The 114208-nt window shown below is 61.1% G+C and carries 100 protein-coding genes and 4 tRNA genes (1 of these 104 cut by a window edge); 57 read left to right on the top strand and 47 right to left on the bottom strand.

Going from position 1 to position 114208, the window contains the following annotated elements; all coding sequences use genetic code 11:
- Positions 1-155 precede the first annotated feature (155 nt).
- A complete protein-coding gene (locus LCH64_RS21960; RefSeq protein WP_003223525.1) occupies positions 156-323 on the top strand; it encodes a metallothionein in 168 nt (55 codons plus the stop codon).
- Between the two features lie 22 nt (positions 324-345).
- On the opposite strand, the gene LCH64_RS21965 is transcribed toward LCH64_RS21960, so the two are convergent.
- Together LCH64_RS21965 and LCH64_RS21970 are read right to left on the bottom strand one after the other, a co-directional pair.
- The gene (locus tag LCH64_RS21965; protein WP_226501235.1) at positions 346-618 is read right to left on the bottom strand and encodes a hypothetical protein; all 273 of its coding nucleotides are present in this window, start codon (positions 616-618) and stop codon (positions 346-348) included.
- Between the two features lie 40 nt (positions 619-658).
- The gene (locus LCH64_RS21970; protein ID WP_003223528.1) at positions 659-886 is read right to left on the bottom strand and encodes a DUF6555 family protein; all 228 of its coding nucleotides are present in this window, start codon (positions 884-886) and stop codon (positions 659-661) included.
- A 146-nt stretch (positions 887-1032) separates the two neighbouring features.
- On the opposite strand from LCH64_RS21970, the gene LCH64_RS21975 reads away from it, so the two are divergent.
- From LCH64_RS21975 to LCH64_RS21985, 3 genes are all read left to right on the top strand, one after another.
- Positions 1033-1800: a helix-turn-helix transcriptional regulator gene (locus tag LCH64_RS21975; protein ID WP_226501236.1), complete on the top strand. Its 768-nt coding sequence runs from the start codon at positions 1033-1035 to the stop codon at positions 1798-1800.
- A gap of 213 nt (positions 1801-2013) precedes the next feature.
- The gene (locus tag LCH64_RS21980) at positions 2014-2187 is read left to right on the top strand and encodes a DUF1427 family protein (RefSeq protein ID WP_003223532.1); all 174 of its coding nucleotides are present in this window, start codon (positions 2014-2016) and stop codon (positions 2185-2187) included.
- Between the two features lie 31 nt (positions 2188-2218).
- Positions 2219-3175, top strand: a complete 957-nt coding sequence (locus LCH64_RS21985) for a zinc-binding alcohol dehydrogenase family protein (protein WP_226501237.1) — start codon at positions 2219-2221, stop codon at positions 3173-3175.
- Positions 3176-3297: 122 nt separating this feature from the next.
- Here the strand turns inward: LCH64_RS21985 and LCH64_RS21990 are convergent, their stop codons facing one another.
- The gene (locus tag LCH64_RS21990; protein ID WP_226501238.1) at positions 3298-4320 is read right to left on the bottom strand and encodes a purine nucleoside permease; all 1023 of its coding nucleotides are present in this window, start codon (positions 4318-4320) and stop codon (positions 3298-3300) included.
- 15 nt (positions 4321-4335) lie between these two features.
- Complete coding sequence (locus tag LCH64_RS21995) at positions 4336-5295, bottom strand: nucleoside-specific channel-forming protein Tsx (RefSeq protein WP_226501239.1); 960 nt, start codon at positions 5293-5295, stop codon at positions 4336-4338.
- 454 nt (positions 5296-5749) lie between these two features.
- On the opposite strand from LCH64_RS21995, the gene LCH64_RS22000 reads away from it, so the two are divergent.
- The 3 genes from LCH64_RS22000 (at position 5750) to mnmH (ending at position 18677) form a co-directional block, all read left to right on the top strand.
- Complete coding sequence (locus tag LCH64_RS22000) at positions 5750-16270, top strand: autotransporter-associated beta strand repeat-containing protein (protein WP_226501240.1); 10521 nt, start codon at positions 5750-5752, stop codon at positions 16268-16270.
- A gap of 269 nt (positions 16271-16539) precedes the next feature.
- Positions 16540-17574: a selenide, water dikinase SelD gene (gene selD / locus LCH64_RS22005; protein ID WP_226501241.1), complete on the top strand. Its 1035-nt coding sequence runs from the start codon at positions 16540-16542 to the stop codon at positions 17572-17574.
- Positions 17574-18677 (top strand): tRNA 2-selenouridine(34) synthase MnmH, encoded by a 1104-nt coding sequence (gene mnmH / locus LCH64_RS22010; RefSeq protein ID WP_226501242.1) that lies wholly within the window; start codon positions 17574-17576, stop codon positions 18675-18677. Before selD ends, mnmH begins: the two co-directional genes overlap by 1 nt.
- Positions 18678-18814: 137 nt before the next feature.
- Here the strand turns inward: mnmH and LCH64_RS22015 are convergent, their stop codons facing one another.
- A complete protein-coding gene (locus tag LCH64_RS22015; protein WP_045122368.1) occupies positions 18815-19489 on the bottom strand; it encodes a hypothetical protein in 675 nt (224 codons plus the stop codon).
- A 223-nt stretch (positions 19490-19712) separates the two neighbouring features.
- Between LCH64_RS22015 and LCH64_RS22020 the strand changes: the two genes are divergently transcribed.
- Both LCH64_RS22020 and hemB read left to right on the top strand, forming a co-directional pair.
- Positions 19713-20411 (top strand): glutathione binding-like protein, encoded by a 699-nt coding sequence (locus tag LCH64_RS22020; protein WP_103519923.1) that lies wholly within the window; start codon positions 19713-19715, stop codon positions 20409-20411.
- A gap of 243 nt (positions 20412-20654) precedes the next feature.
- On the top strand, positions 20655-21629 hold the full coding sequence (hemB, locus tag LCH64_RS22025) for a porphobilinogen synthase (protein WP_003223551.1): 975 nt from the start codon (positions 20655-20657) through the stop codon (positions 21627-21629).
- A gap of 124 nt (positions 21630-21753) precedes the next feature.
- Here the strand turns inward: hemB and LCH64_RS22030 are convergent, their stop codons facing one another.
- Both LCH64_RS22030 and LCH64_RS22035 read right to left on the bottom strand, forming a co-directional pair.
- Positions 21754-23289: an FAD-dependent oxidoreductase gene (locus LCH64_RS22030; RefSeq protein ID WP_226501243.1), complete on the bottom strand. Its 1536-nt coding sequence runs from the start codon at positions 23287-23289 to the stop codon at positions 21754-21756.
- Positions 23290-23498: 209 nt separating this feature from the next.
- On the bottom strand, positions 23499-25703 hold the full coding sequence (locus tag LCH64_RS22035) for a TonB-dependent siderophore receptor (protein ID WP_003223556.1): 2205 nt from the start codon (positions 25701-25703) through the stop codon (positions 23499-23501).
- On the opposite strand from LCH64_RS22035, the gene LCH64_RS22040 reads away from it, so the two are divergent.
- Positions 25702-25863, top strand: coding sequence for a hypothetical protein (locus tag LCH64_RS22040; RefSeq protein ID WP_226501244.1), 162 nt, complete (start codon positions 25702-25704; stop codon positions 25861-25863). The two genes, LCH64_RS22035 and LCH64_RS22040, sit on opposite strands and share 2 nt — an antisense overlap.
- Before the next feature lie 96 nt (positions 25864-25959).
- Entirely contained in the window at positions 25960-27051 is a 1092-nt protein-coding gene (locus LCH64_RS22045; RefSeq protein WP_226501245.1) for a DUF1615 domain-containing protein, read from the top strand.
- A 7-nt stretch (positions 27052-27058) separates the two neighbouring features.
- Here the strand turns inward: LCH64_RS22045 and LCH64_RS22050 are convergent, their stop codons facing one another.
- The 11 genes from LCH64_RS22050 to LCH64_RS22100 form a co-directional block, all read right to left on the bottom strand.
- On the bottom strand, positions 27059-27760 hold the full coding sequence (locus LCH64_RS22050; RefSeq protein ID WP_003223560.1) for an anti-sigma factor: 702 nt from the start codon (positions 27758-27760) through the stop codon (positions 27059-27061).
- Complete coding sequence (locus tag LCH64_RS22055; RefSeq protein ID WP_226501246.1) at positions 27757-28290, bottom strand: sigma-70 family RNA polymerase sigma factor; 534 nt, start codon at positions 28288-28290, stop codon at positions 27757-27759. Before LCH64_RS22055 ends, LCH64_RS22050 begins: the two co-directional genes overlap by 4 nt.
- 179 nt (positions 28291-28469) lie before the next feature.
- Positions 28470-28991 carry a DUF3455 domain-containing protein gene (locus LCH64_RS22060; RefSeq protein WP_110721270.1) on the bottom strand — a complete coding sequence of 174 codons (522 nt, stop codon included), beginning with the start codon at positions 28989-28991 and terminating at the stop codon, positions 28470-28472.
- A 116-nt stretch (positions 28992-29107) separates the two neighbouring features.
- Positions 29108-30793, bottom strand: coding sequence for an ABC transporter ATP-binding protein (locus LCH64_RS22065; RefSeq protein WP_226501247.1), 1686 nt, complete (start codon positions 30791-30793; stop codon positions 29108-29110).
- 14 nt (positions 30794-30807) lie between these two features.
- Positions 30808-31830: an ABC transporter permease gene (locus tag LCH64_RS22070; protein WP_226501248.1), complete on the bottom strand. Its 1023-nt coding sequence runs from the start codon at positions 31828-31830 to the stop codon at positions 30808-30810.
- Positions 31830-32894: a microcin C ABC transporter permease YejB gene (yejB, locus tag LCH64_RS22075; RefSeq protein ID WP_226501249.1), complete on the bottom strand. Its 1065-nt coding sequence runs from the start codon at positions 32892-32894 to the stop codon at positions 31830-31832. The genes LCH64_RS22070 and yejB overlap by 1 nt, the downstream gene beginning before the upstream one ends.
- 1 nt (position 32895) lies before the next feature.
- Positions 32896-34761, bottom strand: a complete 1866-nt coding sequence (locus LCH64_RS22080; protein WP_226501250.1) for an extracellular solute-binding protein — start codon at positions 34759-34761, stop codon at positions 32896-32898.
- A 229-nt stretch (positions 34762-34990) separates the two neighbouring features.
- A complete protein-coding gene (locus tag LCH64_RS22085) occupies positions 34991-37702 on the bottom strand; it encodes a TonB-dependent receptor (RefSeq protein ID WP_226501251.1) in 2712 nt (903 codons plus the stop codon).
- 207 nt (positions 37703-37909) lie between these two features.
- The gene (locus LCH64_RS22090; protein WP_003223575.1) at positions 37910-38311 is read right to left on the bottom strand and encodes a biopolymer transporter ExbD; all 402 of its coding nucleotides are present in this window, start codon (positions 38309-38311) and stop codon (positions 37910-37912) included.
- Positions 38311-39018: a MotA/TolQ/ExbB proton channel family protein gene (locus tag LCH64_RS22095; protein ID WP_003223576.1), complete on the bottom strand. Its 708-nt coding sequence runs from the start codon at positions 39016-39018 to the stop codon at positions 38311-38313. The genes LCH64_RS22090 and LCH64_RS22095 overlap by 1 nt, the downstream gene beginning before the upstream one ends.
- Positions 39019-39064: 46 nt before the next feature.
- Positions 39065-39883, bottom strand: a complete 819-nt coding sequence (locus tag LCH64_RS22100; protein WP_226501252.1) for an energy transducer TonB — start codon at positions 39881-39883, stop codon at positions 39065-39067.
- Between the two features lie 1112 nt (positions 39884-40995).
- On the opposite strand from LCH64_RS22100, the gene LCH64_RS22105 reads away from it, so the two are divergent.
- The gene (locus LCH64_RS22105) at positions 40996-41619 is read left to right on the top strand and encodes a glutathione S-transferase N-terminal domain-containing protein (RefSeq protein ID WP_226501253.1); all 624 of its coding nucleotides are present in this window, start codon (positions 40996-40998) and stop codon (positions 41617-41619) included.
- 135 nt (positions 41620-41754) lie between these two features.
- Here LCH64_RS22105 and LCH64_RS22110 read toward each other — a convergent pair whose 3' ends face one another.
- Complete coding sequence (locus LCH64_RS22110; protein ID WP_045122370.1) at positions 41755-42195, bottom strand: CBS domain-containing protein; 441 nt, start codon at positions 42193-42195, stop codon at positions 41755-41757.
- A gap of 329 nt (positions 42196-42524) precedes the next feature.
- On the opposite strand from LCH64_RS22110, the gene LCH64_RS22115 reads away from it, so the two are divergent.
- Positions 42525-44885, top strand: a complete 2361-nt coding sequence (locus LCH64_RS22115; RefSeq protein WP_226501254.1) for a DNA polymerase II — start codon at positions 42525-42527, stop codon at positions 44883-44885.
- On the opposite strand, the gene LCH64_RS22120 is transcribed toward LCH64_RS22115, so the two are convergent.
- The 3 genes from LCH64_RS22120 to LCH64_RS22130 all read right to left on the bottom strand — a co-directional run bounded on the left by LCH64_RS22120 (position 44850) and on the right by LCH64_RS22130 (position 47526).
- A complete protein-coding gene (locus tag LCH64_RS22120; protein ID WP_226501255.1) occupies positions 44850-45320 on the bottom strand; it encodes a DUF1810 domain-containing protein in 471 nt (156 codons plus the stop codon). The genes LCH64_RS22115 and LCH64_RS22120 overlap by 36 nt on opposite strands.
- A gap of 28 nt (positions 45321-45348) precedes the next feature.
- Positions 45349-46170: an aldo/keto reductase gene (locus tag LCH64_RS22125; protein WP_003223583.1), complete on the bottom strand. Its 822-nt coding sequence runs from the start codon at positions 46168-46170 to the stop codon at positions 45349-45351.
- A 207-nt stretch (positions 46171-46377) separates the two neighbouring features.
- Positions 46378-47526: an aldose epimerase family protein gene (locus LCH64_RS22130; protein ID WP_226501256.1), complete on the bottom strand. Its 1149-nt coding sequence runs from the start codon at positions 47524-47526 to the stop codon at positions 46378-46380.
- A 234-nt stretch (positions 47527-47760) separates the two neighbouring features.
- On the opposite strand from LCH64_RS22130, the gene LCH64_RS22135 reads away from it, so the two are divergent.
- The 3 genes from LCH64_RS22135 (at position 47761) to LCH64_RS22145 (ending at position 50917) form a co-directional block, all read left to right on the top strand.
- Positions 47761-48510, top strand: a complete 750-nt coding sequence (locus LCH64_RS22135; RefSeq protein WP_003223587.1) for a hypothetical protein — start codon at positions 47761-47763, stop codon at positions 48508-48510.
- Between the two features lie 176 nt (positions 48511-48686).
- Positions 48687-49901 carry an MFS transporter gene (locus LCH64_RS22140; protein ID WP_226501257.1) on the top strand — a complete coding sequence of 405 codons (1215 nt, stop codon included), beginning with the start codon at positions 48687-48689 and terminating at the stop codon, positions 49899-49901.
- Positions 49902-50131: 230 nt separating this feature from the next.
- Positions 50132-50917 carry a sulfite exporter TauE/SafE family protein gene (locus LCH64_RS22145; protein WP_226501258.1) on the top strand — a complete coding sequence of 262 codons (786 nt, stop codon included), beginning with the start codon at positions 50132-50134 and terminating at the stop codon, positions 50915-50917.
- Here LCH64_RS22145 and LCH64_RS22150 read toward each other — a convergent pair.
- Positions 50899-51411, bottom strand: coding sequence for a GNAT family N-acetyltransferase (locus LCH64_RS22150; protein WP_226501259.1), 513 nt, complete (start codon positions 51409-51411; stop codon positions 50899-50901). The genes LCH64_RS22145 and LCH64_RS22150 overlap by 19 nt on opposite strands.
- Positions 51412-51620: 209 nt before the next feature.
- Here LCH64_RS22150 and LCH64_RS22155 point away from each other — a divergent pair, with 209 nt between their 5' ends.
- Positions 51621-52193 (top strand): DUF4174 domain-containing protein, encoded by a 573-nt coding sequence (locus tag LCH64_RS22155; RefSeq protein ID WP_226501260.1) that lies wholly within the window; start codon positions 51621-51623, stop codon positions 52191-52193.
- A 102-nt stretch (positions 52194-52295) separates the two neighbouring features.
- Here LCH64_RS22155 and ampC read toward each other — a convergent pair whose 3' ends face one another.
- Entirely contained in the window at positions 52296-53462 is a 1167-nt protein-coding gene (gene ampC, locus LCH64_RS22160) for a class C beta-lactamase (RefSeq protein ID WP_226501261.1), read from the bottom strand.
- A 159-nt stretch (positions 53463-53621) separates the two neighbouring features.
- On the opposite strand from ampC, the gene LCH64_RS22165 reads away from it, so the two are divergent.
- Positions 53622-54494, top strand: a complete 873-nt coding sequence (locus LCH64_RS22165; RefSeq protein WP_045122372.1) for a LysR family transcriptional regulator — start codon at positions 53622-53624, stop codon at positions 54492-54494.
- A 130-nt stretch (positions 54495-54624) separates the two neighbouring features.
- Here LCH64_RS22165 and gudD read toward each other — a convergent pair whose 3' ends face one another.
- Together gudD and LCH64_RS22175 are read right to left on the bottom strand one after the other, a co-directional pair.
- Positions 54625-55968 (bottom strand): glucarate dehydratase, encoded by a 1344-nt coding sequence (gudD, locus tag LCH64_RS22170; protein WP_226501262.1) that lies wholly within the window; start codon positions 55966-55968, stop codon positions 54625-54627.
- A 25-nt stretch (positions 55969-55993) separates the two neighbouring features.
- Positions 55994-57340 carry an MFS transporter gene (locus tag LCH64_RS22175; RefSeq protein ID WP_226501263.1) on the bottom strand — a complete coding sequence of 449 codons (1347 nt, stop codon included), beginning with the start codon at positions 57338-57340 and terminating at the stop codon, positions 55994-55996.
- 366 nt (positions 57341-57706) lie between these two features.
- Here LCH64_RS22175 and LCH64_RS22180 point away from each other — a divergent pair, with 366 nt between their 5' ends.
- The gene (locus tag LCH64_RS22180) at positions 57707-58420 is read left to right on the top strand and encodes a FadR/GntR family transcriptional regulator (RefSeq protein ID WP_226501264.1); all 714 of its coding nucleotides are present in this window, start codon (positions 57707-57709) and stop codon (positions 58418-58420) included.
- A gap of 92 nt (positions 58421-58512) precedes the next feature.
- The gene (locus tag LCH64_RS22185; protein ID WP_226501265.1) at positions 58513-58743 is read left to right on the top strand and encodes a hypothetical protein; all 231 of its coding nucleotides are present in this window, start codon (positions 58513-58515) and stop codon (positions 58741-58743) included.
- A gap of 136 nt (positions 58744-58879) precedes the next feature.
- Here the strand turns inward: LCH64_RS22185 and LCH64_RS22190 are convergent, their stop codons facing one another.
- Positions 58880-59773, bottom strand: coding sequence for a DMT family transporter (locus tag LCH64_RS22190; protein WP_226501266.1), 894 nt, complete (start codon positions 59771-59773; stop codon positions 58880-58882).
- Between the two features lie 101 nt (positions 59774-59874).
- On the opposite strand from LCH64_RS22190, the gene LCH64_RS22195 reads away from it, so the two are divergent.
- Positions 59875-60738 carry a LysR substrate-binding domain-containing protein gene (locus tag LCH64_RS22195; RefSeq protein ID WP_226501337.1) on the top strand — a complete coding sequence of 288 codons (864 nt, stop codon included), beginning with the start codon at positions 59875-59877 and terminating at the stop codon, positions 60736-60738.
- A gap of 141 nt (positions 60739-60879) precedes the next feature.
- Here the strand turns inward: LCH64_RS22195 and yegQ are convergent, their stop codons facing one another.
- Positions 60880-62223, bottom strand: a complete 1344-nt coding sequence (gene yegQ / locus LCH64_RS22200) for a tRNA 5-hydroxyuridine modification protein YegQ (RefSeq protein ID WP_226501267.1) — start codon at positions 62221-62223, stop codon at positions 60880-60882.
- Between the two features lie 274 nt (positions 62224-62497).
- Between yegQ and LCH64_RS22205 the strand changes: the two genes are divergently transcribed.
- A complete protein-coding gene (locus LCH64_RS22205) occupies positions 62498-63115 on the top strand; it encodes an isochorismatase family protein (RefSeq protein ID WP_226501338.1) in 618 nt (205 codons plus the stop codon).
- 110 nt (positions 63116-63225) lie between these two features.
- Complete coding sequence (locus LCH64_RS22210) at positions 63226-64287, top strand: AI-2E family transporter (RefSeq protein ID WP_003223602.1); 1062 nt, start codon at positions 63226-63228, stop codon at positions 64285-64287.
- Here the strand turns inward: LCH64_RS22210 and LCH64_RS22215 are convergent.
- The 3 genes from LCH64_RS22215 to LCH64_RS22225 all read right to left on the bottom strand — a co-directional run bounded on the left by LCH64_RS22215 (position 64284) and on the right by LCH64_RS22225 (position 65343).
- Positions 64284-64466 carry a hypothetical protein gene (locus LCH64_RS22215; protein ID WP_003223603.1) on the bottom strand — a complete coding sequence of 61 codons (183 nt, stop codon included), beginning with the start codon at positions 64464-64466 and terminating at the stop codon, positions 64284-64286. The two genes, LCH64_RS22210 and LCH64_RS22215, sit on opposite strands and share 4 nt — an antisense overlap.
- Before the next feature lie 102 nt (positions 64467-64568).
- Positions 64569-64763: a hypothetical protein gene (locus LCH64_RS22220; RefSeq protein ID WP_025108897.1), complete on the bottom strand. Its 195-nt coding sequence runs from the start codon at positions 64761-64763 to the stop codon at positions 64569-64571.
- Positions 64764-64992: 229 nt separating this feature from the next.
- Positions 64993-65343, bottom strand: coding sequence for a hypothetical protein (locus LCH64_RS22225; RefSeq protein ID WP_007965394.1), 351 nt, complete (start codon positions 65341-65343; stop codon positions 64993-64995).
- A 256-nt stretch (positions 65344-65599) separates the two neighbouring features.
- Here LCH64_RS22225 and LCH64_RS22230 point away from each other — a divergent pair, with 256 nt between their 5' ends.
- Both LCH64_RS22230 and LCH64_RS22235 read left to right on the top strand, forming a co-directional pair.
- Positions 65600-66418: a shikimate 5-dehydrogenase gene (locus LCH64_RS22230; protein ID WP_003223606.1), complete on the top strand. Its 819-nt coding sequence runs from the start codon at positions 65600-65602 to the stop codon at positions 66416-66418.
- A gap of 187 nt (positions 66419-66605) precedes the next feature.
- On the top strand, positions 66606-67124 hold the full coding sequence (locus LCH64_RS22235; RefSeq protein WP_226501268.1) for a cupin domain-containing protein: 519 nt from the start codon (positions 66606-66608) through the stop codon (positions 67122-67124).
- Between the two features lie 116 nt (positions 67125-67240).
- Here the strand turns inward: LCH64_RS22235 and LCH64_RS22240 are convergent, their stop codons facing one another.
- Positions 67241-67885: a DUF480 domain-containing protein gene (locus LCH64_RS22240; RefSeq protein ID WP_226501269.1), complete on the bottom strand. Its 645-nt coding sequence runs from the start codon at positions 67883-67885 to the stop codon at positions 67241-67243.
- Between the two features lie 125 nt (positions 67886-68010).
- Here LCH64_RS22240 and LCH64_RS22245 point away from each other — a divergent pair, with 125 nt between their 5' ends.
- On the top strand, positions 68011-68520 hold the full coding sequence (locus tag LCH64_RS22245) for a DUF1993 domain-containing protein (RefSeq protein ID WP_025108902.1): 510 nt from the start codon (positions 68011-68013) through the stop codon (positions 68518-68520).
- A 150-nt stretch (positions 68521-68670) separates the two neighbouring features.
- Here LCH64_RS22245 and sstT read toward each other — a convergent pair whose 3' ends face one another.
- Complete coding sequence (sstT, locus tag LCH64_RS22250) at positions 68671-69903, bottom strand: serine/threonine transporter SstT (protein ID WP_226501270.1); 1233 nt, start codon at positions 69901-69903, stop codon at positions 68671-68673.
- A 334-nt stretch (positions 69904-70237) separates the two neighbouring features.
- Between sstT and LCH64_RS22255 the strand changes: the two genes are divergently transcribed.
- Positions 70238-71401, top strand: coding sequence for an MFS transporter (locus LCH64_RS22255; protein ID WP_003223612.1), 1164 nt, complete (start codon positions 70238-70240; stop codon positions 71399-71401).
- On the opposite strand, the gene nhaR is transcribed toward LCH64_RS22255, so the two are convergent.
- Complete coding sequence (gene nhaR / locus LCH64_RS22260) at positions 71396-72295, bottom strand: transcriptional activator NhaR (protein ID WP_045122374.1); 900 nt, start codon at positions 72293-72295, stop codon at positions 71396-71398. The genes LCH64_RS22255 and nhaR overlap by 6 nt on opposite strands.
- Before the next feature lie 229 nt (positions 72296-72524).
- Between nhaR and LCH64_RS22265 the strand changes: the two genes are divergently transcribed.
- Both LCH64_RS22265 and LCH64_RS22270 read left to right on the top strand, forming a co-directional pair.
- On the top strand, positions 72525-72767 hold the full coding sequence (locus LCH64_RS22265; protein WP_003223614.1) for a hypothetical protein: 243 nt from the start codon (positions 72525-72527) through the stop codon (positions 72765-72767).
- Positions 72768-72796: 29 nt separating this feature from the next.
- Positions 72797-73546 carry a TerC family protein gene (locus LCH64_RS22270; RefSeq protein WP_103484112.1) on the top strand — a complete coding sequence of 250 codons (750 nt, stop codon included), beginning with the start codon at positions 72797-72799 and terminating at the stop codon, positions 73544-73546.
- Between the two features lie 72 nt (positions 73547-73618).
- Here the strand turns inward: LCH64_RS22270 and LCH64_RS22275 are convergent, their stop codons facing one another.
- Positions 73619-73810, bottom strand: coding sequence for a hypothetical protein (locus LCH64_RS22275; RefSeq protein ID WP_045122375.1), 192 nt, complete (start codon positions 73808-73810; stop codon positions 73619-73621).
- Between the two features lie 210 nt (positions 73811-74020).
- On the opposite strand from LCH64_RS22275, the gene LCH64_RS22280 reads away from it, so the two are divergent.
- The 3 genes from LCH64_RS22280 (at position 74021) to LCH64_RS22290 (ending at position 75195) form a co-directional block, all read left to right on the top strand.
- Complete coding sequence (locus tag LCH64_RS22280; protein WP_226501271.1) at positions 74021-74692, top strand: peptidase C39 family protein; 672 nt, start codon at positions 74021-74023, stop codon at positions 74690-74692.
- 89 nt (positions 74693-74781) lie between these two features.
- On the top strand, positions 74782-74988 hold the full coding sequence (locus tag LCH64_RS22285; RefSeq protein WP_226501272.1) for a DUF6021 family protein: 207 nt from the start codon (positions 74782-74784) through the stop codon (positions 74986-74988).
- A gap of 12 nt (positions 74989-75000) precedes the next feature.
- On the top strand, positions 75001-75195 hold the full coding sequence (locus LCH64_RS22290; RefSeq protein WP_003223623.1) for a hypothetical protein: 195 nt from the start codon (positions 75001-75003) through the stop codon (positions 75193-75195).
- Between the two features lie 151 nt (positions 75196-75346).
- Here LCH64_RS22290 and pbpG read toward each other — a convergent pair whose 3' ends face one another.
- Positions 75347-76285 carry a D-alanyl-D-alanine endopeptidase gene (gene pbpG, locus LCH64_RS22295; RefSeq protein WP_003223625.1) on the bottom strand — a complete coding sequence of 313 codons (939 nt, stop codon included), beginning with the start codon at positions 76283-76285 and terminating at the stop codon, positions 75347-75349.
- A gap of 229 nt (positions 76286-76514) precedes the next feature.
- Positions 76515-77369: a bifunctional methylenetetrahydrofolate dehydrogenase/methenyltetrahydrofolate cyclohydrolase FolD gene (folD, locus tag LCH64_RS22300; RefSeq protein WP_003223627.1), complete on the bottom strand. Its 855-nt coding sequence runs from the start codon at positions 77367-77369 to the stop codon at positions 76515-76517.
- Positions 77370-77644: 275 nt separating this feature from the next.
- Here folD and LCH64_RS22305 point away from each other — a divergent pair.
- From LCH64_RS22305 to LCH64_RS22350, 10 genes are all read left to right on the top strand, one after another.
- Positions 77645-77721: transfer RNA gene (locus LCH64_RS22305), tRNA-Arg, on the top strand.
- Between the two features lie 32 nt (positions 77722-77753).
- Positions 77754-77829, top strand: a tRNA-His gene (locus tag LCH64_RS22310).
- 58 nt (positions 77830-77887) lie between these two features.
- Positions 77888-77972, top strand: a tRNA-Leu gene (locus tag LCH64_RS22315).
- Between the two features lie 76 nt (positions 77973-78048).
- A tRNA-His gene (locus LCH64_RS22320) sits at positions 78049-78124 on the top strand.
- A gap of 398 nt (positions 78125-78522) precedes the next feature.
- Positions 78523-79833 (top strand): trigger factor, encoded by a 1311-nt coding sequence (tig, locus tag LCH64_RS22325; RefSeq protein ID WP_003223629.1) that lies wholly within the window; start codon positions 78523-78525, stop codon positions 79831-79833.
- Positions 79834-79925: 92 nt separating this feature from the next.
- Positions 79926-80561, top strand: coding sequence for an ATP-dependent Clp endopeptidase proteolytic subunit ClpP (clpP, locus tag LCH64_RS22330; protein WP_003223631.1), 636 nt, complete (start codon positions 79926-79928; stop codon positions 80559-80561).
- 112 nt (positions 80562-80673) lie between these two features.
- Positions 80674-81957 carry an ATP-dependent Clp protease ATP-binding subunit ClpX gene (gene clpX / locus LCH64_RS22335; RefSeq protein ID WP_003223632.1) on the top strand — a complete coding sequence of 428 codons (1284 nt, stop codon included), beginning with the start codon at positions 80674-80676 and terminating at the stop codon, positions 81955-81957.
- 162 nt (positions 81958-82119) lie between these two features.
- Complete coding sequence (lon, locus tag LCH64_RS22340; protein ID WP_003223634.1) at positions 82120-84516, top strand: endopeptidase La; 2397 nt, start codon at positions 82120-82122, stop codon at positions 84514-84516.
- A gap of 147 nt (positions 84517-84663) precedes the next feature.
- Positions 84664-84936 carry an HU family DNA-binding protein gene (locus tag LCH64_RS22345; RefSeq protein WP_008077714.1) on the top strand — a complete coding sequence of 91 codons (273 nt, stop codon included), beginning with the start codon at positions 84664-84666 and terminating at the stop codon, positions 84934-84936.
- Positions 84937-85172: 236 nt separating this feature from the next.
- Complete coding sequence (locus tag LCH64_RS22350) at positions 85173-87044, top strand: SurA N-terminal domain-containing protein (RefSeq protein ID WP_226501273.1); 1872 nt, start codon at positions 85173-85175, stop codon at positions 87042-87044.
- Between the two features lie 610 nt (positions 87045-87654).
- Here LCH64_RS22350 and LCH64_RS22355 read toward each other — a convergent pair.
- Positions 87655-88860 (bottom strand): MFS transporter, encoded by a 1206-nt coding sequence (locus tag LCH64_RS22355; protein ID WP_226501274.1) that lies wholly within the window; start codon positions 88858-88860, stop codon positions 87655-87657.
- A 120-nt stretch (positions 88861-88980) separates the two neighbouring features.
- Here LCH64_RS22355 and LCH64_RS22360 point away from each other — a divergent pair, with 120 nt between their 5' ends.
- The 3 genes from LCH64_RS22360 (at position 88981) to LCH64_RS22370 (ending at position 91252) form a co-directional block, all read left to right on the top strand.
- On the top strand, positions 88981-89880 hold the full coding sequence (locus tag LCH64_RS22360) for a LysR family transcriptional regulator (protein WP_226501275.1): 900 nt from the start codon (positions 88981-88983) through the stop codon (positions 89878-89880).
- 92 nt (positions 89881-89972) lie between these two features.
- A complete protein-coding gene (locus LCH64_RS22365; protein ID WP_226501276.1) occupies positions 89973-90869 on the top strand; it encodes a DUF2242 domain-containing protein in 897 nt (298 codons plus the stop codon).
- 194 nt (positions 90870-91063) lie between these two features.
- The gene (locus LCH64_RS22370; protein ID WP_226501277.1) at positions 91064-91252 is read left to right on the top strand and encodes a hypothetical protein; all 189 of its coding nucleotides are present in this window, start codon (positions 91064-91066) and stop codon (positions 91250-91252) included.
- Between the two features lie 4 nt (positions 91253-91256).
- On the opposite strand, the gene LCH64_RS22375 is transcribed toward LCH64_RS22370, so the two are convergent.
- Positions 91257-92297 carry an AraC family transcriptional regulator gene (locus LCH64_RS22375; RefSeq protein ID WP_003223644.1) on the bottom strand — a complete coding sequence of 347 codons (1041 nt, stop codon included), beginning with the start codon at positions 92295-92297 and terminating at the stop codon, positions 91257-91259.
- 3 nt (positions 92298-92300) lie between these two features.
- Entirely contained in the window at positions 92301-93431 is a 1131-nt protein-coding gene (locus tag LCH64_RS22380) for a nitrilase-related carbon-nitrogen hydrolase (protein ID WP_201138175.1), read from the bottom strand.
- 206 nt (positions 93432-93637) lie between these two features.
- Between LCH64_RS22380 and LCH64_RS22385 the strand changes: the two genes are divergently transcribed.
- Together LCH64_RS22385 and LCH64_RS22390 are read left to right on the top strand one after the other, a co-directional pair.
- Positions 93638-95674: an NADPH-dependent 2,4-dienoyl-CoA reductase gene (locus tag LCH64_RS22385; RefSeq protein WP_226501278.1), complete on the top strand. Its 2037-nt coding sequence runs from the start codon at positions 93638-93640 to the stop codon at positions 95672-95674.
- A gap of 226 nt (positions 95675-95900) precedes the next feature.
- Positions 95901-96827: a pyridoxal-phosphate dependent enzyme gene (locus LCH64_RS22390; protein ID WP_226501279.1), complete on the top strand. Its 927-nt coding sequence runs from the start codon at positions 95901-95903 to the stop codon at positions 96825-96827.
- Positions 96828-96987: 160 nt separating this feature from the next.
- On the opposite strand, the gene LCH64_RS22395 is transcribed toward LCH64_RS22390, so the two are convergent.
- The 3 genes from LCH64_RS22395 to LCH64_RS22405 form a co-directional block, all read right to left on the bottom strand.
- The gene (locus tag LCH64_RS22395) at positions 96988-97536 is read right to left on the bottom strand and encodes a cytochrome b (RefSeq protein ID WP_103486576.1); all 549 of its coding nucleotides are present in this window, start codon (positions 97534-97536) and stop codon (positions 96988-96990) included.
- 197 nt (positions 97537-97733) lie between these two features.
- A complete protein-coding gene (phnX, locus tag LCH64_RS22400) occupies positions 97734-98561 on the bottom strand; it encodes a phosphonoacetaldehyde hydrolase (RefSeq protein ID WP_003223652.1) in 828 nt (275 codons plus the stop codon).
- A gap of 145 nt (positions 98562-98706) precedes the next feature.
- Positions 98707-99816 carry a 2-aminoethylphosphonate--pyruvate transaminase gene (locus LCH64_RS22405; RefSeq protein ID WP_226501280.1) on the bottom strand — a complete coding sequence of 370 codons (1110 nt, stop codon included), beginning with the start codon at positions 99814-99816 and terminating at the stop codon, positions 98707-98709.
- A gap of 113 nt (positions 99817-99929) precedes the next feature.
- On the opposite strand from LCH64_RS22405, the gene LCH64_RS22410 reads away from it, so the two are divergent.
- Positions 99930-100790 carry a LysR substrate-binding domain-containing protein gene (locus tag LCH64_RS22410; protein ID WP_226501281.1) on the top strand — a complete coding sequence of 287 codons (861 nt, stop codon included), beginning with the start codon at positions 99930-99932 and terminating at the stop codon, positions 100788-100790.
- 106 nt (positions 100791-100896) lie between these two features.
- On the opposite strand, the gene LCH64_RS22415 is transcribed toward LCH64_RS22410, so the two are convergent.
- Positions 100897-101769: a LysR family transcriptional regulator gene (locus LCH64_RS22415; protein ID WP_226501282.1), complete on the bottom strand. Its 873-nt coding sequence runs from the start codon at positions 101767-101769 to the stop codon at positions 100897-100899.
- Between the two features lie 270 nt (positions 101770-102039).
- Between LCH64_RS22415 and LCH64_RS22420 the strand changes: the two genes are divergently transcribed.
- Positions 102040-103365, top strand: a complete 1326-nt coding sequence (locus LCH64_RS22420) for an MFS transporter (RefSeq protein WP_103521220.1) — start codon at positions 102040-102042, stop codon at positions 103363-103365.
- 70 nt (positions 103366-103435) lie between these two features.
- Positions 103436-104827, top strand: a complete 1392-nt coding sequence (locus LCH64_RS22425) for an FAD-dependent oxidoreductase (protein WP_226501283.1) — start codon at positions 103436-103438, stop codon at positions 104825-104827.
- A 518-nt stretch (positions 104828-105345) separates the two neighbouring features.
- On the opposite strand, the gene tssI is transcribed toward LCH64_RS22425, so the two are convergent.
- Positions 105346-106731, bottom strand: coding sequence for a type VI secretion system tip protein TssI/VgrG (gene tssI, locus LCH64_RS22430; RefSeq protein ID WP_226501284.1), 1386 nt, complete (start codon positions 106729-106731; stop codon positions 105346-105348).
- 221 nt (positions 106732-106952) lie between these two features.
- Here tssI and LCH64_RS22435 point away from each other — a divergent pair, with 221 nt between their 5' ends.
- Positions 106953-107657 carry a YebC/PmpR family DNA-binding transcriptional regulator gene (locus LCH64_RS22435; RefSeq protein ID WP_003223660.1) on the top strand — a complete coding sequence of 235 codons (705 nt, stop codon included), beginning with the start codon at positions 106953-106955 and terminating at the stop codon, positions 107655-107657.
- Between the two features lie 123 nt (positions 107658-107780).
- Here the strand turns inward: LCH64_RS22435 and LCH64_RS22440 are convergent, their stop codons facing one another.
- Together LCH64_RS22440 and zapE are read right to left on the bottom strand one after the other, a co-directional pair.
- Positions 107781-109094 carry a protein kinase gene (locus LCH64_RS22440; protein WP_226501285.1) on the bottom strand — a complete coding sequence of 438 codons (1314 nt, stop codon included), beginning with the start codon at positions 109092-109094 and terminating at the stop codon, positions 107781-107783.
- Positions 109095-109309: 215 nt separating this feature from the next.
- Positions 109310-110431 carry a cell division protein ZapE gene (gene zapE / locus LCH64_RS22445; RefSeq protein WP_226501286.1) on the bottom strand — a complete coding sequence of 374 codons (1122 nt, stop codon included), beginning with the start codon at positions 110429-110431 and terminating at the stop codon, positions 109310-109312.
- Between the two features lie 286 nt (positions 110432-110717).
- Between zapE and LCH64_RS22450 the strand changes: the two genes are divergently transcribed.
- From LCH64_RS22450 to LCH64_RS22475, 6 genes are all read left to right on the top strand, one after another.
- The gene (locus LCH64_RS22450) at positions 110718-111239 is read left to right on the top strand and encodes a spore coat U domain-containing protein (protein WP_226501287.1); all 522 of its coding nucleotides are present in this window, start codon (positions 110718-110720) and stop codon (positions 111237-111239) included.
- Between the two features lie 106 nt (positions 111240-111345).
- Positions 111346-111879, top strand: a complete 534-nt coding sequence (locus LCH64_RS22455; protein WP_007961146.1) for a spore coat U domain-containing protein — start codon at positions 111346-111348, stop codon at positions 111877-111879.
- Positions 111880-111899: 20 nt separating this feature from the next.
- Positions 111900-112436, top strand: coding sequence for a spore coat U domain-containing protein (locus LCH64_RS22460; protein WP_198760174.1), 537 nt, complete (start codon positions 111900-111902; stop codon positions 112434-112436).
- A gap of 4 nt (positions 112437-112440) precedes the next feature.
- Positions 112441-112941, top strand: a complete 501-nt coding sequence (locus LCH64_RS22465) for a spore coat U domain-containing protein (protein WP_226501288.1) — start codon at positions 112441-112443, stop codon at positions 112939-112941.
- Positions 112942-112975: 34 nt separating this feature from the next.
- Entirely contained in the window at positions 112976-113764 is a 789-nt protein-coding gene (locus LCH64_RS22470) for a molecular chaperone (protein ID WP_103486222.1), read from the top strand.
- A gap of 244 nt (positions 113765-114008) precedes the next feature.
- Positions 114009-114208: the beginning of a fimbria/pilus outer membrane usher protein gene (locus LCH64_RS22475; RefSeq protein ID WP_226501289.1), read on the top strand. The gene runs 2158 nt beyond the window's last position; 200 of the gene's 2358 nt are visible here — the first part of the coding sequence; it begins with the start codon at positions 114009-114011; the stop codon falls past the right edge of the window.

The raw sequence follows: 114208 nt of genomic DNA on the forward strand, positions 1-114208 counted from the left end.
CGCAGCACCCGAAAAAACGGATATACACCCAAAAACCAAGTATCCAAATCGCACCCAAGCAAAATCAAAAGATCGCAGCCTGCGGCAGCTCCTACACTGGTATTTACGGCTTATCCCAAAAGCCCAGACAACCACCAAAAAAGGAGTCTGCCCCCATGCCCGATAGAAAATGCGACTGCCCCAACTGCAAATGCACCATCAAAGAAGGCGACCACTCTTACGCCGTACACGGCAAACACTATTGCTGCGAAGCCTGCGCGCACCACCACAAGGGCGGTGAAGAGTGTTCAAGCAAAGGCTGCCATTGCGCCCACCCCAAATAATCCCGCGCAAAAAAAGTGGAGCCTAATCAGGCTCCACTTGCAGTTTCAGGCTTTCATCATCCAGCCGTTCGGTACGGCGTACCGTACCTTGCAGTCGTCGACCGCCGACCCTGACCACCACGGTTTTCGCCTGGTCGAGATCTTCCGGTAACGGCGCTGGCACGCGCAGGGCGAAGCTATAGGGGTCGTCTTCGACAGCCTCAAGACCCACCTGACAGTCCACGCTTTTGGTAATACGACCGAACAGAGTGTCCAGTCCGTAATCCAGATGCGCCGGGCTGAAGATGCTGGTCATTGTGTACGCCCCCAAAGAGTCCCCATTGCCTGGCGAGAGTCTAGCTCGCCGGTCGCCATGTGACGTTTTCCACGCCGAATTTCTCCGCCATCGGTTTGCTGGTCTTTTGTACCTTTTCCCGGCCGAAGCGCGGGATGCGACCCACGCCGGCGTCGCAGCTTGCCCAGTGCCACGCCTCGGCGTTGTCCATTTTGTCCGAACGGATAATGAACGACTTGGGCGTGCCGTGAAGGGTGTAGTCGATGACAAACAGTTTTGCGTTGTTCATAAAGCCCGTAATCCTCCCTGTGGTATTAGAAGGATCACCGCGCACCGGGAAAATTCACTCGGATTGTCCGACGGTATCTATCGTTGGCGACGCATGGGCGCAGTGGTTAACATGGCCGCTCCGCCAACCCCCAATGATTGCTCGCCATGGCCCTCGCCGCACCCCCTGATTTGAGTGATACCGATGTCCCGGTGCAGCCGCTGGCGCGCACGTATCCGCGTGGCTTGTTCATCGAGCCGCACGAGCATGTCTGGGGGCAGTTGCTGTATGCGATGAGCGGGGTGATGTGGGTCGAGACGCCGCATGAGGCGCTGGTGGTGCCGCCGCAGCGGGCGGTGTGGTTGCCGCCCGGGGTGCCGCATGGGATTCGTGTGGTGTCGGACTTGCAGATGCGCAACATTTATCTGCGACCGTTGCTGGCGGCAACACTGGATTCGACCGTGCAGGTGATCGAGGTCGGTGGGCTGTTGCGTGAGTTGATCGTCGGGCTGGTGGAGCAGGGCGACAGCGGCGAGCCGGCCTATTACGAGGCCTTGGTCGGGCTGGCGCTACTGGAACTCAAGCGCGCCCGGCGCTCGCAACTGAAGATCCCGCTGCCGGACGATTCCGACCGGCGTCTGATGAACCTGTGCCAGGCGGTGATGGCCGCACCGTCGCTGGACATTCCTTTCGAACAGCATGCGGAAAATGCCGGGGCGAGTGTGCGCACGCTGGCGCGGTTGTTCAAGGACAGCCTGGGCATGGGGTTCGCCGAATGGCGGCGGCAGGTGCAACTGGCGACGGCGGTGGCCGAGTTGATTCAGGGCGTGCCAGTGAGTGCGATTGCTCGGGAGCTGGGGTATTCGCCGAGCAGTTTCAGTGACATGTTCCGGCGCGAGCTGGGTGTGGCGCCCTCGCAATTCCCCATCACCTGAACCCGCCCCCTGTAGGAGTGAGCCTGCTCGCGATTGCGGTATGTCAATTACAAATGGGTTATCTGACACACCGCTATCGCGAGCAGGCTCACTCCTACAGAGCTCTGTGGTGACTTTCCGGGATTTGGCCGAAATTCAGAAGTCCTTGGCCGACGCCTCTGTCCATCCTTCCCTAGACTCTGCCCATTCCCTTTAACGCGGCGGAGTTTCCCCATGAACTACCTGATTTCGCTGGCCATCGGTCTGGGTGTCGGCCTGCTCTATGGCGCGCTGAATTTCCGTTCCCCGGCGCCACCGGCCATTGCGCTGGTGGGGCTGCTGGGCATGCTCGCGGGTGAGCAGCTGTGGCCGATGGGCCGGCAACTGGTCACCGGTTGGTTGTCCTGAACTGTCCTTTTTTCCTTTGGTGGATGTCCTCATGAAAGCACTGCAATTCGATAAAACCGGCGACCTGTCTTCCTTGCGTTTCGTTGACGTGCCGACCCCGGTGCCTGGCGCTGATGAAGTGCTGGTCGAGATCAAGGCCGCCGGCCTTAACCCCAGCGATGTGAAGAACGTGCTCGGGCGTTTTCCGTACACCACATTGCCGCGGATTCCCGGTCGTGATTTTGCAGGCGTAGTGGTGCAAGGGCCGCAAGCGTTGATCGGTCAGGAGGTCTGGGGCACCGGGCGCGACCTGGGCTTTTTTGCCGATGGCTCCCATGCGCAGTTCGTGAAACTGCCGGCCACCGGAGTGGCAGCCAAACCGGCGCATCTGAGTTTCGCCCAGGCTGCCAGCCTCGGCGTGCCGTACACCACGGCGTGGGATGCGCTGGAGCGCAGCCTGGTGACTGGCGAAACACGTTTGCTGGTGATCGGCGGCGGTGCGGTGGCCACGGCGGCGTTGGCGCTGGCCAAGGTGCGGGGGGCGCAGATTCTGGCGGCCGCGCGGCGGCCGGAGCAAGTCAAGGAGTTGCAGGCGCAGGGTTATTCGACGATTCAGCTGGATAAACCTGAAGACCTCGGCGCGCAGGTCAACGCGGTATACAGCGGCGGCGCCGACGTGATCTTCGATACCACCGGTTTCTGGCTGCCGGCCTCGGTAGCGGCATTGGCACCGTTCGGGCGCATCGCGATCATTGCTGCACCGGTCGATGGCCATGTGCAGTTGCCAGCGCTGGCGCTGTACCGCAAGGGTGGTTCGGTGGTCGGGATCAACTCGCTGCTGTACAGCGTGCAAGCCTGTGCGGCGATGCTCGAGCAGTTCGGACGCTTCTTCGATGAGGATCGGCTGCCGTTGCCACAAGGTTTGGTGGAGGTGCCGCTGGCGGAGGGGTTGCAGCGCTATGCGGAGGTGAATCAGGGCAGCGGCGACAAGATTATCCTTATCCCCTGACTCAGCCACAAACCCTGTAGGAGTGAGCCTGCTCGCGATAGCGTCAATTCAGTCGACAAATTCGGCGGCTGAATAACCGCCATCGCGAGCAGGCTCACTCCTACAATTGATTGGCGCAGGTTTTAGGATTGCGGGACGCCGTTTTCCCACGCCGACCAGTTTTTCAGGATGTCCTGCACCAGCGGATTGCCGGCGCGATAGAGGTTTTCCAGCGCCGGCACGAAGCCGCCCTGATCGGCGTATTTCAGCAGGTTGTCCACTTCACTGCCGCCCGGAGCCGGGCGATCAAAGTCGGAGCCGGCGCGTACCACGGCCAGACGCTGCACATCCACCAGACCTTCACGACTGGCGCGTAACAAGGCCTCGTAGGTGGAGTTGTCTTCCTGTTGCGTGGTGCAATATTCACCCTTGTTATCGGTCAGCAATTTGGTCCAGACCTCGGCGCGTTCGCTCAGGCGTGTACCGGAGAACCAGGTGTTGCCCGCCAGCGTGTCGCAGCGCGTAACCACCGGCGGCTGGTTGGCCGGGGCGGACGGGTATTTCAGGCGCCAGGCCGCCGATTCCTTGCTTTCGCTCAGTTCGACCTTGTGGCTCAGGGCGAAGGCTTTGGCCTGTAGTTTCGGGTTGAGTTCGAAGACTTCGGTCTTGTAGTCCAACGGCGGTTTTTCGTTCGGGCCTTTGGTGTTGATGCCGAGGTAACCGGTCGGCCAGCTCGACGGCGCATCGCGCGAATCCAGCTCCCATTGCGTACCGAATTCCACCAGATAATGCGCCCATGCCGCGGTGCCGATGGTTCCGTGTTTCGGGCTGATGCCGGCGATCCCTGCGATCAGGAAGTAGCTTTTGCGCAGGTCGAATTTCGGCGACAGCGCCAGGGCCAGGGTCGAAGCCGCGGCGTTGGTCTGGCCCATGCCGGTGGTCAGCAGGCACACCTGCTGGCTGTTGCAGCGAATGCTCGGGTACTCGGCGGACAGCCCCGGCACGCGGATTTCCTGTTTCAGGTCGAGGCGCTCGATCCAGTTCTGCGCCTCGGGGGCGAACATGGTGATCAGCACCACTTTCGGCTGGATCGGCGCTTCAGCCGCCCAAGTAGTGGAAGAGAGCAGGGCCGCAGCGGCCAGGGTCAGACGCGTCATTGCTTGCATGAAAATCTCCTTGATTCAGAACTGGTAGCCAATGCCGGCGTAGTAGCCCCAACCGTTGGAGCGCGCGCGGAAATTGCCGTCGCCGAAGTTCAGCTCGCTGCCGTCTTCCCAGTTGCCGCCGTTGTGGAAATAGCGACCGACCAGGGTGAAGCGCAAGTGGGTGAATGAGTACAGCAACACGTTGGTCGCCACTGTGGCGTTGGCGGTGCGCGCCGGGTTGTCCTTGTGGATGTCGGAGCCGAAATCGAAATTGGTGAAGCCGATGTAGGTCAGCGACGCGCCGTTGCTGAATTTGTCGATGGGCACGATGTACTTGAGCTGGGCGCGGTAGCCGTCCCACGAATACTCATTGCTCGCACCGTAGTTTTCCCACTGGTAGCGCCCGTACAGGTTGGCCGACAGGTTGACCCGCGAATGGGTGTCGATGTCGGTGCCGAAGCCGCTGTACAGCGTGTTGGCGCGGTTCTCCTTGCGGCTCCCGTGATCGTAGATCCAGTCGAACGCCACGTACCATTCCTTGAACGGGCCGATGGCCAGGCTGCGGCCGGCGAGATAGTCGATGGAGATGCGCGGCTCATGCTCCATGAACACTGGTGAGCCGTGATCCCACACACCTTTGTCGTGGCTGTTGCCGATGTTGAAGATCTTCGGAATGTCTATGTAGCCGTACAGCTCGAACGGCCCCTTGCGCCCGAAGTATTCGTATTCCAGATAGATATCGTCGGCCGGCTGCGGCCCGAAACTGATGTCCTTGCTGCCGATCAGCGTCAGGTCCTGGTTGTACCAGTCCGACAGATACGCGCCTTTTTTCGGCGGGGCAGCTTCCGGGCTGAGGGCTTCACCCTGGGCGGATTCGTCGGGCAGCGCCGGTTGCGCCGATGCGCTGTGGCTGAGAACTCCGGTAACGCCGGTCAGTAGCAGGGAAACAGCAAACGTGCGCGCAAATGGGGCGCGAAGACGGGAAGCAGCGTGCATTCAAAGTCCTTTTTTTGCGGATCGAGGCCCGGATTCTGCGGGTCTGTACGGTTTTGTTACGAAAAAGCCGTTATAGGCAGGTCGCAAACGTTTGCACAAGGCGTACCAGTTTTCCAGATGTCCCCATTTCTCCTTGTGGGAGCGGGCTTGCTCGCGAAGGCGTCGGGTCAGCTGACACATCCTTCACAGATACACCGCTTTCGCGAGCAAGCCTGCTCCCACAGGGTTAGTCAGGTGTCGCAAAACCCAGTGTTTACTGGCCGAAACCCTCGTTCTAGACGGCCCTAGTATTAAAGTATTAACACCATTTAATCAGTGCCCCATTGCGGGGCGTCTACTAGCTTGTCAGCCAAGACGCGGTTTTGTGATGACCGTCGCAGTCTTGATTCGCGTGTGGAATAAGCACGTTTCCCACGCCTTCAAGGAAGAATTTGGCCACGACAAGGAGTAGCCCGTGGAAGCAAGGTTTGGTGTCGCCCTCGTTTCGCGTTTTTCCCCACTTTCCCTTGCTGTGCACCTGAGCGTTGCCGGACTGTTGTTCGGCGGCGTCAGCGAGCAGGCGCTCGCGACCTGCTCGGCGGCAGGTTCGACGATTACCTGTTCGGGCGTCCCGACGCTGCCGCTGTTTCTCAATGACTACAGCAGTGCCACCAGCGGCCTGACGGTCAACGTCACCAACGGAGCGCAGATGAACGCCACCCTGGGCGGCAAGGTGCTCAACCTGACCGGGGCCAACATCAACCTGAACAACTCCGGCACCCTCGACCCGGCCTTGCTGGGCCTGGTGTCGATCCTCAGTGGCGGTGCGTTCATCGGTACCGGCGCGACCAGCACGGTGAGCATCGTCAACAACGCCACCGGGCTGATTCGCGGCACCGGCATGTTGCTCGGGCTCAACCTGACCAGCATCGACGGGCTGGGGATTGCCGTGAACAACTCGGTGTCGGGCACCACGACCATCACCAACGACGGCACCATCACCTCCACCGGGCTGTCGGTCGGCGGCATCACCCTGGCCGATACCCCGGTGGTCGGGGTGTATGGCGGTTCGCAAGTCAACATGACCAACAGTGCCAGCGGCACCATCAATGGCCGGATTGCGTTCGAAACGTCAGTGGCGGGCAACACCTTCACCAACGCCGGCAACATCACCGGCGGTGTGTCGATGGGGGCGGGCAGCACCAACACCTTCTACGCGATCACCGGTTCCAGCGTTAACGTCGGCGACGGTGTGCAAGTCTCCGTCGGCCTCGGTGGCCTGATCGGCATCAACCTGACCTTCGCCCCGACCGGGACGATCGATGGCGGCGCGGCCGGCACCAACACGCTGATTCTGCAAAACCCGATCGGCCTTGGCGGCGGCACCACCGGGACGGGCACGGCGTCCAGCGCCACCTACGTCAACTTCAACAACCTGACCCTCAACAGCGGCACCTGGACCTTGCAGGGGCCGTTGGTCAGCGGTGCGACCACGCTCAATGGCGGTGTCGCGCAGTTTAACGACAACGCGGCGTTCGGCAGCGGCGTGCTGACGTCCAACGGCGGGATCCTCCAGGCCAGCAATGCCGGTTTGACGCTGGCCAACCAGATCAACCTGGGCGCCGGCGGCCTGACCCTGCAGGGCATCAACGGCACGACCCTCAACGGTGTGATTTCCGGCACAGGCGGCCTGACCAAGATTGGCAGCGGCCAGCTCAACCTCAACGGTATCAACACCTACTCCGGCAATACCGTGCTCAACGGCGGTGTGGTGCTGGTAGGCAACAATCAGGCGTTCAGTAACGGCGGCATCACCGTCGGCGGCTCTTCGAGCATTTCGGCGACGACGCCGATTTCGCTGGCTAACGCGATCACGCTCAACAGCACCCTGACCGCGACCGGTACCGGTGCGCTGACCTTGGGCGGGGTGATCAGCGGCGCCGCCAACCTGACCAAGACCGGCAGCGGCAGCCTGACCCTCAATGGCATCAACACCTACACCGGGATCACCAGTCTCAGTGCCGGGACCTTGCGCGTCGGCAATAACAACGCACTGGGTACCGGTGTCCTCAACACCAGCAACGGCACCAGCCTCGACAGCACCGGCAACGTGACACTGGGCAACAACCTCGGCATCACCGGTGCGTTGAACGTGCTCGGCAGCAATGCCCTGACGCTGGCCGGCATCGTCTCCGGCACCGGTGCGATCACCAAGAGCGGCAGCGCCAGCCTGACCCTGACTGGCAACAACACCAACAGCGGCACCACCGCACTCAATGGCGGTAGCTTGCTCGTTGGCAGCAACACCGCCCTCGGCACGGGCGCATTGAACGCGGCGGCCGGCACCACGCTGGATGCGACCGCCGCCGTGACGTTAGCCAATGCCGTCGCGCTGGCAGGCGGGCTGACCATCGGTGGCACTCAGGCGCTTGGCTTGAGTGGTGTCATCAGCGGCGCCGGCAACCTGATCAAGGGCGGCACTGCGAACCTGACCCTCAGCGGCAACAACACGTTCTCCGGTGGCACCGCGCTGAATAATGGCACGCTGATCGTCGGCTCCAACACCGCGCTGGGCACCGGCGCACTGACCACGGCGGCGGGCACCACCCTCGACGCCAGCACCACCGTGGCGCTGAGCAACGCGGTCGCCCTCGGCGGCAACCTGAACATCGCCGGCAATGCCAATCTAACCCTCGGCGGCATAGTCAGCGGCAGTGGCGGGCTGACCAAGAACGGCGCGGCCAACCTGATTCTCAACGGCGCCAACACCTTCAGTGGCGGAACCACGCTGAATGCCGGCACCCTGACCGTTGGCAACGCCGCCGCATTGGGCAGCGGCGACCTGACCGTCGCGAACGCCGCGACCCTCGACAGCAACACCTCGGTCATCCTCAACAACAACGTCGCCCTCAACGGCAACCTGGCCATCGGCGGCAGCAACGGCATGATCCTCGGCGGCGTGCTAAGCGGCGCCAGCCAGTTGATCAAGAACGGCACGGCCAACCTGACCCTCAACGGCGCCAACACCTTCACCGGTGGCTCCGCGCTCAACGCCGGCAGCCTGACCGTCGGCAACGGCGCGGCACTCGGCACCGGCACGTTGACCGTGGGCGGTGCGGGCGCAACGCTTAACAGCAGCGCCAACGTGACGCTGAACAACGCGATTGCCCTGAACGCCAACCTGACTGCCGGCGGTGCCAACCCGCTGACCCTCGGCGGCGTGATCAGCGGCAGCAGCAACCTGATCAAGACTGGCGCTTCGACCCTGACCCTCACCGGCGCCAATACCTACACCGGCTCTACGTCGCTGAACGCCGGGACACTGGTCGTCGGCTCTAACACTGCGCTCGGCACCGGTGTGCTCAACGCCGGCAACAACACCACGCTGGACGCCAGCACCGCTGCGAGCCTGGCGAACAACGTCAACATCGGTGGCAACGTGACCATCGGCGGCAGCAATGCGCTGACGCTTGCAGGGGTGGTTTCCGGAGTTGGCGGCCTGACCAAAAGTGGCCCCGCTGATTTGATTCTCAACGGCGCCAACACCTACTTCGGCAACACCGCACTCAACGTCGGCAAGCTGATCGTCGGCAGCAATACCGCGCTGGGCAGCGGTGCGCTGAACGCGGCAGCCGGCACCACGCTGGACACCAACACTGCCGTCACGCTGGGCAATCAGGTCAACCTGGCCGGTGCGATGAACATCGGTGGCAGCGCAGACCTGACCCTCACCGGCACTGTCGCCGGAGCCGGCAGCCTGGTGAAAAACGGCGCGGCCAATCTGAACCTCAACGGCACCAACACCTACGCCGGCGGCACCACGCTGAACGCCGGTACGGTGACCGCCGGCAACAGTTCGGCGCTCGGCACCGGTGCGTTGACCGTTGGCGGCGCGGCAACGCTCGACAGCAGTTCGCCGCTGGTCAGCCTGGCCAACGCGGTCGTGCTCAATGCGGCGCTGAGCGTCGGCGGCACCCAGGACCTGACCCTCGGCGGCGTGATCAGCGGCGCCGGCCAACTGGTCAAGAACGGTAGCGCCAACCTGACCGTCAACGGCACCAACACCTTCAGCGGTGGCAGCACGCTCAACGCGGGTACGCTGACACTGGGCTCGGCCGCTGCGTTGGGCAGTGGCGGCCTGACCGTCGGTGGCGCTTCGACGCTGGACACCAGCACCGGCATGAGCGTCGGCAACAACATCACCCTCAACGCCGGCCTGACCCTGGCCGGCAGCAACACCCTGAACATCAGCGGCGTGATCGATGGCGCCGGCAGCCTGACCAAGGACGGCTTTGGCGATCTGACGCTCAGCGGCAACAACACCTTCACCGGTGCGCTGAACATCGCCTCCGGCAGCGTCACCACCGTGAGCAGCGGGGCGCTGGGCAACACCTCCGGCGCCAACATCAGCGCCGGTGCCAATCTCTATCTCAACAGCAGCGCCAGCCTCAACGGCTTGAGCGGCAGCGGCAGTGTGCAGATCGCCGGCGGCAATACCTTGACCGTGGGGGGGCTGAGCAACACCAGCACCTTTGACGGTGACCTCGGTGGCAGCGGTGCGCTGACCAAAGTCGGTACCGGGACGCTGAACCTCACCGGCAGCAACGGCCTTACCGGCAACACCAATGTCAACGGCGGTACGCTGAATCTCACCGGTTCGCTGGCCAGCACCCAGCTCAATATCAACAACGGCGCCACGCTCACAGGTACCGGTTCGGCGCTTGGCTTCATCACCATTAACAGCGGCGGTCATCTGGCGTTGTCCTCGGGCAACACCTTGTCCACCTCGTCGCTGATTCTCACTGCCAACAGCAATGTCGACGCGAGCCTCGCCACGCCATCGACCTCCTCGCTGATGAACATCGGCGGCAACCTGACCCTCGACGGTAACCTCAACGTCACCGATGCCGGCGGCTTTGGCGTCGGTGTCTATCGCTTGTTCAACTACATCGGCGCACTGACCGACAACGGCCTGACCGTGGCCGGTGTGCCGGTGGGTTATGGCCTCGGTGACATCCTTGTGCAGACCCTTGGCAATCAGGTGAACCTGGTGGTGTCGGCACCGAACACCAACCTGCGTTTCTGGGACGGCAGCCAGACCATCCCGAACGGTAATGTGGACGGCGGCACCGGTACATGGACTGCCGGCGGCACCAACTGGACCAATTCCAACGGCACGCTGAACCAGACCTGGGCCGGCGATTTTGCGGTGTTCCAGGGCACGGCCGGCACAGTGTCGGTCAACGGCACGCAACTGTTCACCGGGATGCAATTCCTCACCGATGGCTACAACGTGGTCAACGGCACGTCGGGTCTGCTGACCGCCGTCAACGGCAGCGGCGGCACCACGGCGATGCGGGTCGATCCGGGCGTGACCGCCACGGTCGGCGTGGACATCAACGGCAGCGGCATCCTCAACAAACTCGATGCCGGCACCCTGGTACTCAATGGCGCCAACACCTACAGCGGCGGTACGCAACTGGACGGCGGCAAGATCATCGTCGGCAGCAACACCGCGCTGGGCAGCGGCACGCTGACCGCCAACGCTGGCACACAACTCGATAGCAACACAGCGGTCACGTTGGCTAACGCGGCAACGCTCAACGGCAACCTGACCGTGGTCGGCAGCAATGCGCTGACCCTCAACGGGGTGATCGGCGGTACCGGCGGGCTGATCAAAAACGGTGCGGCGAGCCTGACCCTCGGCGGCAACAACGCCTTCCTCGGGCCGGTGGCGTTGAATGCGGGCGGCTTGATTCTGGCGTCGAACAGCGCGCTGGGCTCGGCCACTCTGAACGCGGCGAGCGGCACCACACTGGATGCCAGCGGCGCCTTTACGGCGGGTAACGCGATCAATCTGGCGGGCAACCTTGGTGTCGTCGGCAGCAACGATCTGACACTGAGCGGCGCGATCAATGGCGCCGGCAGCCTGACCAAGAATGGCGCGGCCAACCTGATCCTGAGCGGGGCTAACAATTTCCTCGGCGGCGTCACTCTCAACGCCGGCACACTGACCGCCGGCAGCAACGGCGCACTCGGTCTGGGCAACCTGACCGTGGCCGGTACCTCCGCGCTGGACAGCAGCGCTGCGCTGAGCCTGGGCAACAACGTGGTGCTCAACGCCAATCTGAGCAACACCGGCAGCAACAACCTTACGCTCGCTGGCGTGGTCAGTGGCGCGGGCGGGCTGATCAAGAACGGCACGTCGAACCTGACGCTCAACGGCATCAACACCTACAGCGGCGGTACTACGCTGAATGCGGGTACGCTGACCCTCGGCACCGGCGCAGCACTGGGTAGCGGTGTGCTGACAGTGGCTGGCGCTTCGAGTCTCGACAGCAGCTCCCCGCTGGTGCTGGCGAACAACATCAACCTCAATGCCAACCTCGGTCTGACCGGCAACAACAACCTGACCCTCGGCGGTGTGATCACCGGGGCCGGTACCCTGACCAAAAACGGTCTGGCCGATGTAACGCTGTCGGGCAACAACACCTTCAGCGGCACCTTCGATGTGCTGTCCGGCAGCCTGACCACCCTGAGCAACTCGGCGCTGGGCAACAACGCCACGGTCAATCTCGCGGGCGGCGCGGCGCTGAATCTCGGCGCTTCGGGCAGCCTCGCCAGCCTGACCGGCAGCGGTACCGCGTTGATCGGCACCGGCAGCACCCTGAGCCTCGGTGGCAACAACGTCAGCAGCACCTTCGCCGGTGTCCTCAGCGGCGACGGCGGCCTGACCAAACTCGGCACTGGCACGCTGACGCTCAGCGGCATCAGCGACCTGACCGGCGATACCAACGTCAACGCCGGCACCCTGCAGGTCAACGGTTCGCTGGCCAGCGGCAACGTGCTGGTCAACAGTGGCGGCACTCTCGGCGGCAGCGGCACCTTGACCGGTGCCGTGACCGTGGCCGATGGCGGGCATCTGGCAGCTGTCACCGGCAGCACGCTGTCGGTGGATTCGCTGGTGTTCAACGGCAACGCCAACTTCGATGTCGGCCTGGGTGCACCGGTCTCCGGTGGCGGTAATGCGCTGGTGAATGTCGGCGGCAACCTGACCCTCGACGGCACCTTGAATGTCAGCGATATCGGCGGCTTCGGCAGCGGCGTGTATCGCCTGATCAACTACACCGGCGGCCTCACTGACAACGGCATGCTGATCGGCACTGTGCCGGGCAGCGTGACCCCGGGCGATCTGACCCTGCAAACGGCGCTGGCCAACCAGATCAACCTGCTGGTGAGTGCACCGGGCGTCACCGTGCAGTTCTGGGACGGCAATCAACTGATCGCCAACGGCTCGGTCGATGGCGGCAGCGGCACCTGGGGCACCGGTACCACCAACTGGACCGACGTCAACGGCATCACCAATCAGGCCTGGACCAACAACTTCGCGGTGTTCCAGGGAACGGCGGGCACTGTGACCGTCAACGGTGCGCAAACCATCACCGGCATGCAGTTCGTCACCGACGGCTACAGCCTGCAGAACGGCACGGCGGGTTCGCTGAACCTGGTCAACGGTTCGCTGGGCAATGCCTCGGTACGCGTCGATCCGAACGCCACCGCGACCGTCGGCGTCGCGCTCAACGGCAGCGGCACCCTCGGCAAATACGACACCGGTACGCTGGTGCTCAACGCTGCCAACGGCTACACCGGTGGCACCGCGCTCAACGGCGGCAAGATCGTGGTCGGTAACAATGCCGCGCTCGGCAGCGGCGTGTTGACCGCTGCGGACGGTACCGCACTGGACAGCAACGCCGCGGTCAGCCTGGCCAACAACGTGGTACTCAACGGCGGCCTGACCGTCGCCGGCAGCAACGCCTTGACCCTCGGTGGTGTAGTCAGCGGCAGCGGCAGTCTGATCAAGACCGGCGCGTCGAGCCTGACGCTCAACGGCAGTAACACCTATAGCGGCGGCACTCAACTCAACGGTGGCACGCTGACCCTTGGCAACAACAGCGCAATCAGTAGCGGTGCACTCAACGTGACCGGCAACGGCACCCTCGACAGCACTTCGGCGCTGCAACTGGCCAACGCGATCAATCTGGGTTCGCAACTGACCCTGGCCGGTAACCAGAACACCACACTGCTTGGCGCCGTCACCGGCACAGGCAGTCTGGTGAAAAACGGCAGCGGTGATCTTGTGCTGAGTGGCGCCAATACCTACAGCGGCGGGACCACGCTGAACGGTGGCACGACCACCGGTGACACCAGCAGCCTGCAAGGCGCGATCGTCAACAACGCGGCGCTGACCTTCGCGCAGAACGCCGACGGCAGCTATACCGGCAACCTCACCGGCGCCGGCACGCTGAACAAAACCGGCACCGGCCAATTGCTCCTGACCGGCAACAACACCTTCACCGGCAACACTTCGGTGCAGGCCGGCAATCTGATCGTCAACGGCGTGTTCAACAGCGCCAACGTCAGCGTTGCCAGCGGCGCGAAAGTCGGCGGCAGCGGGCAACTGGGCGGCAACGTGCAACTGGCCAGCGGTGCGACGCTGATCGGTGGCGGCAGTGCCACACCGTTGTCGGTCGGTTCGCTGGCGTTGTCCTCGGGCACCAACCTGGACTTCAGTCTCGGCTCGGCCACCAGCTCAACCACCGTGGTCAACGTCGGCGGCAACCTGACCCTCGACGGCACACTGAACATCAGCAACGCCGGCGGCTTTGGTACCGGGGTCTATCAACTGTTCCGCTACGGCGGCAGCCTGACCGACAACGGTCTGGTCTACGGCAGCCTGCCGGTATCGGCGGCCAACCTGACCCTGCAAACCGCGATCGCCAATCAGGTCAACCTGCTGGTGCAGGGCACACCGGGTGAAGTGCAGTTCTGGAACGGCGGCACCACCAATCCTGATGGCAGCATTGGTGGCGGTAGCGGCGTGTGGGGCCCGGGCACCAACTGGACCGATCCGAGCGGTACTCAGGCGCTGGCGTCCAATGGTCAATTCGCAGTGTTTGGTGGCCAGGCGGGTACCGTCACTGTGCAGGGCAATCAGAACTTCACCGGTCTGCAGTTCCTCACCGGCGGCTACAACCTGGTGCCGGGGGCTGGCGGTACGCTGACGCCGGTCAACGGCGCCGACGGCAGTCTGGCGCCGGTGCGGGTCAATGCTGGGGCCAGTGCGGAAATTTCCGTACCGCTGGTAGGCACGGGGGGGATCGAGAAACTTGACTCCGGCACATTGGTGCTCAGCGGAGCCAACACCTACAGCGGGGGTACCACCGTCAGCGGCGGTACGCTGATCGGCAACACCACCAGCCTGCAAGGCAACATCACTGACAACGCTACATTGGTGTTCCAGCAAAACACCGATGGCCAGTTCAACGGTGTGCTCAGCGGTACCGGCGCGCTGTTCAAACGCGGCGTGAGTCGCCTGTTGATGGTCGGCAATCAACCGTTCAGCGGTACGGTTTCCGTCGATCAAGGCCTGCTGCAAGTCGGCAGCCGTGCGGCCCGGGCTTCACTGGGCGGGCAAGTCACGGTCGCCAACGGCGCAGGCCTGAGCGGTAACGGCAGCGTCGGCTCAGTGGTCAACCACGGTGTGGTGGCTTCCGGTGGCGCGGACGGCACCTTGAGCGTGGCCGGCAACCTGACCAACAGCAGTGATGGTGTGCTGGCGCTGACCGTCAGCTCGCCAACCGCCACGCCACTGGCGGTGGGTGGTACGGCGGCATTGGGCGGCGGTCTGGTGGTCAACAGCCTGGCGCCGTTCACCGGCAACACCACTTACTCGCTGATCACTGCGGGCGGTGGAGTGACCGGCACCTTCAGTGCCGCCGATCTGCCGCAGTACGCGTTCCTCGACAGCTCGCTGGTCTACGGTGCCGACTCGGTCACCCTGGCCGTGAGCCGCAACGGCAACTCGTTCGCCGATGTCGCTGCCACAGGCAACCAGCGCGGCACCGCCACGGCACTGTCCAATAACGGAGCGGCCGGCGCGGCGTTGCAGAACCAGATCGTCAACCTCAGCGTGGCCGGTGCGCGCAATGCGTTCGACAGCCTGTCGGGTGAAATCCACGCCAGCACCGCCAGCGCCATGCTGGAAGACTCGCGCTTCATCCGCGAGGCGGTCAATGACCGCATGCGCCAGCCATCGTGCAGCGCCGCGGATGATCCACGCAAAACCCTGGCACCGAGCGACACGCAACTGAGCAGCAACGGCTGCCACGGTGAAATGGTCGGCTGGATCCGGGCTATCGGTGCCTGGGGCGACATGGGCGGCGACAGCAACACGGCGAAAGTCGATCGCAACCTCGGCGGTTTCATGCTCGGCACCGACAAGGCCCTGGATGACACCTGGCGTGCCGGGATGGCGGCCGGCTACACCCGCAGCAACCTCAATGCGCACGATCGCAACTCGGATGCCAAGGTCGACAGCTACCACTTGGCCGGTTATCTGAACTCGCAATTCGATGCACTGGCGGTGCGCCTTGGCGCGGCTTACAGCTGGCACAGCATCGAGACCAAACGCGATGTCAGCGTCGGTACTTACAATGATCGCCTGAAGGCCGATTACGACGCACGCAGTGCGCAGGTGTTCGGTGAAGTGGGTTACGCGATCAACGCGGCAGGCGTTGCCATCGAACCGTTCGCCGGTCTTGCCTACGTCAACTACGACAGCGACACCGGCAAGGAAAAAGGTGGAGTGGGGCGCCTGAAGGCCGACGCCGATCAGGACATCACCTACTCGACCCTCGGGGTACGCGTCGGCAAGTTGGTGACCCTGGCCAACGGCAGCCAACTGACGCCACGTGCGGCCATCGGCTGGCGACATGCCTACGGCGACACCAAACCTGACGCCGACCTGACCTTCATCGACGGCGGCGCCTCGTTCAGCACCCAGGGCGTACCCATCGCCAAGGACAGCGCATTGCTCGAAGCCGGCATCGACTTCCAGGTCACCCCGACCGGCAAGCTGGGCATCGGCTACTCGGGCCAGGTGTCGAGCGACAACAACGACAGCGCGTTCAACATCAGCTTCAGTCAAAGCTTCTGAATCATGGTCGAAGTACTTTAGCCGCCCGAAAGGGCGGTTTTTTTTGGTCCGGACAGAATGTTCGGTCGTGAAATCGTGGTGACCCGTCGATAGCTTTCGCGAGCAAGCCCGCTTCCACAGAGGATCTTCAGTGAAAGCAGGATTTGTGGATGGCAGCGATCAAATGTGGGAGCGGGCTTGCTCGCGAAGGGGGCCGGACAGTCAGCGCAAAAAATCAGCCGGCCCGCGCTCTGCTAGAATCCGCCCCATCAACTGCCAGAGACTCTCCCATGAGCGAGCCGATTCGTCTGACCCAATACAGCCACGGTGCCGGTTGTGGCTGCAAGATTTCCCCGCAGGTGCTGGAAGTGATTCTGGCCGGCAGCGGTGCGCAGAACCTTGACCCGAAACTGTGGGTCGGCAATGCCTCGCGTGATGATGCGGCGGTGTACGAGATCGATGCCGAGCGCGGTGTGGTGTCGACCACTGACTTCTTCATGCCGATTGTCGACGACCCGTTCGATTTCGGCCGTATCGCCGCGACCAACGCGATCAGCGACATCTATGCGATGGGCGGCGATCCGTTGATGGCGATTGCGATCCTCGGCTGGCCGGTGAATGTGCTGGCGCCGGAAGTGGCCCGGGAAGTGATTCGTGGCGGGCGCGCGGTGTGTGACGCCGCCGGCATTCCGCTGGCCGGTGGGCATTCGATCGATGCGCCGGAGCCGATTTTCGGTCTGGCCGTGACCGGTCTGGTGGAAAAGCGCCACATGAAGCGCAACGACACCGCCACCGCCGGTTGCTTGCTGTACCTGACCAAGCCGCTGGGCATCGGCATCCTGACCACCGCCGAGAAAAAGGGCAAATTGCGCCCCGGCGACATTGGTGTGGCCCGCGACTGGATGTGCACCCTGAACAAGCCCGGCAGCCGTTTCGGCAAACTCGCCGGGGTCGCCGCGATGACTGACGTCACCGGTTTCGGTCTGCTCGGGCATCTGGTGGAAATGGCCGATGGCAGCCATCTGACCGCACGCATCGGCTACAACCACGTGCCGCGTCTGGACAGCGTCGAATACTACCTCGAACAGGGCTGCGTGCCCGGCGGCACCCTGCGCAACTTCGACAGTTATTCGAGCAAGCTTGGCCGTCTGCAGGAGCTGCACAAGCGCGTGCTGTGCGACCCGCAGACCAGCGGCGGTCTGCTGATTGCCGTAACCCCCGAAGGCAACGCCGAATTCCTCGCCGTGGCTGCCGAACTGGGCCTGGACCTGGCGCCGATCGGCGAGCTGGTCGAGCGACAGACCCACGCAGTCGAGGTGAATTGATGACACTCGACTGCACCGATTACCGCGACATTTTCCTCAATGACCGGCCGATGATGGATGCCCGTGCGCCGGTCGAGTTTGCCCACGGCGCGTTTCCCGGCGTGGTCAACCTGCCGCTGATGAACGACCGCGAGCGCGAGCAGGTGGGGACTTGCTACAAGCAGCATGGACAACAAGCCGCCATCGCCCTGGGTGAGCGGCTGGTGTCTGCCGAAGTGCGGGAGCAGCGCATTCAAGGCTGGGTCGAGTTTGCCCGGGCACACCCCGACGGCTATCTGTATTGCTTTCGCGGCGGCTTGCGTTCGCAGATCGTCCAGCAATGGATCAAGGAGCAGGGCGGCATCGATTACCCGCGGGTCGGCGGTGGCTACAAGGCCATGCGCACGTTCCTGCTGGAGACGGTCGATCAGGCCGTGGCCGAGTGCGATCTGGTGCTGCTGGGCGGGATGACCGGCACCGGCAAGACCGAACTGTTGGTGCAGTTGAGTAATGGTCTGGATCTGGAAGGCCACGCCAATCATCGGGGCTCGAGTTTCGGCAAGCGTGCCACCGGCCAACCGACCAACATCGATTTTGAAAACCGTCTGGCCGTTGATCTGCTGAAAAAACGTGCAGGCGGGATCCAGCAGTTTGTGTTGGAAGACGAGAGCCGGGTAGTCGGCAGTTGTGCCTTGCCACTGCCGTTGTACCGAGGCATGCAAGTGGCGCCGATGGTCTGGCTCGAAGACAGCCTGGAGCAGCGTGTCGAGCGGATCCTGCAGGATTATGTGATCAACCTGCACGCCGAGTTTGTCGCGGTGCATGGCGAGCAGGGCTTTGCGCTGTATGCCGAGCGGCTGATTGCGAGTTTGAACAATATTCAGCGCCGGCTGGGCGGCGAACGCCATCAGCGGATGTTCCTGCAGATGGAAGAGGCCTTGGCGGAGCAGGCGCGCAGCGGATCGGTCGAGGCGTTCCGTGACTGGATCAGCGTGTTGCTGCGCCAGTATTACGACCCGATGTATGCGTTCCAGCGTGAGAAGAAGGGCGGCCGGATCGAGTTCGCCGGGGAGCGCGGGGCGGTGTTGGAGTATTTGCGCGAGCGGGTGAATCAGCAGGTTTGAGGGTGTTCTTACGGGCCTCTTCGCGAGCAAGCCCGCTCCCACAGGGGATCTGCGTCAGGCACAAAATTTCTGCCCATTGAAGATCCAGTGTGGGAGCGGGCTTGCTCGCGAAAGGGCCGGCACAGGCACCGCAAGAATCAAGTCGGACAAGTCACCTTGCCGTTATCCAGCCCCTGCTTGTAGCTGTGGCTCTGCAGGCTGGCCTTGCCGTTGTGCCAGGTCAGGGTCAGCACGTACAGCGAATCGAAATCGCCAGCCGCCCAGTCATCGGTGATGGTCTGCTTTTCGCCGACGGCCTTACCGGCAACCTTGTTGATCAGCTCCGGCAGATAACCGTGCGACCACGCGGTGTAGATCGTTGCGTTGTGGTATTTGTCTTCGGTCAACTCGCGCGCCAGGTCACTGGTGTCGTTGGCGGAGAACTCGATGTTCACCGGCAGGCCGAGCTTGATCGCCGCGGGACTGATGGTCATCAACGGGCGGATGTAGCTGTAGGAGTTGTCTTGTTCGCCTTCCTCGACATTGCGTGTCGGGTTGGCGGCGAACACGTAATCGGCCTTGCCGAATTTTTCCGGCAGCAGGGTCGACAGTTCGATCGCCCGGTTCAGGCCCTGGCAGTTGAGCTGACCGAGACCGCCGGCGGGCTTTTCCGCGTGGCGCAGGAAAATCAGGGTCTGGGTGCCGTCCACCGGTTGCGCGCGAATCTGGCTCGATTCGAGCGACAAGGTCAGCGCACTGACCGCCAGCAGGGAGGGCAGGGCCACGTAGGCGCGATGTTTGAAGCGTTTGGCGAAACTCATGAGGTTCGTCATTGAATAAAGGATTCTTCAGCAGATTCGGTTGGGGTTGACCAACCCTTACACCGCGGGCTCCCAGCACCGGATGTTGTCCATGTCGTGTCGTTCTTCCCTTGCAAAGACATAGCTCAGAGTCCCCTGAGGCCGCTTGGTTCGATCCGGGCTTCTGCACTCTAACTGCAGAATGTTACGGTTCCTGGATTATGATCAGCGCTTTCCATGTGACTGGATGCTTCCCATGACCGATCTGTCCGCGTTCCCCATCACCCACAAATGGCCCGCGCAGTACCCTGACTGGATTCAGCTCTATTCCCTGCCGACCCCCAACGGCGTCAAGGTCTCGATCATGCTCGAAGAGATCGGCCTGCCCTACGAGCCGCATCGTGTGGGCTTCGACACGCAGGATCAGCTGTCTCCCGAGTTCCTGTCGCTGAACCCCAACAACAAGATTCCGGCGATCCTCGATCCCCACGGCCCGCAAGACCAGCCGCTGCCGCTGTTCGAGTCCGGCGCGATCCTGATCTACCTCGCCGACAAGAGCGGCCAGTTGCTGGCGCAGGAAGGCGCGCTGCGTTACGAGACGATTCAGTGGCTGATGTTCCAGATGGGCGGTATCGGCCCGATGTTCGGCCAGCTCGGTTTCTTCAACAAATTCGCCGGCAAGGACTACGAGGACAAGCGTCCGCGTGACCGCTATGTCGAGGAGAGCAAGCGCCTGCTCAACGTGCTCGACAAACGTCTGGAAGGTCGCGAGTGGATCATGGGCGAGCGCTACACCATCGCCGACATTGCCACGTTCCCGTGGGTGCGTAACCTGATCGGGTTCTATGAGGCGGGGGATCTAGTGGGCATCAGCAACTTTCCGAACGTGACCCGGGTGCTGGAGCGCTTTCTGGCGCGGCCGGCTGTGGTGCGCGGGTTGACCATTCCTTCCTGAGGCCACACATAACCCTGTGGGAGCGGGCTTGCTCGCGAAGGCGTCGTGTCAGTCAACACGTCTTTTTCTGATACACCTCCTTCGCGAGCAAGCCCGCTCCCACAGGAATAGTGATGACGCCCGCAGATTATTGCGTCCTCGGTAATGCACTCTTGATTGATCCAGGTTTGTACCTGCGCCCACCGAAGGCATAAGCTTCGCCCCCTACGACTTTCGTCTCATCTGCCGTTTTCAGGAAGATCCATGTCCAGCCAGTTCCCCGAAGCACGTCCCCGCCGTCTGCGCCGCAATGCGAGCCTGCGCAGTCTGTTCCAGGAAACCGAGTTCAGCCTGAATGATCTGGTGCTGCCGATTTTCGTCGAAGAAGAGATCGATGACTTCGTGCCGATCAAGAGCATGCCGGGGGTGATGCGCATTCCCGAGCGCAAGCTGGCCAGCGAAATCGAGCGCTATGCCCGTGCCGGCATCAAGTCGGTGATGACCTTTGGCGTGTCCCATCATCTGGACGCCAACGGCAGCGACACCTGGCGCGAAAACGGCCTGGTTTCGCGCATGTCGCGGATTGCCAAGGACGCCGTGCCGGAAATGATCGTGATGTCCGACACCTGCTTCTGCGAATACACCGATCACGGCCACTGCGGCGTGATGCACAACCACGAGGTCGACAACGACCAGACCCTGATCAACCTTGGTAAACAGGCGGTGGCCGCGGCGCGTGCCGGCGCTGACGTGATTGCCCCGTCGGCGGCGATGGACGGTCAGGTGCGGGCGATTCGCCGCGCGCTGGATGACGCAGGTTTCACCCAGATTCCGATCATGGCTTATTCGACCAAATTCGCCTCGGCGCTGTACGGCCCGTTCCGCGAGGCCGGTGGCAGTGCGCTGAAGGGCGACCGCAAAAGCTATCAGATGAACCCGATGAACCGCCGCGAAGCCCTGCGTGAATCGCTGCTCGACGAGCAGGAAGGCGCCGACGCGCTGATGGTCAAACCGGCCGGTGCTTACCTCGACATCATCCGCGACATTCGTGAAGCCTCGAACCTGCCGCTGTCGGCGTATCAGGTCAGCGGCGAGTACGCGATGATCAAGTTCGGCGCGCAGGCTGGCGCGATCGACGAGGACCGTGTGGTGCGTGAAAGCCTGGGCGCGATCAAGCGCGCGGGTGCGGATCTGATCTTCACCTACTTTGCGATGGATCTGGCCCTGGCCGGGATCTGACGATTACCGCAGAACCCCCTGTGGGAGCGGGCTTGCTCGCGAAGGCGGTGTATCAGCAACGAATGGGTTGACTGACCCGCCGCCTTCGCGAGCAAGCCCGCTCCCACATTGGGACTGTGTAGGGTCAGGGGCAGTGGAAGTAGGGGCGGATCCCGTGATCCCGAAAGTACCGCTCGATCACCTTCGGATCCGCACTGTTATCGGCAATCGCCACATAGGTATCCGGGCGCAGCAGATAAAACCCGTTACGTGCCAACCCCGCCGTATCAAACGCCGGCCGCCAGTCGAACACGTGCAGCGGCAGGTTGTGTTCATTGCACCAGGCGATCATCTCGTCGCTGGTGTCGCCGTACACATGCACCTGCCAGCACGGCTGCCGCAGCGGTTCGTAATTATCCCCCTCACCATCATGCGCCCACGGCAAGCGGTCACCGCCGTGGACGTGGCCGGCCGTGCCCTGGCTCAGCGGCATGCCGCGGTAGTTGAGGGTGACTTGCGAGACGGTGCGAAAGAGGAACTCGCGGCTGACCTCGAATGAGGCCATTTTCGGGATCAGAAACGGTGCCAGGCGCGTGCGCAGCAGATCGGCGATGCGCCCCTCGGCGGTGACGAAACTGAAGACCTTGTCGGTGGTCGATACCAGTCGCCGGGCGAAGGCGATGCGTTCGGTTTCGTACGTGTCAAGCAGCTTCGCCGTGGCGCTGCCGTTGAGCACGGCGGCGAGTTTCCATGCCAGGTTGATCGCATCGCCGATGCCAGTGTTCATGCCTTGGCCGCCGGCGGGGCTGTGCACATGCGCGGCGTCGCCGAGGAGAAACGCCCGACCGCTGCGAAAATGTTCGGCCACGCGGTGGTGCACACGGTAGGTCGAGAACCAGTTCACGTCTTCGATGTGCACTTTCAGGTGTTCGATGGCGCGGCTGCTGACATCGGAGAATTCCAGGCTTTCGGCGCGATCCGCGCGCTCGTCACGCACCGTGCCGATCAGGCGGGCACGGCCTTCGCCGGCCAATGGAAACACGGCGAGGAAGTCCGCTTCATCCAGATCCAGGTGCAGCTCACCGTTCATCGCCGGGCCGCTGGCCTTGACGTCGGCGACGTAGAAAATCTGCTGATAGGTGCCGCCGGGGAAACCGGTGTCGAGGGTTTTGCGCACCACTGAGCGGGCGCCATCACATCCCGCCAGATAGCAGGCCTGGCAGATTTCCTGTTCGCCATCGGGCAGGCGCAAATGCGCGGTGAGGCCGTCGCCGGTCTCTTCGAAACTTTCCAGCGTGGTGTCGCGTTCGACAGTGACGCCGTAGTCTTCGAGACGCTCGATCAGCAGCCGTTCGTGTTGATCCTGCGGGAAGATTTCGACGAATGCGTACGGCGTCAGGCCTTCGCCGATGCGGTTCAACGGCAATTGCGCGACCGGTTTGCCGTTGACCCAGAAATTCGCTGCCGCCACCCGATGGCCGTTGCGCACCACGGTGTCGGCCAGATCCAGTTGCCGGTACAACTCCAGCGTGCGCGCCTGCACCGCCAGCGCCCGTGAGGTGCTGCCGGGGGCGGAGGCCTTGTCAATGATGCGCACGCGCACACCGAGTTTGCTCAGCCACAGGGCCAGCACCAGACCGGTGGGGCCGGCGCCGATGATCAGAACGTCACTGCGGTTCATGGGCCTGTCCTCCGTTGGCTGTGCAGCAAGTATGGATCAGATGGAAAGGGTAGCCAGTGTCGGCCTCTTCGCGAGCAAGCCCGCTCCCACAGTCGAACGCATTCCAAGGTGGGAGTGGGCTTGCTCGCGAAAAGGCCTTTTCAGGCACCCAAAAACCAAAAAGGCCCCACAGCGGTAAAGCTGCGGGGCCTTTTCATTTTGGCAGAGGGTTAGAAATCGATCGTGCCCGACAACTTCGCCACGCGCGGCTCACCCTGAGTCAGATAGCCGCCCTGCGCCGATTCCCAGTATTTCTTGTTGGCCAGGTTTTCGACGCCCAGACGCAGGGTCACATCTTTCTGCGACACCTTGAACGCGTAACGCGCACCCGCGTCGAAGCGGTTCCAGGTCGGCAGACTGAGGTTGTTGGCTGCGTCGGCATACTGGCCGCCGGTGCGCAGCATACGCGCATTCAGCGCCACGCCTTGCAGGCCCGGTACATCCCAATCGGCACCGGCGTTGAACTGGAAGCTCGGCACACCAATGGCACGGTTACCGTCGTTGGCGCCGTTCTGGGTGTTCTTCAGTTCGGTGTGCATCACGGTCACGCCGCTGAGCAGGCGCAGGCCGCTGATCGGCTCGCCGAAGACGTTCATTTCCACGCCTTTGTTGATCTGCTCGCCTTCACGCACGTAGGTGCAAGTGGTGGCACTGTTGATTTCACAGTAACCATCGCTTGGCTGCTCGATGCGATACACGCCCAGGCTCGCACCGTAAGTGCCCATGTCGACTTTGACTCCGGCCTCGGTCTGCTTGGAGCGTGCCGGCGCGTAGACTTCGTTGCCGTTGGTTACCTGGAAGCCACCGGTGCTGGTCGGCGAGGTCGGACCCTGCGCCAGGCCTTCGATGTGGTTGGCGTAGAACGACACGTGCTCCCACGGCTTGAACACGATGCCGTAGACCGGCGTGGTGATCGATTCGTCGTAGCTCGACTTGCGGCTGCCGCTGCCGTAACTGGCGTAGTTGTAGCCCTGCACCACCAGTTGCTGGCGACGCAGTCCGGCGGTGATCAACAGGCGATCATCGAAGAAACCGAGGGTGTCGGAGAGCGCGAGGCTGCGGTTGAAGGTCTTGCCGACAATGCCCGGATCGCTGACGTCGCCGCCGGAAAAGTTGCCGACCGGCGACGGGGTTTCCACCGGGTGGTAGATGTTGTTGGCGTACTTGGTCAGGTCGAAATCATAGGCGCTGCGCTGCTCGGCCCACAGACCGCTGAGGCCGAAGTTGAGCTTGTGGCTGACAGCACCGGTGTTGAACTTGCCGTTCAGGCCGGCCATCAGGCTGGTGTTGTCTTCATCGTGAGGAATGAACGAGCCGGTGGTGAACGAGGCGCCGTTGTTGCCCACCAGCGTGGTCGAATTGTAGCGCCCGACTTCGCGGGTGTGCTTGGCGCCGCCGGCGACGTACGCGGTCCAGTTGTCGTTCAGGTCGTACTCGGCGCGGAGCATGCCGAAGGTGTCTTCGATGTCGGTGTAACCCCACTTCGGCGCGTAATTGGTGTCGGCCGACGGCGCGTCCGGAATGTGCGTGGCGGTGCCGAGGTTGACCGAGTTGCGCCCACCGTTGACGCGTTCCTTCTGATAGGCGAAGTCGCCGGAAATACGCAGCGCGTCACCGCGATAATCAAGGCCGATGCTGAACAGTTTCGAACGCTGGTTTTCGTGGTCGATGCCGGTATCACCTTCGCGCTGGGACAGGTTGATCCGCGCGCCGAAGCGATTGTCTTCGCCGAAACGCTGGCCGATGTCGAAGTGCTGACCGATGCGACCTTCGCTGTTGATGTCGGTGGTGTAGCGGCGCAGCGGCTCGTCGCCGGCACGCTTGGGTTGCAGATTGACGCCACCGCCGATGCCGGAGCCGGTCGGAGTCACGCCGTTGATGAAGGCGTTCGGGCCTTTGAACACTTCCACGCGCTCCAGGGCGTCGGTGGAAATGATCTGTCGCGGCAGCACGCCGTACAGGCCGTTATAGGAAATGTCATCACCGTTCAGCGGCAGGCCGCGGATCATGAACACCTGCGCCTGGTTGGAGAAACCCGAGGCCTGACGTACCGAAGAATCGTTGAGCAGCACATCGGCGACGTCTTCGGCCTGCTGGTCCTGAATCAGCTGTTCGGTGTAGGACGTGGCACTGAACGGCACATCCATCATGTCCTGATTGCCCAGCACGCCGAGCTGACCGCCACGGGCGACCTGACCACCGGAATAAACCGGGGGCAGGGCGCTGGGCGTCGGCGCCTGGGCATTGATGTTGACGTTGTCGAGCACCAACGCCTTGCTGTTTTCATCGGCCGCGTAGGCAGTGACCGTCAGGGAGCACAGTAAAGCGAGAAGCGTTGGGCGAAAAGGAACACCGGGTCGAGCTGGAGTGGACATGTTTCGTACCTGGCGGCGCGCCGCCGATGAGAAAATTTTACGGCGCGGGGAACTCCTTGCGCAAATGCGACTCCAGGCGCAAATGATAGGAGTTCGCAGTAACGTTTTGCAAACGGTTTATCTTGCTGAAATTCCAGACCTGAATGGAAACCTGTGGTGAGGGGATAAATCCCCTCACCACAAAGGTCACAGTCCTAGCCTGCGCCACACTTTTGATCGTATGGTGAACCCGCCTCAATGCACGCCAAGGAGCGCCATGCACACCCCTCGATTACTGATCTCCCTCGCCGCGCTGCTGGTGCTCGCCGGTTGCGCCGGCCAGCGCAGCCAAGAGCCGGCGCCGCGTGCGCCGGCCGAAGTGAAGGCCGAAATCGTGCGGCTGATGCCGACAAAAGTACCCGACCGTCAGGGCTGGGCCACCGACATCTACGCCGCGTTCGCTGCGCAGCACATCAGCCCGACCACACAAAACCTCTGTTCGGTGCTTGCCGTGGCCGAGCAGGAGTCGACTTTTCAGGTCGATCCGACTGTGCCGGGCCTGGGCAAGATCGCCCGCGACGAAATCGACCGCCGTGCCGGCAAGGCACACATCCCCGGAATGCTGGTCAGCGCCGCACTGGCCGTGCGTTCGCCCACCGGCAAAACCTATAGCGAACGCCTCAACGCGGCACGCAGCGAGAAAGAGCTGAGCGCAATCTTCGACGACTTCATCGGCATGGTGCCGATGGGCCGCACCTTGTTCGGCGGCTTCAACCCGGTACACACCGCCGGGCCGATGCAGGTCAGCGTCGAATTCGCCGAGCAACATGCCAAGGATTATCCGTACCCGGTAAGCGGCACGATTCGCCACGAAGTGTTCACCCGCCGTGGCGGCATGTACTTCGGCATCGCCCATTTGCTCGGCTATCCGGTGAGTTATCGCGAGCCGCTGTACCGCTTTGCCGACTTCAACGCTGGTTGGTACGCCAGCCGCAATGCCGCGTTTCAGAACGCCGTCAGCCGAGCCTCGGGCATCCCGCTGGCGCTGGATGGCGATGTGATCCGCTACGACTCGATCATGCCCGGTAGCACCGAACTGGCAGTGCGCACCCTCGGCAAGTCGCTGGGCATGCGCAACCCGACCATTCGCGATCAACTGGAGAAGGGCAAGACTCTGGAGTTTGAAGACACCAGGCTTTATCAACGAGTGTTCGAATTGGCCGAGAAGGCCGAAGGCAAGACTTTGCCGCGCGCGGTGTTGCCGGGGATCGTGCTGCAGAGCCCGAAAATCACCCGCAAATTGACCACGGCATGGTTCGCCAAACGCGTGGATGAGCGCTACAAGCGCTGCATGGCGAGGGGCGGGTGAGACGCCGTCACAGCACTTTGACCGCGCGACCAATCGCCTGAATCGGCCCGGTCGGTTTACCGATCGGCGAGCCATTGGCGCCTTCCAGCGTCAGCTCGAACAGCTGATTCGGTTGCAGCGGCGGCAGCTTGTCCAGCGGCACCGACAGCGCCTCGCCCGGTTTGACCAGCCCCAGCGACACCGGCCCTTGCCAGCCGTCAGCCTTGGTCCAGAACTCCAGCGCCTTGTCCGCCGGCACTTCGACCACGCCCAGCGGGATCAACTGAATTTCCCGTGGATTACTGGCCTGAATCACCCAGCCTGGCGCCTTGTCCTGCGGCGCGACCAGCACCACCAGATAATTCGGCTTCGATGGGGTCTGGGTCAGCAGAATTGCCCCCAATACCAGCGTGGCCGCCAGTCCGGCGGCGCTCAGCCCGCGCCACAGCGGCAGCAGATTCCACCACGAGGTTGACGGCGCAGCCGGCGCTTTTTGCGCGAACCGCTCGACACTGCGCTCGATGCGCGGCCACAAGTGCGGCGAAGGCTGCTGCGTCCCGGCAAATTCGGTCAGGTCGAGCAAGCGTCGCTCCCAGGCATCCACCGCCGCTTGCAATTCGGGGTCGTGGGGCAAGCGCTGTTGCAGCGCTTCACGCTCCGGCGCCGACAGGGTGCCGAGCACGTATTCACTGGCCAGTTCATCACGTTCCTGCGCCGATTCAGTGGTCATCCCATGCACTCCCGCAAAGCGTTGAGGCTGCGTTTGATCCAGGCTTTGACCGTGCCCAGCGGCGTGTCCAGGCGCGCGGAAATCTGTGCATGGCTGTAGCCGTCGACATAGGCGTGGAGAATGCAGCTTCGCCGCTGCGGGTCGAGTTGTTCCAGACAACGATGGATCCGCGCCGAATGGCCCTGCACATCGAAGGCGTCCTCGTCAGGCACGGCATCGTGCTCTTCGTTGAACGGCGTCTCCCGGCTTTGATCACGCAGCTGGTTCAACGCCAGATGCCGGGTCACGCTGAACATCCAGCCGCGCGCTGAACCGCGCGCCGGATCAAATTGCGCCGCACCGTTCCAGATCTTGATAAACGCCTCATGCACGATGTCTTCGGCCAGCGCCGCGTCACGTACCAGTCGTTTGGCAACGCCGAGCAGGCGCGGGCCTTCCTGCACGTACAAATCGCGCAGGGCCGACTGCTCGCCGCGGGCACAGGCAGCGAGACGGGCTTCGTAATCGAATTCAGATTCGGGTAAGGACATGTCGTGCAATCTAGCTCACATTCCGCAAACATCCAGACAACCCGGGTGTCCCTTTGGACGCCTGTGTGGGAGGGGGCTTGCTCCCGAAGGCGGTGTGTCAGTGAACGAGAGGGTGGCTGACACACCGCCTTCGGGAGCAAGCCCCCTCCCACAAGGAAGATTTGTGCGGGATCGGAAAGTCAGTTCGCCGCCCAGAAAATGTAGTCGGCCTGATACTTCACCACTTCCTGCTTGCCCTTGTTCGCTGCCGTGCATTCGCTGCCTGGCGCTACGCCGCCCTTGAGCGCGACACGCTGGATGTAGCTCACGCCGCTCATCGCGCCTTTGCCTTCAGCGGGGTTGGCCTTGACCAGTTGATAGGGCAGGTTGCCCGGGCTCGACGGGGCGACTGCCAGTTGCGTGCCGGTGACTTTCGAACCGTCCTTGGCCTGCCAGGTGGCGGGCGGGCCGAAGTAGGTGCCGACCTGCTTGCCGCTGCGATCATTGAGCACCGCTTTAGGGCCGACGAAGGTCCACTCGGTCTGCCCGGCCGCGTTGGGCTTGTCGCGGCATTCGTAAGTGATCTCGCCGACGCCAGTGGTTTCCAGGGCGATCTTGTGACCGTCCGGGACTTTGATTGCGTCGGGGTAACTGCTTTGGGCGAAGGTTGTCGAGGACAGGGCGAGCAAACCGGTGAGGCCAATCAGTTGAGTGATGTTCATCAGTGTTATCTCCGAAAGGGTAGATCGCTGGCAGCCGAAGAGGGCTGTTACAGGGACTACCCGTGACGGAGGCGTTTGGATGCAGTGCCTGAAAAATATTCTTCAATCTCTGCAAATCAAAACTGTGGGAGCGAGCTTGCTCGCGAATGCGTAGTGTCAGTCGACTCATTTATATCTGAACCACCGCTTTCGCGAGCAAGCTCGCTCCCACAGGGGGCTTCAGCGGTCTTGAGGCCGGAGGCTTTCAGCAGTTCCTGGGTATAGGGATGCTGCGGTGCGGCAAAAATCTCCCGCGACGACCCTTGCTCAACCACCTTGCCATCCTTGATCACCATCAAGTCATGGGCCAGCGCATGCACCACCGCCAGGTCATGGCTGATAAACAGATACGTCAGTCCATGCTTGATCTGCAATTGCCGCAACAAGTCCACCACTTGTTTCTGCACCGTGCGATCCAGCGCCGAGGTCGGCTCGTCGAGCAGGATCAGCGCCGGCTCCAGCACCAGTGCGCGGGCGATGGAGATGCGCTGGCGTTGGCCGCCGGAGAATTCGTGGGGATAGCGATGGCGACTCTTTGGGTCGAGGCCGACTTCCTCCAGCACGCGAATCACCGCTGCTTCGCGCTCGGCCTCGGTGCCGATGCCGTGGGTCAGCAACCCTTCGGCAATGATCTGCTGCACCGACATGCGCGGGCTCAGGCTGCCGAACGGGTCCTGGAACACCACCTGAATCTGCCGCCGTAATGGCCGCATCAAGCGTTGATTGAGCAGGCTCAACTGCTTGTTGCCGAAGCGGATATCGCCCTCGGATTCCACCAGCCGCAGGATCGCCTGGCCCAGCGTCGATTTGCCCGAACCGGACTCGCCGACAATCCCCAGCGTCTTGCCGCGTTGCAAGCGGAAACTGACCCCGTCCACCGCTTTGATGTACGCCTGCGAACGACTGAACAAGGCCTTGGGCAGGGCAAACCAGACCTTCAGATCGTCGACTTCCAGCAGGTTGTGCTGGTACGGACTCGGCACCGGCGCACCGCTCGGTTCAGCCTCGATCAGCAAGCGGCTGTAAGGGTGCTGCGGCGCGCGAAACAGCGTCTCGCAGTCGGCCTGTTCGACGATTTCGCCGTGGCGCATCACGCACACCCGTTGCGCGATGCGCCGCACCAGATTGAGATCATGACTGATCAGCAGCATCGACATGCCGAGCCGCTGTTGCAGCTCGATCAGCAGCTCGAGAATCTTCTGCTGCACGGTGACGTCCAGCGCCGTGGTCGGCTCATCGGCGATCAGCAGTTCCGGCTCATTGGCCAGCGCCATCGCAATCATCACCCGTTGCCGCTGTCCGCCGGAGAGCTGATGCGGGTAGGCTTTCAAGCGCTGCAGCGGTTGGCGAATGCCCACCAGTTCGAGCAATTCCAAAGTGCGCTCACGGGCGGCGCGGCCCTTGAGGCCCTTGTGAATCTCCAGCACTTCGCTGACCTGTCGTTCCACGGTGTGAAGTGGATTGAGCGAGGTCATCGGCTCCTGGAAAATCATCGCAATCCGGTTGCCGCGCAAACCGCGCATCTGCTGCTCGCTGGCGTCCAGCAAGTTCACCCCGTTGTAAGCAATCGAACCGCTGCTGCTGACGGTTTTCCCCGGCAACAGGCGCAAAATCGAATGTGCCGTGACCGACTTGCCCGAGCCGGACTCACCGACCAGCGCCAAGCATTCGCCGCGGCGGATATCGAGGTTCAAACCGTGCACCACCGTCTGTTCGCCAAAGGCAACACGCAGGTCGCGGATCTCGATCAAATTGTTTTGCATATCAGCTCCTTGGATCAAGATCGTGGATCAAACGCATCTCGGCAAGCCTCACCGATGAATACCAATAAGGACAAAATCAGCGCCAAGGCAAAAAACGCCGTCAGCCCCAGCCACGGCGCCTGCAGATTGCGCTTGGCCTGGCCAATCAGTTCGCCCAGCGAGGCGGTCCCGGCGGGCATGCCGAAACCGAGGAAGTCCAGCGCGGTGAGGGTGGCGATGGCGCCGGTCAGAATGAACGGCAAGTAGGTCAAGGTGGAGGTCATCGCGTTGGGCAGGATGTGCCGGCACATCAGCTCACTGTCGGTCAGGCCCAGCGCCCGCGCGGCCTTGACGTATTCCAGATTGCGTCCACGCAGGAACTCGGCGCGCACCACATCCACCAGCGCCAGCCAGGAAAACAGCGCCATGATCCCCAGCAGCCACCAGAAACTCGGCGAGACAAACCCGGACAGAATGATCAGCAGATACAGCACCGGCAGCCCCGACCAGATCTCCAGCACGCGCTGCCCGAGCAAATCGACCCAGCCGCCGTAATAACCCTGCAACGCCCCGGCAACGATGCCGACCAACGCACTGATGCCGGTGAGGATCAGCGCAAACAGAATCGAAATTCGTGTGCCGAAAATCACCCGCGCCAACACGTCCCGGGCCTGATCGTCGGTGCCCAGCCAATTGCTCGAAGAGGGTGGGCTGGGTGCCGGTTCAGTCAGGTCGTAATTGACCGTGTCGTAGCTGAACGGGATCGGCGGAAACAGCATCCAGCCGCCCTGATCCTCGATCAGCGAGTGCACGTAAGCGCTGGCGTAATCCGGCTGGAACGGCAGCTCGCCGCCGAAATCGGTTTCCAGATAATCGCTGAGAATCGGGAAGTACCAGGCGCCGTGGTAGCGGATCACCAACGGTTTGTCGTTGGCGATCAGTTCGCCACCGAGGCAGATCAGGCACAGCCCGAGGAACAGCCACAACGACCAGCGCCCACGGCGATTGGCCTTGAACTGCGCGACCCGGCGCTGACCCAGAGGAGAAAGTGTGAACATCAGGCAGTCCTCGCCGAGAAGTCGATGCGCGGGTCGAGCAGGGTGTAGCTGAGGTCGCCGATCAGCTTGATCAACAGGCCAAACAGGGTGAACAGGAACAACGCGCCGAACACCACCGGGTAGTCGCGCGACACCGCCGCCTCGTAACTCATGCGTCCGAGGCCGTCGAGGTTGAAGATGGTTTCGATCAGCAAGGAACCGGCGAAGAACACCTCGATCAGCGCCGAGGGCACCCCGGCCACCACCAACAGCATCGCGTTGCGAAATACGTGGCCGTAAAGCACGCGGCGCCCGGTCAGACCCTTGGCCCGCGCGGTGATCACGTACTGGCGGCTGATCTCGTTGAGAAAGCTGTTTTTGGTGAGGATGGTCAGGGTGGCGAACCCACCGATCACCAGCGCCGTGACCGGCAGCACCAGGTGCCAGAGGTAGTCGCCGACCTTGCCCAATGTACTAAGGCTGTCGAAGTTATCCGACACCAGGCCCTGCACCGGGAACCAGTTGACGTAGCTGCCGCCGGCGAACACCACGATCAGCAGAATCGCAAACAGAAACGCCGGCATCGCGTAGCCGATGATGATCGCCGTGCTGCTCCAGACATCGAATGCGCTGCCGTTCCTGATTGCTTTGCGGATGCCCAGCGGGATTGAAATCAGGTAGGTGATCAGCGTTGCCCACAGGCCGAGCGACAACGACACCGGCAGCTTCTGCGCGATCAGATCGGTGACCTTGGCGCCGCGAAAAAAACTGCTGCCCAGATCCAGACGTGCGTAGTTTTTCAGCATCAGCCACAGGCGTTCGTGCATCGGTTTGTCGAAGCCGTAGTGGTGTTTGATTTCCTCGATCAGCGCCGGGTCCAGCCCGCGACTGCTGCGCCCGGCACCGCCAACCGCGGCGACTTCACCGCCGCCGCCCATGCTGTGTCCGCCGAAACCTTGCAAGCGTGCAATGGCTTGCTCCACCGGGCCGCCCGGCGCGGCCTGCACAATCAGGAAATTGACCACCAGAATGCACAGCAGCGTGGGGATGATCAGCAGCAAGCGTCGACTCAGATAACGCAGCATGTCACTGGCCCCCCGCGAGCTGGGTGTGCATCTGTTGCGTGGTCAACGGCTTGGCCGAGACCTCCCACCAGGTGTTGAGGCCTTCGTCGTACGCCGGTTGCACCGGTGGCATGCCGAAGCGGTTCTGATACACCGTCGGCGTGCCTTTGGAGTAGTAGTTGGGAATCATGTAGTAACCCCATTGCAGCACCCGGTCGAGGGCGCGGGCGTAATGCACCATGGCGTCGCGGGTGTCGGCCTTGACCAGCCCGTCGATCAGTTGATCGACCGCCGGGTTGGCCAACACCATCGAGTTTGAACTGCCGACTTGCGTGGCACTTTGCGAGGCGTACAGGCTGTACAGCTCGCGGCCGGGGGAGACGATCGGATCGCCACTGCGCGGAAAACTGGTGACGATCATGTCGTAGTCGCGGGCATTGAGCCGATTGACGTATTGCGCCGAGTCGATGCGGCGCAGATTGAGGGTGATGCCGATCTGCGCGAGGGTGCGTTTGAACGGCAACAGCATGCGATCAAAACCGCCCTGACCGTCGAGGAAGGTGAACTCCAGCGGTTCACCGGCGGCGTTGAGCAGCCGATTGTTGTGCGGCGTCCAGCCGGCCTCGGCGAGCAGCTTCAGGGCTTGCAACTGCTTGTCGCGGATGTAGCCGCTGCCGTCGGTTTTCGGCGCCTGATACACCGTGGTGAACACCTCGTCGGGAATCTGCCCGCGCAACGGTTCGAGGATCTTCAGTTCCTCGGCGTCAGGCAGGGCGGTCGCGGCCATTTCACTCTTCGGCCAGAAGCTGTTCTGGCGCACGTAGAAGCCGCGCATCATCTGCTTGTTGGTCCACTCGAAATCCCACAGCAGGCTGATCGCCTGACGCACGCGGCGATCCTGAAAAATCGGGTTTTGCAGGTTGAACACGAAACCTTGGGCGGCGGTGGGTTTCTGCGGGGCGAGGATCGCCTGTTGCAAGCGCCCGTCACGCAGCGCCGGGCTGTCGTAACCCACCACGTAGCCGGACGAGGAAAACTCGCGGTTGTAGTCGAACGCCCCGGCCTGCAACAGCTGGCGGGCGACGTCGGTGTCGCCGTAGAAATTCACCGTGAGCGTGTCGAAGTTGTACATCCCGCGACTGACCGGCAGGTCTTTGCCCCACCAGTCCGGGTCGCGCTGGAAACTGATGCTGCGCCCCGCGTCGACCGTGCTCACCCGATACGGGCCGCTGCCCAGCGGTGGCTCGAAGCCGCCGCCGTTGGCGAAATCGCGAGTCTGCCACCAGTGTTCAGGCACCACGCGCAGGGTCGCCAGGTCCAGCGCGAGGGTGCGATTGAGGTTGTTCTTGAAAGTGAAACGAATCTGCCGCGGATTCTCGATCAGCACCTCCTGCACGTCGGCGTATTGCTGGCGATAGCTCAGGCTGCCCTTGGTCATCAGCAGGTTGAAGGTGTAGCGCACGTCCTCGGCGGTGATCGGCGTGCCGTCGGCGAAGCGGGCCTTGGGGTTGAGGGTGAAGCGTACCCAAAGGCCTTCGGGATCGCGTTCCATCTGTTGCGCGACCAGACCGTAAACGGTGTAGGGCTCGTCGAGCGAACGGAACGCCAGCGGCGCATACACCCAGTCGTTGACCTGCACCACGGAAATGCCTTGATCGGCATACGGGGTGATGTAGTTGTACTGACCGATTTCCATCGACGCGCGACTGAGCGAACCGCCCTTGGGCGCGTCGGGATCGACGAAATCGAAATGCTCGAAACCCGCCGGATACTTCGGCGCCTCGCCATATACCGTCATTGCGTAGCTGCCGGCGGCCATTGCCGGCACGGCGGCGCAGAGCAAAACGCCGCCGAGCAGCAGGCCTGCCATGTTGCGCATGAATCTCATGAAGTTTTTCCTCTAAGCCCGAAAACTCACTGGCAACTCTGAAAACTGTGGGAGTGCCCTGTGGTGAGGGGATTTATCCCCGACCGGCTGCGAAGCAGTCGCAAACCCATTGCATGCGGTGATTCTGGTCATCCGCAGTTCAGGTTTTGGGGGCGCTTCGCACCCCATCGGGGATGAATCCCCTCACCACAAAAGCTCAGTCACACAAAGGATGTGTCCAGCCCTGGGGTCAGAAGTGATACGTCATGCGCGCAAACAGCGTGCGGCCCAGCGGGTCGGTGTAGCGCGGGTCATAGCCGCTCTGGAAGTTGTAGGCCTGGTTGGTGAAAGGCGGGTTGCGGTCGAACATGTTCTTCATCCCCGCATCCACGTCCAGCACCTTGTTGAAGGTGTAGCCGGCCGACAGATCCCACACCGAATACGACGCGACGCGCGCATGGGTATCGCGGTCGTAGTCGTTGTAGCCGGTGGTGAAGCGGTTGGTCAGCGACGCGCGAGCCGCGCCGAAGGTCCAGCTGCCGGTGAGGTTGTGTTTCCAGCGCGCGATCACCCCATCCCCTTCGAAGTCGCCGACCTTATCGGTGAACGGGCCCTTGATGGTGCTCTGAAAGTCGTAACTGTCGACGTAGGTGCCTTGCAGCCCCAGACCGAACTGGCCGTAAGGGGTGTTCGGGAAGCGGTAGTCCAGCGATACATCGACACCGTTGGTCTCGACGATGCCGAGGTTGGCGTTGCCGGTGACGATGTAGTTGAGCGTGCCGTCGGCGTTGCGCACGAAGCGATCCGGATAGCTGCCGGCCTGATCGAACACGGTGGATTCGGGGAACGGCTGGATCTGGTTGGAAATGTGAATCCACCAGAAATCCAGACCCACCGACAGGTTGCTGACCGGTTGGTAGACGAAGCCCAGCGTCACGTTGCGCGCCTTCTCCGGGGCGAGATCTTCGTTGCCGCCAATCTGGTTGAGGAACTGCTGGCCGCAATCGCGCCCGCCGTTGCCGCCCGGTTGCACCACGCCACCGATACACAGCACCGGGTCGTTGTAGTAGCCCTGGGTGTAAGTGATGCTGCGCGGCGAATACAGCTCGTAGAGTGACGGCGCACGGAAGCCTTCACTGTACGCGCCGCGCACCACCAGCTCCTTGAGCGGCTGATAACGGAACGAATATTTCGGGTTGGTGGTGCTGCCGAAGTCGCTGTATTTGTCGTGGCGCACGGCGGCGGACAGTTCCAGGCTGTCGAGCACCGGTACGTTGATTTCTGCGTAGGCAGCTTTGACGCTGCGGTCGCCTTCGACACTGCCGTTGGGGTCGATGCCGAGGCTCTGAATGTCACCGGCAAACTGTTCGAAGTCCTGGTGGAATTTCTCTTTGCGGTACTCGCCACCCAGTGCCAGACCGGAAGGGCCGGCACCGAACCAGTCGCCGATCTCGCGGCTGATCCGCCCGTCAAAACCGGCCACGCGGCCGACGGCGGTGGAGTAGGCGCCGTGGTACATGGCCTGGTCGATGTACTGCTGACCGGCGGCCGATTGCGGGCCGAACGGGTTGAGCAGACCGCTGGCCAGGCCGTTGATCATCGCCTGATCGCTGACATATCCACTGGTGACGCTGGAGACGATTTTGTTCTGGTTGTACGAGGCGCCGACGTTGTAATCCCAGCCGCCGACGAGACCGTCGAAGCTCAGCAGAAAGCGCTGACTGGTGTTCTGGTCTTTCGATTCACGCGGGCCAGCAGCAGTCTCGCGCCAGTTGACATCGACCGGTTGCGTCGGGTCGAGGGCGAAGCCGGTCGGGCCGGGCGTGATGCCGTTGCCGGGGTAGTAGGGCGACGAGGAATCCAGGCTCAGGCCAGTGAGCGGTGCCGGGCCGACCGCCGTGGCGTTGTTGTTGCGCGACCAGAAGTATTCGAGGTTGACGTTGTGGTCATCCGCCAGCTTGCCGGTGGTCTTGCCGAAGAACGACGTCTTTTCGGTTTGCGGAATCAGGTCGATGTATTCGCGGGTGCTGAAGCGGCACAAACCGTCGCGCGCCACCAGATTGGGGCCGTTGCAATTGCTGTTGGCCAACGGGTTGGTGGCATTGCCGTTCTGGCTGTAGTTGCCGGGGAACGCGGTGCCGGAGGTCTGATCCAGACCGCGGCCGGGCACATAGTCGCGGGCGAAGGAGCGGTCGTTGGCGTCGAGGTTCTGCTGCTTGTTGTAGTTGAACACGCCGAGCACGTTGAAGCGGTCTTGCTCCAGATCGCCGTAGCCCCAACTGGCGCTCATGTCTTTGGTCGCGCCGCCGCCGCTATGGGTCGGGGTTTCGCCACCGAGGGTGAGCTGGCCGTCGGTCATGGATTTCTTGGTGATGAAGTTGATCACGCCGCCGATGGCGTCGGTGCCGTAGAGGGCCGACGCGCCGTCGCGCAGGACCTCCACACGCTCGATGGCGGCAAACGGGATCATGTTCAGATCCACCGCGCCGCCGGCCGAGTTGGTGCCGGACAAGGCATTGTTGGCCAGGCGCCGACCGTTGAGCAGCACCAGGGTCTTGTTCGCGCCGATGCCGCGCATGTCGGCAAACGAAGCACCGCCAGTGGCCGCGCCCACGGAGCCGGCGCTGTTGTTGATCGACTGGCTGCCGGTGATCCGCTGCACCAGTTCGGCGGTGGTGGTCACGCCCTGTTTGCGCAGCTCATCGGCCTTGAGAATGGTGATCGGCACCGCCGTTTCCGCATCGACCCGGCGAATCGCCGAACCGGTCACTTCCACCCGTTGCAGTTGCGTGGTCGGCGCCACCACCGCTGCCGCAGCGGGCACGGCCGCGTTGTCATCCTCGGCGGCTTGCACTGCCCCGGCGCCCATCCCCATGGCCACCAGATACAACGGAACAAAACGGTGACGAGAGATCGTGGCCACCAAAGGTTTGAGCGTAAAGCGTGGAGTGTTCATCAGCATGGTTGTTTCCGACTTTATTAGACGTTATCGAAATGGCCTTGTGAGCCCTGATTGCGCAGGTCACGGGGGTGCCGCGCCGCGAAAAACCACTTTCTTCAAGCAAGCCGATCCCCTCCGAACACGCGTTGCGTTTTTTCGGTCGGCTGATTGCGACGGGATTCTTCAGCGGTGCCGGGCGCGCTTCTCAATGCGCGCCCGGCACCGCACTCAGTGGGTGGTCATCACCGAAATCTTGCTGATGCCCGAGCGCTCGATGGACGCCATGGCCTTGGCCACCTGGCCGTAATTGACGTTGGCGTCGGCCTGCAGCTGCACGCGCACTTCGGCGTCCTTGGCCTTGACCTCCTTGAGGCTGGCTTCCAGCGATTCCGGCGCCAGTTCGGTTTTTGCCAGGTAGAACTTGCCGTCCTGATCGACGCTGACCACCACCGGGTCTTTCTTCTCGGCGGGGGCGACGGCGTCGGTTTTCGGCAGGTTGACCTTGATCGCGTTGGTCATCAGCGGCGCGGTGACGATGAACACCACCAGCAGCACGAGCATCACGTCCACCAGCGGCGTGACGTTCATTTCGCTGAGCACTTCATCGCTGTCTTGCGTGGAAAAGGACATCAGCTGGCCTCCCGCACGGCGGCTGTGGTTTTGCTGGCGATGGCCTGACGGCTGATGGAAAACGCGCTGCGTGAAGCGAGGGCGTCGAAGTCGTGGGCGAAGTCATCCATGTCCGCCGAGGCGAGTTTCAGGCGGCGCAGGAAGAAGTTGTAAATCAGCACCGCCGGCACCGCGACGGCGATCCCCACGCCAGTGGCGATCAGTGCATGGCCGATGGGGCCGGCGACCGCCTCAAGGCTGGCCGAACCGGTTTCGCCAATGCTTTGCAGGGCTTCCATGATTCCCCACACGGTGCCGAACAGACCAATGAACGGCGCGGTGCTGCCGATACTGGCGAGGATCGCCTGACCGTTTTCCAGGGAGCGGCGTTCTTTCTGGATCTGCTGGCGCAGGTTGCGTTCCAGGCGATCGGAACGGTTGATGGTGTGCGCCAGTTGTTGCGTGGTGCGCGGCGATTCTTCCACCAGCAAGGCTTCGAAACCGCTGCTGGCGATGCGCGCCAGCGAGCCCGGATACTGGCTGGCGTGTTCGGCGGCGGTGAGCAGATCCGGCGCGCCCCAGAAGGCTTTGCTGAACTGTTTGTTCTGGGCTTTCTGGCGCAGGTATTGCGCCGACTTGACCAGCAGGATTGCCCAGCTGACCACGGAAAACAGCACCAGGCCCCAGAGCACACCGGGGACAATCATCGAAGACAGTGAAGAGTTCATGGCTACACCTCGCTTGCATTAAGTCGGTTATGAGTTGGGTCTGCCGTTATTGCGGCAATTTGAAATCGATGGTCTGGGTGGCGAAGCCGTCAATCGGCGTGTCACCGCGCTTGGCCGGAATGAATTTCCAGTTCTTCACTGCCGCGACGGCGGCGTCATCCAGTTGCGGCTTGCCGCTGGACTTGGTCACCGTGACCGAACCGGCGCGACCGTTGGCCAGCACCTGAATGCGCAGCACCACGCTGCCTTCCCAATTGCGCCGCAGCGCCAGCGACGGGTACTCCGGCGGCGGGTTGCCGAGGCTGGCGAGACCGGAAATCGCTGCCGATTCCTTGACCGGGCCGGGCGCGGCGGCAGGGGCCGGTGGCGCGCTTGGTGTCGCCGGCGCAGCGGGAGCGGCCGGTTGTGCCGGGGCAGGCGGAGCTTTCGGCGGCTCGACTTTCTTCACCGGTTTGGGCTTTTCGAGCGGCTTCGGCTTTTCGATCGGCTTGGGCTTCTCCACCGGTTTGGGCGGTGGCTTGACCGCGTCTTCGTCTTCCACCGGTTGTTCAGGCTCAGGAGGTGGAGGGGGTGGCGGTGGTGGCTCCGGCGTGGGCGGCGCAGGCGGTGTCGGGCTGCTCAGCTCGACAGTCATTTCCGGGATCTGCGGCGGTGTCGGCAGTGGCTCGGGTCGAGTCTGCTGGAGAAACCACCAGGCGCCGCCGTGTATCAGCGCCGATACCGCTACCAGCAACAGCATCTGCTGTTTATTCAACCCGCCGGGTTGCGACGTGTTGGCTGCGAAGACCGGCCTGTCCGGTGGCGGCGGGATTGGCGCTTCCCGTAACGGCCCCGGCAGGGTTCTGTGCTTTACCGCATCGTTCATTAAAGCTCCCTCGGGTTGATGAAGGGCAATAAGGTGCCGTCCGAACAATTGGTTGATGTTCGAGTGGGTGGGTGAAACTTTCTTTTGGGTGTACGCAAGCCGATAGTTGAACTATCTATTGAACAGGGCTTGCTTACAGTTACTGGCTTAGAGCCATCGACTTCGAGTGTTCATTAGCCATTCCCTGGTTGTTCTTGTGCTTTATGTAGGAGCGGCCCGAGCCTTCGGCAGCTCCTACAGTTGATTACTCAAATTTTGTTTTGCAACCGCTGTGCCAAATGTTGCGCAAATGTACAGCGGTTATTTCATGGCTGTTACCCGTGTCGCATTTATATAAGTTTTACTGGCGGGCCAAGTTTTCTTTAATGCGTGACTGTCCACGGCCCCGAATCCCGGGGCTTTTTTACAGGCGAGTCAGGCCTGGCGCTGTATCCGGCGGATCAGCCAGATAGAGCCGCTGAAGTCGAGTCTGCCAAGGCACTTGATGGTGCGCGGCGGACTGATTTGGTGCGGGTCAATGGATTAGCGGGTCACAGGCTGTATTCCTTGTTCTTGTTCAATTGAAATCACTGTTTTAAATGTTGGTTAGTTATGCTCGGGAGTGCGCTTTTGGTGCAATAACAAAAACCCTTAAGTTATTGTTCGACAATCCTGTTGCTAGTCATTGATTGATCGTTTGTGCAATAACTTCATGAGGTGTATTTAAAAAATAAATAGTGTATTGCCGCTGGCGCAGCCAATGCCGCCAGACGCAGTGCAGGACTGTCGGTTCAGGTAATAAGATAGATGTATTGATTACCGGGACTGTGGCGGTGAACTCGGCGTTGCGCCAATTGATACCCACAGGCAGTAGTAATGCGGCAGAACGATTGAAGATTCACGCAGTGACCTCCTTGTTGCCAGCTCGGATACGCGAACTTTTGGTTCGGTATCGCACCTTACAAGAACGCGGATAGCGCTCGATGATTGCTCTTGGTGCGGGATGGGCACCGCCAGCGCTGTTTTGCGAGGTTTGAATTCGCAAGTCGCGAGTGCATGGAAAAAATGTGCCAAAGCCGATACACCCGCTATAAATAGGGCTACACCAGACCTGTCGAGATCGAGGAGGGGACATGTATCAACTTTACGGACATCTCAATTCAGGTGCTGCCGCGATCGAAGCGGCGCTGGAGTTGTGCCAGATCGCCTACCGCTTCATCGATAGCCAGGCCTCGACCGAAGCCGCCGAGGCACTGGCGCTGCTCAATCCACTGAAGCAGGTGCCGACCCTGCAATTGCCCGATGGCAGTGCGATCACCGAGAGTGTGGCGATTCTGATTCACCTGGGCCTGAGCTTTCCCGATTCCGGTCTGTTGCCGGCCAAGCCGGGGGATCGCGACCAGGCGATTCGCGGCATGGTCTACATCGTCAGCAATTGCTACGCGGCCATCGGCGTCATCGATTACCCCGAGCGCTGGCTGGTGATGCCCGACGAGGCCTCACGGCAAAACCTGATGGCCGGTGCCCGCGAGCGTTTGCACTGGAGTTGGGAGGTGTTCGCCGACCAGTTTTCCGCCGAGCTGTATCTGGACGACGAAAAGCCGGGAGCACTGGACGTGCTCGCGGCCGTGGTGACGCGCTGGGCGGGGAGTCGCGAGCATCTGCGCCAGACGCGGCCGGGGTTTCATGCGTGGTTGCAGCGCATTGACCGGCATCCGGTGCTGGCGCCGGTATTTGCCCGGCATTGGCCGTCCTGAACACCCCATAAACCAATGTGGGAGCGGGCTTGCTCGCGAAGGCGGTGGATCAGTCGAAACCTCTCTAACTGACCCACCGCCTTCGCGAGCAAGCCCGCTCCCACAGGTGATTTGCAGTGCTCGCGCGAAAGGTGATCATTCCCCGCGAATGTACTGCTCCAGCTGTTTGATCAGCTCCGCCTGTTCGGCAATCGCCTCTTTTACCAGGTCGCCGATCGACAACAGACCGATCAGCTTGCCGTTCTCCACCACCGGCAGGTGGCGCAGGCGTTTGTCGGACATGATGCTCAGGCAGGTGTCGACGGTCTGGTGGGTGTCCACGGTGATCACCGGTGAAACCATGATGTCGCGCACCGGTGTGCCCACCGAGGAACGCCCGTGCAGCACCAGTTTGCGCGCGTAGTCACGCTCACTGATGATGCCCAGCACTTCGTCGTTCTCCACCACCAGCAAGGCCCCGACGTTTTTCTCGGCCATCTTCATCAGCGCTTCGAGCACCATGTGACCGGGTTTGATCTGGTGTACTTCCTGATTTTTCTGATCTTTGAGCTTGAGCAGTTGGGCGACGGTCTTCATGGCGGTTACTCAGGTGTTGTCGTTGTTCTCCAAGCATCGTAGACGCTGGCGCGCAGAGCAAGGTGGCAAAGCGGCAGATAGCACGCAAAAAACGTCATTTGCCGGTTTTTCCGGCTTTGCTCCAACCCTGTGGCGAGGGAGCTTGCTCCCGCTGGACTGCGTAGCAGGCCCAAACCCTGAGAATTCGGTTTGCCTGATGCACCGCATTGCCTGGTTTTACGACTGCTGCGCAGCCGAGCGGGAGCAAGCTCCCTCACCACAGGGAATGGGGTTATCGCTTGAAGGGCAGCGTAGAATGCCCCTCTGATTCAATTCCTGAGGTTGCAGTGGTGGATTTACAGCAGGGCTTCGTCCTGACCCGGCATTGGCGCGATACCCCGGCCGGCACCGAAGTCGAGTTCTGGCTGGCGACCGACGCCGGGCCGCGCCGTGTGCGCCTGGCGCCGCAGACCTCGGTGGCGTTTATCCCCGCCGAACAGCGTGAAGCGGCCGAACGCCTGCTGCACGACGAAAAGAGCGTCGAACTGCGCCCGCTGGCCCTGGAGGATTTCGAGCATCGCCCGGTGCTGGGCCTGTATTGCCAGCAACACGGCCAGTTGATGCGCCTGGAAACCGCGCTCAACCGCGCCGGTGTCGACGTTTATGAAGCCGACGTGCGCCCGCCGGAACGCTACCTGATGGAGCGCTTCATCACCGCGCCGGTGCTGTTCAGCGGCACTGCCGATGCCGACGGCGTCTTGCTCAACGCCCAACTGAAGCCCGATCCCAAATACCGGCCGAAATTGCGCCTGGTCTCGCTGGACATCGAAACCACCGAAACCGGCGAACTGTATTCCATTGCTTTGGAAGGCTGCGGCCAGCGTCAGGTGTACATGCTCGGCGCGCCAAACGGTGACGCGAGCATCGTCGACTTCGATCTCGAATACTGCGACTCGCGCACCGTGATCCTGAAGAAACTCAACGACTGGTTCGCCCGCCACGATCCCGACGCAATCATCGGCTGGAACGTCGTGCAGTTCGACCTGCGCATCCTCCACGAACATGCGCGGCGCCTCGGCGTGCCACTGAAAATCGGTCGCGGCGGTGAAGAGATGCAGTGGCGCGAACACGGTAGCCGCACGCACTACTTTGCCTCGGCGGCGGGGCGGCTGATCATCGACGGCATTGAATCGCTGCGCTCGGCGACCTGGAGTTTTCCCTCGTTCAGCCTGGAAAACGTCGCGCAGACCCTGCTCGGCGAGGGCAAGGCGATCGACAACCCGTACCAGCGCATGGACGAAATCAACCGCATGTTCGCCGAGGACAAACCGGCGCTGGCCAAGTACAACCTCAAGGACTGCGAACTGGTCACGCGGATCTTCGCCAAGACCGAGTTGCTGACGTTTCTGCTTGAACGCGCCAGCGTCACCGGGCTGCCGGCGGATCGCAGCGGTGGCTCGGTGGCGGCGTTCACTCACCTGTATATGCCGCTGATGCACCGCCAGGGTTTCGTCGCGCCGAATCTGGGCACCAATCCGCCGCAGGCCAGCCCGGGCGGCTTCGTCATGGATTCGCAGCCGGGGCTGTACGAGTCGGTGCTGGTGCTCGATTACAAGAGCCTGTATCCGTCGATCATCCGCACCTTTCTGATCGACCCGGTGGGGCTGATCGAAGGCCTGCAACACCCGGACGATGCCGATTCAGTGCCGGGGTTTCGCGGCGCCCGATTCTCGCGCACCCGGCATTGCCTGCCGTCGATTGTCGCGCGCGTCGCCGAGGGCCGCGAGACCGCCAAGCGCGAGCACAACGCGCCGCTGTCGCAGGCGTTGAAAATCATCATGAACGCCTTCTACGGCGTGCTCGGTTCCAGCGGTTGCCGGTTTTTCGATACGCGTCTGGCGTCGTCGATCACCCTGCGCGGCCACGAGATCATGTTGCGCACGCGGCAGCTCATCGAAGCGCAGGGCCACGCGGTGATCTACGGCGACACCGACTCGACTTTCGTCTGGCTGCGCCGTCCTCACGGGCAGGAGGAAGCGGCGCAGATCGGTCAGGCGCTGGTCAAGCACGTCAACGACTGGTGGCGCGAGCATGTGCGCGAGGAGTACGGCCTGCAAAGTGCCCTCGAATTGCAGTACGAAACTCACTACAAGCGCTTTCTGATGCCGACCATTCGCGGCGCCGAGGAGGGCAGCAAAAAGCGCTACGCCGGACTGGTGACCCGCGCCGACGGCAGCGAAGAAATGGTCTACAAGGGCCTGGAAACCGTGCGCACCGACTGGTCACTGCTGGCACGGCAGTTCCAGCAGGAACTCTACGAGCGGATCTTCCAGCGCAAGCCGTATCAGGATTACGTGCGCGATTACGTGCGCAAGACTCTGGCCGGCGAGTTCGATGAACGACTGGTCTACCGCAAACGCCTGCGCCGCACCCTCGACGACTACGAACGCAACGTACCGCCGCATGTGCGCGCGGCGCGGCTGGCCGACGATTACAACGCGCAGCATGGGCGCCCGCGGCAATATCAGAACGGCGGCTGGATCAGTTACGTGATCACCCTGGCCGGGCCGGAACCGCTGGAAGTGCGCCGCGCCGCCATCGACTACGACCACTACATCACCCGCCAGCTGCAGCCGGTGGCGGATGCAATTCTGCCGTTCGTCGACGACGATTTCTCAACCCTGATCGGGGGGCAGCTGGGCCTGTTTTGAGTCCAGCAGTTGCAGGGTCCATTCGTCGAGGATGCCGTGGAAGTAACGCTCGAGTGCCTGATTGAACAGACTGTCCTCGGCGCCAAACTGGGCAAACAGCGTCATCGAGGAGTGAAACTTCAGGTCATCGGGGTGGCCGAAAATCTCGGCAATCGAGCGCTGACGGATGTTCAGCACCAACTGCGTGCAGGTGCGCAGTCGAGCGCCGAGCAGGTCATGGGCCAGGTAAGCCTCGGCTTCCTCGGCAGACTGAATGGCGAAGCGCCGCGACATTTCGCTGCCGCCCAGCCCGGCGAACTGCGGGAACACAAACCACATCCAGTGGCTGCGCTTGCGCCCCTCGTCGAGTTCGCGCTGGATCCGTTCGAATACCGGGTCCTGGGCCTGGACGAAACGTTGAAGATTGAACGGGTCGCACTGATCAGTGCTTCTCATGACGAAGCCCTCGCCAGCCGGCAGCGACTCAGACCATAGCCAGCCGCTGCTTGCGTTGTGGCGCTTTAAATACCTGGTCCAGCGCCGCCAGATCCCCGGCATCCAGTTGCAACTGCGCCGCTTGTGCATTGAGTTGCACGTGTTCCGGTCGCACAGCCTTGGGAATCGCAATCACATCATCCTGACGCAGAATCCACGCCAGTGAAACCTGTGCCGGGGTCACGTTGTGACGAGTGGCAATCTTGTTCAGCACCGGTTCAGCCAGCATCGCGCCACCCTGGCCAATCGGACAGTACGCCATCAACGGCATGCGCTGCTGTTGGCACCATGGCAGCAGATCGAATTCGACGCCGCGCTCTTCCAGGTTGTACAGCACCTGATTGGTGGCGCACGCCGGGTTGGCCAGTTCTTCGAGGTCATCGACATCGAAATTCGACACGCCCCAGCGGCCGATCTTGCCGTCCTCGCGCAGGCGTTCGAACGCTTCGACGGTTTCATCCAGCGGATACTGGCCGCGCCAATGCAGCAGATAGAGGTCGATGTAATCGGTGTCGAGCCGGCGCAGGCTGCGCTCGCAGGCTTGGGGGATGCCTTTGCGGCTGGCGTTGTGCGGGTAGACCTTGCTCACCAGAAACACTTGGTCGCGCAGACCGGCAATGGCTTCGCCGACCACGCTTTCGGCACCGCCCTCGGCGTACATTTCCGCCGTGTCGATGAGGGTCATGCCCAGTTCGATGCCTTGGCGCAGCGCGGACACTTCACGCGGGTGCGCCGAGCGATCTTCGCCCATGCGCCAGGTGCCCTGGCCAATCACTGGAACCTGCACGCCTGCCAGTTCAAGGGTACGCATTCAAACCTCCTGTGCTGATGGTCGATACCTTAGTGGGCAGCAGAATAGCGCAGGGGTTCCAATGGAGGGCGATGAACCTGTGGCGAGGGAGCTTGCTCCCGCTGGACTGCGCAGCAGGCCGCTGCTTTCCAACTTAATGAAAAGCCAGGGCCGCTTCGCGCCCCAGCGGGAGCAAGCTCCCTCGCCACAGGAGATGAGTGAGGTCAGTTATTTTGTGGTGAATTTCAAGACGACGCTTTGTGTATAAGCCTGTCCCGGATCGAGACGCGTACTTGGGAAATCCGGCTGATTCGGCGAGTCCGGATAATGCTGAGTCTCCAGGGTAAACGCGCCCCAGTGCGGATAGACCTTGCCACCCTTGCCCTTGACCGTGCCGTCGAGGAAGTTGCTGGTGTAAAACTGCACCCCCGGCTCGCTGGTGAACAGCTGCAAATGCCGCCCGGACTGCGGATCGCTGACCTCGGCGGCGACCTTGCTCACATCGCCTTTGGTATCCAGCACCCAGTTGAAATCGAAGCCGCCCTGTTTCGGTTCGGCGAATTTCAGCTGCGGGTGATCGGCTTTGATGTGCGTGCCGATCGCGGTGGGCTTGGTGAAGTCCATTGGCGTGCCGGCCACGGGTGCCAGTTCGCCGGTCGGGATCAGCTTGGCCGTGACCGGTGTATAGCGGCTGGCGTGCAGGGTCGCGACTTGTTTCAACACGTCGCCATTGCCGGCGCCGGCGAGGTTGAAGTAGCTGTGGTTGGTCAGGTTGAGCACCGTCGGTTTATCGGTGCTGGCCTTGTAGTCGATGCGCAGTTCGTTGCTGTCGGTCAGGCGATAGGTCACCTGCGTGGTGAGATTGCCGGGGAAGCCCATTTCGCCGTCCGCCGACAGGTAGGTCAGGGTCACGCCGACGGAATCCTTGTCTGTGACGGGCTCGGCTTTCCAGACCTTTTTGTCAAAGCCCACAGTGCCGCCATGCAAGGCGTTGGACTTGTCGTTCTGCGGCACCTGATACCGCTTGCCGTCGAGTTCGAACGCGCCGTCCGCGATGCGATTGCCGAAACGGCCGATGGTCGCGCCGAAATAGGCCGTGCCTTTCTGGTAGCCCTGGACATCGTCGAAGCCCAGCACCACATCGGCGGCTTTGCCGTGTTTGTCCGGCACCAGCAGCGATTGCAGGGTGGCGCCGTAGGTGATGACGGTCGCCTGCATACCGTGGCTGTTGCGCAGGATGTATTGCTCGACGGGCGTGCCGTCATTGGTTTTGCCGAAGGCTTTGTGTTCGGCGCTGAGGCCGGCCGCGTTGGCGGAGAGGGTGGCGATCATCAGGGACAGTCCGAGGCCGGATAGCAGGTGACGTGATTGAAGCATGGTTGACCTTCCTTTTTGTTGTTGTTTTCAAAACAGGGTAATAGTCATGCTAATTGTGGGTTGAGTCAGAATTTATAGCCGGTTAAAGGTTTAGTGCAAATATAAAGTCATACTAAATAGTTGCCGAAGGTCGGGAAATCGTGCCAGCGCTGCACTTTTCCGGATTCGGCGGCTCTATCCATGGCCAGGATGCGGCGACGCCCGCCGCGCAGGAATGTGCCTGTTCGAGAATTCATGCCGAGAGTTTTTCCCCCGATCGCCCGATTCGTTCGCCGCCCGTGCCTGTTGCTGGCCTGTCTGTCGTCGCTGTTTGTCAGCGGTTGCACGCATCAGGACGGCAATGGCTTTTTCGCGCAGATGCGCGACGGTCAACCGCAGGAATTCCTGCAAACCAGCGTCGACCGCATGGCCACGTTGGCGATGCGCGACAACCTCAACAGTCTGTATCGCCTGATGGGCAAGCTGTATTTGCGCAACCCGGAAGAACTGCGCAAGTCGGGCTTCCTCGACATCAACACGGCGGTGAAACAGGTGCGCCTGGCCGTCGAGCAGCAGCAACCGTTACCGGTGTTGGGCGGGCGCAAAGATCTGGCGGCGCTCAGCTATGCGATGAGTCCGGAGTTTCTCGGGGATCGGGTCGGCGCCTTCATCTATGCCATCGGCAGCATGCTGGTCACCGCCCATGGCAACCGCGTCGAGTTTTACATGACCGATGCGATCAACCCGACCTTCGTCCACAACGCCGCGCGCAACATCGAGAAAGCCACGTGGATTCTGTCCCAGCGCCAGAACAAGGAAGGCCAGCCTTTGTTGTTCTCCAACGAAATCTCGGAGGAGGGCAGCAACCTGAGTTTCGCCACCGAATTCGGCAAGATCGTCGCGCGCCTAGACTTGCTGACGCAGATGCTTGATGAGCGCTACCGGCGCATCGGCCTGAATTACGCGCAGAGTCTGCTGTTCTTGAATTTCCTGCCGGTGCAGTAAGTGCGGAGATCCAATGTGGGAGCGAGCCTGCTCGCGAAAGCGATCTGCCAGGCGCTGAATCTTTGATAGATCCACCGCATTCGCGAGCAGGCTCGCTCCCACATTGATCAAATTGTGAGTGGGATTTTTGTATACAATCCATCGCTACTATTGATCCAAAGGGAGCTGCACCTGTCATGACCGACTCCGCAAGCACCGAATTCACCCGCCTCGACCACGCCCCCCGTGCAGAAAAACTGCCCTATGCCGCGTTGCTGGCGTTCGCCATGACCGGATTCATCGCCATCCTCACCGAAACCCTGCCGGCCGGGCTGCTGCCGCAAATCGGCGCCGGGCTTGGGGTCAGCGAAGTGCTCGCCGGGCAACTGGTGACGCTGTATGCGCTGGGCTCGATCGTCGCGGCGATTCCGCTGACCGTCGCCACCCGGGGCTGGCCACGGCGGCGGGTGCTGCTGATGACGGTCGGCGGTTTCCTGGTGTTCAACACCATCACCACGTTCTCCAGCCATTACGGTCTGACCCTCGCTTCGCGGTTTCTGGCCGGGATGGCAGCTGGCCTGTCATGGGGGATCATGGCCGGTTACGCCCGCGGGATCGTGCCGGCGCATCAGCAGGGGCGGGCGTTGGCGATCGCCATGCTCGGCACCCCAGTGGCACTGTCGCTGGGCACACCGGCGGGGACCTGGCTGGGCAACCTGATCGGTTGGCGCGCTTCGTTCGGGATCATGTCGGCGCTGGCATTGGTGTTGGCGGCGTGGATCATGCTGGCGGTGCCCGATCGTCCGGGCCAGACCAGCGCCGAACGCCTGCCGCTGCTGCAATCGCTGCGTCTGCCGGGCGTACGGCCAGTGCTGTTCGTGGTGCTGACCTGGATGCTCGGGCACAACATTCTCTACACCTACATTGCGCCGTTCCTGATGCAGGCCGGGCTGGCCGAGCGGGTCGATCTGGTGCTGCTGGTGTTCGGTCTGTGTTCGCTGGTCGGGATCTGGATCATCGGCCTGCTGGTGGATCGCTGGTTGCGCTGGCTGACCCTGATCAGCCTCGCGGTGTTTGCCGTGACCGCCCTGGTGCTGGCGCTGATGTCACCGTCGCCGTGGCTGATCTACATCTGCATGGCCGTGTGGGGCTTGTCGTTTGGTGGCTCGGCGACGTTGCTGCTGACGGCTGCAGCGGATTCGGCTGGCGAGCATGTCGACGTGGTGCAGGCGATGCTCACCACCTCCTGGAACGTGGCGATTGCCGGCGGCGGTCTGTTTGGCGGGCTGCTGCTTGATCGGGCGGGGGCGATGTCGTTTCCGTGGGCGCTGTTGATCCTGTCGCTGATTGCGCTGGCGACGGTCTGGATCAACCGTCATCACAGTTTCAAACCGGGCCGGCGCGTGCATTGATCTACCTGGCACCCTATAACCCCTGTGGGAGCGGGCTTGCTCGCGAAGAGGGCGTGTCAGTCGATATCTACGTGAATGACACACTGCCTTCGCGAGCAAGCCCGCTCCCACACAGAATAAGGCGGTGTGGCTAGAAGGCATAACGATAGACCGCATTGATATATGTGGTTATATGAAAAATCGCTATGCTGCGGGCCAGATTTTTCCTGTCGTTTTTACTGGACGTCTTAATGGAATTGGTAAATTTCGGCCTGGTGATTGCCGGGCTGGTGGTGGGTTTTATTGTCGGCATGACCGGTGTCGGCGGTGGTTCCTTGATGACGCCGATCCTGCTGTGGTTCGGCATCAACCCGGCAACAGCGGTGGGCACTGACCTGCTGTACGCAGCCATTACCAAATCCAGTGGCGTGCTGGTGCACAAGAAAAACGACAACATCGACTGGGCCATCACCGGTTGGCTGACCCTCGGCAGCGTGCCAGCGGTGGCAATGACCTTGTGGTTTCTCAGCACCCTGCACACCGCGCCCGACGCAATGAACGCAATCATCAAACAAGCCTTGGGTTGGGTGCTGTTCGCCACGGCGCTGGCGATTCTGTTCAAGAAGCGCCTCCTCGAATTCGCCCACAAACGCGCTGGCGGCAACTACAACCCGAGCGGCGCGCGCCTGAACGTGATGACGGTGATCACCGGCCTGATCCTCGGCACCATGGTCGCCCTGACTTCAATCGGCGCCGGCGCCTTGGGCACGGTCGCGCTGTTCATCCTCTACCCGCTGTTGCCGACCCGGCGTCTGGTCGGCACCGAAATCGCCCACGCCGTACCGCTGACCCTCGTTGCGGGGCTGGGCCATGCGAGCATGGGCAACATGGATTGGGGCGTGCTGGGGTTCCTGCTGATGGGTTCGCTGCCGGGCATCTGGCTCGGCAGCCACCTGACCGGGCGCATTTCCGATGAATTGCTGCGCCCGTGCCTGGCGACCATGCTGCTGTTGATCGGCTACAAACTGGCGTTCTGATCCAGCCCCGTCGAAACGCCACGGTTCCCTGTAGGAGCGATGTTGAATTTCATGACGGTCACCGGCAGTTCTTCGTAAACCAGATCCTCGACCACCTCCCATCCCAGCCGCGCATACAGCGATTGCGCGGCGTCGGTGTACAGATACAACTCAGTCACCCCCAACGCCGCCGCTTCATTGACGATCCTGTTGACCAGCTGCGAAGCAATCCCGCGCCCGCGTTCTTCTGATTTCACGTAGACGCCCGCCAGCCATGGCGTCAGTTGGGGACGGATCTTCATGTCACTGTCGATCAACAGCGCGCCACCGAGCAATCTGCCGTCTTCAATGGCCACCACCACGCTGGGAATTGCTCCCTTGCCGCAGGCGGCGCGCATCCGCTCGGTGCGGGCTGCAAGGGTGTCGCCGGGACGGAACTCGCCCCATTCCTTGAAATTGAGTTCGGCCAGTTCCTCAATCAAATGCGGGTGATCGCACAGGTAGTCGATGTGCATGGGGTGAACTCCATTTCGTGGGCAGAACGACCACCCTAATGCGCTCACAAAAGGTAATCAAATCCGCGTCACGATTACGCCGATGCGGTTGCGCAATGACGGGGCTGACCTAAGCTTCTGACAAGGCGAAACATATTTGCCGGGCACGACCCCGGAACAATCGCCACGATGCGCAATCATTAGAGCGTGGATATCAAAAGGAGATGCGCATGCTCATCAGGTCACTGACCCTGACACTCTTGCTGGCGATTGCCGGCCCCTTGTTCGCCGCTGAAAACGACTCGCCCATAGCCGGGGATATGGGACGGGCCCGACCTCTGATCGTAATCGCACAAAGCACCGTCGACCCGGTGTGGGTGGGGCTGAAAAAATCGCTGGACGATCCGGCGAACAAGAAAGGTGTGACTGACCGCAGCATCAAGGTCTACACCATCCTCAATATGGCCGGTCAGCTCGATGGCAAAGACCTCGGCCAGCAAGACACCATGGCTTTGCTGCGTTCGCTGAAACTCGGTGCCGGCGCGTACCCGAAAGTGTTCCTGATCGGCAAGGACGGCGAAATCAAACTTTCGGCCTCGGGCGATGAAGCGAAGTCGGTGGACCTGAAGAAAATCTTCGACACGGTTGATGCGCTGCCGGCCAGCGAAAAGGAAATCAGCGCACCGACGGTCGCCGATACCAAGGCCACTGCCGCCGAACCGGCAGCCAAGAAAGGCGAGAAGGGCGCCAAGCCAACCAAACCCGCGAAACCGAGCAAGCCACCGGAAATGCCGGATGATTGACGGCATGGCCTGAATCAAAAAAATGGGCGACCTCTACAGGGTCGCCCATTTTTATTGCCCGTTTGTGGCGAGGGGATAAATCCCCTCGCCACCGTTTCAATATCAGTCAGTCAGGGCGCTGAATATTTCGTGGGCAATCTTCACCCGTTCCGCATTCGGATAATTCTTGTTCGCCAGGATCACGATGCCGAGATCCTTCGACGGCACAAACGCCACATAGGCGCCGAAGCCACCGGTCGCGCCGGTTTTGTTGTAGAGCACGTTGGCCGGTTCAGGCTGTGGCGATGCCAGCCATTTGACCTTGTGCGCTTGCATGGCCATCGGCGTCGAGTTGCCGTTCTGCAATTTATCGAGGCTGATCGGGTAGGCATAACGCTCCCAGCCCAGGCCTTGGGTCATGTCGCCAACGGTGTAGTAACCGGTGTGGGTCGCGGCGATAGCTTTTTGCAACGGCGCTTCAAGGCTGGCCGGTTTCAGGTTGGCCTCGACATACCGCAGCAGATCCGCAGCACTGGTTTTAATACCGTAGGCTTCGGAATCCAGTGCGCCTGGACTGACCCGAACCGGTTGGTCTTTCTTGTCGTAACCTTGGGCGTAAAGCTTGGCTTCGGACGCGGGCACCTGGATGAAGGTGTGCTTGAGGCCGAGTTTCGGCAGCAGGGTTTCGCTCATCACCTGATCATATGGCTGACCGAGGGTCTTGGCGGCCAGATAACCGAACAGGCCCAGGCTCGGGTTGGAATACAGGCGCTGGCTACCGGCCGGGAAGCTCGGTTTCCACTGTTGGTAGTAGCCGAGCATCTTGTCCGCCGAGTCCCACTCGTCAGGGAATTGCAGCGGCAGGCCGCCGGCGCTGTAGGTGCCCAGTTGCAGCACGCTGATGCCATCGAAGGCGCTGCCCTTGAGCTCTGGCCAGATCTGGCTGGCCTTGGTCGGCAGGTCCAGTTTGCCCGTCGCCTGCGCATAGCCCGCCAGGGTCGCGGCGAAGGTTTTGCTCACCGAGCCGATTTCGAACAGGGTGTTTTCGCTGACTTTCTGCCCGGTATCCTTGGCGGCGACGCCGTAATTAAAGTAATGCGGCTGGCCGTTGACGGTGATGGCCACGGCGAGGCCGGGGATGTTCTGCCGCTGCATCACCGGGGTAACGGCTTTTTGTACCAGGGCTTGCAGTTGCTCGTCGCTGGGCGTGGCAGCCATGCACGCTGCGGTGCCGAAAAACAGGCCGAATGCGCTGCAGGAAATGACTTTGCTCGGATTGATGAATGACATAAATGAACCACTCTCCATGAGTGTTGAGGGTGTTATCCCGCTAGACTGCGGGCAATTGCAATGTTGGGCAGCTGATCAGCGCCGACAATTTAGGCAGTCTGGCACTCGTCGACAAACGATGATATTTCGCATGAGCCATTAGAAAAATTTGGGACTGGGATGATTCGACCTCAACTGCCGCTCAATGCACTGCGCGCGTTCGAAGCCTCGGCACGGCATTTGAGCTTTACCCGCGCCGCCGTGGAACTGTGCGTGACCCAGGCGGCGGTGAGCCATCAGGTCAAAAGCCTTGAAGCGCAGCTCAATGTCACCCTGTTCAAACGCCTGCCCCGTGGGCTGATGCTGACCAGTGAAGGGGAAACACTGCTGCCGGTGTTGACCACGTCGTTCGATCATATCGCGCAGATGCTCGAGCGGCTGGCCGGCGGTCAGTATCGGGAAATGTTGACCGTGGGCGCCGTAGGAACCTTTGCGGTCGGTTGGCTGCTGCCGCGACTGGCAGACTTCCAGGCGAAACATCCGCTCATAGATTTGCGGCTGTCGACCAACAACAATCGTGTCGACGTCGCCGCCGAAGGTCTGGATTACGCGATTCGTTTTGGCGCCGGAGCGTGGCATGGCATCGAGGCAACGCGTCTGCTCGACGCTCCACTATCGGTACTGTGCGTACCGGAAATTGCCCGGCAGCTGCACACCCCGGGCGATCTGCTGCAACAACGCTTGCTGCGTTCCTATCGCACCGATGAGTGGCCGGAGTGGTTTCACGCCGCAGGCCTGGCCACCCACGCGGCACCGCCGCAGAGCATTGTGTTCGATTCGTCGCTGGCGATGATGGAAGCGGCGCTGCAGGGCAGCGGGGTGGCCTTGGCGCCACCGCTGATGTTCGCCCGGCAACTGGCGGCGGACGTGATTCGCCAGCCGTTTGCGATTGAAATCACCACCGGCAGTTATTGGCTGACGCGCTTGCAGTCGCGGCCGGAGACGGCAGCGATGACTGCGTTCAAAAACTGGCTGCTACAAATCTCTGCCTGATACAAATCCCCCCCTGTGGGAGCGGGCTTGCTCGCGAAGGCGGCGTGTCAGTCAATATTTGAGTTGAATGACACACCGCTTTCGCGAGCAAGCCCGCTCCCACATTTGAAGTACGGTGAGCTTGAGAATGTCAGCGCACCAGACACGGCCGCTTGTTATCGAACGTCCATCCCGGAATCAAAAACTGCATCGCCACGCTGTCATCCCGCGCACCGAGGCCCATGCCTTTGTAGAGTTCGTGAGCCTTGCCCACCTGATCCATGTCCAGCTCCACCCCAAGACCCGGCTTTTGCGGCACTTGCACGCAGCCGTCGACAATCTGCAGCGGGGCTTTGGTCAGACGCTGGCCGTCCTGCCAGATCCAGTGCGTGTCGATGGCGGTGATATCGCCCGGTGCCGCTGCCGCGACATGGGTAAACATCGCCAAAGAAATATCGAAATGGTTGTTGGAGTGCGAACCCCAGGTCAGGCCCCACTCATGGCACAGTTGCGCGACACGCACCGAACCTTGCATGGTCCAGAAGTGCGGGTCGGCCAAAGGGATGTCCACCGACTGCAACTGGATCGCGTGGCCCATCTCGCGCCAGTCGGTAGCGATCATGTTGGTCGCCGTCTTCAGTCCGGTGGCGCGGCGAAATTCGGCCATGACTTCACGCCCCGAGTAACCGTTTTCCGCACCGCAGGGGTCTTCGGCGTAAGCCAGCACGTGATGCTGATCGCGGCACAGACGAATCGCTTCCTTCAGTGACCAGGCGCCGTTCGGATCAAGGGTGATGCGCGCCTCGGGAAAACGTTCGGCCAGGGCCGTCACCGCTTCGATTTCCGCATCGCCACTGAGCACGCCGCCCTTGAGTTTGAAGTCCTGGAAACCGTATTTCGCCTGGGCCGCTTCAGCCAGACGCACCACCGCTTCGGCGCTCATGGCCTTCTCGTGTCGCACGCGGAACCAGTCGTTATTGGCATCCGGTTCGCTGCGGTAGGCGAGGCTGGTTTCGCGATGGTCACCGACGTAGAACAGATAACCGAGCATCTTCACTTGATCGCGCTGCTGGCCTTCGCCGAGCAACGCCGCGACCGGTACGTCGAGGTGTTGGCCGAGCAGGTCGAGCAGGGCGGCTTCGAGTCCGGTCACTGCGTGAATGGTGATGCGCAGGTCGAAGGTCTGCAGGCCACGGCCGCCGGCATCACGCTCGGCGAAGGTCTGACGCACCTGATTGAGGATTTTCTGATAGTTGCCGATCGAGTTGCCGAGCACCAGGCTGCGGGCGTCCTCCAGCGTCTGACGGATGCGCTCTCCACCGGGCACTTCACCGACGCCGGTGTGCCCGGCGTTGTCCTTGAGGATGACGATGTTGCGGGTGAAAAACGGCCCATGGGCGCCGCTCAGGTTGAGCAGCATGCCGTCGTGGCCGGCCACCGGAATCACCTGCATGTCGGTGATGATCGGCGCTTTGGTCGTGTCGTGTGCGGTCATGATTTTTATCCTAATAAGACAGAATTCAGGCGTGCTTCGGCGCGGCTTCCGCCACGGCGAGGTCTGCAGAGGGTTTTGGTGTGGTGCGCGCGGCGAAGACGATGATCGCGGCGATGATCGAGGTCGCGGCCAGGCCATAGAGGCCGCCCTGAATCGAGCCGGTGTGCTCTTCGAGCAAGCCGAAGGTGGTTGGCGCGACGAAGCCGCCGAGGTTGCCCACCGAGTTGATCAGCGCGATCACTGCCGCAGCGATTCGCGCATCCAGATAGGCCTGGGGAATCGGCCAGAACAACGATGAAGCGGACTTGAAGCCCAGCGCAGCAAAACAGATCGCGACAAAGGCAAAAATCGGCCCGCCGGTGGTGGACATGAACATCCCCGCCGCCGCAATCAGCAGCGCGGTCGCGACCCAGGCCTGCTGGTGCTTCCACTTGGCCGAGAAAGCGGCGAAAGCGTACATGCCGATGATCGACAGCAACCACGGAATCGAGTTGAACAGCCCGACCTGGAAGTCACTCATCTCGCCCATTTTCTTGATGATGCTCGGCAGCCAGAACGTCGCGGCGTAGATCGTCAGCTGGATGAAAAAGTAGATCAGGCAGAACAGGATGATCTGCCGGTCCTTGAGCAGTTTGCCCATCGATGGGCGGATCGGCGTCGCGGCTTCGCGGGCCTTCTGTTCATCATCGATGGCGCTGACCAGTGCGTCCTGTTCGGCGCGGGTCAGCCATTTTGCGTCGTGGGGTTTGGCGTCGAGCCAGAACCACACGAACACACACAGCCCCACGGAAAACATCCCCTCGATGAAGTACATCCACTGCCAGCCGTGCAGGCCCAGGCCATTGATCTGCAAGAGCAGCCCGGACAGCGGGCCGGAGATCAGCGAGGCGACCGCTGAGCCGCTAAGGAAAATCGCGATTGCCTTGCCGCGTTCGGCACCCGGCAGCCAGCGCGTGAAGTAGTAGATCACCCCGGGAAAGAATCCGGCCTCGGCCACGCCGAGCAGGAAACGCAGGATGTAAAAGTGCGTTTCGTTCTGGATGAACGCCATACCGGCGGCGACCAGACCCCAGGTGAGCATGATGCGGGTCAGCCAGATACGCGCGCCGACTTTCTGCAGGAGCATGTTGGACGGGACTTCGAACAGCGCGTAACCGATGAAGAACAGACCGGCGCCGAAGCCGTAGGCGGCAGCCCCGATGCCCAGGTCATGTTCCATGTGAGTGCGGACGAAACCGATGTTCACCCGGTCAATGTAATTGACGATGAACATGATCACGAAGAGCGGCAGGACGTGGCGTTTCACTTTCGAGATGGCGGACGCGAGTGTCGAATCGACGCCCTCGTTCATCCCGGAGACGGAGGTTTTCACTTGTTTTTCTCCCACTGATTATTTTTATGCGGGGATAGTGCTGGGTGCTGCTTTGTTGATAGACATCATACAACTTGAATTTTTTGTCCTACAAGTGGGGTAGGGCGACTAAATTCATCTGGCAGGCTAGTTTCTTATGTCTTTTTAGCAAGAGCAGCCGGGTTTATTGGGTTTTTCGGTCATTGCTTTCTTTTTTCAGCGACCATTTTTCGATTTTTTTAAATGTGCTCAACCGACTCTTTGAGGCTGAAATCCAGATTTCCTGCATGTTGTCATACAAGATGGAGGCGATTTTAGCGCTAAAATCAATCTCGTCAGCGACTGCGTAGTGCTACGATCCGCGAGCCCCGATGCCCGGAACCGATCATGCAAGAAGACCTCGACGCCCCCGCGCCTAAACGCACGCATAACCTTGCGCACGACCTGGTGGAAAAACTCACCCAGAAGATTCTGCTCGGCCAGATGTCACCCGGCGACAAGCTGCCGTCGGAGAACGCCATCGTTCAGGAGCACGGTGTCAGTCGCACAGTGGTGCGCGAGGCGATTTCCAAATTGCAGGCGTCGGGACTGGTCGAAACGCGGCACGGCATCGGCACGTTCGTCATCGAGCGCACTGCGGAGCAGGGCTTGCGGTTGAATGTCGATACCGCTCTCGGGGTGCGCAGCATTCTTGAATTGCGCATGGGCCTGGAGACGCAGGCCTCGGCGTTGGCCGCGTCACGGCGCAGCGAGCAGCAATTGCTGCAAATGCGTCAGGCGCTGGATGACTATCAGCGTCTGCTGGACAGCAACGACAGTTGCGTCGAGGCCGACCGACGCTTTCATCTGCTGATCGCCGAAGCCACCGGCAACGTCTGCTTCAGCGAAATCATGCAGCACCTGGGCAGCGCGATGATTCCGCGTCAGCGGCTCAATGCCGCCGAGCGGGGCGCGGCGGATCTGAGCAAGTTGGGGCAGTTGGCCAATCTCGAACACGAAGCGATTTTGAATGCGATCAAGCGTCAGGATCCGGATGCCGCGCGCGCGGCCATGTGGCTGCACCTGACCAACAGTCGCGACCGTTTCAGTGCGCAGGGCTGATTGCCGTTGGTCTGTTCGATAGCACCGCCTGCGCAGGCACGCTTCCAAGCAGTATGGCCCGGGTTCTCCGGACCTCCCTGGTGAGGTGTGTCATGGCTAACGATTTGCTGTTTCAAGGTGGTGTGCTGCCGACCGATCCCACCCGTCCGGTGCCCGGCACGGACGAGCCGACGCTGGCCGATCACGATGCGCCGCCGGGCATGAACCCGGGGCGTGATCCGCTGAGTGATGCCGATCGGCCGGAAGACTGGAAGGACCCGGCGGCGGACGACGATGTGCCGCCGGCGGATGAGCCGACGCCGTTGTCGGATGACAGGCGCTGAGGCAAACCCGGCATGAGATATTTATAGTCTGCGCCGGCCCTTTCGCGAGCAAGCCCGCTCCCACAGGCAGAACGCATCCCCCTGTAGGAGTGAGCCTGCTCGCGATGGGGTCATCAGCCTCAGTAAAAAACCTCGATCAGACCTCAACCGGTCGACCCTCCACCCGCCGCTCCAGATTCAACGCCAGCACACTGAACAACACCACCGCCGCGCCAATCAGAACCATCAGCGCCGGCTGCTCGCCAAGGCCCACTGAAGCAATCCCCATCGCCGTCGGCGGTATCAGATAAAGCGTCATCGTCGCCCGGCTCAAATCCACATGCCTGAGCACAAAGCCCCAGGCCAGATAGGCCAGTGCACTGGGAAATACCCCTAGCGCCAGCACCGCCCACTGTACTCGAAGCGGTGCTTTGACTACCGCCGCACCCAGCCCCGGCAGATAAATCAGCAATAGCAGCGTCCCCGACCACACCGCATAACAGGCCAGACTGAAGCCGTCATAACGCCGGGCGTGATGTTTTTGCAGGGCGAAATAAACGCTCCATGACAGCGCCGCCAGTAGAATCAGCAAGCCATGCGCGTCGATCTGCCCCAGGCCCTGATCGGCGCTGACCACGATCACCACGCCGACCAGCCCCAGCAACACGCAGCCCCAACGCCAGACACTGACCTGATCCTTGAACACGTAGCGTGCCAGCAGCGTACTGAACAACGGGCTCGACTGCGCGAGTACGCTGGAGGCGCCGGCACTGACGCTTTGCTGGCCGATGTTCAGCGCCACGTGATGCAGGCTGACGGCAAAAAATCCCAGAGCGAACAACAGCGGCACGTCGCGCCGTTGCGGCAGGCGAATGCCCTTGAACGCCGCGATCACAGCCATGAACAGCGACGCCAGGAGAAACCGCAGCAACGCCAGATGCCCGGGGTCGTACGCCTGCAGGCCGATGTGAATGCCGGTCGGCGAATAGGCCCAGCAACTGACCACGAAGGTCATGGCCAGAATGATTTTCAAGGGAGAAGGAGACGGCATGATCGGCGCACCGCAAGGGTTGATGCGTCGAGTATCCGGGCGGCCAACAAGTCTCCACAACTGACTTATACTGCGCTGAATGTTCACTTTGAGTGATGAGTATGGAGCTGGCGCAGATCCGCATGTTCAAGACCGTGGCCGACGAGGGCAGCATTGCCCGGGCCGCTGAAAAGCTGTTTTGTGTGCCGTCGAATATCACGGCGCGGATCAAGGCGCTGGAAGTGGAACTCGGTGTGGCGCTGTTTCTGCGCGAGGGGCGCGGGCTGCGGATCAGCCCGGCGGGGCAGACGTTTCTTGCGTATGCCGAGCGGATTCTGGCGCTGACCGCCGAAGCCAAGCGCGCGGTGGATCCCGCCGCCGAACCGTCCGGCCCGCTGCGTATCGGCGCGATCGAGTCCTCGGCCACCGGGCGTTTGCCGCGGCTGTTGGCCAAGTTTCACCAGCGCTATCCGCAGGTGGCGCTGGAGTTGACAACTGGCACCTGGGGCCAATTGCTCGACGACACCGTCAGCCATCGCCTGGACGGCGCCATCGTCGCGGTGGACGTCGAGCGCGCGCAACTCAAACGCACGCCGATGTACCGCGAGGAGCTGCTGCTGATTGCTTCGACGTCGTTCGGCCCGGTGCGCGACATCCACGACTTGCAGGATAAAACCGTGTTCATGTGGCCGCAGGGTTGCCCGTATCGGGCGGCGCTGGAGCACTGGTTGTTGCGTCAGGGGCAGGCGCTGCCGATTGTCAGCCTGGCGAGTTACGGGGCGATTGTCGGTTGCGTGAGTGCTGGCGCCGGCGTGGCATTGGTGCCTAAAGGCGTGTTCGAGCAATACGCCAAAGGCGCTGGATGCGTGGGCTATGAGTTTCCTGAGCTGACGGCGATCGACAACCTGTTTTACTGGCACGAAAACGCCGGGGTACACCCGGCGCGTGAGGCGTTCGTGGCGATGTTGCGCGAGGAATTCCTCTGACTACAGTGCTTCACTGTGGCGAGGGAGCTTGCTCCCGCAAGAGTGCGCAGCACTCTCAAAAAAAGCGATGATTGCGAAATCTTGGGGTCGTTTCGCCACCCGGCGCGAGCAAGCTCGCTCGCCACCGTTTATCCACGTATTTCAGTTCGATTGAGCAGTCAGGTCGCGCATCAGCAGGCCAAAGCGCAAATCCACCGCGTCCGGAATTGGCAGGTAAACCGTGTGCCCGTCGCCGGGGGCGACTTCAATGGCTTCGCCCTTGGCACTCTGCAACTGGTGCAGATCGAAATGGAAGTTGCCCTTGGGCGTCATCAGTTCCAGATGATCGCCGAGGGCAAAACGGTTCTTCACCTTGACCTCGGCCAACCGGTCGCGGCGCTCGCCGGTGAGTTCGCCAACGAACTGCTGACGCTCCGACACCGAGCTGCCGTTCTGATAATTCTGGTATTCGTCATGCACATGGCGGCGCAGGAAACCTTCGGTGTAGCCGCGCTGGGCCAGTGATTCCAGATCGGTCATCAGGCTGCGATCAAACTCGCGCCCGGCCATCGCGTCGTCGATTGCCCGGCGATAGACCTGAGTGGTGCGCGCGCAATAGAAGTGCGATTTGGTCCGGCCCTCGATCTTCAGCGAATGCACGCCCATGCGCGTCAGGCGTTCGACGTGCTGCACGGCGCGCAGATCTTTGGCGTTCATGATGTAAGTGCCGTGCTCGTCCTCAAAAGCCGGCATCAACTCATCGGGCCGATTGGCTTCCTGCAGTAGGAACACCTGATCGGTCGGCGCGCCGATACCGAGGGTCGGCTCGGGCTGGAAGGTCTGCACGATCTCGCCGAGCTGATTTTCGGTGGCCTCCTGCGCCGAATACTTCCAGCGGCAGGCGTTGGTGCAGGTGCCCTGATTGGCGTCGCGCTTGTTCATGTAGCCCGACAACAAACAGCGCCCGGAGTAAGCCATGCACAGCGCGCCGTGGACGAACACCTCCAGTTCCATGGCTGGCACCTGTCCGCGGATTTCGCCGATTTCTTCCAGCGACAGCTCCCGCGACAGGATGATCCGGCTCAGCCCCTGTTGCTGCCAGAACTCGACACTCGCCCAGTTCACCGTGTTGGCCTGCACCGAGAGGTGGATCGGCATCTGCGGAAAGTGCCGGCGCACCAGCATGATCAATCCCGGATCGGACATGATCAGGGCGTCCGGTGCCATCTCGATCACCGGTGCCAGATCTTTGAGGAAAGTCTTCAGTTTGGCGTTATGCGGGGCGATGTTGACCACAACATAGAAGCGCTTGCCCTGGGCCTGCGCTTCGCGAATGCCGAGGGCGAGGTTGGCGTGGTCGAATTCGTTGTTGCGCACTCGCAGGCTGTAGCGCGGCTGCCCGGCGTAAACCGCATCGGCACCGTAAGCGAAGGCGTAGCGCATGTTCTTCAGGGTGCCGGCAGGGGCGAGCAGTTCCGGGGCGGCGAGGGGGAGTTCTGGCTTCATGGCGGCATCGGTCGCAAAAGCGCGGCAGGGTAGTGCAGTGGCAAGTGCGGTTTATTGATCTGGATCTACGTTTGAGTCAGCGAGGCTGATCTGTGCAGCTCATTTGTGTAGATCCTGCACAAATCATGTGTCGGTTTCACTGTGTTCGGTGCGACGGTGGCTGCTTAACATTCGCTCATCAAATCAACCGAAGCAGGACTCTCCCATGCAGAACTTTACTCGTCGCTTTCTCACCGCTTGTGCGTTTTCCGGTGTCTTGGCCAGCACCGGTGCCATGGCTGACAGCCACCCGACCATTCGTGCGATGTCCGGCGCCACACCGGCCGATCATTTGCCGGCCGGCAAATCTGCGCTGGTGGTGATCGATTTCCAGAATGAATATTTCAGCGGCCGGATGCCGATCCCGGACGGTGCCGCCGCTCTGGCGAAAACCCGTGAGCTGATCAGCTTCGCCGACAGCCACAAGATCCCGGTGTATCACGTGCAGCACGTCGCGCCGGCTGGCTCGCCGGTATTTGCCATTGATGGCGAGACCGTTAAATTTCACAAGGACATGCAGCCACGCCCGCAAGACGTGGTTCTGCAAAAGACCACCGTCAGTGTGTTCGCCAGCACCGATCTTGACGAGCGCCTGAAGAAGGCCGGCATCAATACGCTGATCATTTCCGGCCTGATGACTCATGCCTGCGTCGCCGGCGCCGCGCGGGATGCTGCGCCGCTGGGTTACAACGTGATCGTCGCCTCCGACGCCTCGGCCACCCGTGCGATTACCCGCGTCAATGGCTCGTCCATCGACAAGGATTACCTGCACCAGGCTGCGCTGGCGGAAGTGGAAGACACCTTCGGTGACGTCATGACCACCGAGCAGATCGTCAAGCTGCCGGTGCGCTGAATGCTGGCCGTGATCGGCAACTATGCTCCATGAATAAAGATGGCACTCGTGCGCGTCCCGGCGGACTAAGGATCGGGGCGTGCACGACGCCTGACTGACATGGATCGGACATGAACGAAAAAAGCCTTCAATTCAAATCCCTCACGGTACTGCTGGTATTGGTGACGGTCGCTTTCATCTGGATTCTGCTGCCGTTCTACGGCGCGGTGTTCTGGGCGGTGATCCTCGGCATCCTGTTTGCGCCGATGCAGCGCCGGTTGCAGCAGAAGTTCGGCTGGCAACGCAATCTGACTTCTCTATGCACCCTGGGCATTTGTCTGGTGATCGCGATTTTGCCGGTGATCATCCTCAGTGTGTTGTTGGTCCAGGAAGGCGCGACGCTGTACACCAACATCGAAAGTGGCCAACTGGACATCGGCGCCTATATTGCGCAGTTCAAACACAGCCTGCCGCCGTACTTCCAGCATCTGCTCGATCGCTTTGGCATGGGCGAACTCAATGGTCTGCGCGAGAAAATCGTCAAGGCATCGATGCAGGGCAGTCAGGTGCTGGCGAGTCAGGCGTTCAGTTTCGGTCAAGGCACATTCGAGTTCGTGGTCAGCTTCGGCATCATGTTGTACCTGCTGTTTTTCTTTTTGCGTGACGGTGCCGAACTGGCGCGCAAAGTGCGCACCGCGGTGCCGCTGGAGGAACACCAGAAACGTCGTTTGCAGTTGAAATTCAATCGTGTGGTGCGCGCGACGGTGAAGGGCAATCTGGTGGTGGCCATCACTCAGGGCGCATTGGGCGGGGCGATTTTCTGGTTTCTCGGCATCCCCAGCGCATTGCTGTGGGCGGTGATGATGGCGTTTCTGTCGCTGTTGCCGGCGGTGGGCGCGGGGATTGTCTGGGCGCCGGTGGCGGTGTACTTCCTGCTCAGCGGGATGATCTGGCAGGGTGTGGTGCTGGGGTTGTTCGGGGTATTTGTAATCGGTCTGGTGGACAACGTGCTGCGCCCGATCCTGGTCGGCAAGGACACGCGCATGCCGGATTACATGATCCTGATCTCGACCCTCGGCGGCCTCGCAGTGTTCGGCCTCAACGGTTTCGTGATCGGGCCGCTGATCGCGGCGCTGTTCATGTCGAGCTGGGCGCTGTTCATTGAGACCAAGCCGAAAATCCAGCTGCCTTAGGCGTGGAACGGTGTGCTGACGATTTTCTGCGACAGGGCCTGCGCCGCGGGCAGTGAAGTGAGCGGGCCGCTGATCGGCTCGCCATCGCGCACCAGATACCAGCAGGCGAGCAATCCCGACGCTCTGAGCGATGCGGGAACAGCGCTGCCAACTACCGACATGATTTGAACCTGAGCCATGACAAGTACCTCCATCAATCTGTGGAGCTACCTTAGGGATTCGCTGCGCTCAGGGACAATCAACGCTTTCGATAGTGGTCATTGATAACAGTGAGGGCTGTTTCAATCGACAACCTGGTCGAGCATGTGCACCACTTCGCGCTCATTGAGCAGGCCCTTGTGCACGAGATTCTCCGCCAGCAGCGAAAGAAACTTGGCGCAGCGGTGGCCTTCCAGGTGTTTCAGTTCAGTCAGCGCGCTGTACACCTTGCTTGAAGTGCACAGGCCGACGATGCGGTGCGGATTTTGAGTAGGCATGGGTCGTCCTTGTTTTTATCAACCTGTTGTTTACGGACGGATTCAGATTGCGGTTCCGTCATGACAAATGGATGACCGTTTTGTGTTTTGCCCCCGACGGTCAAGTCCATCATGCCGACTTTAGCTGCCGGGACTGTCCTCACAGCGACCTTGGCGAGATTTTTTCAGACTCTGCCCGACCGACGGTCATAAAAAAGCCCCGCTATAAAGCGAGGCTTGTTGGTTGCGATTACCAGCGCGGGCCACCGTAGTAGCCGTGTGGCCGGCCGTAGTAGCCGCGTGGTGGGCCGTAGTAGACCGGGCCAGGCACGTAGACCGGTTGTTGCACATAGACCGGCGCCGGCTGGTAGTAGACCGGTGGCGGAGGCTGTTGCACATAAACCGGTGCCGGTTGAGCGTAAACAGGCTGTTGCACGTAGACCGGCCGGTCCTGGTTGATCAAGGCGGAGCCGATGATGGCCGAGCCGACGATCGCACCAAACACTGCCGGACCCTGCCAGCCACCGCCGTGGGCTTCTGCCTGACCTGTGATAGCGAATGCACCAATCAACAAGGCCACGATGGGGAGTTTACGAATCATGATAATTCCTCGGTTCTTCGACCCGGCGTCCGGGCCTGCACCAGGCCCAAAGTTGTCGCGGGGATACTTCTATGACAGCGAAATTCTGAAAATCAGCACAGCCGCTGGGTAAATTTTGTGTAAGGTCTGTACCGGCTTCTTTACCGGTCGGTCAAAGGGGCTCGCAGCCCGTTGCAGACAGGTGCTTATGATCGTTCACAACACGATGGAATGGCTAACTCCGTCCATCCGAAAGTCGGTTTTCAGGAGAAGTTTCATGCAGATGAATCCCAACAAAGACACCCAGCTGTGCATGTCCCTGTCCGGGCGCCCCGGGAACTTCGGTCTGCGGTTTCATAACCATTTGTATGAGCAGTTGGGCCTGAACTTCTATTACAAGGCGTTCAGCAGTCAGGATCTGCCGGGGGCCGTTGGCGGGATTCGTGCGCTGGGGATTCGCGGTTGCGGTGTGTCGATGCCGTTCAAGGAGGCGTGCATTGCGCTGGTCGATGAACTGGATGCGTCGGCGGCGGCGATCCAGTCGATCAACACCATCGTCAACACCAACGGCCACCTCAAGGCCTACAACACCGACTACATCGCCATCGCGCAATTGCTGGAAACCCACGCGGTGCCGAAGGATTCGACGTTCGCCCTGCGCGGCAGCGGCGGCATGGCCAAAGCGGTGGCCAGTGCCTTGCGCGATGGTGGTTACAGGAATGGGTTGATCGTTGCGCGCAATGAGCGTGCCGGACGGGCGTTGGCGGATTCGCTGGGCTATCGCTGGCAGGCGGAGCTGGGCGAAGAGCGGCCGCAGATGCTGATCAACGTCACCCCGGTGGGCATGGACGGCGGGCCGGAGGCCGGGCAACTGGCGTTCGAGCCTGAAGTGATCCAGGCTGCCGAGACCGTGTTCGATGTGGTGGCGATTCCATCGGAGACACCGCTCATCGTGCGGGGTCGGGCCGAGGGTAAAAAGGTCATCACCGGGCTTGAGGTCATTGCGATCCAGGCGCTGGAGCAGTTTGTGCTGTACACGGGCGTGCGGCCGAGTGAGGAACAGTTTGCGGCGGCGGTGGCGTTTGCTCGCAGCTGATCATTGAGTTTTGCGCTGAGCCAGCGGGCCCCTTCGCGAGCAAGCCCGCTCCCACAGAGGAATGCATTTCAATGTGGGAGCGGGCTTGCTCGCGAAGACTGCGACTCGGTTGTGAGTCGGGTTGCCTATACTGCGGCCTCAGCAAGCCAAGACTTGCCCCTCACAAAAACCTGATCGAGGCGCCACCATGCATCCGCCCATCCTCAACCTGCACCAGGTCGAACTCGAACCCCTGCCCGAAGCCCTGGCCCCGGAAGGCGAAACCGCTGGCCGCTATCAACAACGCATGGCCCGCATTGGCCAGCATCTCGGCGCACAGAAGCTCGGTTATCGGCTCTATGCCCTGCCGCCGGGCATGCGCGGCAGTCCGTTTCACAGCCATCGGGTCAACGAAGAGATGTTCTACGTGGTAGCCGGGGAGGGCGAGGTGCGACTGGGGGCCGAGCGCTTTCCGATCCGCGCAGGCGACGTGATTGCCTGCCCGCCGGGCGGCCCGGAAACCGCGCATCAGATCATCAATACCAGCGACGCGGAGCTGCGTTACCTCGCGGTCAGCACCCAGCAGCAACCGGATATCTGTGAGTACCCGGACTCCAACAAATACGCGGTGATGGACGATTTCAAGGTTGATGCCGAGGGCAATACGTCAGGCTTTGTTGCCGTGGCGCGGCAGGCGGACGGGGTGGATTACTGGGAAGGGGAATAACCCGTAGATCTCATGTAGGAGTGAGCCTGCTCGCGATGGCGGTCTGTCAGGCAATGAAATTCTGAATGAACCAGCGCAATCGCGAGCAGGCTCACTCCTACAAGGTATTGTGGTGATTATTCGAGGCGCGCCAGACGTTCTTCCAGCGCTGCAATCCGCGCTTCCAGTTCTTCGATGCGCTCAACCGAAACACCGCCGCTAGAACGTTCCCCGGGATTCTGCCGCGCCGCCAATATCGCCTCGATATCCGCCGGATCGCCCAGCGCATGGGTGTAGCGGTCTTCACGCTGACCGGCCTGACGCGGAATCAACACCGCCAGCCCGCGCGCGATCAGGCGTTCAAGCTGATGCACCACCTGCTCGGCATCTTCGAAGTCATGCATGCGGCCGCTGCGGGTCAGCAGCTCATTTACCGTTTGCGGGCCACGCAGGAACATCAAACCGGTGAGAATCACTTGGGCCGGCACCAGCTCCAGTGCCTTGTCGAGCTTGTGCTCCCAGCGATCGGCGCGACTGCCCATGACCAGTTTGGCGTAACCGTGGCTTTCCAGCGCCCGCAGGCTCTGGCCAACCTGGCCTTGAGTCAGGCTCATCACCGGCTCGCGGCTGGTTTTCTGATTGCAGGCCAGCACCAGTGCATTGAGGGTCAGCGGGTAGGTTTCCGGGCTGGTGGCCTGTTTTTCGATCAACGAACCCAGAATGCGGATTTCCGTGGCGTTGAGCCGTGGTTCGTCGGTGGTGGTTTCAAGTTCGGTGGTCATCGCGCGTTCCCTCTGCAGTCGAAGGCGCCTAGCCTAATCCTTGGCTAACAAAAGGCAAGCCGTGTGGTCATCAAGCATGGCTATAATCGCCTCCACGTTCCACCCAGCCATCATACGAGACTGCCATGACCATTTCCCTGTACGCCGCATCCGTCCCGGTTTTTCAACAAATGCTCAACGCCCTGAGCGATGTCCTGAAAAAGGCAGAAGCCCACGCCACCGAGAAAAACATCGACCCGAACGCCTTCCTGCAAGCACGCCTGTACCCGGACATGTTCCCGCTGGTGCGTCAGGTGCAGATCGCCGTCGACTTCGCCAAGGGTGTTTCCTCGCGTCTGGCTGAAGTCGAAATCCCGAAATATGACGACACCGAAACCACCTTCGCCGAGCTTCAGGCGCTGATCGCCAAGGTCCTGGCTTACATCGGCGAGATCAAGCCGGAGCAGATCAACGGCAAGGAAGGTATCGAAATCGTGACCCGTCCGGGCACTCCGAAAGAGAAGCGCTTCAGCGGCCAGGCTTACCTGCTGAGCTACGGTTTGCCGCAGTTCTTCTTCCACGTCACCACCACCTACGCGCTGCTGCGTCACAACGGTGTTGAAGTGGGTAAACGCGATTTCATGGGCGCGTACTAAAACACCCAGCTACAAAAAAGCCCGCCAAGGTTTGCGCCTTGGCGGGCTTTTGTTTTTTGTAGGAGTGAGCCTGCTCGCGATAGCGGTGTGTCATACCGAGACGATGTGACTGACACACCGCTATCGCGAGCAGGCTCACTCCTACAGGGGTTATGCGGTGCGTTGGGCTTTCGCTTCTTCACCCAGGCAAGCAGCAGCGGTGAACAGCACATCGGTGGACGAATTCAGCGCAGTCTCCGCCGAGTCCTGCAGCACGCCAATGATGAAACCGACCGCCACCACCTGCATGGCAATCTCGCTCGGAATGCCGAACAGGCTGCACGCCAGCGGAATCAGCAGCAGCGAACCGCCGGCCACACCCGAGGCGCCACAGGCACAGATCGCCGCGACGACGCTAAGCAGGATCGCGGTCGGGATGTCCACAGCAATGCCCAGCGTGTGCACCGCCGCCAGGGTCAGCACGGTAATGGTGATCGCCGCGCCGGCCATGTTGATTGTCGCGCCCAGCGGGATCGATACCGAGTAGGTGTCTTCATGCAGGCCCAGACGCTTGCTCAGTTCCAGGTTGACCGGAATATTCGCCGCCGAGCTGCGGGTGAAGAAGGCGGTGATCCCGCTTTCGCGCAGGCACTTGAGGGTCAGCGGGTACGGGTTGCGACGCAGTTTCCAGAATACGATCAGCGGGTTCATCACCAGCGCCACGAACAGCATGCAGCCCAGCAACACGGCCAGCAGGTGCGCATAACCGATCAGCGCGCCGAAGCCAGAGGTGGCAAGGGTCGAGGCCACCAGACCGAAAATGCCCAGCGGCGCGAAACGAATCACCACGCGCACGATCAGCGTCACGCCGTTGGACAGATCGCCGAGCACTTCGCGGGTGGTGTCACCGGCGTGGCGAATGGCAACGCCCATGCCGATCGCCCAGGCCAGAATGCCGATGAAGTTGGCATTCATCAGGGCGCTGACCGGATTGTCGACCACGCTCAAAAGCAGACTTTGCAGCACCTCGGCGATGCCGCCTGGCGCGGTGACTGACACGTTGTCGGTGGACAGCACCAGATGCGAGGGGAATGCCATGCTGGCGACAACCGCGACTACGGCTGCGGCGAAGGTGCCGAGCAGGTACAGGAACAGGATCGGTCGAATGTGGGTTTCCTGACCATGCTTGTGATTGGCAATCGACGCCATCACCAGCACGAACACCAGAATCGGCGCCACGGCTTTCAGCGCCGAGACAAACACTTTGCCGATGAACGCCGAACCTTTCGCCGCTTCCGGAGCGAACAGCGCCAAGGCGATACCGGCAAGCAGGCCGATCAGGATCTGTGTGACCAGGCTGAGGTTTTTCAGGCGTTGCAGGAGAGAAGGGGATGAAGCAGTCATAACGGCATCTCTGTTTTTATACGGTTCAGGGTTGCGTGAAACCGGTGATACATCGGGGGCAGGTCACCGGCACGAAACGAAAGGGCTGACGCGACATCAACGCCATTAAACTGGTCGTTGATCAGGGTGTACGTTTTTCGGGGCGCGGACTTTATCACAGGGCAGGCGTTATCCTTCAGGCCTGTGACGATCTGCCACCGGATTGATCGGCAAGTCGGCAGGTTTGTGCAAGTCAGCCCGGAAACACTCTGTTAAGATTCGCCATCCTCATTTTCATAGTCTGCCAGCGGGCCTCTCGGTCATCGCTGGTGTCGTCGTTTTGCTGGAGTTGCTCATGCTGTTGCCCATTCTTCTGTTGTCCGCCGCCGGATTCACGGTGCTGACCACGGAATTCGTCATCGTCGGCCTGTTGCCGGCAATCGCCCGAGACCTGGCGGTGACCATTCCGCAGGCCGGTCTGCTGGTGACTTTATTCGCTTTCACCGTGGCGATGTTCGGTCCATTCTTGACCGCGTATTTCGCCCGCTTCGAGCGGCGCAAGCTGTTCATCACCATTCTGATCATGTTCGGCCTGGCCAACACGGTGGCGGCGCTGGCGCCGAACATCTGGGTCATGGCCATCGCCCGGTTGATTCCGGCGCTGGGGCTGCCGGTATTCTGGGCCTTGGCCAGTGAGACGGCGGTGGACATCGTCGGTCCGGATTACGCTGGCCGTGCGATTGCCAAGATCGGCTTTGGCATCGTTTGCGCGACGGTGTTCGGCATTCCGGTGGGCACGTTGATTTCCGATGCATTCGGCTGGCGCAGCGCGTTCGCGATTCTGGCGGTCATCGCTTTCGCCAAGGCTTTGTTGCTGTTTGTGTACCTGCCGAAAACCAGCCTGCACCAGCATCAGGTCAGCTTCGCCTCGCAGTTCAAGATCCTGCGCAACCCGCTGATGATCGGCCATGTTGTGTTGTCGATTCTGGTGTTCAGCGGCATGTTCACGGCCTACACCTATCTGGCCGACATTCTTGAACGGCTGGCCGGGTTCAACGGCACGGTGGTTGGCTGGTGCCTGATGGGCTTCGGTGCGGTTGGGCTGATCGGCAACTCGCTGGGCGGCCGCGCGGTGGATCGTCATCCGCTGGGCGCTTCGGTGCTGTTCTGCGCGTTCATGATTGCCGGCATGGTGTCGCTGGTGCCGAACATTCACTCGACGGTGGGACTGGCGGTGGCCATGGGCATCTGGGGCATCACTCAGGCTGCGCTGTTCCTGGTCAGCCATGTGCGTCTGATGAAAGCCGCGCCGCAGGCACCGGCGTTTGCCGCTTCGTTGAATATCGCCGGGGCCAATCTCGGGATCGGCCTGGGCGCGATGATCGGCGGTCGGGTGATCGACAGTGCCGGCCTCGGCTTTCTGGGGTTCGCCGCTGCCGGCTTCATTCTGTTGTCGGTGTTCCTCGCCATGGTATTGATGACGCTCAAGCCGCGCGAAGAGTGCGCGCAGGCTTCATAACGCCGTAAACAGCTCGCGTCGGGCACCTTCGGTAATCGCAACGATGCCGGGGTGCTTGACCTTGCGCTCCACCGAAATGGCATAGAACGACTCGGTCACCGCGTCGGTCTGGCCAATCACTTCGACGCCGTACTGGCGTCTGACTTCATCGGCAATCACGCTCGGACCGATGAAAATCCCGCTGCCCGATTGGCCGAAGGCCTGCATCAGGGCGCTGTCATCGAACTCCCCGACGATTCGCGGCTGGATCTGCTGCTCGGCGAACCAGCGCTGCAAACGGCTGCGCACCACGGTTTCCGCCCCGGGAATCAACAGCGGTGCGCCGTTGAGGTTGCGCGGAAAATCCTCCCCGTATTGCGCCGCAAGTTCTGCGGTGGCGAAGAAACTGATCCCGCATTCGCCAAGCTTCTGGCTGTAGCCCTTGATGTCGAGGTGCGACGGCATCGGGCTGTCGGAAATAACCAGGTCCAGACGCTGGATCGCCAGATCCGCCAGCAGGCGCTCGAGTTTGTCCTCGCGGCAGGTGATGCGCAACGGCTCGTTCAGCTCCATGGTCGGTGCGATCAGGCGATAGACGATGGATTTGGGCACCACATCCGCCACGCCGACGCGAAACAGGATCTGCTGTTCATTGGGCTGGGCGCGCAGCATCAATTCCAGCTCGCCGCCCAACTGGAACATCTGCTCGGCGTAGGGCAAGGCCTGACGTCCGGCCTCAGTCAGCTCAAGCTGCCGGCCGACCCGTTGAAACAGTTCAATGCCGTAGGTTTGTTCGAGCAGCGAAATCTGCCCGCTGATGGTTTGCGGCGTCAGGTTGAGTTGCTCGCAGGCACGCACGATGCTGCCGGTCTTGGCGACCACCCAGAAGTAATGCAGTTGTCGGTAATTCAGCATCCGCCGCGTCCCCCTTTGTAGAAGCTGCCGCAGGCTGCGATCTTTTGATCTTGCTTGAAAAAATCAAAGATCGCAGCCTGCGGCAGCTCCTACACTAATTGTCATAGTTCGTTAAAGACGAAGTATAGCCGCTAAAAATACGAATTTTCCTGAAGTGTTTGTCTCCCTAGAATGCCCAGCCATCGACGGGCGGTCTGTGACCCTGTCTGTTCATTCGAAGGAAAGCCTCATGAAATACACAATCCCTGCATTGATGTTTACGTCTTTACTACTTATGGCCGGTTGCGATCAGGCCGAGAAAAGCGCTCAGCAATTGATGGGCAAGGCTGCCGAAAGCGCCAAACAGGCAATCGACGATACGCACAAGGCTGCTGAACAGGCGCTCAGTGACGCCACCGGCGGCCTGATCGAGAACAAAGAAGCACCGGAAAAAGATGCGGAAAAATCCGAATCGTCCTCCAAGAACATCTAAACCGTCATACGAAGAGTCAGGACTGACCCATGGAATATCTGTTAGAACTCGCCGCCAGCCCCGCCGCCTGGGTTGCTTTGGCCACACTGGTGGTGATGGAGATCGTGCTCGGCATCGATAACCTGATCTTTATTTCGATCCTGACCAACAAATTGCCCGTGCAGCATCGGCAGAAGGCGCGTCGAATCGGTATCGGCATGGCGCTGATCCTGCGTCTGGCCCTGTTGAGCACCATCGCCTTCATTGTGCAGTTGACCGCCCCTGTGCTCGAAATCATGGGTCAGGCGTTCTCCTGGAAGGACATGATCCTGATTGCCGGTGGTCTGTTCCTGGTGTGGAAAGCCACAACCGAGATCCATCACAGCATGGACCCGGCGCCGGAAGACCCGAAAACCGCGACATCGACCGTGACCCTGGGCTTCGCTGCCGCGATCGGTCAGATCCTGATGCTGGACATGGTGTTCTCGATCGACAGCATCATTACCGCGGTGGGCATGACTGAACACCTGCCGATCATGGTAATCGCGGTGGTGGTGTCGGTGATGGTGATGCTGTTTGCGGCTGAGCCGCTGGCCAAGTTCATCAACGACAACCCGACGGTGGTGATGCTGGCGCTGGGCTTCCTGATCATGATCGGCATGACGCTGATTGCCGAAGGCTTCGGCGCCCACGTACCGAAAGGTTATGTGTATGCGGCGATGGCGTTCTCGGCAGCGATTGAAGTGCTGAACATGATGTCGCGCCGGGCGAAGCAGAGGAAACTGGCTGAGCAGGCGTAATCGCTGACCAGTCAAAAGCCCCCTGAACCTTTGAGTTCAGGGGGCTTTTTTATGGGGGAAGGTTTTCGGCTTTCAGTGCGCGGTCGCGTGGCGTGCGTTGTGCTTTTGCGGTTTCTCGACCGCCACAGGCGGCAGCGGATGATGGTGGCGCCGGGCGATGCGCAGCACGCCCCACAACATGGCGGTGGCCACAGCCAGCCAGCCGGCAATCAGCATTACGATAGTCATGGTCAGGCTCATCAGTGCCTCCTCTTTGCCCTGCATCGGGCACCCACTTTTTTCATTTCAGTCTTTTTCACTGACAGTCTAGTCATTGGCGTGTTTCAAGCTATTGACCAAAGGTCGGTGGTGACCAATCACTTTGCTCTATGTAAGCACTGCATCTGCCGTTTAAGGCTATACCGCTGACCTGTGTCGACCTATGATCGGGGCTTTGCCGGAACAAGATGACCGGCGTCTGAACAGAGAGCGATGATGGGCCAGGTATTTTCTCGAATTCGTGCGGCATTGCTGGTAGCCGGATGCGCGGCGGTGTTGGCAGGGTGTGCGGGCAGTGTGGCACCGCAGGTCAAGCGCTTGCCGGAGCGGGTAGAGCTCAGTGGTACGTTTTATCGCGGCGAGGCTAATCAGAGCGGGCCGCAGGTGTTGGCGAGCCTGTTGTCGCAGCAGGGCATCGTGATCACCCCGGGTTTGCTGGAAAAGCCGCTGCATCTGCCGGGCGCCGAAGACAAGTTGCAACAGAACCTGCAGAGCCTCGCGCGTGAATACGGGATGGTCGTGTACCCGCTGGACAGCAACCTGCCAGCCTTGCTGACCCAGGTCGCGGCCGGCTATCCGGTGATGGTGCGATTCAGCGAGGGTTCGGCCTTCTGGGCTGAACCGCGTTACGCAATCCTCTCCGGTTACGACCGACGCAAGCAGAAAGTATTGTTGCGCGCCGGCATGAACCATCGCGAATTGATGAGTTTCAGTTCCTTTGAGTCGGCGTTCGAGAAGTCGGGCGGCTGGGCGGTGCTGATCCAGAAACCGTCGCAGATTCCCGCCGATGTCGACCGTCAACGCTGGCTCAGGGCTGCGGACGAGCTGGCGCAGGCAGGGCAGGAGCGTGAAGCTGCGCAAGCGAAAAAGGCGCTGGCAGCACATTAAACTTCCGTTCGTCATCTGCCGGGCACCCTCACGCCCGGCACGCCTCTTAATGATAGAGCCCGAATTGGCGGGTGATTCAGGAGGCGAGCATGGCAGATTCCCCATCCCCCAAAGGCCCGCACTCGAGCGAGCATTCCTCTGGTCACGAGCTGGGCTTCGACCCGGATTCGCCGGACCTCGACGATCCGCAGGTCGATCCGGTTGGCCCCGCCAAGGCGCCGAAGGACGTGAAGTCCGGCGATGACAGCAAGCGCCCGGCCAAACCCTATGACCCGTTAGCCGATCTGAAACCTTGAAGTGAGGTGCGTATGAGTACCGATTCCAGTTTCGACGATAAACATCCGGACAGTGTGCCGACCACGCCCGAGGAAGAGCTGGACCCCGTGCTGGACCCTGACAGCCCGCTGCGTGATCCGCTGGCGCGGCCTAATGTGATGACGCCAGATCCGAGCGCTGGTGACGGCATTCCGGACGACGACAAAATGCCGTTACCCAATGATTGAATAACGGGTATTCAACAGCTGGCTGAATACCTCTGTGGCGAGGGAGCTTGCTCCCGCTGGACTGCGCAGCAGGCCTTTTCTTGTTAAAAAAGAAGGTCCGCTACGCGCCCCAGTGGGAGCAAGCTCCCTCGCCACAGTTGAGTGCGTCGTTTTACTTGGAGGCTTCGACCACGCCGCTCTGGCGACCCTTGAGGTTTTTCTCCGCCTTGTATTGTTGCGCCACCGCCGGCACGTTGGTACTCCTGCCGGTTTCCATCCAGCTGCGGATACGGCTGGCGTCGGCGAAGTGGGTGTACTTGCCGAACGCATCGAGAATCACCAGAGCGACCGGACGGTTGCTCATCCGCGTCACCAGCACCAGGCAATGGCCCGCCGGGTTGGTGAAGCCGGTTTTAGTGATCTTGATGTCCCAGTCGGCCTTGTTCACCAGATGGTCGGTGTTGCGAAAACCCAGGGTGTAATTGGGTTTGCGGAACGACACGGTTTTTTCCTTGGTGGTGGTCAACTCGCTGAGGATCGGATGCTTGCTCGCGGCCACCAACAGTTTGCTCAGGTCGCGGGCGGTGGAAACGTTGCGTTCCGACAAACCGGTCGGCTCGACATAGTGAGTGTTGGTCATACCCAGCGCTTTGGCCTTGGCATTCATTGCCGCGATGAACGCGGCATAGCCACCCGGATAATGATGGGCGAGGCTGGCGGCTGCGCGGTTTTCCGAGGACATCAGGGCAATCAGCAACATCTCGCGACGCGGCAGTTCGCTCTTGAGTTTGACTCGGGAGAACACGCCTTTCATTTCCGGCGTGTGGCTGATGTCGACGTCGATCCATTCGTCCATGTTCTGGTGCGCCTCGACCACTACCAGGCCAGTCATCAACTTGCTCACCGAAGCGATCGGCACGATCACATCCGGGTTGCTCGAATAGATGACTTTATTGGTCTGCAAATCCATAAGCAGGGCGCTGCCGGAGGCGATCTTCAGTTGCGAAGCGTCGCGCGGCGCGGCGGTGGTTTCAGCGGCGTTGACGGTTGGCGTGACGAATGTGCCTGAAAAAGCGAAAAACAGGCTCAGGATCGAAAGACGAATTTTCACGCGGGCGAACTCATAAAGGTTGGATATTCCGTTATTTTGTAACGGGTTATTTCTTAGAAACGGCGCATTTTAGGAGTATGGCTGAAGAACTGTCGATGGTTGTTTGAATGACCTGAAAATCTCGTGAAAAGGCCTGTGAAAAGAGGGGTTTCCGTCGAACGGTTAGAGTTTTTTCTCAGGAACAAAAAACCCCGCACGCGGCGGGGTTCCTGTTTTGCGAAAAAACGACTCAGGCGTGCAGGGTTTCTGCCGCGTAGAGGGTATTTTCCAGCAGGCAGGCGCGGGTCATCGGGCCAACGCCGCCCGGTACCGGAGTAATCCAGCCGGCGCGGGGCAGGGCGGTTTCGTACACCACGTCACCGACCAGCTTGCCGTCGTCCTGACGGTTGATGCCGACGTCGATCACGATCGCGCCCTCCTTGATCCACTCGCCCTTGACCAGACCTGGCTTGCCGGCGGCCACCACTACCAGATCGGCACGACCAACGTGGCCGGCCAGATCCTTGGTGAAGCGGTGCGTGACGGTCACGGTGCAACCGGCCAGCAGCAGTTCCATCGCCATCGGGCGACCGACGATGTTGGACGCGCCAACCACCACCGCATCCAGACCATAAAGGTCAACGCCGGTGCTTTCCAGCAAGGTCATGATGCCTTTCGGAGTGCACGGGCGCAGCAGCGGAATGCGTTGGGCCAGGCGGCCGACGTTATAAGGATGGAAACCATCGACGTCTTTGTCCGGGCGGATGCGCTCCAGCAGTTTGGAGGCATCCAGGTGCTCCGGCAGCGGCAATTGCAGCAATACGCCGTCGATGGCCGGGTCGTCGTTGAGGCGATCGATCAGATCGGTCAGCGCTTCTTGAGTGGTTTCGGAAGGCAGGTCGTAGGCTTGAGAGAGGAAGCCGACCTCTTCACAGTCTTTACGCTTGTGCGAGACATAAACCTGAGAGGCAGGATCGCTGCCGACCAGGATCACCGCGAGGCCGGGAGTGCGCAGGCCTTGCTGGCGACGCTCGGCAACTCGTTGGGCGATCTGCTGGCGCAGGCTGGCGGCGATCGATTTGCCGTCGATTAGTTGTGCAGTCATTGCGCGTGATTAACCATCGAGAGGGGAAAAAAAGAGAGCGCATTCTCGCATGTCAGGCGGTGAGGGCAAAGGCGCTTGGTCAGCAAATTCCCCTAACTCCTTTAATTAAATGAATTTTTTTCAAAAAAGATTTGACGACCTAAAGGTCGCTCTATACTATTCGTCGCACTTGTCGGGCACAGCCTAGCACTGGTTAAGAAGGTCGAGCGGAATTACGATTCTGTGAAGCTGGAAAGCACTTAGTTTGTAGTCCTCCAAGGGTACAGATTAACAAGGCGCCCGTAGCTCAGCTGGATAGAGCATCCGCCTTCTAAGCGGATGGTCGCAGGTTCGAGTCCTGCCGGGTGCGCCATTAGGCAGCTTTGGCACAAGTAACGCGATATGGTGGGCGTAGCTCAGTTGGTAGAGCACGGGATTGTGACTCCCGTTGTCGTGGGTTCGATCCCCATCGTCCACCCCATATTTCGAAAGGCGCCAGATGTAACAGTCTGGCGCCTTTGCTTTAAAAAGCTTCATCTGCGGATGTGGTGGAATTGGTAGACACACTGGATTTAGGTTCCAGCGCCGCGAGGCGTAAGAGTTCGAGTCTCTTCATCCGCACCAATTAAAGCTTCATTCATGCCGCAGGCCTGATGAAGTTCAGCAAAGAAGTTGAATGGCTTTTTTGTGACGCAATATGGTGGGCGTAGCTCAGTTGGTAGAGCACGGGATTGTGACTCCCGTTGTCGTGGGTTCGATCCCCATCGTCCACCCCATATTTCGAAAGGCGCCAGATTTAACAGTCTGGCGCCTTTTTTGTTTTACGGCTTGTGGTTTGTTGCGCTGGGTTTCGGCTCGAAGGGCAAGGCGTTTCGTCGTGTTCATGGGCTTGCGGCCAGCGTGCCGACCACCGGCCATGTTCGCTGGATCGGCCGTCAGGGAGATGGCTCGCGGTCTCTTCTATATATAGAAGCGGTTGAAGCAGAGCCCTGGCGTGATGGTCTTTATTCATCTTCGGGGTGGAGTGCATTGATGCATTCACACCTATAAATGGCCTGCTGTTTTTTTACCCGTTTTCAGTAGGGTGACTTCTTGAGTTTGACCCACTAGAATGCATGCCCTTGATTCTGGGGTCGGAAACGGCCGGCTAACGTCTGTGCAACGAGGAATATCCATGCAAGTTTCTGTTGAAAATACTACTGCTCTTGAGCGCCGCATGAGCGTCACCGTGCCGGCTGAGCGCATTGAGAGCCAGGTCAACAAGCGTCTGCAGCAGACTGCCCAAAAGGCCAAGATTGCTGGCTTCCGTCCAGGCAAAGTGCCAATGAGCGAAATCAAGCGCCGTTTCGGTGCTGACGCTCGTCAGGAAGCTGTTGGTGATGTCATCCAGTCCTCCTTCTACGAAGCTGTGGTTGAGCAGAAGCTGAACCCTGCCGGTTCGCCTTCGATCGAGCCTAAGTCGCTGGAAGCTGGCAAGGACCTGGAATACGTAGCCGTATTCGAAGTGTTCCCTGAGTTCACCGTTGCCGGTTTCGACGGCATCACTGTCGAGCGCCTGAGCGCTGAAGTGGCTGACGCTGATCTGGACAAAATGCTGGACATCCTGCGCAAGCAGAACACCCGTTTCGAAGTGGCCGATCGTGCCGCTCAGAACGAAGACCAGCTGAACATCGATTTCGTTGGCAAGGTTGACGGCGAAGCATTCGCTGGCGGCTCGGCCAAAGGTACTCAGCTGGTGCTGGGTTCCGGTCGCATGATCCCGGGCTTCGAAGAAGGCCTGGTTGGCGCTAAAGCGGGCGAAGAGCGCGTTCTGAACCTGACCTTCCCAGAGGACTATCAGAACCTGGACCTGGCTGGCAAAACCGCCGAGTTCACCGTGACTGTAAACACCGTTTCCGAGCCAAAGCTGCCAGAGCTGAACGAAGAGTTCTTCGCTCAATTCGGCATCAAGGAAACCGGTCTGGAAGGCTTCCGCACCGAAGTTCGCAAGAACATGGAGCGTGAGCTGCGTCAGGCTATCAAGTCCAAGGTAAAAAATCAGGTTATGGACGGTCTGCTGGCCACCAACCCGATCGAAGTGCCTAAGGCTCTGCTGTCCAACGAAGTTGACCGTCTGCGCGTGCAGGCTGTTCAGCAGTTCGGTGGCAACATCAAGCCTGACCAACTGCCGGCCGAGCTGTTCGAAGAGCAAGCCAAGCGCCGCGTAGTGCTGGGTCTGATCGTGGCTGAAGTGGTCAAGCAATTCGACCTGAAGCCTGACGAAGCCCGCGTTCGCGAAATGATCCAGGAAATGGCTTCTGCTTACCAGGAACCTGAGCAGGTTGTGTCCTGGTACTACAAGAACGAGCAGCAACTGAACGAAGTCCGTTCGGTTGTGCTGGAAGAACAAGTTGTGGATACTGTTCTGCAGAAAGCTAGCGTGACCGACAAATCGGTCTCTTACGAAGAAGCGGTCAAGCCGGTAGAAGCTCCAAAAGCCGACTGATTGTTTTTGCGTTAAGAAGTACACACATAAGCCAGCCTTCGAGCTGGCTTATGCGTATTCAAGACATAACTATTTGGGAGTGACTGCAGAGCATGTTCCGTAATTCGTATATTCAGCAGAACTCTGATATCCAGGCCGCCGGCGGCCTGGTCCCGATGGTTGTCGAGCAATCTGCTCGTGGCGAGCGCGCCTATGACATCTACTCGCGCCTTCTGAAGGAGCGTGTAATCTTTCTGGTGGGTCCTGTAGAGGACTACATGGCCAACCTGATCTGTGCGCAATTGCTGTTCCTTGAAGCGGAAAACCCGGACAAGGACATCCATCTCTATATCAACTCCCCGGGCGGTTCGGTGACAGCGGGCATGTCGATCTACGACACCATGCAGTTCATCAAGCCAAACGTATCGACGACCTGCATTGGTCAGGCGTGCAGCATGGGTGCATTCCTGCTGACGGCCGGTGCTCCTGGCAAGCGTTTCTGCCTGCCGAACTCGCGTGTGATGATTCACCAGCCACTGGGCGGTTTCCAGGGTCAGGCTTCGGATATCGAAATTCATGCCAAGGAAATCCTCTTCATTCGCGAGCGTCTGAACACGCTGATGGCCAAGCACAGCGGTCGTACCCTTGAAGAAATCGAGCGCGACACCAATCGCGACAACTTCATGAGTGCAGAAGCTGCGAAGGAATACGGCCTGATCGACGAAGTCATCAGCCAGCGTCCTGCGTAAAATAAGCAGCTCAAAATAAGGTTGGTCGGCAGGTCCGACCACCAGCGGGCTTGAAAAAGCCCGCAATAGCCTTCATCTTGTGTTGCAAGCCTATCGGATTTGGATCGAACGAATGACTGACACCCGCAACGGCGAGGACAACGGCAAGCTGCTCTATTGCTCCTTCTGTGGCAAAAGCCAGCATGAAGTACGCAAATTGATTGCCGGCCCCTCGGTCTTTATCTGCGACGAGTGCGTCGACCTGTGCAATGACATCATCCGTGAGGAGGTGCAGGAAGCCCAGGCCGAAAGCAGCGCGCATAAATTGCCTTCGCCTAAAGAAATCAGCGGCATCCTTGATCAGTATGTAATCGGTCAGGAGCGTGCGAAAAAGGTTCTGGCCGTAGCGGTGTACAACCACTACAAGCGCCTGAATCAGCGTGACAAGAAGGCTGACGACGTCGAACTCGGCAAGAGCAACATCCTGCTGATCGGCCCGACAGGCTCCGGTAAAACCCTGCTGGCCGAAACACTGGCCCGCCTGCTGAACGTTCCGTTCACCATCGCTGACGCAACCACCCTCACCGAGGCCGGTTACGTAGGTGAAGATGTCGAGAACATCATTCAGAAATTGCTGCAAAAGTGCGATTACGACGTGGAAAAGGCCCAGATGGGCATTGTCTACATCGACGAAATCGACAAGATTTCCCGCAAGTCCGACAACCCGTCGATCACCCGCGATGTTTCCGGTGAAGGCGTGCAGCAGGCCTTGCTCAAGTTGATCGAAGGCACGGTCGCTTCCGTTCCGCCGCAAGGTGGCCGCAAGCATCCGCAGCAGGAATTCCTGCAGGTCGACACCCGTAACATCCTGTTCATCTGTGGTGGTGCGTTCTCCGGTCTGGAAAAGGTTATTCAAAACCGTTCCACCAAGGGCGGCATCGGTTTCAACGCAGAAGTGCGCAGCAAGGAAGAAGGCAAGAAAGTCGGTGAATCCCTGCGTGAAGTCGAGCCTGACGATCTGGTCAAGTTCGGTCTGATCCCGGAATTCGTCGGTCGTCTGCCGGTGCTAGCGACGCTGGACGAGCTCGACGAGGCTGCGCTGATGCAAATCCTCACCGAGCCGAAAAATGCTCTGACCAAACAGTATGCCAAGCTGTTCGAGATGGAAGGCGTGGATCTGGAGTTCCGGACCGACGCCCTGAAATCGGTCGCCAAGCGTGCCCTGGAACGTAAAACCGGTGCTCGTGGCCTGCGCTCGATTCTCGAAGGTGTGCTGCTCGACACGATGTACGAAATCCCCTCGCAGTCCGAGGTGAGCAAAGTCGTCATCGATGAAAGCGTGATTGAAGGCAAGTCCAAGCCACTGTATATCTACGAAAACAGTGAGCCGACGGCCAAGGCAGCGCCGGACGCGTAAGCGTCCACACTGCCGGAACACAGAAGGGGCCTTCGGGCCTCTTTTTTTTATGTCGTTTTTTACATCCGCTTAGCGCTTGTTTTTTTTCAAGGCAGCCCCCATCTTGGTTTCAAGCTTAATTCCATCTGATTACGGCCATATGGCCGCCGTAGAGGCGAAATCATGAAGACAACCATCGAATTGCCTCTCCTGCCATTGCGCGATGTCGTGGTTTATCCGCACATGGTTATCCCGCTGTTCGTGGGGCGCGAGAAATCCATCGAAGCCCTCGAGGCCGCGATGACGGGCGACAAGCAGATCCTGCTGCTGGCCCAGAGAAACCCGGCTGACGATGATCCCGGTGAAGACGCTCTCTATCGCGTAGGTACGATTGCTACTGTGCTGCAGCTGCTGAAGCTGCCGGATGGCACGGTCAAGGTTCTGGTCGAAGGTGAGCAGCGCGGCGCTGTAGAGCGCTTCAGCGAAGTCGACGGGCATTGCCGCGCCGAGGTCTCGCTGATCGATGAAGTTGATGCCGCCGAGCGCGAATCCGAAGTGTTCGTGCGCAGCCTGCTGTCGCAGTTCGAACAATATGTGCAGTTGGGCAAGAAAGTCCCGGCTGAAGTCCTGTCGTCGCTCAACAGCATCGATGAGCCTGGCCGTCTGGTCGACACCATGGCCGCGCACATGGCGCTGAAAATCGAGCAGAAGCAGGAAATTCTCGAAATCATTGATCTGTCGGCCCGGGTCGAGCACGTGCTCGCGTTGCTGGATGCCGAGATCGATTTGCTGCAAGTCGAAAAACGCATTCGCGGCCGCGTCAAAAAGCAAATGGAGCGCAGCCAGCGCGAGTACTACCTGAATGAGCAGATGAAGGCCATTCAGAAAGAGCTCGGCGACGGTGACGAAGGTCACAACGAAATCGAAGAGCTGAAAAAGCGCATCGACGCTGCCGGATTGCCAAAAGATGCCCTGGCCAAGGCCACCGCCGAGCTGAACAAACTCAAGCAGATGTCGCCGATGTCCGCTGAAGCCACCGTGGTGCGCTCCTACATCGACTGGCTGGTGCAGGTGCCATGGAAGGCACAGAGCAAGGTGCGCCTCGACCTGGCACGTGCTGAAGACATTCTCGACGCCGATCACTATGGCCTTGAAGAGGTCAAGGAACGCATCCTTGAATACCTCGCCGTGCAGAAGCGCGTGAAGAAGATTCGTGGCCCGGTGTTGTGCTTGGTCGGTCCTCCTGGCGTGGGTAAAACCTCGCTGGCGGAGTCGATTGCGCACGCCACCAACCGTAAATTCGTGCGCATGGCCCTTGGTGGCGTGCGTGACGAGGCGGAAATTCGTGGTCACCGCCGGACCTACATCGGTTCGATGCCGGGAAGATTGATTCAAAAGATGACAAAAGTGGGTGTGCGCAACCCGCTGTTCCTGCTCGATGAAATCGACAAAATGGGCAGCGACATGCGTGGCGACCCGGCGTCGGCGTTGCTGGAAGTGCTCGATCCGGAGCAGAACCACAACTTCAACGATCACTATCTGGAAGTCGATTACGACCTGTCCGATGTGATGTTCCTGTGCACCTCGAACTCGATGAACATCCCGCCGGCACTGCTGGACCGGATGGAAGTCATTCGCCTGCCGGGCTACACCGAAGACGAAAAGATCAATATCGCCGTCAAGTACCTGTCGCCGAAGCAGATTGCCGCCAACGGTCTGAAGAAGGGCGAGCTGGAATTCGACGAAGAAGCGATTCGCGACATCATCCGTTACTACACCCGCGAAGCCGGTGTGCGTGGCCTCGAACGTCAGATCGCCAAGGTCTGCCGCAAGGCCGTCAAAGAGCACGCGCTGGAAAAACGCTTCTCGGTAAAAGTGACAGCTGATCTGCTGGAGCATTTCCTCGGCGTGCGCAAATTCCGTTACGGTCTGGCAGAGCAACAGGATCAGATCGGTCAGGTAACTGGCCTGGCGTGGACGCAGGTGGGCGGCGAACTGCTGACCATCGAAGCGGCTGTGGTGCCGGGTAAAGGTCAATTGATCAAGACCGGTTCGCTGGGCGATGTAATGGTCGAATCGATCACTGCCGCGCTGACTGTTGTACGCAGCCGTGCCAAGAGTCTGGGCATTCCTCTGGACTTCCACGAGAAGCGCGACACCCACATTCACATGCCGGAAGGGGCGACCCCGAAGGATGGCCCTAGCGCTGGTGTGGGCATGTGCACGGCACTGGTGTCGGCATTGACCGGGATCCCGGTACGCGCCGATGTCGCCATGACCGGCGAAATCACTCTGCGTGGTCAAGTGCTGGCAATTGGTGGTCTGAAGGAAAAACTGCTCGCGGCTCATCGCGGCGGAATCAAGATTGTGATTATTCCGGAAGAGAACGTGCGCGATCTGAAGGAGATTCCTGACAATATCAAGCAGGATCTGCAGATTAAACCGGTTAAATGGATTGACGAGGTCCTGCAAATTGCGCTGCAATACGCGCCGGAGCCCTTGCCGGATGTGGCTCCGGAGATAGTTTCCAAGGACGAAAAACGTGAGTCTGATTCAAAGGAAAGAATTAGCACGCATTAATCCGTTTTTGCCTGGGGGGCTTCCTTGACAGCTTTTTAGAGCCCTTGTTATAAAGCGGCTCTTAAGTGTCTGTAGGCCATTCAGCACTGTTTTTGCTTTCACCAAAAAACTTAGAATCATCTCAAAATAGATATAAGGGGACTTAGAGTGAACAAGTCGGAACTGATTGATGCTATCGCTGCATCCGCTGATATCCCGAAAGCTGCTGCTGGCCGTGCGCTGGACGCTGTAATCGAATCCGTCACTGGCGCTCTCAAGGCTGGCGACTCCGTTGTTCTGGTTGGTTTCGGCACTTTCTCCGTGACTGATCGTCCAGCTCGCGTTGGTCGTAACCCACAGACCGGCAAGACGCTGCAAATTGCTGCTGCTAAAAAGCCAGGTTTCAAAGCCGGTAAAGCACTGAAAGAAGCTGTCAACTAAGTTAGTTTGTTTCAGGTTTTTACCCATCCGGGTCGGGGTCAAGCCTGACTTGGCAGCGGAGCGGTAGAGCAGGTCGCTGGAACAGCCGCCTGTTACGCCGGGATCGAGGGTTCGAGCCCTGTCCGCTCCGCCAGTTACGAGAAGGCGCATCCTCGGATGCGCCTTTCTTCTATCCGGATTCTACCCACGCTCCACGGTTGCCTAATTTTTGAAGTTCAACCGTTTCTGGGGGACGCATGCTGCAGAATATCAGGGACAATTCACAAGGCTGGATTGCCAAGACCATTATCGGGGTCATCGTTGCACTGATGGCTTTGACCGGTTTCGATGCCATTTTCAAGGCCACTACGCACTCCAACGATGCGGCCAAGGTCAATGGTGAAGAAATCAGCCAGAACGAGCTGAGCCAGGCCGTTGACATGCAACGTCGCCAGTTGATGCAACAGCTGGGCAAGGACTTCGATGCTTCCTTGCTTGACGAAAAAATGCTCCGCGAGTCGGCCCTCAAGGGGCTGATCGATCGCAAGCTGTTGCTGCAAGGCGCAGAACAATCGAAATTCGCTTTCTCCGAAGGCGCACTGGATCAGGTGATCCTGCAGACCCCTGAATTCCAGGTGGACGGCAAGTTCAGCTCCGAGCGCTTCGACCAGGTGATCCGTCAACTGGGCTACTCCCGTATGCAATTCCGCCAGATGCTGGCTCAGGAAATGCTGATTGGTCAGTTGCGCGCCGGTGTTGCCGGCAGCGGCTTCGTCACCGACGCCGAAGTGCTGGCATTCGCCCGTCTGGAAAAACAGACCCGCGACTTCGCTTCGCTGAACGTCAAGGCCGATCCGGCCGCAGTCAAGTTGACCGACGATGAGGTCAAGGCCTACTACGACGAGCACGCCAAGGAGTTCATGACCCCTGAGCAGGTGGTTGTCGACTACGTCGAGCTGAAGAAGTCCTCGTTCTTTGACCAGGTTGCGGTCAAGGACGAAGACCTGCAGGCGGCGTATCAGAAAGAGATCGCCAACCTGTCGGAGCAGCGTCGTGCGGCGCATATCCTGATCGAAGTCAACGACAAGACGACCGACGCTCAGGCCAAGGCGAAGATCGAAGAAGTCCAGGCGCGTCTGGCCAAGGGCGAGAAATTCGAAGCGCTGGCCAAGGAGTTCTCGCAGGACCCGGGTTCGGCCAACAATGGCGGTGACCTCGGTTTCGCAGGTCCTGGCGTCTATGACCCAGCCTTCGAAAAAGCCCTGTACTCGTTGAACAAGGACCAGGTGTCCGAGCCGGTGCGTACCGATTTCGGTTACCACCTGATCAAGCTGCTGGGTGTTGAAGCGCCGGAAGTCCCGACCCTGGCCAGCCTGAAAGACAAGCTGACCCGCGAGCTGAAGACCCAACAGGTCGAGCAGCGTTTCGTCGAGGCGACCAAGCAACTGGAAGACTCGGCGTTCGAAGCGTCTGACCTGGCCCAGCCTGCGGCCGACCTGAAACTGACCGTGCACACCTCCAAACCGTTCGGCCGCGAAGGTGGCGAAGGCATCGCGGCCAACCGTGCTGTGGTGGCCGCTGCATTCAGCCAGGAAGTGCTGGAAGAAAATGCCAACAGCACCGGCATTGAGCTGGATCCAGAAACCGTGGTCGTGCTGCGCGCCAAGGAGCACCTGAAGCCTGAGCAACTGCCGCTGGAAGCTGTCAACACTGCTATTCGTGCCCAACTGACCAAAGAGCATGCCAGCGCTGCGGCCAAGACCAAGGCTGAACAGTTGATCGCCAGTCTGCGTGATGGCAAGACTCCGCTGGACAAGGCGGTTGATGGCCAGAACTGGAAGGTTGTGACGGCGGCGACCCGTGCTCAGGAAGGCATTGATCCGACTGTGCTGCAGGCGTTGTTCCGCATGCCGAAACCGGCGGCCAAGGACAAACCGACGTTCACCAGCGTGACCTTGCAGGACGGCAGTCTGATGATTGTGCGTCTGAATGGTGTCAACGAGGCGGTGGCGCCGACTGAAGAAGAGAAGGCTCAGTACCGTCGCTTCCTCGCGTCGCGTGAAGGTCAGCAGGACTTTGCGGCGTTCCGTAAGCAGTTGGAAAGCCAGGCTGATATCAAGCGGTATTGATGTTTGACTGAGTGGTAACAGGAAAGCCCTGACCTTATGGTTGGGGTTTTTTTTGGACTTTGGTTTTTGGGCTTGGCGGCCTTTGGGCCGACCATGTTCTTGTGGATTGGGTGAATATCCGGTTCTTCGGGTGTTGCGGCTGGCGGTTTCGCCCTTACGGCGAGTCACTTTGGCAAACGCCCCAAAGTAACCAAAAGTCTGGGCCCCGGCGTTCGGCCCTCGCTTAGGCTCGGGTTCCTTCGCTCCGGGATTCATCCGGGGGCATCGCCTACGGTTTGCTTCGCTGCACCTCCTCTCGATGTGTTCGACTGCGTCGAACGGTCGCTGCGCTCCCACCCCCGAATAAACCCCTCCACTCGGCCTGCCGATGGGGCCGGCACGGCAAGATCAAGAGCTGCAGCCGAGCTAGCGCTCATCCTGTGTAGGAGCTGCCGAAGGCTCGGGCCGCGTTCGGACGATCTTTTGATCTTTTGATCTTGTGGGAGCTGGCTTGCCAGCGATGGCGGCCTGTCAGGCGACCAATCTCTGACTGCTCACCTCAATCCCTGTGGGAGCGAGCCTGCTCGCGAAGGCGGTTGATCGGTCAACCAATTCGCGACAGACAAACCCATCACCTCACCCCCGCAAACCCATGATCCCGCGCCTTGAGCGCCGCATACAAAGTCAAAACCAGCAACCCCACAACAATCCATGGAAACGCGCCAACCCCCAGATTACCCAGCAGTAATCCCCCCACCAGTCCGCCGCCGGCGATCCCGACATTCCACAGCGTTACCAGCATCGACTGCGCTGTATCAGCGGCATCCCCGGCGGTTTTCGCTGAAGCTGTCTGCAGCAGCGAGGGCATCGCACCGAATGCCAGGCCCCACACGGCGACGGCGATGTAGACCACGGTCGCCGATTCTCGCCACAGGCCCAAGGCGATGGCGGAGAGCATGAACAGCAGCGTGCTGATCAGCATCAGCTCGCGTAGCCAGTGGTCGATCAGGCTGCCGACGATCCACAGGCTCAGCACCGACGCCAGGCCAAATACCAGCAGCACGCGGTCGATATCGCTGGCCAGTCCCGACGGTTGCAGGAACGGTGCGATGTAGGTGTACAGCAGGTTGTGAGCAACCACGTAGGACAGGGTCACAAACAGTACCGGTCGCACGCCGGGCAGGGTGAAGACCTGACGCAGGGGCAGTTGTTTTCCCACGCGCTCGCCGGGGAAGTCTGGCACTTGCCAGCGCACCCAGATCACCAGCAGCAGCGTCAGTGCGGTCATGATCGCGAAGCTCAGGCGCCAGCCGACCATCGTGCCGAGCAACGTTCCCGCCGGGATGCCCAGCGACAGTGCAAGCGGCGCGCCCAGCATGGCGACGGTGATGGCCCGGCCTTGCAGGTGGGGCGCAACCATGCGGCTGGCATAGCCTGCCAGCAATGCCCAGAGCAACCCGGCGAAGACCCCGGCCAGCAGTCGTGCGATCAAGGTCAGCCAGTACAGCTCTGACAGGGCGGTGATGCTGTTGGCGATGGCGAAGCCGCCGATGGCTGACAGCAACAATGGGCGCCGGCGCCAGCTGCGGGTGGCGATGGTCAGCGGAATGGCGGCGAGCATCGAACCAATGGCGTACAGCGTGACCAGTTGGCCGATCAGCGCTTGCGAGACATTCAGCCCAGCGCTCATCTGCGGGAGCAGGCCGGCGGGCATGGCTTCGGTCAGCACGGTGATGAAGCCGGCGGTGGCCAGGGCCAGCAGGGCGCCGAGGGGCAAGCGTTCGGGTTCTTCAAGTGCAGTGTCGAGGCCTGGCGAGGTGAGTTGTGCGTCGTTCATGAGTCAGCGTCCATGTGCCGAAGGGGATGAAGGCCATAGGCTAGGGCGCTGCGCATTGGAGAAAAATGGGTTACGGTTCCGAACATATCGGACACGGATGTCGTGAATGGGAGGCGTGGAATGGACAGCCTGGGCAGTATTTCGGTGTTTGTGCAGGTTGCCGAGACCCGCAGTTTTACCGAAGCGGGGCGGCTGCAGGGCGTTTCGTCTTCGGCGGTCGGCAAAAGTATCGCGCGGCTGGAGACGCGACTTGGCGTGCGGCTGTTTCATCGCACGACTCGCAGCATCACCCTGACCAGCGAGGGTGCGCTGTTCCTCGAGCGCTGTCGCAAGATTCTCGCCGAGGTGGAAGCCGCCGAGTTCGAACTGTGCAATTCCGCGTCGCAACCCCATGGCAAGTTGCGTATCAGCCTGCCGCAGGTGCATGGACTGGTGATGCCGGTGATGAACGAGTTCATGGCGCTGTACCCGCAGATCGAGCTGGATCTGGACCTGACCGATCGCATGGTCGATGTGGTCGAGGAGGGCTTCGACGCAGTGATTCGCACCGGCAAGCCTCGGGATTCACGGCTGATGGCGCGGCCCTTGGGTGATTTTCACATGGTGCTGGTGGCGAGCCCGCTGTATCTGCAGCAACGTGGCATGCCGCAGATTCCGGCCGATCTGGCGGATCACGCCTGTTTGCGGCATACCTTTCATGCCACCGGCAAGCTGGAACCGTGGCCGTTGATTCGCGAGGAAAGCGCACCTGAAGCGCGTCTGCCGACCCGACTGGTCAGTACATCGATCGAAGCCGTCAGCCATGCAGCCATTGCCGGCATGGGCATCGCCTGCCTGCCGGACTTCATGACCCATGAGGCAGTGGCGCAGGGGCGCTTGCAACGGGTGCTGGATGCTCATCTGCAACACGTCGGTCAGTTCTGGGTGTTGTGGCCGTCGAGCCGCCATGCAACCGCCAAATTGCGGGTATTTATCGATCATTTATCGACGCGGCTTTTTCCCGACGCTCATCCTCGGTAAAGTTGTAACTGTTTTAAGACACTAATCCGTGCGCCGCGGGGCCGCGATCTGTTGCACAATACGCCCCGGACCGTTTTCCCTCAGGATGTTTAATGTTGATTTCAACTCCCATGCGTGTCGTTGGGTTGGCGCTGTTGTTGACCGCTGTGGCCGGCTGTTCGAAAGACAAGCCGATCTATGAGCATGAGAATTTCGACGATTCCGGTACGTATTCTCGCAATTACCCGGTTGCCGATGTCGCCAGTTGCGAGGCGGCCCGTCGTGCGCTGCTCAGCCAGGGCTACATCATCACCAGCAGCGACCCGAAACTGGTCAGTGGCCACAAGAGCTTCCAGCAGACCGGTGAAACCCATCTGGAGATCAGCTTCAACGTGGTGTGCGCCGAAGATGGCAGTGCCAAGCACCATGCCACTGTGTTCGCCAACGCCTTGCAGGATCGCTACGCGCTGAAGAAGACCAACAACTCCGCCAGCCTCGGAGTCGGCGTGTTGGGTTCGGTGTCGATGCCGATCGGTTCCTCCGATGATTCGATGGTCAAGGTCGCCAGTGAGACCGTGACCTCGCAGAAGTTCTACGAGCGATTCTTCACCCTGGTCGAACTGTTCCTGCCGGCGGATGCGAAGAAAGCGGCGCACATCGAAGAAAAACCCAAGACCGACCTCGGCGTGCCGGAGCCGAAGCCTGCCGCTGTAGCGCCGGCAACCCCGGCTACCCCGGCACCGACGGTAGAAACAACGCCTGCGCCGACGCCAGCAGGGATTGTCGAGCCAGCACAGACCACGGCGCCGGCAGCACCGGCAGCGACCCCAGCGCCGGCCCCGGTTGCACCGACGCCAGTGGGTTCCGAACCTGTGGTGCCGCCTGCCGAGCCCGCGCCGATCACCCCGGCACCGAGTGCTGAACCTGCTCCGGCTACCGAAACGATCACGCCGCCGGCCAACCCGACCAATATCCCGCCGCCGTCCGAGCCGATTCCGGCGATGCAATAAGCTGCGCGCAGCCCTCCTGTGGGAGCGGGCTTGCTCGCGAAAGCGGAGTGTCAGTCAATGTATATGTTGATTGACACTGCGCCTTCGCGAGCAAGCCCGCTCCCACATTTGTTTTGTGGTGTACTCAACTCTAGTTACATTCCCCCGACAAAAATCCCGCGATAAATTTCTGACCACCTGCTACGTTTTATTTCATGAAGGAAGGGTTTCACTTTTCCTTCACACGGGCACGTTATGCTCGAAGCACTGGTTATTTGACCGGGCTATTTTCAAGCGAGCAGCATGGGGATGACACGATGGATGACTATCAAGAAGAACTGCTCGAATACCAGGCCTTTGAACTCGATCAGCCAGAACCGGCAGAAGACGCCACCGAGCTGTAAGGCGTCAGGCGGTTTTGCGATGACTGCGGCGAAACTCGCCAGGGGTCTGACCGCTCCAGCGTTTGAAAGCGCGCTGAAACGCCTCGGCTGAAGCAAAGCCCAGCAGGTAGGCAATTTCGCCGAACGCCAGTTCGGTGTCGCGGATGTAGGTCATCGCCAGATCACGGCGGGTGTCATTGAGGATCGCGCGAAACTGCGTGCCTTCCTCGGCCAGTTTGCGCCGCAACGTCCAGGTCGGCAGCTTCAGACGCGCCGCCACTTCTTCCAGGTCGGGTTCCCGGCCACCATTGAGCAACGGCCCCAACAGCTGAGTGATGCGTTCACGCAGACTGCGGGTGCGGGTCAATTGCTCCAGCTCCCGTTCGCACAACGCGAGCAAATGCTTCCAGGTGCTCGGGCAGTGCTCCGGGTTGCGCTGAGCGAGGCTGGTGAGGCTTAAGCGCAGTTGATTGCGTTCGGCGCCGAACTGCAGCGGGCAGTCGCCCAGCACGCTGTAGGCGTCGCGATAGGTTGGCTCGTCAAATTCGATTTCGATGCGTTCCGCTCGCAGTTGCTCGCGGCCGACGCTGGACAGCTGATGCAGCCAGCCAGCGATGATTGAATCCACCACAAAGCGGTTATAGGCGTTGTACGGGCTGATCGAATAGAAGCGCAGCCAGGCGCCATTCGCGTCTTCATGAAAACTCGACTGGCCGCGATAGTTGGAACCGTACAACGGCTCGAAGCGGATCAGGCAACGGGCGGCCTCGCGCACGGTCGGCGCCTGAGCGGCGGTGACCCCGGCGAGCCCAGCCTGACTCAAACGACTGAGCAGGCCCATGCGCAAGCCAAGTGCCGGGTCGCCGGTCAACTGAATCGCGCTGTGCCCCAGACGCATGTAGCGCGGGATCGACAGCCGCGCGCCGGCCTCGGCCAGTCGAGCGGCGTCCAGCCCGTATTGTTCCAGCAGCGGTTGCGGGTCGACGCCATGGCTGCGCACGGCATCGGCAAGGCTGTGGACGAAGCCAACCGACAGATCCCCAAGGCGCATCGGCATTGGTTTCATGGTTTACAACCAGATGTTCAGCAGACGCGCGCCACGGGCTTCGCCATCGGCGAATTGCTGGCCGTTGCTGCTGAGGAAGCTTTGTCCCGAACCGGGCTTGTCCCAGAACTGGCCGCGCAGGAACACACTCATCCCGGCAATCGCGCGACTGCTCGGCGGCTGCGCGGTCAGCGTCAGGCGATGCCAGGCCTGACCCTCACTGATTTCCCCGGGCTTGAGGCTGACCGAACCCGGTGTGCTCGAACCCTTGTAGCCGGCCCACGGCTGATTCCAGGCGTCGTGACCGACGACGAAGGCGGGCACCGCCACCAGTTGCGCGCCTTGCTCGTCGAGTCGGCGATAGTTGTCGGGGTACCAGCTGTCGCTGCCGATCAGCACACCCAGACGCCCGGCCGGGGTCTCGATCACGTTGATCGCATGCTCGTCTTCGCTATTGATCACGTCGCGCTGCTCGAAGATCGGGTGCATCTGCCGCTGTGGCTGGCCCAGCGGCACACCATCACGGCCGAACACCACGCTACTGTTGAACAGCGCGCCGCTGCCGGGTTTGAGCTGGCCGTCGCGGATGCTCGGTTCGGGCAAGACGATAGAACCGGCCACCAAGGTCACGTGGAATTCTTTGGCCAGCCCGCCGAACAGCGCCTGGTAATCCTTGGCCATGACTTTGGACTTCATGCGCAGGTGCGCGTCGTCGAGGCGATTTTCGCCCTTGGCAGTGAGCCAGGCGCGAGCAAATAGCAGCGGATTGCTCGCCGCCAGCCAGTTCATCGCTTCGACGAGAGTCGGCGCCTGGTACAGCTCGTCTTTCTCACCGCTGATCATCAGCCAGGTACCGACATGCTCGGGCAGGACCACCACGGTTTTTTCGTTCAGCAGCCCCTGATCCTGCGCCTGCTGCAGATAAGCCGCGAGTTTGCGGTGCAGGCGCTCGGGACTTTGGTAGTCGGTGGGAAACAGTTCCGGCTGGATGCCCAGCAAATTGCCGCGATCGGCAGGGGTGCCCTGATCGACCGCCAGTTTGATGCGCAGGTCCGACAGGTAATGGCCCGCCGGCCGGTCCGCCGCCCACATGGCGTAGGTGGTCAGGGCGGCAACGATGGCCATGGAGAAAAACAGGTACAGAAGTTTGCGCATGAAAACCAACAACAGCCGGGTACAGGGTGTGGCGACTAGGGTAGGGCGCATACCTGCGCTTGCCAAGGGGCGCTGCGCATTTGGATCAATAAGTTGTCAGTTTCGGTCATTGAGTGACAGCAGTGCGACTCTTAGTCTGTCGAACATGACTGACGGGGGACGCAGAGCTCCCGCAATTTCCGTGATCGCTCGTTGTGGAGTTACCGATGACCGCCCATTACCCGCACCTGTTGGCCCCGCTGGACCTGGGATTCACCACGCTGCGCAACCGCACCCTGATGGGTTCGATGCACACTGGCCTTGAAGAAAAACCGGGCGGCTTCGAACGCATGGCGGCGTACTTCGCCGAGCGCGCTCGGGGTGGTGTCGGCCTGATGGTCACCGGCGGTATCGGCCCGAACGACGAGGGCGGCGTGTACTCCGGCGCAGCCAAACTGACCACCGAGGAAGAAGCGCTCAAGCACCGCATCGTCACTCGCGCGGTGCATGAGGCGGGCGGCAAGATCTGCATGCAGATCCTCCACGCCGGGCGTTATGCCTACAGCCCGAAACAGGTCGCGCCGAGTGCGATTCAGGCACCGATCAACCCGTTCAAGCCCAAAGAGCTGGACGAGGAAGGCATCGAGAAACAGATCAGCGATTTCGTCACCTGTTCGGTACTGGCGCAGAGCGCCGAGTACGACGGCGTGGAAATCATGGGCTCGGAAGGTTATTTCATTAACCAGTTCCTCGCCGCGCACACCAACCATCGTACCGACCGCTGGGGTGGCAGCTACGAAAACCGCATGCGCCTGCCGGTGGAAATCGTCCGTCGTGTACGTGAAGCGGTGGGCCCGAACTTCATCATCATTTTCCGCCTGTCGATGCTCGATCTGGTCGAGGGCGGCAGCAGCTGGGAAGAAATCGTGATCCTGGCCAAAGCCATCGAGCAGGCCGGCGCGACCATCATCAACACCGGCATCGGCTGGCACGAAGCACGCATTCCGACCATCGCCACCAAAGTGCCGCGCGCCGCGTTCAGCAAGGTCACCGCCAAACTGCGTGGTTCGGTGAGCATTCCGCTGATTACCACCAACCGCATCAACACCCCGGAAATCGCCGAGCAGATCCTTGCTGAAGGCGATGCTGACATGGTCTCGATGGCCCGGCCGTTCCTCGCCGATCCGGACTTCGTCAACAAGGCCGCGGAAGGCCGCGCCGATGAAATCAACACCTGCATCGGTTGCAACCAGGCGTGCCTCGATCACACCTTCGGCGGCAAGCTCACCAGTTGCCTGGTCAATCCGCGTGCCTGCCACGAAACCGAGCTCAACTACCTGCCGGTGCAGCAGATCAAGAAGATCGCGGTGGTCGGTGCCGGCCCTGCCGGTCTGTCCGCCGCGACTGTGGCCGCCGAGCGCGGGCACCAGGTGACGTTGTTTGATTCGGCCAGTGAAATCGGTGGCCAGTTCAACATCGCCAAGCGTGTGCCGGGCAAGGAAGAGTTCTTCGAAACCTTGCGCTACTTCAAGCGCAAGCTGCAGACCACCCATGTCGAGGTGTGCCTGAACACCCGTGTCGACGTGGCGAAACTGGTCGAGGGCGGTTACGACGAAATCATCCTCGCCACCGGCATTGCGCCGCGAGTGCCGGCGATTCCGGGTGTCGAAAATGCCAAGGTGCTGAGCTACCTGGACGTGATCCTCGAGCGCAAACCGGTGGGCAAACGCGTGGCGGTGATTGGCGCGGGCGGTATCGGTTTCGACGTCTCGGAATTCCTTGTGCACCAAGGCGTGGCCACCAGTCTGGATCGCACCGCGTTCTGGATGGAGTGGGGCATCGACACCCATCTGGAAGCCCGTGGTGGCGTGGCCGGGATCAAACCGGCGCCGCATGCACCGGCCCGTGAAGTGTTCCTGTTGCAGCGCAAGAAAACCAAGGTCGGCGACGGTCTGGGCAAGACCACCGGCTGGATTCACCGCACTGGCCTGAAGAACAAGCAGGTGCAGATGCTCAACAGCGTCGAATACCTGAAGATCGACGACGAAGGCCTGCACATCCGCATCGGCGAAACCGGCGAGCCGCAAGTGTTGGCGGTGGACAACATCGTGATCTGCGCCGGCCAGGATCCGCTGCGTGAGCTGCAGGACGGTCTGGTGGCGGCGGGGCAGAATGTGCACCTGATCGGCGGCGCCGATGTGGCGGCGGAGCTGGATGCCAAGCGCGCGATCAATCAGGGGTCGCGTCTGGCTGCTGAACTCTAAGCCCCACCGTTTGACCTGTGGGAGCGAGCCTGCTCGCGAAAGCGGAGTGTCAGCCAATACACATGTCGACTGACACGACGCCTTCGCGAGCAAGCCCGCTCCCACAGTAGATTTGTGGTGTTCGCAGAATTTATGGATGGCGCGGATCCTGTAGGAGTGAGCCTGCTCGCGATGGCGTCCTGTGAGCGATTAGAATGCCGGCTCAGTCCAGAATGATCAGTCGCCCATGCTTCTCCCTCCCGCCAACTGGCTACCCCAAGCCCCCCTCGAACGACTTCAGCTCGACTGGCTCAGCGCCGCCGGTATCGAGGTCGCGATCCTGCGTCTGGACCGGATCGACCCGCTGATCAGTGGCAACAAGTGGTTCAAACTCGTTGAGCACCTCAAGGCCGCCGATCGCGCCGGGGCGCGAGGCATCATCAGTCTTGGTGGCGCGCATTCCAATCATCTGCATGCGCTCGCAGCGGCGGGCAAACGCCTGGGCTTCAAAACAGTCGGCCTGTTGCGCGGGCATCCGCAGCAGACGCCCACGGTTGCAGATTTGCAGGCGTTCGGCATGCAACTGCACTGGCTGGGGTTTGGCGGCTATCGGGCGCGGCATGCGCCGGGGTTCTGGCAGCCGTGGCAGACACAGTATCCGGACTTTCATGCGGTGCCGGAGGGCGGCGGCGGATTGCCCGGGGCGCTCGGTTGTGCGGCGCTGAAGGCGCAGGTCAACGCGCAATTGGCCGGATTGGGCTGGAGCGATTATCACGGCTGGTGGCTGGCCTGCGGCACCGGGACGACCCTGGCAGGGCTGGTGCTCGCCGAGGCGGGAGAGCATCCGGTTTACGGTGCGCTGGCGGTGCCGGAGGACCATGGCGTGGCGCCGCAGGTTGAGGCGATTGTTCAGGAGGCGGGGCGGGTTGCGGTGGACTACGCGCTGTTCGACGCGAGCCGGGGTGGTTTCGCCAAGCTTGATGCACAGTTGCTTGAATTCATCGACAGCACTGAGCGCAGTAGTGGCGTTCCGCTGGAGCCGCTGTACACCGGCAAGGCGTTATTGGCGCTGAAGCAGCAGGTTGAAGCGGGCAGGTTCGAGCGCGGCACGCGGCTGATCTTCGTGCATACCGGTGGCTTGCAGGGGCGCCGCGGATTCAGTTCCTGCAGTTGAACTTATGTGGCGAGGGAGCTTGCTCCCGCTCGGCGGCGCAGCCGTCGCAAGTCCAGCGACAGCGCTCTGTCTGACTGTCCGCATTTTCAGAATTTGGGTCTGCTGCGCAGCCCAGCGGGAGCAAGCTCCCTCGCCACAGGGCATGTCACTGAACCAATGTTCAATTGCGCTTGGGCATCATCCGCAACAGGGTGTTATCGCCGACCACATAATGGTGATACAGCCCCGCCAGCGCATGCAGGCCGATCAGCCAGTAGCCGATGTTGCCGATCAACACGTGCCAGTGTTCCACCTGCTTGGCGAAAGCCTTGTCTTCATTGACCAGCAGTGGCAGATCGAAGCCGTAGAACATCACCTGATGCCCCTCGGCGCTGGTGATCAGCCAGCCGAGGATCGGCATGCTGATCATGAACAGGTACAACAGCCAGTGCATCACCCGCGCCAGCAAGGTCTGCCATTGGGGCGACGCCGGGAAGATTTTCGGTGCCGGGCCGATGCTGCGGGCCACCAGACGAAACCACACCAGCACGAACACGGTCAGGCCGAGCATGTAATGCACTTCGCGAATCAGCGAGCGGCCGCCACTGCCCTTGGGAAAGATCCCGCGCAACTCCATGCTGGCATACACCAGGATCAACAAGACCAGCATCAGCCAGTGCAGCAGCACGGACACGGTGCTGTAGCGGGATTCGGAACTTGTCCACGGCATACGGTATTTCCTCACGGATCAGGGTCACTGCGTGCCGTTCTTGTGCGACGGCATGCTTTAACTGTAATCCGCTTTGACGGATTTGCCCGATGCTGATCCGTCTTTTAATGCGCTGAATCAGGTGTTGTGCTGCTTTTTCATAAAAAAACGCCAGTGTCGCGAAGACACTGGCGTTTTTTCTTTTAACGCAGCGGCGATCAGCTCGATTGTGGCATTTCACCGTTGGCCAGGCGCTTGTTGATATCGGCAATCACCTCCGGCAAGTCGCTGATGGTGTCGATCATGTAGTGCGGACGCGAATCGGCGAACAGCGCGTGGATGCGTTTGCGTTCACTGGCCAGTTCGTCGCTGCCCAGCGCACGGTAGCCGGCGTAATCCAGGCCCAGCGCGTTGCCCGAGCAGATCAGCGCCACAGTCCACATGCCGGCGCGACGGCCTTCGAGGATCCCTGGCACGGTGTCGTCGATCTTCACGCAGGCGCCGACGTCGTCGATGCCCAGCGCAATCACGTTGGCCAGGGCCTGGGCCGGCCATGGACGGCCATTTGGCACTTCGTCGGTGGCAACCACGTGGTCGGCGACGTAGCCATTAGTGGCAGCGAGGGCCACGACCTTGTCCATCACCTGTTTCGGGTAGCCGGAGCAGGAACCGATCTTGATCCCTTGTTGGCGCAGGTTGGCGATGGTGTCCAGTGCGCCGGGAATCAGCGCCGAGTGTTCGGCGATCTTTTCGATCTGCAACGGCATGAAGCGGTTGTAGATGGCGGTGACGTCATCGTCGGTCGGCGTGCGGCCGAACGCCTTGCGATAACGCTCGGCCACTTGCGGCTGATCGCACAGGGTGCGGATGTGGTCCCACTTGCCCATGCCCATCGGGCCACGGGCCTCTTCGATGGACACCTGCACGTCGAATTCGGCAAAGGCTTCGACGAAGATCTGGGTTGGCGCGAACGAGCCGAAATCGACCACGGTGCCGGCCCAGTCGAGGATGGCGGCTTGCAGCTTGCTTGGGTTGGTGTAGTTCATGGCAATCAATTCCTGAGTTGGCAATACGGTTCAAAACTGTGGGAGCGGGCTTGCTCGCGAAGGCGTTGTGTCAGTCGACATTAATGTTGAATGTTCAACCGCTTTCGCGAGCAAGCCCGCTCCCACAGGGGGATTAGGGTGTTGTTCAGATCTCGAGGACTTCCATCTCGCGCAGCACTTCGCCCACTGCCGCGACGGCCTGGCGCATTTCGTCCGGGCTGACGTGGCCGATGCAGCCGACGCGGAAGGTTTCGACCTGGGTCAGCTTGCCGGGGTAGAGGATGTAACCCTTGGCCTTGACCCGTTCGTAGAAGTCCTTGAACTGGTAGCGCGGGTCTTGCGGGGCATGGAAGGTGGCGATGATCGGTGCCTGGATCGCCGCCGGAAGGAAGCTGCGCAGCCCGAGCTTGCCCATCTCTTCCATCAGCGCCTGGCAGTTGGCGGCGTAGCGCGCATGGCGAGCGGGGAGGCCGCCTTCCTCGTTGTATTGCAGCAGCGCTTCGTGCAGCGCCGCGACCACGTGGGTCGGCGGGGTGAAGCGCCACTGACCGGTCTTCTGCATGTAGCTGTGCTGGTCGTACAGGTCCATCGCCAGCGAGTGCGAATTGCCGGCGGCTGCGGCCAGTGATTCTTTGCGAGCGAAGACGAAACCCATCCCCGGCACGCCTTCCAGACACTTGCCGGAGGCGGCGATCAGTGCGTCGAACGGCACTCTTTGCGCGTCCACCGGCAGTGCGCCGAACGAGCTCATGGCGTCGATGATCAAGCGCTTGCCGTGTTGCGCAACGACGTCAGCGATCTCCGGCAACGGGTTGAGGATGCCGGTGCTGGTTTCGCAGTGAATCAGCGCAACGTGGGTGATGTCGCCGTCGGCGCGCAGCAGACGATCAACGTCGGCGGCGGTGGTCGGTTCGTCTTCGGCAGTCTCAAAGGTGCTGAACGAGCGGCCGAGCACTTCGCAGATCTTCGCCAGACGCTTGCCATAGGCGCCGTTGATCAGCACCAGGACTTTACCGTCACGCGGCACCAGGGTACCGATGGCAGCTTCGACGGCGAAGGTGCCGCTGCCCTGCAACGGCACGCAGTGGTGAGTGGCGGCGCCGTTGAGGATCGCCAGCAGTTGCTCGCAGAGGCTGGCGGTCAGTTGATTGAAGCGGTCATCCCATGACCCCCAGTCGACCATCATTGCCTGGCGGGTGCGCGCCGAGGTGGTCAACGGGCCGGGAGTGAGCAGGATGGGGGCGGCAGTACTCATTCGTGTGTCCTCGCGAAAGCGCTGTGGGATGAAGCTACGGGGCATACGTTGCAATTCGGCGTTGCATCAATCAAATTGTTTGTTGTTATGCCAGCCATCAGTGAGGGTTATTCATGAATCTGTTCCAGCTGCGTGCCTTCGACGCCGTGGCCCGGGAAGGCAGCTTCACTCGCGCCGCCGCACGCTTGTTTATCAGCCAGCCGGCGGTCACCGGACACATCAAGGCGCTGGAGGAGCACTACCAGATCACCTTGTTGCGCCGAACGGCACGCCGGGTGGAGCTGACCGAGGAGGGCACCAAACTGGCGGCGATCACCCGCGCCATGTTCGGTCTGGCCGAAGAAGCGCAGACCATGCTTGAAGCCAACCGCCAGTTGCTCACCGGGCGTCTGGAGGTGGCGGCGGACGGTCCGCACATGGTCATGCCGATGCTCGCCAGCCTGCGCGCACGTTATCCGGGGATCACGGTGAATCTGCGCCTGGGCAATGCGCAGGAAACCCTCGCCGCGCTGCTATCCGAGCATGCGGACGTGGCAGTGCTGACCGAGGTCGAACCGCGCAAGGGCCTGCATCTGCAAGCCTTGAGCGAATCGCGGATCTGCGCGCTGGTGCCCGCCGGGCATGCGTGGGCGCAGCGTGCCGGCGAAGTAAAGCTCAAGGAGCTGGATCAGGTGATCATGGTGCTGCGCGAGCCGAGTTCGATCACCCGGCGCACCTTTGATCAGGCCTGCACGCAGGCGGCGGTGCATCCGCGAGTGTTGCTGGAGCTGGACAGTCGCGAGGCGGTGACCGAAGCGGTGGCGGCGGAGCTGGGGGTAGGTGTGGTGTCTTCGGTGGAGGTCAGCCATGACCCGCGGGTGGTGGCGATTCCGATTGTCGGGGACGGGTTGGTCAATCGGCACATGATCGGGTGTATGGAGCGGCGGCGGGAGTTGCGCTTGATTCAGGCGTTCTTTGGTCTGGCGCCAGGCTGATACACCGTGGTGCGTCCTTCGCGAGCAGGCTCGCTCCCACATTGGTCTTGCGGCGCATACAAATCCCCTGTGGGAGCGAGCCTGCTCGCGAAGGGGCCAGACCGGTTTACACCAGGCTCTCGCGCACCATATCGAGAAACGTCGCCACCACCCGCCGCGAACTCTGCTCACGCAAGCACACCAGCGTCTCGGTCAACCGCCGGGTGCAATCGGTAATCGGCAACGCACACACCCGCGAATCCGCGCCAAACTCCGCCGCCGACACCACCCCCACACCAATCCCCACCACCACCGCCTCACGCGCGGCTTCCCGGCCCTCGACCTGAATCGCCGGGCGAATACGGAACCCGGCGCGGGCCATTTCTTCTTCCAGGGTCTGCCGGGTGACCGAGCCGTGTTCGCGCAGCACCAGCGGCGTGTCGTCGAGATCGGCCAGGCAGATCGACTCACGCTCGGCCCACGGGTGATGGCGCGAAACGAACGCCACCATCGGGTCGTTGCGTAGCGGCACACACAGCAGGCGCTCATCAGTGACATCGCGCCCGAGCAGCGCCAGATCGGCCTGATAGTTGAACAGGCGAAACAGCGATTCATCGGTGTTGCCGGTTTCGATCTTCACGCTGATCCCCGGGTAGCGCTCGCAAAACCGCGCGATCTGCGGCAGCACATGCACCGGCGCATCCACTGCCAGAATCAGGCTGCCGGTTTGCAAGGCCCTGGAATCCTGCAGCAACTCCTGTGCTTCAGCCTCAATCACAAACAGCCGTTGGGTAATCGCCAGCAGACGCTCACCGAGATCGGTCAGGCGCACCGAACGCTTGTTGCGGTGAAACAGCAACACGCCAAAGCGTTCCTCGAGTTTGCGCACCTGGTCGGAAATCGCCGGTTGTGTGAGAAAAAGCCGTTCGGCGGCTTTGGTGAAGCTTCCGTGGACAGCCACGGCGTGAAAGGCTTTGAGCTGGGCGTGGGACACCGACATGCAGCCTCCAGTAACAAGCTGAGCTTATGTGTGAAATACGATAAATCGATTTTATTTATTAAACAGTAATTGCTTTGATCCGCTCACGCCATCGCTGCCTGTCTGTTCGGACAGCAGGGTTGGCGATGAGCCTGTGCGTGCAACAACAGGACTCATCTGACCGCTATCGCCATCAGGGATGGGGCGCTGGCGCAGTGCTCAACAATAAAAAACACAGGCGTTTACTTAACGATTCTGCCGGCACACTCACACCCTGAGGTCAGAACCACAATGAACAAGCACATCGGCACCATTGCGCGTTGGCGCATGCAGATTTTCGCTATCACCTGGCTCGCGTACGCCGCTTTCTATTTCACCCGCAAAGCGTTTTCGGTGGCCAAACTGGGCATCGCCGAAGACCCGACGTTCATGCTCGACAAGATGGCCATGGCCAACCTCGATGCAATCTATCTGGCGGCCTACGCCATCGGCCAATTCACCTGGGGCATGCTCGCCGACCGCTTTGGTCCAAGGGTTGTGGTGCTCGGCGGGCTGTTGATTTCCGCGGGTGCGGCACTGGTGATGGGCAGCTTCGCCACGCTGCCGATCTTCGCCACCTGCATGCTGATTCAGGGCCTGGCGCAATCCACTGGCTGGTCGGGGCTGTGCAAGAACCTCGGCAGTTTCTTCCCAGCCGAACAGCGTGGGCGGGTACTCGGTCTGTGGAGTTCCTGCTACGCGTTTGGCGGTCTGGTGGCCTCGCCGTTCGCCGGCTGGTGGGCGTATACGCTGATGGGCACCTGGCACGCGGCGTTCATTTCCAGTGCGGCGGTAGTGGCGGCGGTAGCGGTGCTGTTCTTTATATTCCAGCGCAACAAACCGGAAGACGTCGGCTTGCCAGCGGTGGAGCCGGAGCCGGAATTGAGTGCGGCAGAGACCGAAGCCAACAGCAAACTCAGCGTCTGGGAGCCGTTGAAGGAAATCCTGCGCAACCGCACGGTGCTGGTGCTGGGCCTGGCGTATTTCATGCTGAAACCGGCGCGCTACGCGATTCTGCTGTGGGGGCCGGTGATCGTCTTCGAACAGATGCCCAGTGTCGGCAAGGTCGGCGCGGCGATCATTCCCACCTCGTTCGAACTGGCCGGTCTGCTCGGCCCGATCATGATCGGCATGGCCTCGGACAAACTGTTCGGCGCCCGGCGCATGCCGGCCTGCGTCCTCAGCCTGCTGGCGCTGACCGTGACGTTGGCGCTGTTCATGGGCGCGTTGCACACCGGCAGCGTGATGTTGGTGGTGGCGCTGCTGTTTGTCATGGGTCTGACCCTGTACGGACCGGACTCGATGATCAGCGGCGCGGCGGCGATCGACTTCGGCAAGGCCAAGGCCGGTGCCACGGCGGCCGGTTTCGTCAACGGCTGCGGCTCGGTCGGCGCAGTGCTCGGCGGATTGCTGCCGGGTTACTTCGATTCGGTGACGGTGTTCATCGTCTTCGCCGGCTGCGCATTGTTCTCGGCGCTGGTGCTGATTCCGCACTGGAACAGCCGCCCGGTCGGGGTGATGGAGCCGCGCGCGTCCATCCCCAATTGCCCGCTGACCATCAAACCCCTGCGTAACTGAAACCCTTGCCTCGCGGCCTGCTGCGGCGCTCGCGGCAGGCTGTGTCGTGGCCATCTGACTGGAGAATCCCATGCGACCGTTTTGGCTCGAACAGGCCTTGCAGGCCGATCCATCCGCGACGTGCCCGCCGCTGCAAGGCGAAGTGCGCACCGACGTGTGCATCGTCGGCGGCGGCTACACCGGGTTGTGGACGGCGATCATGCTCAAGCAGCAGAACCCTGAACTCGATGTGCTGCTGATCGAAGCCGACATCTGCGGCGCCGGTGCCAGCGGGCGCAACGGCGGTTTTGCGTTGTCGTGGTCAGCCAAGTATTTCACCCTCGAGCGGCTGTTCGGCGTCGAGGAGGCGGTACGTCTGGTCAAGGAATCCGAGCGCAGCATCCACGCCATCGGCGCGTTCTGCGAACAGTACGGCGTCGAGGCCGATTACCGTCTCGACGGCACGCTGTACACGGCTACAAACAAGGCGCAGGTCGGCTCGACTGACGCAGTGATCGCGGCGCTGGAGCGGCAGGGCATCAACTCATTCACCCAGCGGCCGGTGGCAGACGTGCAGCGCATGGCCGGTTCCAGCAAGCATCTGGAGGGCTGGTTCTCGCCGGCGGCGGCCAGTGTGCAACCGGGCAAACTGGTGCGCGGCCTGCGCCGGGTGGCGTTGCAGCTCGGCGTGAAGATCCATGAAAACACTGCGATGACCGGCCTGGAAGAAGGTCGCCCGGCGCGGATTCACACCGCCGGCGGCAGTGTGATCGCTGACCGCGTGGTGCTGGCGATGAACGCGTGGATGGCCCGCGCGTTCCCGCAGTTCGAGCGTAGCGTGGCGATTGTTTCCAGCGACATGCTGATCACCGAGCCACGCCCGGATCTGTTGCAGGACATCGGTTTGACCAGCGGCTTTACCGTGCTCGATTCGCGGATTTTCGTGCACTACTACCACAACACGCCGGACGGCCGGATCATGCTCGGCAAGGGTGGCAACACGTTCGCGTTTGGCGGGCGGATGTTGCCGGTGTTCGATCAGCCGTCGCCCTATGCGGATTTGCTCAAGCGCAGCCTTGGGGAGTTTTTTCCGGCGTTTGCCGAGGTCAAGGTCGATGCGACCTGGAATGGGCCGTCGGATCGCTCGGTGACCGGGTTGCCGTTTTTTGGCCAGATGAGTGCCAGTGGCAATGTGTTTTATGGTTTTGGTTATTCCGGCAGTGGTGTCGGGCCGTGTCACATGGGCGGGCAGATTCTTGCTTCGTTGGTGCAGGGGCTCGATAACCCTTGGACCCGTTCGCCATTGGTGAATGGGCCGTTGGGGTATTTTCCGCCGGAGCCGATTCGTTATCTGGGGTCGTTGATGGTGCGTAATGCGATTCGGCGCAAGGAGCGGGCTGAGGATCATGGGCGGCGGCCGCGGCATCTGGATGTGCGGTTGGCGAGGTTTGCGGCGGCGGCGGGGAAGGCTGACAAGGGGTGATTGGGGGCTTTGATTTATGGGGGCATATCCGTTGCTGCGGTAACGGCGGCTTGGGGTTCCGCCCTTACGGCGGGTCACTTTTTCCAGACGCCGAAAAAGTAACCAAAAAGGCTTTACCCTGACGTTCGGCCCTCGCTTAGGCTCGGGTTCCTTCGCTCCGGGATTCATCCGGGGGGCAGCGCCTACGGTTTGCTTCGCTGCACCTCCTCTCGCTGTGTTTGGCTGCGCCAAACGGTCGCTGCGCTCCCACCCCCGGATAAACCCCTCCACTCAGCCTGCCGACGGGCCCTCAGATCAAAAGCGGTACTCGAGCTAACGCTCATTGTGTTGAGTGGGGCGGCTTCGCCGCAGGGGGCAGCACGCAATCTGAACTGTACCTGCTGGCGATGCCGGCCTACGAGCCGACCAATCTCTAACTGCCCGCACCCAATCCAACTGTAGGAGTGAGCCTGCTCGCGATAGCAACCTCCCAGCCAACCAGGTTCCGGCCGCTGTACTCATTTCAATCTCTGCGGCGCTTACGGATCGGCGCCATGGAGCAGCCAATCGAGCAACAGGCTGCTGTCGCGCGGTGGCGACGTTTCGCGCGGTGGCGCGGGCCGCGGGTTGGCGAGGCAGAGGATCGGTCGATCCGGGTCGCTGTCGAGGAAGCTCACCCACACCTCACTGCCGGCGCGGGGCAATTGGTGGGCGGCGAGTTGGCCGGCGCCGGTCAGCGCGATCGGCAGCCACAGGCATGCAGACTCAGCGGTCTGCGTCGGCCAGAGGCTGACGCCGATGCGCCCGCGATCGTCCAGTGGCGCTGGCTGGCCGGGCGATCCCAGCACTTGCGCCAGGTGATAGCCGCCGATGTTCGGACGTGGCTGTGCCAGAGGCGGGCGGAAATCGCTCGACCAAGGCAGGGCAGTAAAGTCGTTTTGATAGCGATGCACACCCGTAGTCGGATCAAGAATCGAAGGGTGCTGGCCTTGATGGTGCAGTTCGGTGATCAGCCATTGTTCGTTGAAGGCATTGATCGGGTGCCCGCTGATCTGCAACAGATGGCCGCTGCGCAGTGCACTGCAATCGCAGCTGCCCCGGATCGTGCGCGACTGGCAGCGCTGGCGTTGCAGGTGGCGACGGCTGCGTTGTTCGGCGTGGCGCTGTTCGCCCGACAGGTTCAACGGTGTAAGCGCGGGCACGGGGTGATTGGCCGCGTCTGCGGCGCTGATCTCCTGGCCCCGGTTGCGAATGCTGTGCGCGGCCATGACCGGTGTCGCGTCATGGCGTTGCAACAGGGTGCTGATGCGCGGCGACGGCGTGTCGTCGGTCACGGCAAACGGCACGGGCAATGGTTCCTGCGGCAGGCTCAGGTTGTCATCGGCAAACACCACGACATGCCCCTGCGGGCGATGTTCGAAGTGATAGTGAATGCCTTCCTCCTCACACAGTCGTTGCATGAAGGCCAGGTCGCTTTCCTCGAACTGAAGGCAAAATTCCCTTGGTGGGTATTGGCCGACGCTCATCTCGATCCGGTAACTGTCCGCCGGCAGTTCATGTTCGCCGAGCAATTGCGCGAGGATCGTCGGCACACTCGCTTGCACGAAGACCCGGCGCCGCGGCGACTGCTCCAGACTCAGCAGATGCGGGACCAGCGTCAGCCGGTAACCGATACGGTGGCTGGCGCGATGTTCGCAACTGACACTGTGGATCAGGCCATGAATCCCGTGATCGACGCCCAGACGCAGGAACGCCGGTTGGCGCAGCAGGCTTCCCGGCGGCAGGGCGGGGGCCAGACCGATCACATCAATCTCGAAACGAAAAGGCTGATTCAGTGCTTCCTTGCCGCTGAAACGCAGCACCGGCAGGCACAGTTGGCCGTCACTCAGGGTCAGGGTGAAAGGGCTTTCCTTGTCATTGAGCATTCGTACGGGCTCTGTGGGGCAATACGGACGGCAGAGGGTACGAAAACGCGAGCACGAATGGTCATGGCTAGTGTGGTTTTCAGAATCGCCCTACAAGGTGTGGTGAAGATGTCGATTCAACAATGAATATTTTTGGTCGATTGCCAACTTTAGGCCGTATAAACTTGGCGCCACGCGTCGGCCAATAGATGTCTCGGCGCCACAGATCAAGAGAGTGAGTAATGGGCGCACAGTGGAAGGTTAAACACAAAGAAGCGGCAGCCAACGCCAAGGGCAAGATCTTCGGCAAACTGGTGAAAGAAATCACCATCGCTGCCCGCAACGGTGCCGATACCGCCACCAACGCACACCTGCGTCTGGTGGTCGAACAGGCCAAGAAAGCTTCGATGCCCAAGGAAACCCTGGACCGCGCCATCAAGAAAGGCGCCGGCCTGCTGGGCGAAACCGTGCAGTACCACCGCGTGACGTACGAAGGTTTCGCGCCGCATCAGGTTCCGTTGATCGTCGAGTGCGTCACCGACAACATCAACCGCACCGTCGCAGAAATTCGCGTGGCCTTCCGTAAGGGCCAATTGGGTGCTTCCGGTTCGGTGGCCTGGGATTTCAACCACGTCGGCATGATCGAAGCTGCGCCGGACACCCCGGACGCCGATCCGGAAATGGCCGCGATCGAGGCCGGTGCCCAGGACTTCGAACCGGGCGAAGAGGGCGCAACTCTGTTCCTGACCGATCCGACCGACCTCGACGCGGTACAGAAGGCCCTGCCTGAGCAAGGTTTCACTGTGCTGTCGGCCAAACTCGGCTACCAGCCGAAGAACCCGGTCAGCGGCCTGAGTGCCGAGCAGATGGCTGAAGTTGAAGCGTTCCTCGAAGGCCTCGACAACCATGACGATGTGCAGGACATGTTTGTTGGTCTGGCGGGCTGATCTGTTGCAAAGATAACTGTGGCGAGGGCGCTTGCTCCCGCTCGGCTGCGCAGCAGTCGTTGTTTTTGGGACAGCTTTGCCGTCCAGCGGGAGCAAGCGCCCTCGCCACAGGATTTGCGTCAGTTAAAGCTTTTCCAGCACCTCGATCACTTCGCTGAACCCCGGTCGCGCCAGCACATCCGGCTGACAGCAACGCTGTTCCAGCGCTTGCAGCCGCTCGCGCCGCTCATCGCTCAACCCTGAGTCGATGCGCGCCAGCAATTCCCCGAGCAGAATCCCGAACGCCCGTACTTCGATGCGTTGCAGCGCCCGGGTTTCCAGGTTGTCGGTGGTGGCATGGAACGACGCCGCGCCGAAATCCCCCAGCAAGCAATCGCCCTGATCGTTCAACAGAATGTTGTGGCCGTAGAGATCGCCGTGGGTGATGCCCTGTTGATGCAGGTGTTCAGCCGCCGAAGCGATGCCTTGGGCAATGTTCAACGCCACCTCTGCACTGAACCGGCAATCCTCGGCATACACATCCCGCGAGCAACTGGCCAGGCTTGGCAATGCCGCGAGGTTACGGAAGCTCGGATCGATCAGTTGCATCACCAGGCCATGTTGGCCGTCAGGATGATCGTGAATGCGGCCCTCCACGCGAATCAGGTTCGGGTGCAGGCCGGCGGTGATGCAGGCGTTCATCTCGTGCAGCGGCGAACCGTCGCTGGTCATTTCACCTTTATAGAGCTTCACTGCGACCGGCACCTGCGAGCCGTCGGCCCGCTGCCACAATGCCCGGGAAATCACCCCCGAAGCGCCTTCGCCCAAGCGTTGTTCCAGACGCAGCGCCGACCAGTCGATCAGCGGCGTGGCTTCCAGCGCGGCGGCGTCGGCTTCGGTTTCCAGTGGATTACCGGCATAGGCCAGCCAGGTCAGGTTTGGCAGGGTCAGCAACCATTGCGGCAGTTCGCGCAGGCGGTTGGCGGCGATGCGGATCAGCTCCAGACGGTGACATTGGCTCATGGAGGCCGGCAGCGTTTGCAGGCGATTGCCGGCCAGCAGCAGTTTTTGCAGGTAAGGACGCTCACCCAGCTCGGTCGGCAGGGTTTCGATGCAGTTGTCGGTCAGGATCAACCAGCGCAGCAGCGGCGGCAGTGCTGCGCCCGGCACGTGGCTGATGCGGTTGGCCTTGAAGCCGATCATCGTCAGCGCCGTACATTGGCCGACACAGGCTGGCACCTCGGTGAAGTGGTTATCCGAGCAGAACAGAATGCGCATTCGGGTCAGGCGATGCAGGTCGTCGGGCAGGCTGCTCAAGGCATTGCCGCTGAGGTTGAGTACCTCCAGCGTGTCGGCCAGCTCGAAAATTTCGCGGGGAAACTCGGTCAGACCGCAAGACAGATCAAGCCGGGTAATGCCCGACAACTCGCCGGCGCGCAATTGAGCAAGGGTGTGCATGTAGGTGTTCACTGTCCAGGGAAAGAGGCGCCGAGCGCTCGGAATGGGCGACATGATAGCGGCAAAGCCGGAATTTGCATTGATCTGAACCTGGACAACACCCTGATCCTCGGTGGGAGCGGGCTTGCTCGCGAAGGCGTCCTGTCAATCAGTGATTTGTCAGAGACACTCCGCTTTCGCGAGCAAGCCCGCTCCCACAATGGTGATCAATGGGCTCAGTGGATTTCCTGCAACTGCCCCAAACGGCTGCGGGTCCGGGCCAGGTCGATGGCGTTGCCGCCGAGCGCCTCGCGCAGTGGCAGGCGGCTGAGCAGAGTCAGGTGTTTGTCCTGGTCGTAGAGCAAGTCGATCAGGTTGATGAAGCGTTGTTGCGCGGCGATCGAGCACTCATCCAGTTCCGGCAGATCATCGATGATCCAGCGGTCGAAGCGCCGACACAGTTCCAGATAATCCATCACCGCCGTCGCTTGCTCGCACACATCGTTGAACGTGAAGCCGACGGTGCGGCCCTCGCACAGACGTGCCTGAAAGTGCCGGGTGCCCACCGGCAAGGCAATGGCCGGCGCGCCCTGCGGCGGCAGGTTCAAGGCCTGGCGCTGGGTTGCGGTGGCCGGCCACACATAGTGGCCTTGAGTGAACAACTGATGCGCATGATTGCTCGCCTGACTGCGGTAATCGTGGGGGCCGCCGACTTCCATGACCTGCATTCGCGCGTTGATCAAATCGATCACCGGTTTGAAACGCGCATGATAGAGCGGGTTGGGCAGCAAGCCTTCCGGCGGATAGTTGGAGGTTACCAGCAACAGAATGCCGCGCTGGAACAAGGCCTTGAACAGGCGGGTAATGAGCATCGCATCGCCGATGTCATGCACATGAAATTCGTCGAAACACAGAACCCGACAATCGTCCAACAGTTCGTCGAGGGTGACGGCGAGGGCATCGTTCTGTTCGCGATGGTCGAACATGCCCTGATGCAGCCGGGCGAAGAACGCATGGAAATGCACACGCTGCTTCTGCGCGGTCGGCAGTGCCTGGAAAAAACCGTCGAGCAGCCAGCTCTTGCCGCGTCCGACCGCACCATGCAGGTACAGGCTCGGCGGCGTTTGCGCGCTGGCGCCGAACAACAGGCTGGCCTGCTGTGCCATGCAATCAATCACCCGCTGCTGGCTGTGGCTGAGGGTGTAACCCTGACCATGGGCCTTTTGCCGGAAGTATTCGTGGATCGAGCGGGCAATGGCGTCATGCCCGGCGTTGGCTGGCCTGCCTTTGGCGAACCAGCGGCGCAACGCCGACCAGCGCGGGGCCAGTGGCGATCGTTTGGGCGCTCGAGAGGGCACTGTGCAGTCACTCCGTGTTCATCAGACCGGCGCCCGGGAGCGCGGCGACGTAGTGTAACCAGAGGCTGCGCCGAGCTTCCATCGCGGTTCGTCGACTGTGGGCGATAACTGAACAACTTTGTGCAGGGCGTATAGCTTTTTTCAGCGATGTGATTCGCCGTGTTGCCAAACTTTCGAAACATATCCCGGCAGATCCATGGATCCAATCGACTGGCGGATTCGTCGACCGTTGCTAACCTGAAACACAGTAACGTCATCCGGGTGTTCCCTCACAAGGAATGAGGCAGTGATTACACGTGTGGTGGTGGCCCTGCTCGGGTGGCTTGGGGGCTCGGTGTACGCGGCGGAGCTTCAGGTCGAGGTTCGCGTTGATGTGCAGCGCGGTTGCCAACTGATCGGCCAGCAGCGCGAGGCGGGTATCGAACAACTGGGCGTGCTGGATTTCGGCAGCACGGCGCGCCTCGATGATCCGGCCGGGCCACTGGGTGCGGCGCTGACCAACCAGCGCTTGCCGCGCCTGGAGTGCAACCCCGACACGCCGTATCAACTGCGTGTCGACGGCGGTCTGCATGGCGGGGTCGGCGAGGTTCGCTACATGGTGGGGGCGGCGGGGAACCAACCGATTCCTTACCGGTTGTATCAGGATGCGGCGCGGCGGGTGCCGCTGGTGGTGGACGTGCCGGTCAGCGGTCGGGTGCCGGACACCGGAACGGTGGAGTTGCCGCTGTATGGGCGAATCGAGCGCCTGGCGCAGGTGCCACAGGTCAGTCGGTATTCGGATCTGGTCAAAGTCACCGTGACGTGGTGAGTGCAGATTTTTCAGGCAATTCGCTGGAGGCGGGTTGCGCAGGGAAGGGGCGTTCGATGACGAACGCAAGGTACGCAGACATCCTCAAGGAGCAGGGACGGACGCAATGACAGGCAAGCACTGGATGGTCATCGCCACGGGTACGCTGCTGTTGCTCGCTGACGACGCACAGGCGGCAATCAGCGGGCAGATCAATGCGCGGCTGATCCTGATCGCCGGGTGCGAAGTCACCAACAGCGCCACCCCGGCGATCCCGGTGAGCAATCTGGGTACCCTCGATTTCGGTCAGCAGGGGCCGACCTGGAACGCGCCGATCAAGGCCAGTCTCGACAGCGACAGCAGCGGCAAGCTGAATGTCGCCTGCAATCCTTCGGTCACCGGTTTCACCGTCACCATCGATGGCGGCAGCCACGGTGACGGCACCACCCGCCGCCTGAGCAACGGGCGCCAGACCCTGCCTTATCAACTCTTTCTGGATGCCTCCGGCAGCCAGCGCTACAGCATTGGTCAACAACACAATTTCGCTGTCACCAGCGGTGCGCAAATACCGATTCCGGTGTTTGGCACGGTGGTGGCGAATACCCGCGCGGTACCGGCAGGGGTCTATACCGACACCCTGACGGTGACGCTCGACTGGTAACCCCGTAGAGGACGGACACCATGCGTACGTTTGCATCAAGGATAGGTTTGTCGTTGCTCGGCCTGACGCTGGTTTCCAGTGCCAATGCCGCCACCACGGTCACCGGCCAGATCACCGCCAGTCTGACTCTGATCAGCAGCTGTCAGGTCAATGGCGCCGGCGGCTCCACGGGCCTGAACTTCGGTGCGCTGAACTTCGGTACCGCCAACAGTCTGTTCACCACCGCCAGCGGGCAAGTGCTCGGCGGTGGCGGCGGGGCGTTGTCGATTCTCTGTTCCAGCGGCACGACCCCGGTGGTCAAAGTGCGCGCCGGTGCTCACGACGGGCAGTCGCCGGGCGGCGCTCGTGCGCTGTACGACGGTGTCGCCAACTACGTGCCGTACGATTTCTACACCGATGCCGGGCATTCACAGCTGCTGCCGATCGACGGCACGATCAACCTGGCGACCAGCACTGGCGTGGCGCAGACGGTGAATATCTACGGTCAGGCTGTGGGCAAGGCCGGACTGCCGGCCGGGACTTACACCGACACCGTCGCTGTCGAACTGACGTTCTGATGCCATGCGCCGGCAGGGCTGTGTCGCGCTGCTCCTGCTCTGTGCGGGCAGTGTGCCGCTGCCGCTGGGGGCGGCGACCAGCCAGAGCTTTCAGGTCAGCGCGACCGTCACGCCGGGGTGTCTGGTAGTCGGCGGGGTGTCGAATTACGGCGGGCTGAATTTCGGCTCGCGCTCGGCCCTCGCGACGGGAACGGTGCAAGTGGCATTGACCGGCGGCGTGCAGCTGCAATGCACCCCCGGTGTGACCTTGAACATGAGCGTCGATGGCGGCCAGTACAACAGCAGCGGTCGCCACATGCAGATCAACAGCGGCAGTGCGCGGGTGGCTTACGCGCTGTTTCGTGATGCGGCTTACAGCCAGAGCCTGGGCATCGGTCAGAGCGTGGCGGTGGCCTATAGCGATGCGAACAACATAAGCCTGCCGATTTACGGTCAGGTGCAGTTGCCGGGCAATCAGCCTGGGGGGACGTATAGCGACGTGTTGCAGGTGCAACTGTCGTGGTGAGACGACGTTTGAATGGCCGACAAGGAGCAGGTTCATGGGGGCAGTTACGTCAGGGCATTGGGTTGTACGGTGCGCGATGCTGGCACTGGTCATGCTCGGGGGCGGCAGTGCGCAGGCCGCCAGTTCGGTGTTGATCTGGCCGATCGATCCGGTGCTGGAAGCCGATCAACAGGCCAGTGCGTTGTGGCTGGAAAACCGTGGCACGGAAACCGCCAACCTGCAGATCCGTGTGTTCGGCTGGAGCCAGAGCGGCTTTGAGGAGCAATACCAGAACCAGCGCGACGTGATCGGCAGCCCACCGGTGGCGAAGATCGAACCGGGGCAGAAACAACTGGTGCGTCTGACCCGAACCAAGGATGTGCCACCAGGGCAGGAACTGGCCTACCGCATCATCATCGACGAAATCCCTTCCGCTCAGCCGCCGGCTGCCGAGGGCGGCAAAACGGCGGCGGCGATCCGCTTCCAGATGCGCTATTCGGTGCCGTTGTTTGCTTACGGCGCGGGGCTGTGGAGCAAGGAGGACAGCACGCGCCCGCGTGATCCCAAAGGTATCGGTGTGCCGCAGCTGAGCTGGCGCACGGTGGCGGTGGACGGTCGGCCGTACGTCGAAGTTCGCAACCAGGGCGCGGTACACGCGCGGCTGACCGACGTGGCAATCAAACAAGGTGGGCAAAGCAAGCCATTGGCCGAGGGGCTGCTGGGGTATGTCCTGCCGGGCGCGGTCATGCGCTGGCCGGCACCGGGGCCGTTGGCCAGTGAGTCGGCGTTGCAGGTGCGGGTCAATGGCGGGGCGCAGGTGCAGAGCATTGCGCCGGGACGCTGAAAAGAGAGCCATGCCGAGCGGACTTGTGTGGCGAGGGAGCTTGCTCCCGCCGGGTTGCGAAGCAGCCCCAAGCCATGTCAGACAGCCCGCTTAAACAGATCTAACGACGGCTGCGCCGCCGAGCGGGAGCAAGCTCCCTCGCCACAATGATTGCGTCAGGTCGTCAAAATTCCAGAGAAAGATAGCTGGCTTTGGCAAGAGTGGCATCAGGAGGATCAAGTCCATTGACGGACGTAAAGCGTGTATGAGCCCGGGATGGGCTCGTCGTATTCAGCGTCCGTTGTGGCTCATGACCGGCGCGTGGTGCCTGATGTTCGTGCAACCATCTGAGGCCGGCGAACTGCCGCCGCCGCCCAGCGGCTTGGAGGCTGTGAGTGATGCACAGTTGTTTCTGGAATTGGTGGTCAATCAGATGAATACCGGGCGGGTGGTGGCGGTGCAGCA

This window comes from Pseudomonas sp. MWU16-30322 (genome assembly GCF_020515535.1).
Taxonomy (GTDB): domain Bacteria; phylum Pseudomonadota; class Gammaproteobacteria; order Pseudomonadales; family Pseudomonadaceae; genus Aquipseudomonas; species Aquipseudomonas fluorescens_H.

What these genes read in the sequence shown, in the direction of transcription:
- LCH64_RS21960 (WP_003223525.1), top strand. Translation starts at nt 156, where the DNA reads ATGCCCGATAGAAAATGCGACTGCCCCAACTGCAAATGCACCATCAAA.
- LCH64_RS21965 (WP_226501235.1), bottom strand. Translation starts at nt 618, where the DNA reads ATGACCAGCATCTTCAGCCCGGCGCATCTGGATTACGGACTGGACACT.
- LCH64_RS21970 (WP_003223528.1), bottom strand. Translation starts at nt 886, where the DNA reads ATGAACAACGCAAAACTGTTTGTCATCGACTACACCCTTCACGGCACG.
- LCH64_RS21975 (WP_226501236.1), top strand. Translation starts at nt 1,033, where the DNA reads ATGGCCCTCGCCGCACCCCCTGATTTGAGTGATACCGATGTCCCGGTG.
- LCH64_RS21980 (WP_003223532.1), top strand. Translation starts at nt 2,014, where the DNA reads ATGAACTACCTGATTTCGCTGGCCATCGGTCTGGGTGTCGGCCTGCTC.
- LCH64_RS21985 (WP_226501237.1), top strand. Translation starts at nt 2,219, where the DNA reads ATGAAAGCACTGCAATTCGATAAAACCGGCGACCTGTCTTCCTTGCGT.
- LCH64_RS21990 (WP_226501238.1), bottom strand. Translation starts at nt 4,320, where the DNA reads ATGCAAGCAATGACGCGTCTGACCCTGGCCGCTGCGGCCCTGCTCTCT.
- LCH64_RS21995 (WP_226501239.1), bottom strand. Translation starts at nt 5,295, where the DNA reads ATGCACGCTGCTTCCCGTCTTCGCGCCCCATTTGCGCGCACGTTTGCT.
- selD (WP_226501241.1), top strand. Translation starts at nt 16,540, where the DNA reads ATGAGCGAGCCGATTCGTCTGACCCAATACAGCCACGGTGCCGGTTGT.
- mnmH (WP_226501242.1), top strand. Translation starts at nt 17,574, where the DNA reads ATGACACTCGACTGCACCGATTACCGCGACATTTTCCTCAATGACCGG.
- LCH64_RS22015 (WP_045122368.1), bottom strand. Translation starts at nt 19,489, where the DNA reads ATGACGAACCTCATGAGTTTCGCCAAACGCTTCAAACATCGCGCCTAC.
- LCH64_RS22020 (WP_103519923.1), top strand. Translation starts at nt 19,713, where the DNA reads ATGACCGATCTGTCCGCGTTCCCCATCACCCACAAATGGCCCGCGCAG.
- hemB (WP_003223551.1), top strand. Translation starts at nt 20,655, where the DNA reads ATGTCCAGCCAGTTCCCCGAAGCACGTCCCCGCCGTCTGCGCCGCAAT.
- LCH64_RS22030 (WP_226501243.1), bottom strand. Translation starts at nt 23,289, where the DNA reads ATGAACCGCAGTGACGTTCTGATCATCGGCGCCGGCCCCACCGGTCTG.
- LCH64_RS22040 (WP_226501244.1), top strand. Translation starts at nt 25,702, where the DNA reads ATGTTTCGTACCTGGCGGCGCGCCGCCGATGAGAAAATTTTACGGCGC.
- LCH64_RS22035 (WP_003223556.1), bottom strand. Translation starts at nt 25,703, where the DNA reads ATGTCCACTCCAGCTCGACCCGGTGTTCCTTTTCGCCCAACGCTTCTC.
- LCH64_RS22045 (WP_226501245.1), top strand. Translation starts at nt 25,960, where the DNA reads ATGCACACCCCTCGATTACTGATCTCCCTCGCCGCGCTGCTGGTGCTC.
- LCH64_RS22050 (WP_003223560.1), bottom strand. Translation starts at nt 27,760, where the DNA reads ATGACCACTGAATCGGCGCAGGAACGTGATGAACTGGCCAGTGAATAC.
- LCH64_RS22055 (WP_226501246.1), bottom strand. Translation starts at nt 28,290, where the DNA reads ATGTCCTTACCCGAATCTGAATTCGATTACGAAGCCCGTCTCGCTGCC.
- LCH64_RS22060 (WP_110721270.1), bottom strand. Translation starts at nt 28,991, where the DNA reads ATGAACATCACTCAACTGATTGGCCTCACCGGTTTGCTCGCCCTGTCC.
- LCH64_RS22065 (WP_226501247.1), bottom strand. Translation starts at nt 30,793, where the DNA reads ATGCAAAACAATTTGATCGAGATCCGCGACCTGCGTGTTGCCTTTGGC.
- LCH64_RS22070 (WP_226501248.1), bottom strand. Translation starts at nt 31,830, where the DNA reads ATGTTCACACTTTCTCCTCTGGGTCAGCGCCGGGTCGCGCAGTTCAAG.
- yejB (WP_226501249.1), bottom strand. Translation starts at nt 32,894, where the DNA reads ATGCTGCGTTATCTGAGTCGACGCTTGCTGCTGATCATCCCCACGCTG.
- LCH64_RS22080 (WP_226501250.1), bottom strand. Translation starts at nt 34,761, where the DNA reads ATGAGATTCATGCGCAACATGGCAGGCCTGCTGCTCGGCGGCGTTTTG.
- LCH64_RS22085 (WP_226501251.1), bottom strand. Translation starts at nt 37,702, where the DNA reads ATGCTGATGAACACTCCACGCTTTACGCTCAAACCTTTGGTGGCCACG.
- LCH64_RS22090 (WP_003223575.1), bottom strand. Translation starts at nt 38,311, where the DNA reads ATGTCCTTTTCCACGCAAGACAGCGATGAAGTGCTCAGCGAAATGAAC.
- LCH64_RS22095 (WP_003223576.1), bottom strand. Translation starts at nt 39,018, where the DNA reads ATGAACTCTTCACTGTCTTCGATGATTGTCCCCGGTGTGCTCTGGGGC.
- LCH64_RS22100 (WP_226501252.1), bottom strand. Translation starts at nt 39,883, where the DNA reads ATGAACGATGCGGTAAAGCACAGAACCCTGCCGGGGCCGTTACGGGAA.
- LCH64_RS22105 (WP_226501253.1), top strand. Translation starts at nt 40,996, where the DNA reads ATGTATCAACTTTACGGACATCTCAATTCAGGTGCTGCCGCGATCGAA.
- LCH64_RS22110 (WP_045122370.1), bottom strand. Translation starts at nt 42,195, where the DNA reads ATGAAGACCGTCGCCCAACTGCTCAAGCTCAAAGATCAGAAAAATCAG.
- LCH64_RS22120 (WP_226501255.1), bottom strand. Translation starts at nt 45,320, where the DNA reads ATGAGAAGCACTGATCAGTGCGACCCGTTCAATCTTCAACGTTTCGTC.
- LCH64_RS22125 (WP_003223583.1), bottom strand. Translation starts at nt 46,170, where the DNA reads ATGCGTACCCTTGAACTGGCAGGCGTGCAGGTTCCAGTGATTGGCCAG.
- LCH64_RS22130 (WP_226501256.1), bottom strand. Translation starts at nt 47,526, where the DNA reads ATGCTTCAATCACGTCACCTGCTATCCGGCCTCGGACTGTCCCTGATG.
- LCH64_RS22135 (WP_003223587.1), top strand. Translation starts at nt 47,761, where the DNA reads ATGCCGAGAGTTTTTCCCCCGATCGCCCGATTCGTTCGCCGCCCGTGC.
- LCH64_RS22140 (WP_226501257.1), top strand. Translation starts at nt 48,687, where the DNA reads ATGACCGACTCCGCAAGCACCGAATTCACCCGCCTCGACCACGCCCCC.
- LCH64_RS22145 (WP_226501258.1), top strand. Translation starts at nt 50,132, where the DNA reads ATGGAATTGGTAAATTTCGGCCTGGTGATTGCCGGGCTGGTGGTGGGT.
- LCH64_RS22150 (WP_226501259.1), bottom strand. Translation starts at nt 51,411, where the DNA reads ATGCACATCGACTACCTGTGCGATCACCCGCATTTGATTGAGGAACTG.
- LCH64_RS22155 (WP_226501260.1), top strand. Translation starts at nt 51,621, where the DNA reads ATGCTCATCAGGTCACTGACCCTGACACTCTTGCTGGCGATTGCCGGC.
- ampC (WP_226501261.1), bottom strand. Translation starts at nt 53,462, where the DNA reads ATGTCATTCATCAATCCGAGCAAAGTCATTTCCTGCAGCGCATTCGGC.
- LCH64_RS22165 (WP_045122372.1), top strand. Translation starts at nt 53,622, where the DNA reads ATGATTCGACCTCAACTGCCGCTCAATGCACTGCGCGCGTTCGAAGCC.
- gudD (WP_226501262.1), bottom strand. Translation starts at nt 55,968, where the DNA reads ATGACCGCACACGACACGACCAAAGCGCCGATCATCACCGACATGCAG.
- LCH64_RS22180 (WP_226501264.1), top strand. Translation starts at nt 57,707, where the DNA reads ATGCAAGAAGACCTCGACGCCCCCGCGCCTAAACGCACGCATAACCTT.
- LCH64_RS22185 (WP_226501265.1), top strand. Translation starts at nt 58,513, where the DNA reads ATGGCTAACGATTTGCTGTTTCAAGGTGGTGTGCTGCCGACCGATCCC.
- LCH64_RS22190 (WP_226501266.1), bottom strand. Translation starts at nt 59,773, where the DNA reads ATGCCGTCTCCTTCTCCCTTGAAAATCATTCTGGCCATGACCTTCGTG.
- LCH64_RS22195 (WP_226501337.1), top strand. Translation starts at nt 59,875, where the DNA reads ATGGAGCTGGCGCAGATCCGCATGTTCAAGACCGTGGCCGACGAGGGC.
- yegQ (WP_226501267.1), bottom strand. Translation starts at nt 62,223, where the DNA reads ATGAAGCCAGAACTCCCCCTCGCCGCCCCGGAACTGCTCGCCCCTGCC.
- LCH64_RS22205 (WP_226501338.1), top strand. Translation starts at nt 62,498, where the DNA reads ATGGCTGACAGCCACCCGACCATTCGTGCGATGTCCGGCGCCACACCG.
- LCH64_RS22210 (WP_003223602.1), top strand. Translation starts at nt 63,226, where the DNA reads ATGAACGAAAAAAGCCTTCAATTCAAATCCCTCACGGTACTGCTGGTA.
- LCH64_RS22215 (WP_003223603.1), bottom strand. Translation starts at nt 64,466, where the DNA reads ATGGCTCAGGTTCAAATCATGTCGGTAGTTGGCAGCGCTGTTCCCGCA.
- LCH64_RS22220 (WP_025108897.1), bottom strand. Translation starts at nt 64,763, where the DNA reads ATGCCTACTCAAAATCCGCACCGCATCGTCGGCCTGTGCACTTCAAGC.
- LCH64_RS22225 (WP_007965394.1), bottom strand. Translation starts at nt 65,343, where the DNA reads ATGATTCGTAAACTCCCCATCGTGGCCTTGTTGATTGGTGCATTCGCT.
- LCH64_RS22230 (WP_003223606.1), top strand. Translation starts at nt 65,600, where the DNA reads ATGCAGATGAATCCCAACAAAGACACCCAGCTGTGCATGTCCCTGTCC.
- LCH64_RS22235 (WP_226501268.1), top strand. Translation starts at nt 66,606, where the DNA reads ATGCATCCGCCCATCCTCAACCTGCACCAGGTCGAACTCGAACCCCTG.
- LCH64_RS22240 (WP_226501269.1), bottom strand. Translation starts at nt 67,885, where the DNA reads ATGACCACCGAACTTGAAACCACCACCGACGAACCACGGCTCAACGCC.
- LCH64_RS22245 (WP_025108902.1), top strand. Translation starts at nt 68,011, where the DNA reads ATGACCATTTCCCTGTACGCCGCATCCGTCCCGGTTTTTCAACAAATG.
- sstT (WP_226501270.1), bottom strand. Translation starts at nt 69,903, where the DNA reads ATGACTGCTTCATCCCCTTCTCTCCTGCAACGCCTGAAAAACCTCAGC.
- LCH64_RS22255 (WP_003223612.1), top strand. Translation starts at nt 70,238, where the DNA reads ATGCTGTTGCCCATTCTTCTGTTGTCCGCCGCCGGATTCACGGTGCTG.
- nhaR (WP_045122374.1), bottom strand. Translation starts at nt 72,295, where the DNA reads ATGCTGAATTACCGACAACTGCATTACTTCTGGGTGGTCGCCAAGACC.
- LCH64_RS22265 (WP_003223614.1), top strand. Translation starts at nt 72,525, where the DNA reads ATGAAATACACAATCCCTGCATTGATGTTTACGTCTTTACTACTTATG.
- LCH64_RS22270 (WP_103484112.1), top strand. Translation starts at nt 72,797, where the DNA reads ATGGAATATCTGTTAGAACTCGCCGCCAGCCCCGCCGCCTGGGTTGCT.
- LCH64_RS22275 (WP_045122375.1), bottom strand. Translation starts at nt 73,810, where the DNA reads ATGCAGGGCAAAGAGGAGGCACTGATGAGCCTGACCATGACTATCGTA.
- LCH64_RS22280 (WP_226501271.1), top strand. Translation starts at nt 74,021, where the DNA reads ATGGGCCAGGTATTTTCTCGAATTCGTGCGGCATTGCTGGTAGCCGGA.
- LCH64_RS22285 (WP_226501272.1), top strand. Translation starts at nt 74,782, where the DNA reads ATGGCAGATTCCCCATCCCCCAAAGGCCCGCACTCGAGCGAGCATTCC.
- LCH64_RS22290 (WP_003223623.1), top strand. Translation starts at nt 75,001, where the DNA reads ATGAGTACCGATTCCAGTTTCGACGATAAACATCCGGACAGTGTGCCG.
- folD (WP_003223627.1), bottom strand. Translation starts at nt 77,369, where the DNA reads ATGACTGCACAACTAATCGACGGCAAATCGATCGCCGCCAGCCTGCGC.
- tig (WP_003223629.1), top strand. Translation starts at nt 78,523, where the DNA reads ATGCAAGTTTCTGTTGAAAATACTACTGCTCTTGAGCGCCGCATGAGC.
- clpP (WP_003223631.1), top strand. Translation starts at nt 79,926, where the DNA reads ATGTTCCGTAATTCGTATATTCAGCAGAACTCTGATATCCAGGCCGCC.
- clpX (WP_003223632.1), top strand. Translation starts at nt 80,674, where the DNA reads ATGACTGACACCCGCAACGGCGAGGACAACGGCAAGCTGCTCTATTGC.
- lon (WP_003223634.1), top strand. Translation starts at nt 82,120, where the DNA reads ATGAAGACAACCATCGAATTGCCTCTCCTGCCATTGCGCGATGTCGTG.
- LCH64_RS22350 (WP_226501273.1), top strand. Translation starts at nt 85,173, where the DNA reads ATGCTGCAGAATATCAGGGACAATTCACAAGGCTGGATTGCCAAGACC.
- LCH64_RS22355 (WP_226501274.1), bottom strand. Translation starts at nt 88,860, where the DNA reads ATGAACGACGCACAACTCACCTCGCCAGGCCTCGACACTGCACTTGAA.
- LCH64_RS22360 (WP_226501275.1), top strand. Translation starts at nt 88,981, where the DNA reads ATGGACAGCCTGGGCAGTATTTCGGTGTTTGTGCAGGTTGCCGAGACC.
- LCH64_RS22365 (WP_226501276.1), top strand. Translation starts at nt 89,973, where the DNA reads ATGTTGATTTCAACTCCCATGCGTGTCGTTGGGTTGGCGCTGTTGTTG.
- LCH64_RS22370 (WP_226501277.1), top strand. Translation starts at nt 91,064, where the DNA reads ATGAAGGAAGGGTTTCACTTTTCCTTCACACGGGCACGTTATGCTCGA.
- LCH64_RS22375 (WP_003223644.1), bottom strand. Translation starts at nt 92,297, where the DNA reads ATGAAACCAATGCCGATGCGCCTTGGGGATCTGTCGGTTGGCTTCGTC.
- LCH64_RS22380 (WP_201138175.1), bottom strand. Translation starts at nt 93,431, where the DNA reads ATGCGCAAACTTCTGTACCTGTTTTTCTCCATGGCCATCGTTGCCGCC.
- LCH64_RS22385 (WP_226501278.1), top strand. Translation starts at nt 93,638, where the DNA reads ATGACCGCCCATTACCCGCACCTGTTGGCCCCGCTGGACCTGGGATTC.
- LCH64_RS22390 (WP_226501279.1), top strand. Translation starts at nt 95,901, where the DNA reads ATGCTTCTCCCTCCCGCCAACTGGCTACCCCAAGCCCCCCTCGAACGA.
- LCH64_RS22395 (WP_103486576.1), bottom strand. Translation starts at nt 97,536, where the DNA reads ATGCCGTGGACAAGTTCCGAATCCCGCTACAGCACCGTGTCCGTGCTG.
- phnX (WP_003223652.1), bottom strand. Translation starts at nt 98,561, where the DNA reads ATGAACTACACCAACCCAAGCAAGCTGCAAGCCGCCATCCTCGACTGG.
- LCH64_RS22405 (WP_226501280.1), bottom strand. Translation starts at nt 99,816, where the DNA reads ATGAGTACTGCCGCCCCCATCCTGCTCACTCCCGGCCCGTTGACCACC.
- LCH64_RS22410 (WP_226501281.1), top strand. Translation starts at nt 99,930, where the DNA reads ATGAATCTGTTCCAGCTGCGTGCCTTCGACGCCGTGGCCCGGGAAGGC.
- LCH64_RS22415 (WP_226501282.1), bottom strand. Translation starts at nt 101,769, where the DNA reads ATGTCGGTGTCCCACGCCCAGCTCAAAGCCTTTCACGCCGTGGCTGTC.
- LCH64_RS22420 (WP_103521220.1), top strand. Translation starts at nt 102,040, where the DNA reads ATGAACAAGCACATCGGCACCATTGCGCGTTGGCGCATGCAGATTTTC.
- LCH64_RS22425 (WP_226501283.1), top strand. Translation starts at nt 103,436, where the DNA reads ATGCGACCGTTTTGGCTCGAACAGGCCTTGCAGGCCGATCCATCCGCG.
- tssI (WP_226501284.1), bottom strand. Translation starts at nt 106,731, where the DNA reads ATGCTCAATGACAAGGAAAGCCCTTTCACCCTGACCCTGAGTGACGGC.
- LCH64_RS22435 (WP_003223660.1), top strand. Translation starts at nt 106,953, where the DNA reads ATGGGCGCACAGTGGAAGGTTAAACACAAAGAAGCGGCAGCCAACGCC.
- LCH64_RS22440 (WP_226501285.1), bottom strand. Translation starts at nt 109,094, where the DNA reads ATGCACACCCTTGCTCAATTGCGCGCCGGCGAGTTGTCGGGCATTACC.
- LCH64_RS22455 (WP_007961146.1), top strand. Translation starts at nt 111,346, where the DNA reads ATGACAGGCAAGCACTGGATGGTCATCGCCACGGGTACGCTGCTGTTG.
- LCH64_RS22460 (WP_198760174.1), top strand. Translation starts at nt 111,900, where the DNA reads ATGCGTACGTTTGCATCAAGGATAGGTTTGTCGTTGCTCGGCCTGACG.
- LCH64_RS22465 (WP_226501288.1), top strand. Translation starts at nt 112,441, where the DNA reads ATGCGCCGGCAGGGCTGTGTCGCGCTGCTCCTGCTCTGTGCGGGCAGT.
- LCH64_RS22470 (WP_103486222.1), top strand. Translation starts at nt 112,976, where the DNA reads ATGGGGGCAGTTACGTCAGGGCATTGGGTTGTACGGTGCGCGATGCTG.